Origin of the sequence: Streptomyces sp. R33, assembly GCF_041200175.1 — a bacterium.
GTDB lineage: Bacteria > Actinomycetota > Actinomycetes > Streptomycetales > Streptomycetaceae > Streptomyces > Streptomyces katrae_B.
Genome location: NZ_CP165727.1, coordinates 3341047 through 3455849, shown reverse-complemented (window position 1 = coordinate 3455849; position 114803 = coordinate 3341047). Strand labels below are relative to the sequence as shown.

106 protein-coding genes and 2 tRNA genes (2 of these 108 only partly in view) are annotated in these 114803 nt (G+C 72.0%); 73 read left to right on the top strand and 35 right to left on the bottom strand.

Annotated features, from left to right (window positions below; translation table 11 throughout):
• From AB5J51_RS15565 to AB5J51_RS15550, 4 genes are all read right to left on the bottom strand, one after another.
• On the bottom strand, positions 1-526 hold the 5' portion of the coding sequence (locus tag AB5J51_RS15565; RefSeq protein WP_133896982.1) for a succinate dehydrogenase/fumarate reductase iron-sulfur subunit. Its footprint begins 248 nt before the window's first position; only the first 526 of its 774 coding nucleotides appear in the window; it begins with the start codon at positions 524-526; its stop codon lies beyond the left edge, outside the window.
• Positions 523-2427 carry a fumarate reductase/succinate dehydrogenase flavoprotein subunit gene (locus tag AB5J51_RS15560; protein ID WP_133896981.1) on the bottom strand — a complete coding sequence of 635 codons (1905 nt, stop codon included), beginning with the start codon at positions 2425-2427 and terminating at the stop codon, positions 523-525. The genes AB5J51_RS15565 and AB5J51_RS15560 overlap by 4 nt, the downstream gene beginning before the upstream one ends.
• A 1-nt stretch (position 2428) precedes the next feature.
• Positions 2429-3250, bottom strand: a complete 822-nt coding sequence (locus AB5J51_RS15555; RefSeq protein WP_369777903.1) for a hypothetical protein — start codon at positions 3248-3250, stop codon at positions 2429-2431.
• Positions 3251-3366: 116 nt separating this feature from the next.
• The gene (locus tag AB5J51_RS15550) at positions 3367-3597 is read right to left on the bottom strand and encodes a hypothetical protein (RefSeq protein WP_053784530.1); all 231 of its coding nucleotides are present in this window, start codon (positions 3595-3597) and stop codon (positions 3367-3369) included.
• 349 nt (positions 3598-3946) lie between these two features.
• On the opposite strand from AB5J51_RS15550, the gene AB5J51_RS15545 reads away from it, so the two are divergent.
• From AB5J51_RS15545 to AB5J51_RS15435, 23 genes are all read left to right on the top strand, one after another.
• Complete coding sequence (locus AB5J51_RS15545; protein WP_136225296.1) at positions 3947-6361, top strand: ABC transporter family substrate-binding protein; 2415 nt, start codon at positions 3947-3949, stop codon at positions 6359-6361.
• Positions 6362-6688: 327 nt separating this feature from the next.
• On the top strand, positions 6689-8593 hold the full coding sequence (typA, locus tag AB5J51_RS15540) for a translational GTPase TypA (protein ID WP_136225298.1): 1905 nt from the start codon (positions 6689-6691) through the stop codon (positions 8591-8593).
• A 184-nt stretch (positions 8594-8777) separates the two neighbouring features.
• On the top strand, positions 8778-9314 hold the full coding sequence (locus tag AB5J51_RS15535) for a BTAD domain-containing putative transcriptional regulator (RefSeq protein WP_369780261.1): 537 nt from the start codon (positions 8778-8780) through the stop codon (positions 9312-9314).
• 259 nt (positions 9315-9573) lie between these two features.
• Positions 9574-10092, top strand: coding sequence for a tetratricopeptide repeat protein (locus AB5J51_RS15530; protein WP_369780260.1), 519 nt, complete (start codon positions 9574-9576; stop codon positions 10090-10092).
• Positions 10093-10451: 359 nt separating this feature from the next.
• On the top strand, positions 10452-12074 hold the full coding sequence (locus AB5J51_RS15525; RefSeq protein WP_053784534.1) for an ABC transporter substrate-binding protein: 1623 nt from the start codon (positions 10452-10454) through the stop codon (positions 12072-12074).
• 94 nt (positions 12075-12168) lie between these two features.
• Positions 12169-13116, top strand: a complete 948-nt coding sequence (locus AB5J51_RS15520; protein ID WP_030291085.1) for an ABC transporter permease — start codon at positions 12169-12171, stop codon at positions 13114-13116.
• Entirely contained in the window at positions 13109-14065 is a 957-nt protein-coding gene (locus tag AB5J51_RS15515; RefSeq protein WP_030291087.1) for an ABC transporter permease, read from the top strand. The genes AB5J51_RS15520 and AB5J51_RS15515 overlap by 8 nt, the downstream gene beginning before the upstream one ends.
• Positions 14066-14078: 13 nt before the next feature.
• A complete protein-coding gene (locus AB5J51_RS15510; protein WP_053784535.1) occupies positions 14079-15134 on the top strand; it encodes an ABC transporter ATP-binding protein in 1056 nt (351 codons plus the stop codon).
• Positions 15127-16179, top strand: a complete 1053-nt coding sequence (locus AB5J51_RS15505) for an ABC transporter ATP-binding protein (RefSeq protein WP_037633625.1) — start codon at positions 15127-15129, stop codon at positions 16177-16179. Before AB5J51_RS15510 ends, AB5J51_RS15505 begins: the two co-directional genes overlap by 8 nt.
• 149 nt (positions 16180-16328) lie before the next feature.
• Positions 16329-17300 carry a GNAT family N-acetyltransferase gene (locus AB5J51_RS15500; RefSeq protein ID WP_369777902.1) on the top strand — a complete coding sequence of 324 codons (972 nt, stop codon included), beginning with the start codon at positions 16329-16331 and terminating at the stop codon, positions 17298-17300.
• 106 nt (positions 17301-17406) lie between these two features.
• A complete protein-coding gene (locus AB5J51_RS15495) occupies positions 17407-19041 on the top strand; it encodes an ABC transporter substrate-binding protein (protein ID WP_136225302.1) in 1635 nt (544 codons plus the stop codon).
• A 30-nt stretch (positions 19042-19071) separates the two neighbouring features.
• Complete coding sequence (locus tag AB5J51_RS15490) at positions 19072-19995, top strand: ABC transporter permease (RefSeq protein WP_053784538.1); 924 nt, start codon at positions 19072-19074, stop codon at positions 19993-19995.
• Positions 19988-20989, top strand: a complete 1002-nt coding sequence (locus tag AB5J51_RS15485) for an ABC transporter permease (RefSeq protein WP_053784539.1) — start codon at positions 19988-19990, stop codon at positions 20987-20989. Before AB5J51_RS15490 ends, AB5J51_RS15485 begins: the two co-directional genes overlap by 8 nt.
• Before the next feature lie 11 nt (positions 20990-21000).
• Positions 21001-21975 (top strand): ABC transporter ATP-binding protein, encoded by a 975-nt coding sequence (locus AB5J51_RS15480; RefSeq protein WP_133896974.1) that lies wholly within the window; start codon positions 21001-21003, stop codon positions 21973-21975.
• Entirely contained in the window at positions 21968-23038 is a 1071-nt protein-coding gene (locus tag AB5J51_RS15475) for an ABC transporter ATP-binding protein (protein ID WP_136225303.1), read from the top strand. The genes AB5J51_RS15480 and AB5J51_RS15475 overlap by 8 nt, the downstream gene beginning before the upstream one ends.
• Before the next feature lie 366 nt (positions 23039-23404).
• Positions 23405-23599 (top strand): hypothetical protein, encoded by a 195-nt coding sequence (locus AB5J51_RS15470; protein ID WP_030291103.1) that lies wholly within the window; start codon positions 23405-23407, stop codon positions 23597-23599.
• Between the two features lie 24 nt (positions 23600-23623).
• Complete coding sequence (gene mshB / locus AB5J51_RS15465) at positions 23624-24520, top strand: N-acetyl-1-D-myo-inositol-2-amino-2-deoxy-alpha-D-glucopyranoside deacetylase (protein WP_133896973.1); 897 nt, start codon at positions 23624-23626, stop codon at positions 24518-24520.
• Positions 24517-24900, top strand: coding sequence for a DUF6113 family protein (locus AB5J51_RS15460; RefSeq protein WP_053784543.1), 384 nt, complete (start codon positions 24517-24519; stop codon positions 24898-24900). Before mshB ends, AB5J51_RS15460 begins: the two co-directional genes overlap by 4 nt.
• Before the next feature lie 358 nt (positions 24901-25258).
• Positions 25259-27064 (top strand): peptidoglycan binding domain-containing protein, encoded by a 1806-nt coding sequence (locus AB5J51_RS15455; RefSeq protein WP_369777901.1) that lies wholly within the window; start codon positions 25259-25261, stop codon positions 27062-27064.
• A gap of 166 nt (positions 27065-27230) precedes the next feature.
• Positions 27231-28187 carry an ABC transporter ATP-binding protein gene (locus AB5J51_RS15450; protein ID WP_078987077.1) on the top strand — a complete coding sequence of 319 codons (957 nt, stop codon included), beginning with the start codon at positions 27231-27233 and terminating at the stop codon, positions 28185-28187.
• On the top strand, positions 28187-28942 hold the full coding sequence (locus AB5J51_RS15445) for an ABC transporter permease (RefSeq protein WP_053784544.1): 756 nt from the start codon (positions 28187-28189) through the stop codon (positions 28940-28942). The genes AB5J51_RS15450 and AB5J51_RS15445 overlap by 1 nt, the downstream gene beginning before the upstream one ends.
• A gap of 17 nt (positions 28943-28959) precedes the next feature.
• A complete protein-coding gene (locus tag AB5J51_RS15440; RefSeq protein WP_369780259.1) occupies positions 28960-30144 on the top strand; it encodes a sensor histidine kinase in 1185 nt (394 codons plus the stop codon).
• Complete coding sequence (locus AB5J51_RS15435) at positions 30141-30758, top strand: response regulator transcription factor (RefSeq protein WP_133896970.1); 618 nt, start codon at positions 30141-30143, stop codon at positions 30756-30758. The genes AB5J51_RS15440 and AB5J51_RS15435 overlap by 4 nt, the downstream gene beginning before the upstream one ends.
• 46 nt (positions 30759-30804) lie before the next feature.
• Here AB5J51_RS15435 and AB5J51_RS15430 read toward each other — a convergent pair whose 3' ends face one another.
• Together AB5J51_RS15430 and AB5J51_RS15425 are read right to left on the bottom strand one after the other, a co-directional pair.
• Positions 30805-31596, bottom strand: a complete 792-nt coding sequence (locus tag AB5J51_RS15430; RefSeq protein ID WP_369777900.1) for a transglutaminase-like domain-containing protein — start codon at positions 31594-31596, stop codon at positions 30805-30807.
• Entirely contained in the window at positions 31593-32579 is a 987-nt protein-coding gene (locus AB5J51_RS15425; protein ID WP_133896969.1) for a GNAT family N-acetyltransferase, read from the bottom strand. The genes AB5J51_RS15430 and AB5J51_RS15425 overlap by 4 nt, the downstream gene beginning before the upstream one ends.
• A 117-nt stretch (positions 32580-32696) precedes the next feature.
• Between AB5J51_RS15425 and fdxA the strand changes: the two genes are divergently transcribed.
• A complete protein-coding gene (gene fdxA, locus AB5J51_RS15420; protein WP_030291119.1) occupies positions 32697-33023 on the top strand; it encodes a ferredoxin in 327 nt (108 codons plus the stop codon).
• A 149-nt stretch (positions 33024-33172) separates the two neighbouring features.
• Complete coding sequence (gene dapC / locus AB5J51_RS15415) at positions 33173-34267, top strand: succinyldiaminopimelate transaminase (RefSeq protein ID WP_369777899.1); 1095 nt, start codon at positions 33173-33175, stop codon at positions 34265-34267.
• Positions 34268-34355: 88 nt separating this feature from the next.
• On the opposite strand, the gene AB5J51_RS15410 is transcribed toward dapC, so the two are convergent.
• Entirely contained in the window at positions 34356-34751 is a 396-nt protein-coding gene (locus tag AB5J51_RS15410; protein ID WP_369777898.1) for an ATP-binding protein, read from the bottom strand.
• A gap of 239 nt (positions 34752-34990) precedes the next feature.
• Positions 34991-35947 carry a hypothetical protein gene (locus AB5J51_RS15405; RefSeq protein WP_133896966.1) on the bottom strand — a complete coding sequence of 319 codons (957 nt, stop codon included), beginning with the start codon at positions 35945-35947 and terminating at the stop codon, positions 34991-34993.
• A gap of 86 nt (positions 35948-36033) precedes the next feature.
• Between AB5J51_RS15405 and dapE the strand changes: the two genes are divergently transcribed.
• Together dapE and AB5J51_RS15395 are read left to right on the top strand one after the other, a co-directional pair.
• Entirely contained in the window at positions 36034-37113 is a 1080-nt protein-coding gene (gene dapE, locus AB5J51_RS15400) for a succinyl-diaminopimelate desuccinylase (RefSeq protein WP_053784550.1), read from the top strand.
• A 64-nt stretch (positions 37114-37177) separates the two neighbouring features.
• Positions 37178-37936, top strand: a complete 759-nt coding sequence (locus tag AB5J51_RS15395) for a TIGR00730 family Rossman fold protein (RefSeq protein WP_053784551.1) — start codon at positions 37178-37180, stop codon at positions 37934-37936.
• A gap of 61 nt (positions 37937-37997) precedes the next feature.
• On the opposite strand, the gene folP is transcribed toward AB5J51_RS15395, so the two are convergent.
• Complete coding sequence (gene folP / locus AB5J51_RS15390) at positions 37998-38858, bottom strand: dihydropteroate synthase (RefSeq protein WP_053784552.1); 861 nt, start codon at positions 38856-38858, stop codon at positions 37998-38000.
• A gap of 82 nt (positions 38859-38940) precedes the next feature.
• Here folP and AB5J51_RS15385 point away from each other — a divergent pair, with 82 nt between their 5' ends.
• Positions 38941-39294, top strand: coding sequence for a DivIVA domain-containing protein (locus tag AB5J51_RS15385; RefSeq protein ID WP_369780258.1), 354 nt, complete (start codon positions 38941-38943; stop codon positions 39292-39294).
• Complete coding sequence (locus AB5J51_RS15380) at positions 39291-39866, top strand: DNA-3-methyladenine glycosylase I (protein ID WP_053784554.1); 576 nt, start codon at positions 39291-39293, stop codon at positions 39864-39866. The genes AB5J51_RS15385 and AB5J51_RS15380 overlap by 4 nt, the downstream gene beginning before the upstream one ends.
• A 34-nt stretch (positions 39867-39900) precedes the next feature.
• Here AB5J51_RS15380 and AB5J51_RS15375 read toward each other — a convergent pair whose 3' ends face one another.
• Positions 39901-40704: an enoyl-CoA hydratase/isomerase family protein gene (locus AB5J51_RS15375; protein WP_030291136.1), complete on the bottom strand. Its 804-nt coding sequence runs from the start codon at positions 40702-40704 to the stop codon at positions 39901-39903.
• Positions 40705-41037: 333 nt separating this feature from the next.
• On the opposite strand from AB5J51_RS15375, the gene AB5J51_RS15370 reads away from it, so the two are divergent.
• A complete protein-coding gene (locus tag AB5J51_RS15370) occupies positions 41038-41205 on the top strand; it encodes a DUF3117 domain-containing protein (protein ID WP_003966491.1) in 168 nt (55 codons plus the stop codon).
• A gap of 180 nt (positions 41206-41385) precedes the next feature.
• Positions 41386-42003, top strand: a complete 618-nt coding sequence (locus tag AB5J51_RS15365) for a phosphatase PAP2 family protein (protein ID WP_369777897.1) — start codon at positions 41386-41388, stop codon at positions 42001-42003.
• Between the two features lie 26 nt (positions 42004-42029).
• Here the strand turns inward: AB5J51_RS15365 and AB5J51_RS15360 are convergent, their stop codons facing one another.
• A complete protein-coding gene (locus AB5J51_RS15360) occupies positions 42030-42692 on the bottom strand; it encodes an O-methyltransferase (RefSeq protein ID WP_053784556.1) in 663 nt (220 codons plus the stop codon).
• A 217-nt stretch (positions 42693-42909) separates the two neighbouring features.
• On the opposite strand from AB5J51_RS15360, the gene sigE reads away from it, so the two are divergent.
• The 5 genes from sigE (at position 42910) to AB5J51_RS15335 (ending at position 47276) form a co-directional block, all read left to right on the top strand.
• Complete coding sequence (gene sigE / locus AB5J51_RS15355) at positions 42910-43689, top strand: RNA polymerase sigma factor SigE (protein WP_078987081.1); 780 nt, start codon at positions 42910-42912, stop codon at positions 43687-43689.
• Positions 43686-44312, top strand: coding sequence for a zf-HC2 domain-containing protein (locus AB5J51_RS15350; protein ID WP_369777896.1), 627 nt, complete (start codon positions 43686-43688; stop codon positions 44310-44312). Before sigE ends, AB5J51_RS15350 begins: the two co-directional genes overlap by 4 nt.
• 170 nt (positions 44313-44482) lie before the next feature.
• Positions 44483-45799, top strand: a complete 1317-nt coding sequence (locus AB5J51_RS15345; protein ID WP_136225317.1) for a S1C family serine protease — start codon at positions 44483-44485, stop codon at positions 45797-45799.
• A gap of 106 nt (positions 45800-45905) precedes the next feature.
• Positions 45906-46352: a sec-independent translocase gene (locus tag AB5J51_RS15340; protein WP_053784560.1), complete on the top strand. Its 447-nt coding sequence runs from the start codon at positions 45906-45908 to the stop codon at positions 46350-46352.
• 171 nt (positions 46353-46523) lie between these two features.
• Positions 46524-47276: a hypothetical protein gene (locus tag AB5J51_RS15335; protein WP_053784561.1), complete on the top strand. Its 753-nt coding sequence runs from the start codon at positions 46524-46526 to the stop codon at positions 47274-47276.
• A gap of 58 nt (positions 47277-47334) precedes the next feature.
• Here AB5J51_RS15335 and AB5J51_RS15330 read toward each other — a convergent pair whose 3' ends face one another.
• From AB5J51_RS15330 to AB5J51_RS15320, 3 genes are all read right to left on the bottom strand, one after another.
• Positions 47335-48450, bottom strand: a complete 1116-nt coding sequence (locus AB5J51_RS15330; RefSeq protein WP_136225362.1) for an Mrp/NBP35 family ATP-binding protein — start codon at positions 48448-48450, stop codon at positions 47335-47337.
• 87 nt (positions 48451-48537) lie between these two features.
• On the bottom strand, positions 48538-49101 hold the full coding sequence (locus tag AB5J51_RS15325; RefSeq protein WP_053784781.1) for a DUF1003 domain-containing protein: 564 nt from the start codon (positions 49099-49101) through the stop codon (positions 48538-48540).
• A gap of 121 nt (positions 49102-49222) precedes the next feature.
• Positions 49223-50494 (bottom strand): magnesium transporter MgtE N-terminal domain-containing protein, encoded by a 1272-nt coding sequence (locus AB5J51_RS15320; RefSeq protein WP_053784562.1) that lies wholly within the window; start codon positions 50492-50494, stop codon positions 49223-49225.
• A gap of 236 nt (positions 50495-50730) precedes the next feature.
• Here AB5J51_RS15320 and AB5J51_RS15315 point away from each other — a divergent pair, with 236 nt between their 5' ends.
• Positions 50731-51519: a hypothetical protein gene (locus AB5J51_RS15315; RefSeq protein ID WP_136225319.1), complete on the top strand. Its 789-nt coding sequence runs from the start codon at positions 50731-50733 to the stop codon at positions 51517-51519.
• Positions 51520-51583: 64 nt separating this feature from the next.
• Here the strand turns inward: AB5J51_RS15315 and AB5J51_RS15310 are convergent, their stop codons facing one another.
• Together AB5J51_RS15310 and AB5J51_RS15305 are read right to left on the bottom strand one after the other, a co-directional pair.
• Entirely contained in the window at positions 51584-52096 is a 513-nt protein-coding gene (locus AB5J51_RS15310) for a hypothetical protein (RefSeq protein ID WP_053784564.1), read from the bottom strand.
• A 55-nt stretch (positions 52097-52151) separates the two neighbouring features.
• Complete coding sequence (locus AB5J51_RS15305; protein ID WP_136225321.1) at positions 52152-53267, bottom strand: magnesium and cobalt transport protein CorA; 1116 nt, start codon at positions 53265-53267, stop codon at positions 52152-52154.
• Between the two features lie 377 nt (positions 53268-53644).
• Between AB5J51_RS15305 and AB5J51_RS15300 the strand changes: the two genes are divergently transcribed.
• From AB5J51_RS15300 to AB5J51_RS15285, 4 genes are all read left to right on the top strand, one after another.
• Positions 53645-54229: a suppressor of fused domain protein gene (locus tag AB5J51_RS15300; RefSeq protein WP_053784566.1), complete on the top strand. Its 585-nt coding sequence runs from the start codon at positions 53645-53647 to the stop codon at positions 54227-54229.
• Between the two features lie 61 nt (positions 54230-54290).
• Positions 54291-54932, top strand: a complete 642-nt coding sequence (locus AB5J51_RS15295; RefSeq protein WP_053784567.1) for a DUF6758 family protein — start codon at positions 54291-54293, stop codon at positions 54930-54932.
• 140 nt (positions 54933-55072) lie between these two features.
• A complete protein-coding gene (locus AB5J51_RS15290) occupies positions 55073-55939 on the top strand; it encodes a PHP domain-containing protein (RefSeq protein WP_369777895.1) in 867 nt (288 codons plus the stop codon).
• A 61-nt stretch (positions 55940-56000) separates the two neighbouring features.
• A complete protein-coding gene (locus AB5J51_RS15285; protein ID WP_030291168.1) occupies positions 56001-56606 on the top strand; it encodes a MarC family protein in 606 nt (201 codons plus the stop codon).
• Between the two features lie 93 nt (positions 56607-56699).
• Here the strand turns inward: AB5J51_RS15285 and AB5J51_RS15280 are convergent, their stop codons facing one another.
• The 3 genes from AB5J51_RS15280 to AB5J51_RS15270 form a co-directional block, all read right to left on the bottom strand.
• Positions 56700-56852, bottom strand: a complete 153-nt coding sequence (locus AB5J51_RS15280; RefSeq protein ID WP_166663124.1) for a hypothetical protein — start codon at positions 56850-56852, stop codon at positions 56700-56702.
• 96 nt (positions 56853-56948) lie between these two features.
• A complete protein-coding gene (locus tag AB5J51_RS15275; protein WP_369777894.1) occupies positions 56949-57806 on the bottom strand; it encodes an alpha/beta fold hydrolase in 858 nt (285 codons plus the stop codon).
• A 102-nt stretch (positions 57807-57908) separates the two neighbouring features.
• The gene (locus AB5J51_RS15270) at positions 57909-59993 is read right to left on the bottom strand and encodes a DEAD/DEAH box helicase (RefSeq protein ID WP_369777893.1); all 2085 of its coding nucleotides are present in this window, start codon (positions 59991-59993) and stop codon (positions 57909-57911) included.
• A 476-nt stretch (positions 59994-60469) separates the two neighbouring features.
• Between AB5J51_RS15270 and AB5J51_RS15265 the strand changes: the two genes are divergently transcribed.
• On the top strand, positions 60470-61228 hold the full coding sequence (locus AB5J51_RS15265; RefSeq protein WP_369777892.1) for a ferritin-like fold-containing protein: 759 nt from the start codon (positions 60470-60472) through the stop codon (positions 61226-61228).
• Positions 61229-61357: 129 nt separating this feature from the next.
• On the opposite strand, the gene AB5J51_RS15260 is transcribed toward AB5J51_RS15265, so the two are convergent.
• The 4 genes from AB5J51_RS15260 to AB5J51_RS15245 form a co-directional block, all read right to left on the bottom strand.
• Positions 61358-61660, bottom strand: coding sequence for a hypothetical protein (locus AB5J51_RS15260; RefSeq protein WP_030291175.1), 303 nt, complete (start codon positions 61658-61660; stop codon positions 61358-61360).
• Between the two features lie 130 nt (positions 61661-61790).
• Positions 61791-62018, bottom strand: coding sequence for a DUF3107 domain-containing protein (locus AB5J51_RS15255; RefSeq protein WP_030153467.1), 228 nt, complete (start codon positions 62016-62018; stop codon positions 61791-61793).
• A gap of 168 nt (positions 62019-62186) precedes the next feature.
• The gene (locus AB5J51_RS15250) at positions 62187-62843 is read right to left on the bottom strand and encodes a TetR/AcrR family transcriptional regulator (RefSeq protein ID WP_030291179.1); all 657 of its coding nucleotides are present in this window, start codon (positions 62841-62843) and stop codon (positions 62187-62189) included.
• Positions 62844-63046: 203 nt separating this feature from the next.
• Complete coding sequence (locus AB5J51_RS15245) at positions 63047-63262, bottom strand: hypothetical protein (protein WP_053784570.1); 216 nt, start codon at positions 63260-63262, stop codon at positions 63047-63049.
• Between the two features lie 145 nt (positions 63263-63407).
• Here AB5J51_RS15245 and AB5J51_RS15240 point away from each other — a divergent pair, with 145 nt between their 5' ends.
• The 7 genes from AB5J51_RS15240 to moeZ all read left to right on the top strand — a co-directional run bounded on the left by AB5J51_RS15240 (position 63408) and on the right by moeZ (position 71934).
• Entirely contained in the window at positions 63408-64388 is a 981-nt protein-coding gene (locus AB5J51_RS15240) for an alpha/beta fold hydrolase (protein ID WP_053784571.1), read from the top strand.
• A gap of 5 nt (positions 64389-64393) precedes the next feature.
• Entirely contained in the window at positions 64394-65842 is a 1449-nt protein-coding gene (locus AB5J51_RS15235; RefSeq protein WP_369777891.1) for a DUF3152 domain-containing protein, read from the top strand.
• 268 nt (positions 65843-66110) lie between these two features.
• Positions 66111-67844, top strand: coding sequence for a GT4 family glycosyltransferase PelF (pelF, locus tag AB5J51_RS15230; RefSeq protein ID WP_369777890.1), 1734 nt, complete (start codon positions 66111-66113; stop codon positions 67842-67844).
• Complete coding sequence (locus AB5J51_RS15225; protein WP_053784574.1) at positions 67841-68746, top strand: hypothetical protein; 906 nt, start codon at positions 67841-67843, stop codon at positions 68744-68746. Before pelF ends, AB5J51_RS15225 begins: the two co-directional genes overlap by 4 nt.
• A gap of 123 nt (positions 68747-68869) precedes the next feature.
• Positions 68870-69940, top strand: a complete 1071-nt coding sequence (locus AB5J51_RS15220) for an NAD-dependent epimerase/dehydratase family protein (protein WP_053784575.1) — start codon at positions 68870-68872, stop codon at positions 69938-69940.
• A complete protein-coding gene (locus AB5J51_RS15215) occupies positions 69928-70677 on the top strand; it encodes a spherulation-specific family 4 protein (protein WP_053784576.1) in 750 nt (249 codons plus the stop codon). Before AB5J51_RS15220 ends, AB5J51_RS15215 begins: the two co-directional genes overlap by 13 nt.
• Positions 70678-70755: 78 nt before the next feature.
• Positions 70756-71934 (top strand): adenylyltransferase/sulfurtransferase MoeZ, encoded by a 1179-nt coding sequence (gene moeZ / locus AB5J51_RS15210; protein ID WP_030291201.1) that lies wholly within the window; start codon positions 70756-70758, stop codon positions 71932-71934.
• A 70-nt stretch (positions 71935-72004) separates the two neighbouring features.
• Here the strand turns inward: moeZ and AB5J51_RS15205 are convergent, their stop codons facing one another.
• From AB5J51_RS15205 to AB5J51_RS15195, 3 genes are all read right to left on the bottom strand, one after another.
• Positions 72005-73600 carry an alpha/beta hydrolase gene (locus AB5J51_RS15205; RefSeq protein ID WP_369777889.1) on the bottom strand — a complete coding sequence of 532 codons (1596 nt, stop codon included), beginning with the start codon at positions 73598-73600 and terminating at the stop codon, positions 72005-72007.
• A gap of 84 nt (positions 73601-73684) precedes the next feature.
• Positions 73685-74365 carry a hypothetical protein gene (locus tag AB5J51_RS15200; RefSeq protein WP_369777888.1) on the bottom strand — a complete coding sequence of 227 codons (681 nt, stop codon included), beginning with the start codon at positions 74363-74365 and terminating at the stop codon, positions 73685-73687.
• A gap of 259 nt (positions 74366-74624) precedes the next feature.
• Positions 74625-77504 carry a YbhN family protein gene (locus AB5J51_RS15195; protein WP_369777887.1) on the bottom strand — a complete coding sequence of 960 codons (2880 nt, stop codon included), beginning with the start codon at positions 77502-77504 and terminating at the stop codon, positions 74625-74627.
• A gap of 110 nt (positions 77505-77614) precedes the next feature.
• On the opposite strand from AB5J51_RS15195, the gene AB5J51_RS15190 reads away from it, so the two are divergent.
• The 5 genes from AB5J51_RS15190 to nudC all read left to right on the top strand — a co-directional run bounded on the left by AB5J51_RS15190 (position 77615) and on the right by nudC (position 87856).
• Complete coding sequence (locus AB5J51_RS15190) at positions 77615-77971, top strand: MGMT family protein (RefSeq protein ID WP_279592279.1); 357 nt, start codon at positions 77615-77617, stop codon at positions 77969-77971.
• A gap of 249 nt (positions 77972-78220) precedes the next feature.
• Positions 78221-81652, top strand: a complete 3432-nt coding sequence (locus AB5J51_RS15185) for an ATP-dependent helicase (protein ID WP_369780257.1) — start codon at positions 78221-78223, stop codon at positions 81650-81652.
• Between the two features lie 102 nt (positions 81653-81754).
• Positions 81755-85387, top strand: a complete 3633-nt coding sequence (locus AB5J51_RS15180; RefSeq protein WP_369777886.1) for a UvrD-helicase domain-containing protein — start codon at positions 81755-81757, stop codon at positions 85385-85387.
• A gap of 9 nt (positions 85388-85396) precedes the next feature.
• Complete coding sequence (locus AB5J51_RS15175; RefSeq protein ID WP_053784583.1) at positions 85397-86803, top strand: dipeptidase; 1407 nt, start codon at positions 85397-85399, stop codon at positions 86801-86803.
• A 111-nt stretch (positions 86804-86914) separates the two neighbouring features.
• Positions 86915-87856 (top strand): NAD(+) diphosphatase, encoded by a 942-nt coding sequence (gene nudC, locus AB5J51_RS15170; RefSeq protein WP_053784584.1) that lies wholly within the window; start codon positions 86915-86917, stop codon positions 87854-87856.
• Positions 87857-87972: 116 nt separating this feature from the next.
• Here nudC and AB5J51_RS15165 read toward each other — a convergent pair whose 3' ends face one another.
• Complete coding sequence (locus tag AB5J51_RS15165; protein ID WP_030291216.1) at positions 87973-88233, bottom strand: mycoredoxin; 261 nt, start codon at positions 88231-88233, stop codon at positions 87973-87975.
• A 131-nt stretch (positions 88234-88364) separates the two neighbouring features.
• Between AB5J51_RS15165 and AB5J51_RS15160 the strand changes: the two genes are divergently transcribed.
• From AB5J51_RS15160 to AB5J51_RS15140, 5 genes are all read left to right on the top strand, one after another.
• Positions 88365-90599, top strand: coding sequence for an ATP-dependent DNA helicase UvrD2 (locus AB5J51_RS15160; protein WP_369777885.1), 2235 nt, complete (start codon positions 88365-88367; stop codon positions 90597-90599).
• A 167-nt stretch (positions 90600-90766) separates the two neighbouring features.
• Positions 90767-91102, top strand: coding sequence for a hypothetical protein (locus AB5J51_RS15155; RefSeq protein WP_107093391.1), 336 nt, complete (start codon positions 90767-90769; stop codon positions 91100-91102).
• A 197-nt stretch (positions 91103-91299) separates the two neighbouring features.
• Complete coding sequence (locus AB5J51_RS15150; protein ID WP_030291222.1) at positions 91300-91671, top strand: WhiB family transcriptional regulator; 372 nt, start codon at positions 91300-91302, stop codon at positions 91669-91671.
• Complete coding sequence (locus tag AB5J51_RS15145; RefSeq protein WP_053784586.1) at positions 91668-91997, top strand: hypothetical protein; 330 nt, start codon at positions 91668-91670, stop codon at positions 91995-91997. The genes AB5J51_RS15150 and AB5J51_RS15145 overlap by 4 nt, the downstream gene beginning before the upstream one ends.
• A gap of 122 nt (positions 91998-92119) precedes the next feature.
• Positions 92120-92326 (top strand): hypothetical protein, encoded by a 207-nt coding sequence (locus tag AB5J51_RS15140; protein ID WP_099889587.1) that lies wholly within the window; start codon positions 92120-92122, stop codon positions 92324-92326.
• A gap of 10 nt (positions 92327-92336) precedes the next feature.
• On the opposite strand, the gene AB5J51_RS15135 is transcribed toward AB5J51_RS15140, so the two are convergent.
• Entirely contained in the window at positions 92337-93668 is a 1332-nt protein-coding gene (locus tag AB5J51_RS15135) for an AarF/ABC1/UbiB kinase family protein (RefSeq protein ID WP_053784588.1), read from the bottom strand.
• A gap of 191 nt (positions 93669-93859) precedes the next feature.
• Positions 93860-94966, bottom strand: a complete 1107-nt coding sequence (locus tag AB5J51_RS15130; protein ID WP_053784589.1) for a ThiF family adenylyltransferase — start codon at positions 94964-94966, stop codon at positions 93860-93862.
• Between the two features lie 111 nt (positions 94967-95077).
• On the opposite strand from AB5J51_RS15130, the gene AB5J51_RS15125 reads away from it, so the two are divergent.
• From AB5J51_RS15125 to AB5J51_RS15110, 4 genes are all read left to right on the top strand, one after another.
• Positions 95078-95716: a M48 family metallopeptidase gene (locus tag AB5J51_RS15125; protein WP_369777884.1), complete on the top strand. Its 639-nt coding sequence runs from the start codon at positions 95078-95080 to the stop codon at positions 95714-95716.
• Between the two features lie 133 nt (positions 95717-95849).
• Positions 95850-97565: a TerD family protein gene (locus AB5J51_RS15120; RefSeq protein ID WP_369777883.1), complete on the top strand. Its 1716-nt coding sequence runs from the start codon at positions 95850-95852 to the stop codon at positions 97563-97565.
• 20 nt (positions 97566-97585) lie between these two features.
• On the top strand, positions 97586-98266 hold the full coding sequence (locus AB5J51_RS15115) for an AIM24 family protein (RefSeq protein ID WP_030291234.1): 681 nt from the start codon (positions 97586-97588) through the stop codon (positions 98264-98266).
• A 17-nt stretch (positions 98267-98283) separates the two neighbouring features.
• Entirely contained in the window at positions 98284-99039 is a 756-nt protein-coding gene (locus AB5J51_RS15110; RefSeq protein ID WP_136224907.1) for an AIM24 family protein, read from the top strand.
• Between the two features lie 67 nt (positions 99040-99106).
• On the opposite strand, the gene AB5J51_RS15105 is transcribed toward AB5J51_RS15110, so the two are convergent.
• Entirely contained in the window at positions 99107-99631 is a 525-nt protein-coding gene (locus tag AB5J51_RS15105; protein WP_053784593.1) for an NUDIX hydrolase, read from the bottom strand.
• Positions 99628-101076, bottom strand: a complete 1449-nt coding sequence (locus AB5J51_RS15100; RefSeq protein WP_053784594.1) for a zinc-dependent metalloprotease — start codon at positions 101074-101076, stop codon at positions 99628-99630. Before AB5J51_RS15100 ends, AB5J51_RS15105 begins: the two co-directional genes overlap by 4 nt.
• Before the next feature lie 191 nt (positions 101077-101267).
• Here AB5J51_RS15100 and AB5J51_RS15095 point away from each other — a divergent pair, with 191 nt between their 5' ends.
• The 4 genes from AB5J51_RS15095 (at position 101268) to AB5J51_RS15080 (ending at position 104588) form a co-directional block, all read left to right on the top strand.
• Positions 101268-102422 carry an SDR family oxidoreductase gene (locus AB5J51_RS15095; RefSeq protein ID WP_053784595.1) on the top strand — a complete coding sequence of 385 codons (1155 nt, stop codon included), beginning with the start codon at positions 101268-101270 and terminating at the stop codon, positions 102420-102422.
• 141 nt (positions 102423-102563) lie between these two features.
• On the top strand, positions 102564-103025 hold the full coding sequence (locus tag AB5J51_RS15090) for a molybdenum cofactor biosynthesis protein MoaE (protein ID WP_133896934.1): 462 nt from the start codon (positions 102564-102566) through the stop codon (positions 103023-103025).
• 156 nt (positions 103026-103181) lie between these two features.
• A complete protein-coding gene (locus AB5J51_RS15085) occupies positions 103182-103379 on the top strand; it encodes a hypothetical protein (protein ID WP_030291247.1) in 198 nt (65 codons plus the stop codon).
• Between the two features lie 117 nt (positions 103380-103496).
• Entirely contained in the window at positions 103497-104588 is a 1092-nt protein-coding gene (locus AB5J51_RS15080) for a PDZ domain-containing protein (RefSeq protein ID WP_053784596.1), read from the top strand.
• Between the two features lie 33 nt (positions 104589-104621).
• Here the strand turns inward: AB5J51_RS15080 and AB5J51_RS15075 are convergent, their stop codons facing one another.
• The gene (locus tag AB5J51_RS15075; RefSeq protein WP_199827946.1) at positions 104622-105197 is read right to left on the bottom strand and encodes a PPA1309 family protein; all 576 of its coding nucleotides are present in this window, start codon (positions 105195-105197) and stop codon (positions 104622-104624) included.
• Between the two features lie 143 nt (positions 105198-105340).
• Here AB5J51_RS15075 and AB5J51_RS15070 point away from each other — a divergent pair, with 143 nt between their 5' ends.
• From AB5J51_RS15070 to AB5J51_RS15055, 4 genes are all read left to right on the top strand, one after another.
• Positions 105341-108217 carry a UPF0182 family protein gene (locus AB5J51_RS15070; RefSeq protein ID WP_053784598.1) on the top strand — a complete coding sequence of 959 codons (2877 nt, stop codon included), beginning with the start codon at positions 105341-105343 and terminating at the stop codon, positions 108215-108217.
• Positions 108218-108262: 45 nt separating this feature from the next.
• Positions 108263-108336: transfer RNA gene (locus AB5J51_RS15065), tRNA-Met, on the top strand.
• Between the two features lie 229 nt (positions 108337-108565).
• Positions 108566-110422: a tetratricopeptide repeat protein gene (locus AB5J51_RS15060; RefSeq protein ID WP_063607302.1), complete on the top strand. Its 1857-nt coding sequence runs from the start codon at positions 108566-108568 to the stop codon at positions 110420-110422.
• Between the two features lie 91 nt (positions 110423-110513).
• Positions 110514-110587: transfer RNA gene (locus AB5J51_RS15055), tRNA-Met, on the top strand.
• A 111-nt stretch (positions 110588-110698) separates the two neighbouring features.
• On the opposite strand, the gene AB5J51_RS15050 is transcribed toward AB5J51_RS15055, so the two are convergent.
• Entirely contained in the window at positions 110699-111115 is a 417-nt protein-coding gene (locus tag AB5J51_RS15050) for a Fur family transcriptional regulator (RefSeq protein WP_053784599.1), read from the bottom strand.
• Positions 111116-111246: 131 nt separating this feature from the next.
• On the opposite strand from AB5J51_RS15050, the gene AB5J51_RS15045 reads away from it, so the two are divergent.
• Positions 111247-112716, top strand: coding sequence for a catalase (locus tag AB5J51_RS15045; protein WP_053784600.1), 1470 nt, complete (start codon positions 111247-111249; stop codon positions 112714-112716).
• 103 nt (positions 112717-112819) lie between these two features.
• Here the strand turns inward: AB5J51_RS15045 and AB5J51_RS15040 are convergent, their stop codons facing one another.
• Positions 112820-113215: a cyclic nucleotide-binding/CBS domain-containing protein gene (locus tag AB5J51_RS15040; RefSeq protein WP_053784601.1), complete on the bottom strand. Its 396-nt coding sequence runs from the start codon at positions 113213-113215 to the stop codon at positions 112820-112822.
• 191 nt (positions 113216-113406) lie between these two features.
• Positions 113407-114213 (bottom strand): histidinol-phosphatase, encoded by an 807-nt coding sequence (gene hisN, locus AB5J51_RS15035; protein WP_369777882.1) that lies wholly within the window; start codon positions 114211-114213, stop codon positions 113407-113409.
• A 150-nt stretch (positions 114214-114363) separates the two neighbouring features.
• Between hisN and AB5J51_RS15030 the strand changes: the two genes are divergently transcribed.
• Positions 114364-114803, top strand: the 5' portion of a protein-coding gene (locus AB5J51_RS15030; RefSeq protein ID WP_053784603.1) for a TetR/AcrR family transcriptional regulator. The gene runs 133 nt beyond the window's last position; only the first 440 of its 573 coding nucleotides appear in the window; the start codon lies at positions 114364-114366; the stop codon falls past the right edge of the window.

Here is a 114803-nt window from a genome sequence, read left to right as displayed (position 1 = left end):
GCATCAGGAAACGGGGACCGGCGAAGGCGGGCTTGTTCTCCTCGTGGTCGCGCACCACGTGGCAGGTGTCCTGGCACAGGAAGCACTCGATGCACTTGCGGAACTCCTGCGAGCGGTCCACGTCCACCTGCTGCATCCGGTACGCCCCCGGAGCCACCCCCGGCGGCGGGACGAAGGCCGGGACCTCGCGCGCCTTCTCGTAGTTGAAGGACACGTCCGTGACCAGGTCCCGGACGACCGGGAACGCGCGCAACGGCGTGACCGTGATCGTCTCGGCCCGGTCGAAGGTCGACATGCGCGTCATGCACATCAGCCGCGGCCGGCCGTTGATCTCCGCACTGCACGAGCCGCATTTGCCCGCCTTGCAGTTCCAGCGCACCGCCAGGTCCGAGGCCTGGGTGGCCTGCAGCCGGTGGACGATGTCCAGGACGACCTCGCCGTCGTGCACCTCGACGGTGAAGTCCCGCAGTTCCCCGCCTTCCGCGTCGCCCCGCCAGATCCGGAAGCTCGCGTCGTACGTACTCATTCGTAGAGCTCCTCTTCGGCGAGGTACTTGACCAGCTCTTCCTTCTCGAAGAGCGCGAGCAGGTCGGGGCGGATGGGTTCGGTCCGGGTCCGGACGAGGGAGATCCGGTCGGCGGCCGGGTCCTCGGGCGCCGGGTCGACCGGACGGCACAGCAGGTTCACCGGGCGCCAGTCGCGCTCCATCGACGGGCAGTCCTCCCGGGTGTGCCCGCCGCGGCTCTCGGTGCGTTCCAGGGCCGCGCGGGCCACGCACTCGCTGACCAGCAGCATGTTCCGCAGGTCCAGGGCGAGGTGCCAGCCCGGGTTGAACTGCCGGTGCCCCTCGACCCCGGCCCGGGCCGCCCGTACCCGCAGGCCCGCCAGCTTCTGCAGGGCCTCGGCCATCTCGCCCTCGCGGCGGATGATCCCGACCAGGTCGTTCATGGTCGTCTGGAGTTCCTGGTGGAGCGTGTACGGGTTCTCCGCGCCCTCGGCGGCGTGGAACGGGGCCAGCGCCTCCGCGGCGGCCGCGTCGATCTCCGCCTGGGAGACCGCGGGCAGCGCTCCGGCGAGGCCCGTGGCGTACTCGGCCGCGTGCAGCCCGGCCCGCCGGCCGAACACCAGCAGGTCGGACAGGGAGTTCCCGCCGAGCCGGTTCGAGCCGTGCATGCCGCCCGCGACCTCGCCCGCCGCGAACAGGCCCGGGACCCCGACGGTGGCCGCGGTGTCGGAGTCGACCGCGATCCCGCCCATCACGTAGTGGCAGGTCGGGCCGACCTCCATCGGCTCGGCGGTGATGTCCACGTCCGCCAGCTCCTTGAACTGGTGGTACATGGAGGGCAGCCGCCGTTTGATCTTCTCGGCCGGCATTCGCGTGGACACGTCGAGGAAGACCCCGCCGTGCGGGGAGCCGCGGCCCGCCTTGACCTCGGAGTTGATGGCCCGGGCCACCTCGTCGCGGGGGAGCAGCTCGGGGGGACGCCGGTTGTGGTCCGGGTCCTCGTACCAGCGGTCGCCCTCTTCCTCGGACTCCGCGTACTTCTCCTTGAAGACGTCCGGGACGTAGTCGAACATGAACCGCTTGCCCTCGCTGTTGCGCAGCACCCCGCCGTCGCCGCGCACCGACTCGGTGACGAGGATGCCCTTGACCGAGGGCGGCCAGACCATGCCGGTCGGGTGGAACTGCACGAACTCCATGTTCAGCAGGGGCGCGCCCGCGAGCAGCGCCAGCGCGTGGCCGTCGCCGGTGTACTCCCAGGAGTTGGACGTCGTCTTGAAGGACTTGCCGATCCCACCCGTGGCCAGGACCACCGCCGGGGCCTCCAGGACGAAGAACCGGCCGGACTCGCGCTCGTAGCAGAAGGCCCCCGAGACCCTCTGCCCGTCCTTCAGCACCCGGGTGACCGTGCACTCCTGGAAGACCTTGAGCCGGGCCTCGTAGTCCCCGGACTCCTTGAAGTCCTCCTGCTGGAGCTGGACGATCTTCTGCTGGAGGGTGCGGATCAGCTCCAGGCCTGTCCGGTCGCCCACGTGCGCGAGGCGCGGGTACTCGTGCCCGCCGAAGTTGCGCTGGGAGATCTTCCCGTCCGGGGTGCGGTCGAAGAGCGCGCCCCAGGTCTCCAGCTCCCAGACCCGGTCGGGGGCCTCCTTCGCGTGGAGTTCCGCCATCCGCCACTGGTTCAGGAACTTGCCCCCGCGCATGGTGTCGCGGAAGTGCACCTGCCAGTTGTCGCCCTCGTTGACGTTGCCCATGGAGGCGGCGATCCCGCCCTCCGCCATCACCGTATGGGCCTTGCCGAACAGGGACTTGCAGATCACGGCCGTACGCTTGCCCCGCTCGCGCGCCTCGATCGCGGCCCGCAGCCCGGCACCGCCCGCACCGACCACGACCACGTCCCACTGCTGCCGGTCGACTTGAGCCATGTCAGAAGAACCTCGGATCGTTGAAGGCGCCGCTGGCCAGCAGGTACACGTAGAAGTCGCACAGGGCGACGCTGATCAGCGAGGCCCAGGCGAGCTGCATGTGGCGGGTGTTGAGCCGGCTGACCCAGCCCCACAGCCGGTAGCGCACCGGGTGTTTGGAGAAGTGCTTCAGGCGGCCGCCCATGATGTGCCGGCAGGAGTGGCAGGACAGGGTGTAGGCCCAGATCAGCGCGATGTTGACGAGGAAGAGCAGGGTCCCGAGACCCATGTGGCCCCAGTCGTAGTGCTCGTCGCGGAAGGCCAGCACCGTGTCGTACGTGAGGATGCCCGCGACCGGCAGCGCCGCGTAGAAGAAGTACCGGTGGATGTTCTGGAGGATCAGCGGGAAGCGGGTCTCGCCGGTGTACTTCGCGTGCGGCTCGGCGACGGCGCAGGCGGGCGGCGAGGCCCAGAAGCCCCGGTAGTAGGCCTTCCGGTAGTAGTAGCAGGTCAGCCGGAAGCCGAGCGGGAAGATCAGGATCAGCAGGGCCGGGGACAGGCCCCACCAGCTGCCGAACAGGTCCAGGTTGGGGCCGTCGCGCATCTCCTGGCAGTTCTCCGCGAGACACGGGGAGTAGAAAGGGGAGACGTACGGGGCCGCGTAGTAGTCGGCGTTGGCGAAGGCCCGCCACGTCGAGTAGACGATGAAGGCGAGCAGTCCGGCCGCGGTGACGGCGGGGGCCAGCCACCACCGGTCGGTGCGCAGGTGCCGGGCGGCGATCGCGGCCCGGGAGGCGTCGTGGACGCCGGTCAGCTGCCGGGGTGGTTCCGTGCCTGTGGCCAAAGGGGACTCCGGGTGGAGTGATGACGGATGACCCACGAGGCCCAGCCGCGGACGGCTGGGCCTGGTGGGGTGCGGGGGTAACGGCGCGTGCGGGGTGCGGGGCCGCGTACGCAGGGTCAGGGTGCCCGGCGGTCGCGGGCGCCGAGACCCTCGTCGTCGACGTCCTTCCACAGCGAGCTGTCGTACGGGGCGTCCGGAACGGGGACCATCCCCTCCCGGCGTGGGGCCCCCGGCGTGTCCGGGGCCTGCCGGGCTGCGTCCTTGACGTCTCGCTCCAGCCGCTCGACCGAGCGGACCAGCTCGTTCAGGTTGCGTCGTACGGCGGTCAAATCGTCTTGCAGGGACATGACTTGCCCTCACTTCCGCTGGTTGCGGTGGCAACGCTCATGTGCGCCTGCGAGTGTCGCGCCTCCCGTCCCCCGTTGTGAAGGGACGTGCAGCGATTGCGGGCGCGCAGGCGCAATCTGTGCGCCCCTCCCTGCTCCCATTTTGATCCCTCTTCCGAGGGAACGCCCGTCCGTGACGCAAGTGGGATTGGTCCGCACGGGTGGGGTTCGCGGCGTGGCGAGGGTCGGCTGCGAGAGGTGCGGCGGGCTGTGGATTTCAGTGTGTTGCGGCACCCAGTGTGATCAGCTCCATATACCGCCAAACGTGATCAAGCTGCCCCTTTCACGCCCCGCCCCGGAGGTACCACCCATGTCCCAGAGAAGGCGCAGGTCCTTGGCGCTCCTGACCTCGGGAGTCCTCGCACTGCCGCTGCTCGCGGGCTGCGGCGCTGGTGACGACGAGGGCGGTCCCGTGGCCGCCGGCCAGGACATCGCGGCCACGGCCCGCGACAAGGTCGCCGACGGCGGCGTGCTGCGCTGGGCGGTGGACAGCCTCCCGGACACCCTGAACACCTTCCAGGCCGATGCGGACGCCACCACCAACCGGATCGCCGGGGCGGTGCTGCCCCAGCTGTTCACGCTGGACGACAAGGGGCGGCCGGTGGCCAACCCGGACTTCCTCGAGAAGGCCGAGGTCGTCGAGCGCGAGCCCAAGCAGGTCGTGCTGTACAAGCTGAACCAGCAGGCGGTGTGGAGCGACGGCCGCGAGATCGGCGCCGCCGACTTCGTGGCGCAGTGGCGGGCCCTGAACGGCAAGGACTCCGCGTACTGGACGGCCCGCAACGCCGGCTACGACCGGATCGAGAAGATCGAGCGCGGCAAGACCGACCTCGAGGTCAAGGTCACCTTCGCCAAGCCGTACACCGACTGGCGCTCCCTGTTCTCCCCGCTCTACCCCAAGCAGGTCACCGGCACCCCCGATGCCTTCAACGAGGGCGCCCGCGGCACCCTCAAGGTCACCGCCGGCCCCTTCAACCTCGGGGCGATCGACAAGAAGACCGGCACCGCCGCGCTGACCCGCAACGCCCGCTGGTGGGGCCGGCCGGCCAAGCTGGACACGCTGGTCCTGACCGCCGTCCCGCGGGCCCAGCGCCCGGCCGCGCTGGCCGCCGGCAAGGTCGACCTGGCGGAGATCGACCGTGCGGGCGCCGACCGGATCGCGCTGGCCCGCCGGGACGCGGAGCGCACCCCGGGCTCGGGCGGGGCCCCGGCGCACGGACCGGGCGCCTCGGTGACCCCGGCCGAGGCCACGCTGTCGTGGGCGCTCGCGTACGGCGCCGACGACGAGGGCAAGGCGACGACGGAGCGGGAGAACCGCGCGCAGAACGCCGAGGCGGCGAAGAAGTACGCCGACGAGCAGTCGGCCCTGCGCACCTTCACGGTCCGCAAGTCCCTGGAGCCGGCCTACACCCAGCTCGCCCTGAACGGGGCCGCCGGCCCGCTGGCCGACGAGCGGGTCCGGCGGGCCGTGGCCAGGGCACTGGACCGCAAGGAGTTGGCCGAGATCGTACTGAAGCCCCTGGGCCTGCCGGCGAAGCCGGTCGGCAGCCACGTGGCGCTGGCCGGGCAGCGGGCGTACGCGGACAACAGCGAAGCGCTCGGCGGCAAGGACATCCACGCGGCCGAGGCCCTCCTCGCGGACGCGGGCTGGCGCCGCGGCGGCAAGATCACCGAACCGGCGGGCGCGAAGGCCGGCTCCGAGAACGCGGAGGACGACGCGAAGACCCCGTCGGGTCCGGGCACCGGCAACGACGGCCTCTACATCGTGGGCGAGACCGACGAGCGCAACGGCGAGAGCCTGGAGCGGGGGCTCCCGGCGGTCAGGTCCGCGATCAGGACGGACACGGACACGTCCGCGCAGGGCGACCAGGGCTCCGGCCCCCTCGCCCAGGGCTCCCGGGGCGAGCGCCTCTCCCCGGTACTGGACCCGGCCGGGCTGGCGGACGGGCAGCGGGCCGCCCTCCTCGCCCAGGCCGAGGCCCTCGGTGCCGACGCCCCCGACACGGCGGACGCGGCGGACCCGGCGGCCTCCGCCGACTCCGCCGACGCCAAGAGCGGCCCCGCCCGCGACGGCGCCGCCCCCGAGCCCGGCAAGGCCGGGACCAGCGCCAGCCCGGCGCCGGCCCCGGTCAAGCAGACCCGTACCTCCGGAAACATGCTGGCCAAGGACGGCAAGGCGCTCTCGCTGCGCTTCGTCCTCCCGTCCGGCCCCGGCTCGGAGGCCCTGCGCACGGTCGGCGAGCGGATCGCCCAGATGCTGCAGAAGGTCGGCGTGCACACCGAGCTGACCAAGGTGGCCGACGAGAGCTTCTTCAAGGACCACGTCGCCTCGGGCCAGTACGACCTGGCGCTCTACTCCTGGCCCGCGACGGCCTACCCGGCCACCGACGCCCGCCCCATCTTCGCCAAGCCGGAGCCGGCCGCCGACGGCTCGCTCCTCGTCGAACAGAACTACACCCGGGTCGGCACCGACCACATCGACCAGTTGTTCGACCAGGCGCTCGGCGAGCTCGACGAGGAGGCCTCGCGCGAGCTGATGCGCAAGGCCGACGCCCGGATCTGGGCCGCCGCCGGCTCCATCCCGCTGTACCAGCGCCCCGAGCTGGTGGCCGTCAAGCCGAACCTGGTCAATGCCGGCGCCTTCGGCCTCGGAACCCCCCGTTTCCAGGACATCGGCTGGAAGAAGGCTCAAGGCGCCAAGGAAAAGCAGGAGAAGAAGAAGTGACAAAAGGGGGCCAGACAGATTGAGCTTCGGGTCACAAGCTCAGATGTGACTCAAGTCGCTTGCCCGCCGGATCTCCGGCGGGCAAGGTCGTGTCATACCCATTGACCAAGCCTGTTGACCCGCAGCAAACGCGCAGGACCCATGGCCGGGACACCCCACCCACACCCGGTCCTTCTCAGTCGTCCGGCCTCTTGACAGACCCCCCGGCGAGCGGTTCCCGCCACGCGACGTACGATGGGGTAAGGCCGTGGCAGGTTTTCCGCCCGGTCGAGGCGCGCGTGCCGGACCGTACGCGACGCCATCCACGATCCCGGGAGAAGCGCCGAAGTGCCCACGCGCCACGACATCCGTAACGTCGCCATCGTCGCCCACGTCGACCATGGCAAGACGACCATCGTCGATGCCATGCTCAAGCAGGCCGGTGCCTTCGCCGCCCACCAGCACCTCGACGACCGCATGATGGACTCGAACGACCTGGAGCGTGAGAAGGGCATCACGATCCTCGCCAAGAACACGGCGGTGAAGTATCACCCCAAGGACGGCGGGGCCCCGATCACGATCAACATCATCGACACCCCCGGCCACGCCGACTTCGGTGGTGAGGTCGAGCGCGGTCTGTCGATGGTGGACGCCGTCGTTCTGCTGGTGGACGCCTCCGAGGGTCCGCTGCCCCAGACCCGCTTCGTCCTGCGCAAGGCCCTGCAGGCGAAGATGCCGGTCATCCTCTGCATCAACAAGACGGACCGCCCGGACTCCCGGATCGACGACGTCGTCAACGAGACGTACGACCTCTTCCTGGACCTGGACGCGACCGAGGAGCAGATCGAGTTCCCGATCGTCTACGCCTGCGGCCGTGACGGCATCGCCTCGCTGACCAAGCCCGAGGACGGCACCGTCCCCGCGGACAGCGACAGCCTGGAGCCGTTCTTCTCCACCATCCTGGAGCACGTCCCCGCCCCGGTGTACGACGAGGAGGCCCCCCTCCAGGCCCACGTCACCAACCTGGACGCCGACAACTTCCTCGGCCGCATCGCGCTGCTCCGCGTCGAGCAGGGCGAGCTGCGCAAGGGCCAGACCGTCGCGTGGATCAAGCGTGACGGCAGCATGTCGAACGTCCGCATCACCGAGCTGATGATGACCGAGGCGCTCACCCGCAAGCCGGCCGAGGTGGCGGGCCCGGGTGACATCTGCGCGGTCGCCGGTATCCCCGACATCATGATCGGCGAGACCCTGGCCGACCCGGAGAACCCGATCGCGCTGCCGCTGATCTCGGTCGACGAGCCGGCGATCTCCATGACCATCGGCACGAACACCTCGCCGCTGGTCGGCCGCGGCGGCACGGGCAAGGGCGCGGACGCGAAGTCCGCGGTCAAGGACCGCAAGGTCACCGCCCGCCAGGTCAAGGACCGCCTCGACCGCGAGCTGGTCGGCAACGTCTCGCTCCGCGTCCTCGACACCGAGCGCCCGGACGCCTGGGAGGTCCAGGGCCGTGGTGAGCTCGCGCTCGCCATCCTGGTCGAGCAGATGCGCCGCGAGGGCTTCGAGCTGACCATCGGCAAGCCGCAGGTCGTCACCCAGGAGATCGACGGCAAGGTCCACGAGCCGGTCGAGCGCATGACGATCGACGTGCCCGAGGAGCACATGGGCGCCGTCACGCAGCTCATGGGCATCCGCAAGGGCCGCATGGACAACATGTCGAACCACGGCTCCGGCTGGGTCCGCATGGAGTTCGTCGTCCCGTCGCGCGGCCTCATCGGCTTCCGCACGGAGTTCCTGACCAACACCCGCGGTACGGGCATCGCCCACTCGATCCACGAGGGCCACGAGCCGTGGTTCGGCCCGCTGGTCACCCGCAACAACGGTTCGCTGGTCGCGGACCGCGCCGGTGCGGTCACGCCGTTCGCGATGATCAACCTGCAGGAGCGCGGCGTCCTGTTCACCGACCCCGGCACCGAGGTGTACGAGGGCATGATCGTCGGCGAGAACTCGCGCTCCGACGACATGGACGTGAACATCACCAAGGAGAAGAAGCTCACCAACATGCGTGCGGCTTCCGCGGACAACACGGAGAACGTGGTTCCGCCGCGCAAGCTCTCCCTGGAGCAGTCCCTGGAGTTCTGCCGCGACGACGAGTGCGTCGAGGTGACCCCGGAGGCCGTCCGCATCCGCAAGGTCGTCCTGGACCAGAAGGAGCGCTCGCGCACCGCGTCGCGCGCCAAGTCCGGCAAGTAACACCTGCGCAGCACGGCTCACAGCCCGGCCCCGCACGGATCTCCGTGCGGGGCCGGGCTTTTTCGTGCCCGAGGGTTCGGCCTGGGTGCGCTGGCGGCGAGGATCCCGCCCGAACCCGCGCACGTGAGGCCATGCGAGCTGATGGCCACCCCGCACGTCCGCCCGTGGCCGGCGTACGGCGCGCCTGGCTCTGGACCGAGATGAGCCCCGCCGACCGCGTCCCGGGCAGCCGGCGGCGCGGCTGCGCACGCTGTACGACGGCAGCATCGAAGGCGGCCCGGCCGCGGACCCCACGTACCAGCGCACGCGGGCGCGGCTGGTCCGCGAACTCGGTCTGGAGCCCGGCCCGGAGCTGCGCGCGCTCCACCGCCGGGTGCTGGCCGACGACCCCTCGCTCCTCGACCCCCGGCCCCGCCGGACGGTGTCGGCGGGGGCGGCCGACGGGACGGCGGCCCCCTCGCGGCAGCATGCCCTGCCCGCCCAGCTGCCCGCTTCCACCGCGGTGTTCACCGGCCGGACCGATGCGCTCCGGCGCCTCGACACGCTGCTGCCGGCCGGTGACGACGACGGAGGCGCCGGCTCACGGCCTGCGCGGCGCGGACCTGTGCCGCACGACCGGCTTCCGGCTGGGCGAGGCGATCACGCTGGGCAACCTGGGGGCGATCCTGCACGAGCTCGGCCGCCTCGCCGAGGCCGAGGGCCGGCTTGTGGAGGCCCGTGAGCTATACCAGGGGCTCTCCCTCCCCCCCCCGGCCGTCTTCATCCCCGCGCGCAACCCTGGGGGTCGTACTGCTCGAGAGGGGGCAGCCGCAGCGGGCGGTCGAGCACCTCGACGCGGCGGCGAGCACACAGCGGGAGATGGCTCTGCACACCGATCTGGCGTTCACCCTCTTCTGGCCGGCGATGGTATCGGTCCAGGCCGGCGACCGGGCGGCCGCTCCGGACTACATTGAGCAGGGGCTCGAACTGGCGACGGGGGGCTGCGCGCCGAGGCCCACCTGCTCACGGGCCGGGGCCTGCTCTCGCAAAGCCTGGGCCATCACGACGTCGCCCTGCGGCACTTCCGGCAGGCGGCCGAGCCGGCCCGCCGGTGCGATGCCCGCACACCGGAGCTGCGGGCCCTGACCGGGCTGGCCGAGAGCAGCCTGCGGCTGGGCCGGCACGGCGAGGCCGGGGAGCACGCGCAGACCGCCCGGGCCCTGGCCACCGCGAGCGGGTACCGCCTCTTCGAGGCGCGGTCCTTCGCACTGCTGGCGGAACTGGGCCTGGCGCGAGGCGGGTTCGAGAGGGCCGCCCGCCGTGCGAACCGGGCCCTCGACATCCAGACGGAGGCCGGGCACCGGATCGGACGGGCCGAGACCCTCCTGGTCCTCGGCCACGCCCTGCGGCAGGCGGGCGACGAGGGGGGAACCCCCCGGGCCTGGGCGCAGGCCCTCGAGGTGTACGAGTCCCTCGGCGCGGGCCGCCGGCACGAGGGCCGGGCCCTGAGGGGCCGTTGACCACGCCGGGCCCGTTCGCGTTTGTCAACCGGATTGACTCGTTCTTGCGTCCGGATACCGTGCACCGTTCTCCGGAAGGTGCGCCAACCGTCCGTTTCGCACGTGTCTGTCTCCTATCCGTTTGTCCGGATTTCGGGTTTTCGCCAGGTGGCGATGTTGTGAAAACGAGACCACTTAAGTGTGGTTTACGGTCTGGCAGTCCCTGAGGATGGCTCCATTGAGCTCGGGTCAATGGGTCACACGCTGTGGGGAGCGTCGACTCACGAGCACACACGATGGGGCCGGATTTCGCTGTCAGGGGTGTCAGCGGGGCCGGGTCCTTCACGTATCCACAGTGACTCCTGAGGAGGCAATTACCCATGCGCGGAGCAACGAGCGCCAAGTGGGTCGCGGGTGCCGTCATCGTGGCGATGGCCGCCACCGCATGCAGCACCAGCAAGGACTCGAACGCCGGTAAGTCCGGCGGAAACATCACCGTGGTGCTCGGCGAGCCGCAGCACGGCCTGGTGGGTCAGAACACCGCAGAGTCCGAGGGCGCCGAGGTTCTCAACGCCCTCTTCGTCGGCCTCGTGGACTACGACAACAAGACCAACGAGCCGAAGCTCGCGGTCGCGGAGTCCATCGACACCACGGACTCGAAGACCTGGACGATCAAGATCAAGGACGGCTTCACCTTCCACAACGGCGAGAAGGTCGACGCTGCGTCCTTCGTCCGTGCCTGGAACTGGGGCGCCAACCAGGACAACGCGGCCGAGGGCCTGCCGTTCTTCTCGAAGATCGAGGGCTCCGACGAGCTCGCGCCGGGCAAGGACAAGAAGCCCACGGCCAAGGAGCTCAAGGGCCTGAAGGTCGTCGACGAGAAGACCTTCACCGTCACCCTGAAGGACCCGTTCTCCCAGTTCAAGACCATGCTGGGCTACAACGCCTTCTACCCGCTGCCCAAGGCGTTCGAGGCCGACCCGAAGAAGTTCGGCGAGGCTCCGATCGGCAACGGTCCGTTCCAGATGGACGGCGCCTGGGAGCACAACAAGCAGATCAAGATCAAGAAGTACGACAAGTACCCGGCCGAGGGTCGCGCCAAGCTCGACGGCGTCACCTTCAAGATCTACGACAACCTGGACACGGCGTACAACGACCTGCGCGCCGACACCATCCAGATCGTCGACAAGCTCCCGATCTCGGCGATGGCCACCGTCTCCCAGGAGTTCGGCGACCGCTACATCTACAAGCCCGAGTCCGGCGTCGGCTACATCGGTCTCCCGCTGGAGCAGAACCCCGAGGCGTTCGGCAAGGTGGAGATCCGCAAGGCCATCTCCATGGCCATCGACCGGGACGCCATCACGAAGACCATCTTCAACGGCACCCGCAAGCCGGCCGACGACTTCATCAGCCCGATCATCCCGGGCTACCGCAAGGGCGCGCTGGGCGAGGTCGGGACCTACAACCCGACCAAGGCCAAGGAGCTCTACACCCAGGCGGGCGGTGTTCCGGGCAACAAGATCGAGCTCGGCTACAACGCCGACGGCGGCCACAAGGAGTGGATCGAGGCCGTCGCCAACCAGCTGAAGGCGAACCTCGGCATCGAGGTCACCGCCAAGCCGTACGCCAAGTTCGGCGACATGCTGGACGACCTGGGCGCCTCGAAGTACAAGGGTGCCTTCCGCATGGCCTGGTCGATGGACTACCCGGCCGCGGAGAACTACCTCCGTCCGATCTTCTCGAAGGTCGCGATCGAGAACGGCTCCAACTACGGCCACTACGTGAACGAGGCGTTCGAGACCAAGCTCGCCGAGGCGGACAAGGCCACCGACGCCGCTCAGGGCCTGAAGCTGTACCAGGAAGCCGATGACATCATCATCAAGGACCTGCCGTACATCCCGGTCTTCACGTACATGTCTTCTTCGGCCTACTCCAAGACCGTGAAGAACGTCGAGGTCGACGCCCAGGGCCGCATGGACCTGGCGAACGTCGAGCTCAACTAACACCCCTCTTCACTAAGGGGATCCCGGGGGCGGGCAGGCGGAATCAGGTTTCCGTCTGCCCGCCCTTTCCCCCTGTTCTTCTGTTGGAGGTCTGATGGGCCGCTACCTCATCCGCCGACTCATACAGGCGATCCCTGTACTGATCGGTGCCACGTTCCTGATCTACGCGCTGACGTTCGCTATGCCGGGCGCTGACCCGATCCAGCTGCTCGCCGGCGAGAAGAAGGCAGACCCGCTCGTCACGGCGATGCTGCGTGCCAAGTACCACCTCGACGACCCGTTCCTGCTGCAGTACTGGAACTACATCACCGGTGTGTTCCAGGGCGACCTCGGTGAGACCCTCACCGGCCGCAAGGTCCTCGACCTGTTCTCCGAGGCGTTCCCCTACACGGTGAACCTGGCCCTCGTCGCGTTCGTCATCGAGGCCGTCGTCGGCGTGCTGGCCGGTGTCATGGCCGCCCTGCGCCGCGGCAAGTTCCTCGACCAGCTGGTGCTCATCTCCACGCTGATGGTCATCTCCATCCCCGTCTTCGTCACCGGCTTCGTGCTGCAGCTGACGCTCGGCGTGCAGCTGAAGAACAACTGGGGCATCGACTTCTTCCCCGTCTCCTTCAACGAGAACGACGGGATCCGCGCCTACCTCCTGCCGGCGTTCGTCCTGGCCTCCACGTCCCTCGCGTACGTGGCCCGCCTGACGCGCACCAGCCTGATGGAGACGATGCGCGCCGACTACGTCCGCACCGCGACCGCGAAGGGCCTGCCCCGCCGCCGCGTCGTCGTGAACCACGCGCTGCGCAACGCCCTCATCCCGATCGTCACCTTCCTGGGCGCCGACCTCGGCTCCCTCATGGGTGGTGCGGTCATCACCGAGCGGATCTTCAACATCCACGGAGTCGGCGGCCTGCTCGCCCAGTCCGTGTACCTCAAGCAGGGTGCGGTCGTGGTCGGCGGTGTGACGATCCTCGTCCTCGTCTACCTGATCGGCAACCTGCTCGTGGACCTGCTCTACGCCGTGCTCGACCCGAGGATCCGCTATGCGTGACACAACTACGGTGGAGGACTCGATGACCGACACCCAGCTCGCCGGAGCCACCTCCGCCGGCGCCGCGGTCAAGGACGGCGGAAAGAAGAAGAAGGACCGCGAGGCCAGCCTCTGGTCCGACGCCCTGAGCGACCTGCGCCGCAACCCGGTCTTCCTGATCGGTGCGTTCCTCGTCGTCTGCATGCTGGTCATCTCCGCGTTCCCGCAGTGGTTCACCGACGGCAGCCCCTTCGACGCCACGGCCTGCAAGCTCCAGGACTCGCTCAAGAAGCCGAGCGGGGACCACTGGTTCGGCTACGACATCCAGGGCTGCGACGTCTACACCCGTACGGTGTGGGCCGCCCGCAACTCGGTGATCGTCGGCATCGTCACCACCACGCTGGTGGTCGTCGTCGGCGGTGCCCTCGGCCTGCTGGCCGGCTGGGCCGGCGGCATGCTGGACAGCTTCCTGTCCCGCTTCACCGAGATCTTCTTCGCGATCCCGCTCCTCCTCGGCGGCATGCTGATCATGTCCGCCCTGCCGGGCAACGCCTGGACGGTCTCCCTGGTGCTCGCGATCCTCGGCTGGCCGCAGATCTTCCGCATCATGCGTTCCTCGGTGCTGCAGAACAAGAACAACGACTACGTGGTCGCCGCCCGCGCCCTCGGCGCCGGCACCCTGCGCATCACGCTCCGGCACATCCTGCCGAACGCCATCGCCCCGGTCATCGTGGTCGGTGCGATCAGCCTGGGTGTGTACATCTCCGCCGAGGCCGCCCTGTCGTACCTCGGCATCGGCGTCCAGCCCCCGGAGATCTCCTGGGGCCTCATGGTCAGCGACGCCTCCGTCCGCTGGCTGCAGGCCCCGCACGTGCTCCTCTTCCCGGCCGCCGCGCTGAGCGTCACCGTGCTCGCGTTCATCATGGTCGGCGACGCGGTGCGCGACGCCCTCGACCCGAAGCTGCGCTGAGGAAGGGCGTACGTTGACTACCATCAGCAAGAACTCGACCGTCCCCGCGCCGCGCTCGGCGCCGGAGGGGACCCCCTTGCTCGAAGTGCGCGACCTGCACGTCGAGTTCCACACGCGCGACGGAATCGCCAAGGCCGTCAACGGTGTCTCGTACTCCGTGAACGCCGGCGAGACCCTCGCTGTCCTCGGCGAGTCCGGCTCGGGCAAGTCCGTGACGGCGCAGGCCATCATGGGCATCCTCGACATGCCCCCCGGCAAGATCGCGGGCGGTGAGATCCTCTTCCAGGGGACGGACCTGCTCAAGCTCCCGGCCGAGGAGTACCGCAAGATCCGCGGTTCGAAGATCGCCATGATCTTCCAGGACGCCCTGTCCTCGCTGAACCCGGTGCACACCGTCGGCGCCCAGCTCGGCGAGATGTTCCGCGTCCACCGCGGCATGTCCAAGAAGGACGCCACGGCCAAGGCCGTCGAGCTCATGGACCGCGTGAAGATCCCCGCCGCCAAGGAGCGCGTGGGCGACTACCCGCACCAGTTCTCCGGCGGTATGCGCCAGCGCATCATGATCGCCATGGCGATGGCCCTCGAGCCGGACCTGATCATCGCCGACGAGCCGACCACGGCTCTCGACGTGACGGTCCAGGCCCAGGTCATGGACCTGCTCGCGGAGCTCCAGCGCGAGATGAACATGGGCCTGATCCTGATCACCCACGACCTCGGCGTCGTCGCCGACGTCGCGGACAAGATCGCCGTCATGTACGGCGGCCGGATCGTCGAGACCGCCCCGGTCCACGAGATCTACAGCCGCCCCGCGCACCCGTACACCCGCGGTCTGCTCGACTCGATCCCGCGCCTGGACCAGAAGGGCCAGGAGCTCTACGCGATCAAGGGCCTGCCGCCCAACCTGCTGAACATCCCGTCGGGCTGCGCCTTCAACCCGCGCTGCCCCAAGGCGCAGGACATCTGCCGCACCGACGTGCCGGTCCTGCACCCGGTGACCGAGCAGGACGGCACCGAGCTGCCCGGCCGCGGCAGCGCGTGCCACTTCTGGAAGGAGCAGATCCATGGCTGAGCTCACCAAGAACGCCACCGAGCGAGAGCCGATCCTCCAGGTCCGCAACCTGGTCAAGCACTTCCCGCTGACCCAGGGCATCCTGTTCAAGAAGCAGGTCGGCGCGGTCAAGGCGGTCGACGGGGTCTCCTTCGACCTCTACCGGGGCGAGACCCTCGGCATCGTCGGCGAGTCCGGCTGTGGCAAGTCCACCGTCGCCAAGCTGCTGATGAGCCTCGAGAAGGCCACCGCGGGCGAGGTCTTCTACAAGGGCCAGGACATCACCAAGCTGTCCGGCAAGGCCCTCAAGGCCGTCCGCCGCAACATCCAGATGGTGTTCCAGGACCCGTACACCTCGCTGAACCCCCGCATGACGGTCGGCGACATCATCGGGGAGCCCTTCGACATCCACCCCGAGGTGGCTCCGAAGGGCGATCGGCGCCGCAAGGTCCAGGAGCTCCTGGACGTCGTGGGCCTCAACCCCGAGTACATCAACCGCTACCCGCACCAGTTCTCCGGCGGCCAGCGCCAGCGCATCGGCATCGCCCGCGGCCTCGCGCTCAACCCGGAGATCATCATCTGCGACGAGCCGGTCTCCGCGCTCGACGTGTCGGTGCAGGCGCAGGTCATCAACCTGATGGAGAAGCTCCAGGACGAGTTCGACCTGTCCTATGTCTTCATCGCGCACGACCTGTCGATCGTGCGGCACATCTCGGACCGCGTCGGCGTCATGTACCTGGGCAAGATGGCCGAGATCGGCAGCGACGCCCAGATCTACGAGCACCCGACGCACCCCTACACCCAGGCGCTGCTGTCGGCCGTCCCGGTCCCCGACCCGCAGGCCCGCGAGGGCCGCGAGCGGATCATCCTCACCGGTGACGTCCCCTCCCCGGCCAACCCGCCCTCGGGCTGCCGCTTCCGCACCCGCTGCTGGAAGGCCGAGGAGCGGTGCGCCACGGAGGAGCCGCTGCTGGCGATCCCGACGCGCTTCCAGGGTGTGAACACCCCGGCCGCGCACGAGTCGGCGTGCCACTTCGCGGAGGAGAAGGCCATCCTGGCCGTCTGATCCCGCACCGCCGCACGCAGTCAAGGGCGCCCGGACCGGATTCCTCCGGCCCGGGCGCCCTTGCGTACGCGCCCCCGACGCGCCCTTGCGTACGAGGGCACGCCGAAAGGGAGTTGCGGCGCCGCCGCGGCCGGGCGGACAGTGTCCGGATGGCCGAGACCACGTACGACCACCGGGGCCGGCGCCTGCCGGCCGTACGGCCCGCAGGGCCCGGGGACGCGTCCGACATCTGCGCCCTGCTCAACGCCGTCGACGTCTTCGAGATCGGCAGACCGGAGACCGACCTGGGGACCGTCGAGGCCGACCTCCACCACCCCGACGTCGACCTGGCCAAGGACTCCTGGCTGGCCTTCGAGGGCGGCCGGCTCGTCGCGTACGCCCTGGTGTGGAACGACTCCGGACCCGGCAGGGTCGACTGCGACCACTACGTGCTGCCCGGCCGACGCGAGGCCGCCGTCCGGCTGCTGGAGCTGATGGAGGTCCGGGCCCGCGAGCTCGCCGCCGGCGAGCAGGAGGCCGTCCTGCGGCTCCAGCTCAACGTGAAGCCCACCCTCGACGCCGACCTGCTGCCCGGCCGCGGCTACCGCACCGTACGCCGCTACCAGGTGATGACCCGCGCCCTGAGCGGTCCCGGGGAAGCGGGGCACGCCCCCGCCCCGCCCGAGGGGCTCGCCCTGCGCGACTGCGCCGCCGACGAGGCCGACCGCCGCCGGGCCCACGCCCTGGTGGAGGAGACCTTCGCGGCCCACTTCGGCCACGCCGAGCGGCCGTACGAGGCCTGGCTGGACCACCTCGACGCCCGCCGCCTCGACTGGTCGCTGGTCTGGATCGCGAGCCTGCCCGGCGAGGGCGACGTGGGCGTCCTGCTGAGCCGCGACGACCGCACCAGCATGGGCTGGATCAGCCACATCGGCGTCCGGGCGGACCTGCGCGGCCGCGGCATCGGCGGCTTCCTGCTGCGCCACGGCTTCGCCGCCTACGCGGCCCGCGGCCGCGACACCGTCGGCCTCGGGGTGGACGTCCACAACGAGACCGGCGCCCTCGCGCTCTACGAGGCGCACGGCATGGGCCTGCACTACGCCGTCGACACGTGGGAGCTGTCCTTGCACCCGCAGGGGTGACAGGCGGAAGACGCGAGGGTGCAATCGGCCGAACCGGGAGTGCTCGGGCGCCCACATAGGGTGACATGGGGCCCAAGTGAGTCTTGGGAGCCATAGGAGGCACTCCATGCGCGGAGCCACCCACGCCAAGTGGGCCGCATGTGCAGTGGCCGTCGCCCTCGTGGCGACGGCCTGCGGCGGCGGCAGCGACAGCGGCGGAGGCGGTGGCGGCGACACCGGAATCGTCAGCTCCTCGTGGGGTGACCCGCAGAACCCGCTGGAGCCGGCCAACACCAACGAGGTGCAGGGCGGCAAGGTCCTCGACATGCTCTTCCGGGGCCTGAAGCGGTACGACCCGAAGACCGGCGAGGCCGTCAACATGCTCGCCGAGAAGATCGAGACCACCGACAGCCAGAACTTCACCATCACGCTGAAGGACGGCTGGAAGTTCAGCAACGACGAGCCGGTCACCGCGCAGTCCTTCGTGGACGCCTGGAACTACGGCGCGGACGTGCGCAACAAGCAGAACAACTCGCCGTTCTTCTCCGACATCGTCGGCTACGCGGACGTCCACCCCACGTCCGGCGAGCCCAAGGCCAAGACGATGTCCGGGCTGGTCGTCAAGGACGCCAAGACCTTCACGGTCGCCCTGAAGAACAAGTTCTCCACGTGGCCCGAGACCCTCGGCTACCAGGCCTTCTCCCCGCTGCCCAAGGCCTTCTTCACCGACCACGCCGGCTGGCTGAACAAGCCGATCGGCAACGGCCCGTACACGGTGGACTCGTACACCAAGGGCACCGGCATGAAGCTGCGCACCTGGGCCGGCTACCCGGGCGAGGACAAGGCGCAGAACGGTGGCGTCGACCTCAAGGTCTACACCGACAACAACACCGCCTACACGGACCTGATCTCCGGCAACCTCGACCTCGTCGACGACGTCCCCGCGCAGCAGCTGAAGAACGTCAAGAACGACCTCGGCGACCGGTACATCAACCAGCCGGCCCTCATCATCCAGACCCTCACCTTCCCTCTCTACGACCCGCAGTGGAGCAAGGAGGGCATGGAGAACGTCCGCCGCGGCATCTCCATGGCGATCAACCGCGACGAGATCACCAAGCAGATCTTCCGGGAGACCCGCACCCCGGCCAAGGACTGGACCTCCCCGGCCCTCGGTGAGAAGGGCGGCTTCAACGCCACGCTCTGCGGCGACGCCTGCAAGTACGACCCGGCCGCGGCCAAGAAGCTCATCCAGGACGCCGGCGGACTCCCCGGCGGCAAGGTCACACTGACGTCCAACGTGGACACCGGCTCGCACCGCGACTGGATGGACGCCGTCTGCAACAGCATCAACAACGCGATCGGCGAGGGCCCCGTCTGCACGGTCAACCCGATCGGCACCTTCGCCGACTTCCGCAACCAGCAGAGCTCCTTCAAGCTGACCGGCCCCTTCCGCTCCGGCTGGCAGGCCGACTACCCGCTGATCCAGAACTTCCTCCAGCCGCTCTACTACACCGGCGCCTCCTCCAACTACGGGAAGTTCAGCAACCCGGACTTCGACAAGCTCGTCGACGAGGCCAACCAGGAGAGCGACGCCGCCAAGGCCATCACGAAGTTCCAGGACGCCGAGAAGATCCTCGCCGCGCAGATGCCGTCCATCCCGCTCTGGTACCAGAACGGCAGCGCCGGCTACGCCGAGCGGCTCACGGACGTGGCGCTCAACCAGTTCAGCGTCCCCGTCTACAACGAGATCAAGGTCAGCTGACCCCCCGTCGGATCGATCCTGGAGCAGTCCATGGGACGTTATGTGATCCGGCGGCTGCTCCAGATGATCCCGGTGTTCATCGGCAGCACGTTCCTGATCTTCTTCATGGTGTACGCCCTCGGCGACCCGGTCGCGGCCCTCTTCGGCGACAAGGCGCCCGACCCCGCCACCGCCGCGCGCATCCGCAAGGACCTCTACCTCGACCGCCCCCTGTGGGAGCAGTACCTCCACTACATGGGCCAGATCTTCCAGGGCGACTTCGGAACAGCCTTCAACGGCCAGCCGGTCACCGAGTTGATGGCCTCGGCGTTCCCCGTCACCCTGCGCCTGACCATCGTCGCGATCGTCATCGAGATCGTCGTCGGCATCACCCTCGGCGTGATCAGCGGCCTGCGCCGCGGCAAGTCCGTGGACACCACCGTGCTGGTCCTCACTCTCGTCGTCATCTCCGTGCCGACGTTCGTGACGGGCTATCTGCTCCAGTACCTCTTCGGCGTCCAATGGGGCTGGGTCCGGCCCACCGTCTCCCCGGACGCGCCCTTCAACCAGCTGATCCTGCCCGGCATCGTGCTCGCGCTGGTCTCCCTCGCCTACGTCACCCGGCTCTCGCGCACCTCCATCGCCGAGAACGTCAAGGCCGACTACGTGCGCACCGCCGTCGCCAAGGGCCTGCCGCGCCGCCGCGTCGTCACCCGCCACCTGCTGCGCAACTCGCTCATCCCCGTCGTCACCTTCATCGGCACCGACATCGGCGCCCTGATGGGCGGCGCCATCGTCACCGAGCGGATCTTCAACATCCACGGCGTCGGATACCAGCTCTACCAGGGCATCCTGCGCAACAACTCCCCGACGGTCGTCGGCTTCGTGACCATCCTCGTCATCGTCTTCCTGGTGGCGAACCTGCTCGTCGACCTGCTCTACGCGGTCCTGGACCCGAGGATTCGTTATGCCTGAGCGCAACGAGCCCGTCTTCGACCCGCTGCAGCCCGGAGAGGGGGAGGCCGTCGCACCCACCGGCCTGGGCGGGCCCATAGACCTCGCGCTCGAGGAGGCCGAGAGCCTCGAGAAGAAACTCGGTGACGCGCCCACGGGCCCGGGCGAGAAGGCCCGCTCCCTGTGGTCCGACGCCTGGCACCAGCTGCGCCGCAACCCCGTCTTCGTCATCTCCTCGCTGATGATCCTGTTCCTCGTGATCATCGCGATCTGGCCGCAGCTCATCGCCGGCGGTGACCCGCTGCAGTGCGACCTGTCCAAGTCCCAGCAGGGCTCCGCCCCCGGCCACCCCTTCGGCTACGACACCCAGGGCTGCGACGTCTACACCCGTACCGTCTACGGGGCCCGCGCCTCCATCACCGTCGGCGTCTGCGCCACCCTCGGCGCCGCCCTGCTCGGCTCGGTGCTCGGCGGGCTCGCCGGGTTCTTCGGAGGCTGGGGCGACGCGCTCCTCTCCCGGGTCGCGGACATCTTCTTCGGCATCCCCGTCGTCCTCGGCGGCCTGGTCTTCCTGTCCGTGGTCACCAGCACCACCGTCTGGCCGGTCGTCGGCTTCATCGTCCTGCTCGGCTGGCCGCAGATCGCCCGCATCGGCCGCGGCTCCGTCATCACCGCCAAGCAGAACGACTACGTCCAGGCCGCCCGGGCCCTCGGCGCCGGCAACGGCCGGATGCTGCTGCGCCACGTCGCGCCCAACGCCGTCGCGCCCGTCATCGTCGTCGCCACCATCGCGCTCGGCACGTACATCGCCCTGGAGGCCACGCTGTCCTTCCTCGGCGTCGGCCTGCGCCCGCCCACCGTCTCCTGGGGCATCGACATCTCCAACGCGGCCTCGCAGATCCGCAACGCCCCGCACATGCTGCTCTGGCCGGCGGGCGCGCTGAGCCTGACCGTGCTCGCGTTCATCATGCTCGGCGACGCGGTGCGCGACGCCCTCGACCCCAAGCTGCGCTGAGGAGTGGGCACATGCTGCTCGAAGTCCGCGACCTCCATGTGGAGTTCCGTACGCGGGACGGAGTCGCCAAGGCCGTCAACGGCGTCAACTACTCGGTGGAGGAGGGCGAGACGCTCGCCGTGCTCGGCGAGTCCGGCTCGGGCAAGTCGGTGACCGCGCAGGCCGTGATGGGCATCCTGGACGTTCCGCCGGGCCGGATCGCGGGCGGCGAGATCCTCTTCAAGGGCAGGGACCTGCTGAAGATGAAGGAGGAGGAGCGGCGCAGGATCCGCGGCGCCGACATGGCGATGATCTTCCAGGACGCCCTGTCCTCCCTGAACCCGGTGCTCAGCGTGGGAGCCCAGCTGGGCGAGATGTACGAGGTCCACCGCGGGATGTCCCGCAAGGCCGCCAAGGCCAAGGCCGTCGAGCTGATGGACCGGGTGAAGATCCCGGCGGCGAAGGACCGGGTGGGGGACTACCCGCACCAGTTCTCGGGCGGCATGCGCCAGCGCATCATGATCGCGATGGCGCTGGCCCTGGAACCCTCCCTGATCATCGCGGACGAGCCGACGACGGCACTGGACGTCACCGTCCAGGCCCAGGTGATGGACCTGCTGGCCGAGCTCCAGCGCGAGCTCAACATGGGGCTCATCCTCATCACCCACGACCTCGGCGTGGTCGCGGACGTCGCCGACAAGATCGCCGTCATGTACGCGGGCCGGATCGTCGAGGCGGCCCCCGTCCACGAGATCTACAAGGCACCCGCTCATCCGTACACCCGCGGTCTGCTCGACTCGATCCCGCGCCTGGACCAGAAGGGCCAGGAGCTCTACGCGATCAAAGGCCTGCCGCCGAACCTGCTGGCCATCCCGCCCGGCTGCGCCTTCAACCCGCGCTGCCCGATGGCGCAGGCGGTCTGCCGCACCGACGTCCCGCCGCTCGCGCAGGTGGGCCCGGACCGCGAGAGCGCGTGCTTCTTCTGGAAGGAGTGCCTCGGTGGCTGAGACCATCCTGGAGGTCAGGGACCTGGTCAAGCACTACCCGCTGACCCGGGGCATCCTGTTCAAGAAGCAGGTCGGCGCCGTCAAGGCGGTCGACGGGGTCTCCTTCGGCCTCGCCCGGGGCGAGACCCTCGGCATCGTCGGGGAGTCCGGCTGTGGCAAGTCCACCGTCGCCAAGATGCTGGTCCACCTGGAACGTCCCACGGCCGGCGCGATCTCGTACAAGGGCGAGGACATCACCAAGCTGTCCGGCAAGGCCCTCAGGGCCGTCCGCCGCAACATCCAGATGGTGTTCCAGGACCCGTACACCTCGCTGAACCCCCGCATGACGGTCGGCGACATCATCGGGGAGCCGTACGACATCCACCCCGAGGTGGCTCCGAAGGGCGACCGGCGCCGCAAGGTCCAGGAGCTCCTGGACGTGGTCGGCCTCAACCCCGAGTACATCAACCGCTACCCGCACCAGTTCTCCGGCGGCCAGCGCCAGCGCATCGGCATCGCCCGCGGGCTCGCGCTGCAGCCGGAGGTCATCGTGGCGGACGAACCGGTCTCCGCGCTCGACGTCTCGGTCCAGGCCCAGGTGATCAACCTGCTGGAACGCCTCCAGGCCGAGTTCGGCCTGTCGTACGTCTTCATCGCGCACGACCTCTCGATCGTGCGGCACATCTCCGACCGGGTCGGCGTGATGTACCTGGGCCGGGTGGTGGAGATCGGCACCGACACCCAGATCTACGACCATCCCACCCACCCCTACACCCAGGCCCTGCTCTCGGCCGTACCCGTCCCGGACCCGCAGGCCCGCGCTCACCGCGAGCGGATCATCCTGACCGGCGACGTGCCCTCCCCGGCCAACCCGCCCTCGGGCTGCCCGTTCCGCACCCGCTGCTGGAAGGCGCAGCAGCGATGCACGGACGAGGTCCCGCTGCTGGCCGTCCCGGAGGCCTTCCCCTCCGGCCCGGCGGCCCACCCCTCGGCCTGCCACTTCGCGGCGGAGAAGCAGGTCGTCCCGCCCCCCGGCGAGCTCCCCCCGCCTCCCGCCCCGGCGGCCCCGCCGGCGGAGGAGTGACCGGCGCAATCCCGAGGGGCGAAATCCGGCCACCCCGCGCGGATTCGCTCCGTCAGAGCCGATTTCCCGCCAACGCGGTTTACATGCAGGCAACTTGACCGTTTCTGTCCCGAGATCTGGGGCGTGCAGCCTGGGTCCCGTGCGGCCGTGCGGGTGCCGACAGCCGGCCGGGGAGGCGTACAGGCTCCCCGGCCGGCCTCCCCCGTGACCCTGTGCATGCGCGGCGTGCGCCCCTCGTGCTGCCGGAATTCGATCGATGCGCTGGTACGGATAGTTATGATCCGTAGCGCACGGTGGGTATGACTCCGCCGAGCACTGAGTACGAGTACGCGTACCGATGTCCGCTCGACGTGGAGGTGAAACGCCGTGGCACTCTCGATCTCGGCCGTGGTGCTGCTGGCGATCGTCGTCTTCCTGCTGGTCCGCCGGTCGGGCCTGAAGGCGGGACACGCCGTTGTCTGTGTGCTCCTCGGGTTCTATCTGGCGAGTTCGACCATCGCGCCGACCCTCAGTCAGCTGACCACGAACGTGGCCAGCATGATCAGTGGACTCAAGTTGTAGGCCGGTCCTCGTAGTCTTGGCCCCATGAACGGTCTTCCCGCCCGTCGGCTTCTCCTGGTGCACGCGCACCCGGACGACGAGTCGATCAACAACGGCGTCACCATGGCCAAGTACGCGGCCGAGGGTGCCCACGTCGCGCTCGTGACCTGCACCCTCGGCGAGGAGGGCGAGGTCATCCCGCCCGGGCTCGCCCACCTGGCGCCCGACCGCGACGACACCCTGGGCGCCCACCGCATCGGCGAGCTGGCCGCCGCCATGGCGGAACTCGGGGTCACCGACCACCGGTTCCTCGGCGGCCCCGGCCGCTTCCGGGACTCCGGGATGATGGGCGCCGAGCAGAACCGCCGGCCCGGCTCCTTCTGGTCCACCGACGTGGACGAGGCCGCCGGCCACCTGGTCGAGGTCATCCGCGAGGTCCGTCCGCAGGTGCTCATCACCTACGACCCCGACGGCGGTTACGGGCACCCCGACCACATCCAGGCCCACCGGGTCGCCATGCGCGGCGCGGAGCTGGCCGCGGAGGCCACGTACCGCCGGGACCTCGGCGACCCGTGGGAGATCGGGAAGATCTACTGGAACCGGGTCCCGCGCTCCGTGGTCGAGGAGGGCTTCGCCCGGCTGGAGGCGGCCGGGGCCAAGCTGCCCTTCCCGGGGCTGGCTTCGCCGGACGACGTGCCCGGTGTCGTCGCCGACGAGAAGATCACCGCCGAGATCGGGGCCGACGAGGCGCTCGTGGCGGCCAAGGCCGCCGCGATGCGCGCCCACGCCACCCAGATCGCCGTGGAGGGGCCCTTCTTCGCCCTCTCCAACGACCTCGCGCAGCCGCTGTTCGGCCGCGAGTACTACGAACTGGTCGCGGGCCGGCCGGGCGCCCCGGCGGGCGAGCGCGAGCACGACCTGTTCGCGGGGGTGCAGGCATGACCGGGACCCTGACGCCCGCGCGGATCGCCGTGCTGCTCGGCCTGTTGGTGGCGGGTGTGCTGACCGGCATCGCCGGCTGGCTCGTCGTGGACCTGTGGTTCCCCGGCGGGCTGCTGCTGGCACTGCTGGCGCTCTTCGGGCTGTTCCTCGGCGGCCGGATCGCCGTCGGGACCGGACTCGGGGTGGGCGCCGGCGTGGTCGGCTGGTTCCTCGCGTACGTGCTGCTCGGCGTCCCGCGCCCCGAGGGGGACTTCCTGCTCGGTTCGTCCGGAATCGGTATGTACGCCTACCTTTTGGGCGGGACGGTGCTGGCTGTGATGTGTGCCACGCTGCGCGGCCCTTTCGAGGGGCCGGTTTCGGCCGCGCAGTCCGGCAAGTGACGTGCCGTTGAACTCCGTCGAGGTGCGCGTTCACGGGGGTTGGGCCGGGCCTCCCGGGCCGCTCGGAAGGGCCCTGGAGGGGGCGAAGGGGAACCCCTGATTCCCCTAGGACAGTTGCGCGAGGGCGACGGCCAGTATGGTGGTCGGGCCGCCGAGCTGCCCGCGCACGGCACGCGGGCGGCGGAGCCAACCGGGAGAACCTGCCTTGAGTCGTGAAACCGACAGTTCGTCCTCCGGGCCCCAGGGGCGCGGTGGAGCCGCCTACCCCTCGGGTACACCGCCGTACGGAACCGGCCAGCACCCGTCCTTGCCCGTGCCGTCCGGGCCCGGCGCGGCGACTGCCTCGGAGGAGAACCCTGTGACCTCGAACCCGTCCACGCCCGACACCGACGGGCCGAAGACCGAGACCACCCTGACGACCCGGATCCGGATCAACATCCCGGGTTCGCGGCCGATCCCGCCGGTGGTCGTACGCAAGCCCGTGGCGGCTGCCGCCGCCGAGCCGGAGGCCGAGGCCGCCGCCGAGCCGGCCGCGGCGGAGCCCGCACCGGCCCCCGAGCCGGAGGAGGCGACCAGCAACTGGTTCGCCCCCCGCAAGCCGGCCGCCGCGGCGCCCGCGCCCGCTCCGGCCCCCGCGCTGCCGACCCGTACCCCGGCCGCGGCGGGCCCTGCGCCCGCGCTGCCCACCCGTACCCCGGCGCCGCCCGCCGGGGGAGCCCCGGGCGCTCCGGTGTCCGGCTTCGCCCCGGGAGCCCCCGGTGGCCCCGGCCCCGGGGGCCCGCGTACGGCCGCCCCGGCCGGCCCCGGCTTCGACACGCCCGCCCAGGGCTTCGCCCGGCCGCCCGCCCCGGCCGGCCCCGGCTACGGAACCGGCGGCCCCGGCGGTCCCGGCCCCGACGCGCCCCTCGCGGCCCGGCGGCCCGGCGGCCCCGGCGTCGGCACGCCCACGGGCCTCCCTGGCTACGGCGGCGGTGACGGCGGCCCCGTCACCGAGCCGTTCCCCGCGTACGGCGGCCCGGCGGGCCCCGGCGCCCCGGCGGGCCCCACCGGCGGCCCCGCGCTCGGCACCGGCCCGGTCGGCGCCACCCACGGCGGCGGGGCTCCCCGCTGGCCCGGACCGGAGCTGGACGATCCGTTCCCGCCGGTCCCGACCCCGGTCCCCGCTCCGGCGCCGGCCGCCCCCGCGCGCCCGAAGCCGGCCAGCGCGACGCCGACCAAGATCAAGAAGGGCCGCTCCAAGCTGGTCCTCCTCGGCAGCGGCCTCATCGCCCTGCTCGGCGTGGCCTACGGCGCCGGGCTGCTCCTCAACCACTCCGACGTCCCCAAGGGCACCACCGTCCTCGGCGTCGACATCAGCGGCAGCCGCGACGAGGCCGTCGGCAAGCTCCAGACGGCCTTCGGCAACCGCGCCGCGACCCCGCTCACGCTCACCGTCGGCGGCAAGCAGGTCGAGCTCAAGCCCGAGAAGGCCGGCCTGAGCCTGGACGCCCAGACCACCGTCCGCAACGCGGCGGGCAGCGACTACAACCCCCTCACGGTCATCGGCTCGCTCCTTGGCAACGAGCGCATCGCGGACCCCGTGATGCCGATCGACGAGGAGAAGCTACAGGTCGCGCTCCAGGAGCTGGCCGGGACCGCCGGCACCGCCACCGAGGGCACCATCAAGTTCGACACGGGCAAGGCCGTCGCCGTCCCCGGCAAGCCCGGTTCCACCCTGGACGCGGACGCCTCCGCGGACCTGGTCAAGAAGGCCTTCCGCGACATGGTCGCGACCGGCAAATCGGCCCCGGTCGAACTCCCCGTCGCCACCAAGAACCCCGTCATCGACCAGGCCGAACTCGACCGGGTCATGAAGGAGTTCGCGGAGCCCGCGATGTCCGCCCCCGCCACGGTCAAGGCCGGGACCAAGTCCATCCCCTTCGGGGCCAAGTCCCTGCCCAAGATCCTGAGCATGCAGGTCGTGGACGGGCACCTGGTCGAGAAGTACGACCTGGAAGCGCTCAAGGCGACGTACGGGAACACCTTCGACGGCGTCCTGATCACGCGCGGTACCGGCGAGAAGACCGCTGTCACCCCGCAGGACGTCGCCGGCGCCCTCGGCACGGCCCTGCGCGGCAAGACCACCGCCGAGCGGACCGCCACCATCAACACCAACCCCAACTAGGGACCAGGCCGCACAGAGCCCCCGTCCGACCCCGGGCGGGGGCTCCGCCGTGTCCGCCGCGGGCCCGGACGCAGGGGCCGTCATGCCGACCGCATGACATCCGTCATCCGCCGGTCACGACGCCAGACACTGCCGCGCGCACCCCCGTACGGGGGAATCTTCGGTCATGACGACGACGACCCCGGCGCACACCACCGCCGCACAGGACACCGGACCCGGCGCCGGCCCCGTGGTGGCCTTCCACGACGTGACCAAGAACTACGGCGCGGTCCGCGCGGTCGACGGCCTCTCCCTCGAACTCCACCCCGGCGAGACCGTCGCACTGCTCGGCCCCAACGGCGCCGGCAAGTCCTCCACCCTCGACCTGCTGCTGGGCCTGCGCCCCGCCGACTCCGGCAGCGTCCGGCTCTTCGGCACCACCCCGCGCGAGGCCGTCGCGGCGGGCCGGGTCGGCGCGATGCTGCAGAGCGGCGGCCTGATGGAGGACGTGACCGTACGGGAGATCGTCGCCCTCGGCTGCGCCCTGCACCCCCGCCGGCACCCGGTCGAGGAGGTGCTCGGCCGCGCCGGGATCACCGAGATCGCCGACCGCATGGTCAACAAGCTCTCCGGCGGCCAGGAGCAGCGCGTCCGCTTCGCCCTCGCCACCGCGGGACACAGCGACCTGATCGTCCTCGACGAGCCGACCACCGGCATGGACGTCACCTCCCGCCAGGCCTTCTGGGCCACGATGCGCGAGCAGGCCGCCCAGGGCCGCACCGTCCTCTTCGCCACCCACTACCTGGAAGAGGCCGACGCGATCGCCGACCGGGTCCTGGTCCTCAACAAGGGCCGGCTGCTCGCCGACGGCACGGCCGCCGAGATCAAGGCCAGGGCCGGCGCCCGCCGGATCGCCTTCGACCTGGCCGCGGACGCCCCGGTGGACGAGGCGGCGCTGCGCGCCCTCCCGTACCTGACCTCGTACGAACGCCATGGTGAAACGATTCGGCTCCAGTCGCGCGACGCCGACGCCACCGTCCACGCCGTGTACGCCCTGGGGCTCTACCCCCGGAACCTGGAAGTCGCCGGGCTGGGCCTGGAGCAGGCCTTCATCGCCCTCACCGAGGCCGAGGAGGCCAAGTAATGCCGACCACCGGAACGCTCCGGCTCATCAAGCTGGAGATCAGCCGAGCCCTGCGCAACAAGAAGTACCTGTTCTTCACCGTCCTCTACCCGGCCGCGCTGTTCCTGATGCTCGGCGGCACCCTGGACGGCACGACGAAGGTCATGGGCACCGAACTGACCATGCCCGCCTTCTACATGGTCGCCATGGCCTCCTTCGGAGCCCTGACGGCCGTCCTGATGGGCAACAGCGAGCGCATCGCCAAGGAGCGCGAGAAGGGCTGGGTCCGCCAGCTCCGGCTGACCGCCCTGCCCGGCCGCGGCTACGTCCTGGGCAAGACCGCCAGCGCCGGCGTGCTCTCGCTGCCCGCCATCCTCGTCGTGTTCGCGGTCGCCGCGGGCGTGAAGGGCGTCCGGTTCGACGCCTGGCAGTGGCTCGCCCTCACCGTATCCATCTGGGCCGGCAGCCTGGTCTTCGCCGCCCTCGGCGTGGCGATCGGCTACCTCGCGAGCGGCGACACCGTCCGCCCGATCACGATGCTGTTCTACTTCGGCCTCTCGATCCTCGGCGGCCTGTGGATGCCGACGGCCAATTTCCCGCACTGGCTGCAGGACGTCTGCGAGTGGCTGCCGACCCGCGCGTACGCGGGCCTCGGCCAGGCCATCGAGCTCGGGGGCGCACCGCACCTGAAGGACGTGGCGATCCTGGCGGCGTACTTCGTACTCTTCACCGGTGCCGCCGCCTGGCTGTACCGCAAGGACTCGCTGAAGGCATGACGGGTGTGACGAGCGTGATGGGTGCGACGGAGCCGGTGACCGGGACCGGCGTGACGGGGACGAAGAGCGGGCCCTCGATCGGGCTCCGCCCCGGGAACCGCCGGGAGAAGATCGTGAAGTCGCTGTGGATCAGCGTCTGGCTGTTCTACCTCAGCGCCCCCGTCACCGACCTGGTCAGCGGCGGACACAGCCCCGGGGCCCGGCTGCTCGGCGGCCTGGGCCTCGCGGCCTTCGTCGCCTGGTACCTGGTCCTGGTCTTCCGTACGGCCCGGCAGACCGAGGTACGGCGCGTACTGCTCTCGGTGGCGGTCCTCTCCGCGCAGGCCACGATCCTGTCGCTGGCCCTGGGCCGCGAATGGCTCGTCCTCTTCGTGTACGTGGCGATCGCCTCCGGCGCCGCCCTGCCGGGGGAGATCTCCCGCTTCACGGTGCCCGGCGCCACCGCCCTGCTCGCGCTGACGGCCTTCGCGGTGCCGGGCGGCGACGCATACCTGGCCGGACTGCTGATCCCGGCCCTCATGGGCGGGTTCGCGATGGTCGGCATCCGGGCGATGATCCGCACGACGATGGAACTGCGCGAGGCGCGGGCCACGGTGGCGCAGCTCGCGGCGAACGAGGAACGCCTGAGGATGGCCCGGGACCTGCACGACCTCCTCGGCCACTCGCTGTCCCTGATCACGCTCAAGAGCGAGCTGGCGGGGCGGATGCTGCCCGCGCACCCCGAGCGGGCGGCCCAGCAGGTCGCCGACATCGAGCAGGTCAGCCGGCAGGCGCTGGTCGACGTACGGGAGGCCGTGAGCGGGTACCGCAGGCCGACCCTGCCGGGCGAACTGGCCGGCGCGCGGACCGCACTGGCCGCGGCGGGCGTACGGGCGGACCTCCCGGCGGAGCCGGGGGAGGACCTCCCCGAGGAGGTGGAGTCGGCCCTGGCCTGGTCGCTCCGGGAAGCCGTCACCAACGTGGTCCGGCACAGCGGGGCGCAGCGGTGCACGGTCCGGCTGGAAACCCTCCAGACCCTGGCCGGACCGGTGGTGGAGCTGTCGGTCGCGGACGACGGCGCGGGCGGCCCCTCGGTCGCGGGCAACGGCCTGACGGGCCTGACGGAACGCCTCGAGGCGGTGGGCGGCACGCTGTCGGCCGGCCAGACCGGAAAGAAGGGCTTCCGCCTGCTGGCACGCATCCCCCTAGGATCGGGATCATGAGCGAACGCCCCATCCGGATCCTCTTGGCGGAGGACCAGTCCATGGTCCGGGAGGCCCTCGCGGCCCTTCTCGGACTGGAGCCGGACATCGAGGTGCTGGCCCAAGTCGCCCGCGGCGACGAGGTGGTGACGGCGGCCCGGGCGCACGACGTGAACGTCGCGCTGCTCGACATCGAGATGCCGGGCATGACGGGCATCGAGGCGGCGGCGGCCCTGCGGACCGAGGTCCCGGACCTCAAGATCGTCGTCCTGACCACCTTCGGCCGCCCCGGCTACCTGCGCGGCGCGATGGAGGCGGGGGCCTCGGCGTTCCTGGTCAAGGACGCCCCGGCCGCGCAGCTGGCGGAGGCGGTGCGCAAGGTCCTGGCGGGCGAGCGCGTCATCGACCCCACCCTGGCGGCGGCGGCCCTGGCGGAGGGCGCGAACCCGCTGACCGACCGGGAACGGGAGGTCCTGCGCGCCGCCGAGGGCGGGGCGACGAACGCCGAGATGGCGGCCAGGCTGCACCTGTCCCAGGGAACCGTCCGCAACTACCTCTCCACGGCGATCCAGAAGCTGGCCTCCCGCAACCGCACGGAAGCGGTCCGCACGGCCCGCGAGAAGGGCTGGCTGTAGGGGTGTCCGGCGGACCGGACCCGGCCCCGCCGGGAGCCGGGCCGGGTCAGTTCAGCAGCGCCCTCGCGGAGAGGGCCTCGCTCCGGATCCGCGCCGCGGCCGGCGGGTCGATCGCGTCGACCACATGCGCGTAGGACTCCATCTCGGCGGCGCCGGAGGCGAAGTCCCCCCGCTCCACCAGAAGCTTGGCCCGCTCGTACCGCAACGACGCCGGATGCGACGGCAGCAGCAGCGACAGGTCCAGCGCCCACAGCGCCACCCCCGACTGCTCGGGCCGGGCCGAGGCCCACGCCCTGATGTTGTTCAGGATCCGCAGGACGATGTCCAGCGTCCGGGCCGGCGTCCGCGGCTCCGCGGCCAGCTCCGCCGGACCGGCGCCCAGCGAGGCGCCCCCGGCGAACGGGTCCACCACCAGCCCCTCCTCCGGGTCCCCGAACCCCACCACGAAGTGCCCCGGCAGCCCCAGCCCGTACACCGGCGCACCCGCCCGCCGCGCGACCTCCAGCCAGACGACGGACAGGAGGATCGGCAGGCCCCGGCGCCGCCGCAGCACCTCGTGCAGCAGCGAGGACGACAGCCGGTCGTAGTCCGCGGGGGTGCCGTGGAAGCCCATCCGGCCGCCCAGCAGCTCGGTGACCGCAGAGGCCCACGCCTTCCCGCCGCGCAGTCCGTACGGCAGCATCCCCGCCAGCCGGTCCAGCTCGATCTGCGCCCAGTCCATGGCCCGTTCGTCCAGCTCCGGGTCCGCCTCCGCGGCGAGCAGCAGGCACAAGAGCGCCAGGTCGGGCCGCTCCGAGCGGGCCTCCTCCGCGAACCGCTCCCGGGATTCCGCGCTCATCGCGCCGCCCGGAAGTGGTGGTACGCGTGGTGCGTCGCGAAGCCCAGGCCGTCGTACAGCGCCCGCGCCCCCGCGTTGTCCGCCTCCACCTGCAGCCACGCCGCCGACGCGCCCTCCTCCAGCGCCTGCCGGGCCAGTACCGCCATCACCGCCGTGCCCAGGCCCGTGCGCCGGTGCTCCGGGTCGACCTCGACCGCCGCGAAGCCGGCCCACCGGCCGTCCACCACCAGCCGTCCGATCGCCCGTCCGGGCAGCGTCGCGAACCACACCGACGGCCCCGCGACGAGCACCCGCCGGGCCACCTCAGGGTCCTTGACCCGCCCGTACCGCCCGAGCCACTCTTCGTCCGGGGCACGGCTCAGCCGTACCTCCGAGGCGGTGGCGGCGGTGTCCACGTCCGCGATCGGCGCCAGCGCCGCGATCCTGACCTCCGCCGACACCTCGTTCACCCAGCCCCGGCGCTCCAGCTCCGCGCCCAGCAGCTCCTGGGTGCCCACCGCCCCCGTCGCCGTCTGCACGTACGCCGGAAGCTCACGTTCCGCGTACCAGGACGTCACTCGCGCGAGTGCTTCGTCCAGCGGGACCCCCGGGTCGCCGAGCGGCAGCACCGAGTTGGCCCGCCGGGTGAACCCGCCGGCCGCCCGTAGCGTCCACTCGCCCAGCGGCTCGCTCTCCAGCGGCTGCCAGGCCCGCGCCCCGACGCGCGCCAGCTCCTCGAAAGAGGCCGCGGGACCCCGCCGCCGGGCCGGGGCCGGCGGCACGATCTTGCCCGCCACCAGCGCCGATTCCGCGATGTGGACGGACTCGCCGCTCTTTCGTGTGATCGTCAGCACACCCTGGTTCCAGGATGTGAGAACCCCTACCGTGTCGGTGAACGACGGTGACCCTCTCGAGCCACTCTCCACCCGTCGTACAGAGACACGTTTACCCACGTCAGCCGGGGTAATACGGATCTCCAGCAGTCCACCGGCAGTGATTTCCACAGCTCTGTCCGCCCCTCCTGTTCGGATCGTGCCCGGGAACGGAGATACTAGGCGTGGGCATCGACGACGCCGCGCTCCCGCGCGATATGGAAAGCCCTACCGAGGAGGAACGAGAGCGTGACCTACGTCATCGCGGAGCCTTGTGTCGACGTCAAGGACAAGGCATGCATCGAAGAGTGCCCCGTCGACTGCATCTACGAGGGCCAGCGGTCCTTGTACATCCACCCGGACGAATGCGTCGACTGTGGTGCGTGTGAGCCGGTCTGCCCGGTCGAGGCCATCTTCTACGAGGACGACACTCCGGAAGAGTGGAAGGACTACTACAAGGCGAACGTCGAGTTCTTCGACGAGCTCGGTTCGCCCGGTGGTGCCTCCAAGCTGGGCCTGATCGAGCGCGATCACCCCTTCATCGCCGCACTGCCGCCCATGGGCGAAGGCCACTGACGGCCACTGCCCCACACGGCAGAACGCGTGCTCCGGTCCCGTACGGCCCCCGTGCCGCGCGGGACCGAGTCGTTTGCCCGTACGTCCGGTACGTCCAGCACGTCCAGCACGTCCAGCACGTCCAGCACCAGTAGAGAGCAGAGAACACCGTGGCCGCAGTATCCGCACGTCTTCCCGCCTTCCCCTGGGACAAGCTGGAGCCGTACAAGAAGACGGCGGCGGCCCACCCGGACGGCATCGTCGACCTGTCCGTCGGCACGCCCGTGGACCCGGTCCCGCAGCTGATCCAGGACGCCCTCGTCGCGGCCGCGGACTCCCCGGGCTACCCCACGGTGTGGGGCACCGTAGCGCTGCGCGACGCGGTCACCGGCTGGCTGCAGGGCCGCCTCGGCGCGAGTGCCGCCGGGCACCGCAACGTCCTGCCGGTCGTCGGCTCGAAGGAGCTGGTGGCCTGGCTGCCGACCCAGCTGGGCCTGGGCGCCGGCGACAAGGTCGCCTACCCGCGGCTCGCGTACCCCACGTACGAGGTCGGGGCGCGGCTGTGCGGCGCCGAAGCCGTGGTCTACGACGACCCTGCGGACCTCGATCCGGCGGGCGTGAAGCTGCTGTGGCTGAACTCCCCGTCCAACCCGACCGGAAAGGTCATCCCGAAGGAAGACATGATCCGGATCGTGGCCTGGGCGCGCGAGCACGGGATCCTGCTCTTCAGCGACGAGTGCTACCTGGAGCTCGGCTGGGAGGCCGAGCCCGTCTCCGTCCTGCACGACGACGTCTGCGGCGGCTCGTACGAGGGCATCGTCGCCGTCCACTCCCTCTCCAAGCGCTCCAACCTGGCGGGCTACCGGGCCGCGTTCATCGCCGGTGACGCCGACGTGCTCGGCGAACTGCTGGAGATCCGCAAGCACGGCGGCATGATGACCCCGGCCCCGGTGCAGGCGGCCACGGTCGCCGCGCTCGGCGACGACGCGCACGTCGAGGAGCAGCGCGTGCGCTACGCCGCGCGGCGCGAGGCGCTGCGGGCGGCCCTGGTGGCGCACGGCTTCCGGGTCGAGCACAGCGAGGCCAGCCTGTACCTGTGGGTGACCCGGGACGAGCCCTGCTGGGAGACGGTCGCCCACCTCGCCGAGCTGGGCATCCTGGTCGCGCCGGGCGACTTCTACGGCGAGGCGGGAGCGCAGTTCGTCCGCGTCGCCTTCACGGCCACGGACGAGCGCGTCGAGGCGGCGGTCAAGCGCCTCGCCTGATCCGGCGCCGGGTCCGTCCGCACCCTGCACAGGCCGAGGGGCCGGGAGTTCGTGCTCCCGGCCCCTCGGCATTCGTGCCTGCGGCGGATCAGCCGCCCAGGGGGAGGCCGCCCAGCGGCAGCCCCTGGGCGGGAACCGCGCTGGTGAGGTCGCCGGCGGGCACGGCGTCGGTCGGCAGGTTCCCGGTCGGCAGCCCCTTGGCCGGCAGCCCGCCGAGCAGGGCGCCCGCGGTGTCGGTGACCTGGGCCGGGGCGCCGGGTACGGCCTTGGCGGCGGTGTCCGTCGCGGTGGTGGCAGCGGCCTCACCGGTGCCGACCACGTCGCCCGCGGTGCCTGCGGCGTCCGGGCTGGTGAGGGCGCCCAGCTGCGGCACGGACTCCAGGCCCGCGGCGCTGGCCGCGCCGGCCGCACCGACCACGGGAGCTGCCCCGGCTGCGAGCAGCAGCGCGGTACGGGCGATCCGGCGGGTCAGGGGGAGGGACATGATGCTCCTAAGCGGTAGCGGCTGAGTACGCCCTGTACAACCGCTCAGGGGGCGGGTGGAGTTGCGGAGCCACCGGGTAAAGGATCAGTAACGCATCGTTTAATCGGGTTCCGGGAAAAGCCCATTGAATGGGCGCCGACCAGGGCTTCCGTCCTCCCGGGGGCTGACCGGGCCGCCCGCCGGGTCACCCCCGTGCGGGGGACGTCTCGTACGCGCGACCGCACTGCGCGACCGGCGTGTCAGCGGGCCACGAAGATCCGTACCTCGTCGTGCTCGGCACCGTAGGGATCGCCGGAGCGCGACTTCCCGCCCTTCCCGCCCTTCTGCTGCCACTTGCCCTTGGCCTCGCCCGCCACCCAGCCGTCCGGGCCGTACGAGACGCGCACGATGCCCATGCCCCGCGAGTTGGCCACCGCCCAGCCCGCCATCGCCTTGCTGCCGCGCGCCGCGGACGCGCCGCCGTCCTGCTTCTCGACGAAGGTCACCTCGGCCTCCTTGACCTCCTGGCCCGCGACCGGCGTCCGGCGGGGCTGCGCGGGGGCGGAGTGCAGCTTGTCCTTGGCGAAGATCCGGGTGAGCTCCGTGCGCACCTTCTCCGGGTCGCCCGGCGCGGTGGGCGCGGGCCCGCCGCACGTCAGCTCGCCGTCGCCGGCGAAGGCGGCCGTCAGGACGGTCGCGTCCGGCTCGTGCTTCGCGTACGCCTGGGGGAAGCCGCTGAGCTGCACCTGCTGCGCGGCCTCCGTCAGCGGAAGCCGCGAGTACCCCTTCACCGCGACGAGGCGCTCGTAGAAGATCCCGGCCGAGTACACCGGGTCCATGATCTGCTGCTCGGTGCCCCAGCCCATCGAGGGCCGCTGCTGGAACAGGCCCAGCGAATCCCGGTCGCCGTGGGGCAGGTTCCGCAGCCCGGACTCCTGCATCGCGGTCGCCAGCGCGATGGTCACGGCCCGGTCCGGCAGGCCCTTGGCCACGCCGACCGCGGCTATCGTCGCCGCGTTGCCCGCCTGCTCGGGGGTCATGTCCACGAGGGTCGGACTCGTCCGCATGGCGGCCGTGCAGTGCGGGGCGCCGCCACCGCCGTTCGTGGACTCGTACTGCACGGCGAAATAGCCGATCAGCGCGAGCAGCACGAACGCACCGGCGAGTTTGAGCAGCGGCCGGCGGCGGCGAGGGCGGGGGTGATCGCTCTTGGACACGCCGCCCACCGTACTTGAGCCACGTGACGCGTCCACCGGCCGGACGTGGGACGTTCGTCGCAGCCCGGGGCGTTAGGGTCAGAGACATGTCCGAATCCGAGCTCGACCTCACCCTGGACGCCGCCGAGCTGACCGCCCGGCTCGTCGACATCCCGTCCGTGAGCGGCGACGAAAAGGTCCTCGCCGACCTGGTGGAACACGCCCTGCGGGCGCTTCCGCACCTCACGGTCGACCGGTACGGCAACAACGTCGTGGCCCGTACGAACCTCGGCAGGGCCGAGCGCGTCGTGCTCGCCGGCCACCTCGACACGGTGCCGATCGCCGACAACGTCCCGTCCCGCCTGGACGAGAACGACGTCCTGTGGGGTTGCGGAACCACCGACATGAAGTCCGGCGTCGCCGTACAGCTGCGCATCGCCGCGACCGTGCCCGAGCCCAACCGGGACCTCACCTTCGTCTTCTACGACCAGGAGGAGGTCGCCGCCGACCTCAACGGCCTGGGCAAGGTCGCCGAGGCCCACCCCGACTGGCTGACCGGCGACTTCGCGGTCCTGCTGGAGCCGTCGAACGCCGAGGTCGAGGGCGGCTGCCAGGGCACCCTGCGCGTCCTGCTCCGCACCCGCGGCGAGCGCGCCCACTCCGCGCGCAGCTGGATGGGCTCCAACGCCATCCACGCGGCGAGCCCGATTCTCGCCAAACTCGCGGCGTACGAGCCCCGCAAGCCCGTCATCGACGGCCTCGAGTACCACGAGGGCCTCAACGCGGTCCGCATCGAGGGCGGCGTCGCCAACAACGTCATCCCGGACGCGTGCACGGTGACCGTGAACTTCCGCTTCGCCCCCGACCGCAGCATGGACGACGCGATCGCCCACGTCCGGGAGGTCTTCGAGGACTGCGGCGTCGAAGAGTTCGTGATCGACGACTTCTCGGGCGGCGCCCTCCCCGGCCTCTCCCACCCCGCGGCGGCGGCCTTCATGGAGGCGGTCGGCGGCCGCGCCATGCCGAAGTTCGGCTGGACGGACGTGTCCCGCTTCAGCGCCCTCGGCGTCCCGGCGGTGAACTACGGCCCGGGTGACGCCCTGCTGGCCCACAAGGTGGACGAGCGCGTGGAGACGAAGGCGATCCTCCACTGCGAAGAACGACTCCGCGCCTGGCTGACCTCCTGAATTCCGCTTCCCGTCACCTTTGTGCGCCTACCCTGATCCAACGATCAGCAGGAGGGAGCACATCATGGGCAACCCCGAAGGCAACGCTCGTCGTCGGCCCGAGGAGCAGCAGCTCGGGCCGGTGCTGCGCAGGCGGAGCCAGGTGCAGGCGGGCAGTACGACGGACCAGCGGCTGCTGGATTCGGCCGGGCCTTCCGAGTGGGTGCACACCGATCCCTGGCGGGTCCTGCGCATCCAGTCGGAGTTCATCGAGGGCTTCGGCACGCTGGCGGAGCTGCCGCCGGCGATCAGCGTGTTCGGCTCGGCCCGTACGCCCGCCGGCTCGCCCGAGTACGAGGCCGGCGTACAGATCGGCAGCGCGCTCGTCGAGGCGGGCTTCGCGGTGATCACGGGCGGCGGCCCGGGCGCGATGGAGGCGGCCAACAAGGGCGCCCGGGAGGCCAACGGCATCTCCGTGGGCCTGGGCATCGAGCTGCCCTTCGAGCAGGGGCTCAACCAGCACGTGGACCTCGGGCTGAACTTCCGGTACTTCTTCGTCCGCAAGACGATGTTCGTGAAGTACAGCCAGGGCTTCGTGGTCCTGCCGGGCGGACTCGGCACGCTGGACGAGCTGTTCGAGGCGCTGACCCTCGTCCAGACCCAGAAGATCACCCGGTTCCCGATCGTGCTGTTCGGGTCGGAATACTGGTCCGGCCTGGTCGACTGGCTCAAGAACACGGTGATCGCGCAGGGCAAGGCCTCCGAGCGCGACCTCTACCTGTTCCACGTCACGGACGACGTGGACGAGGCGATCGCGCTCGTCACCAAGGAAGTCGGCAAGTAGCCGCGCCGCTGCGCGAGCCCCCGGCGGGCGACCGCCGGGGGCGCCGCAGTACGGCTCCGGCTCAGGCCAGTCCGCGGCGCGCCACCGCGGGCGGCCGGTGGCCCTGGATCGAGCGGACCATGTCCAGGACCTGCCTGGTCTCCGCGACCTCGTGGACGCGGTAGACCTGGGCGCCGAGCCAGGCCGAGACGGCCGTCGTGGCCAGGGTGCCCAACAGGCGCTCCTTGACCGGCTTGTCGAGGGTCTCGCCGACGAAGTCCTTGTTGGACAGCGAGACCAGCACCGGCCAGCCCGTGTCCGTCATCTCGCCCAGGCGGCGGGTGGCCTCCAGCGAGTGGCGGGTGTTCTTCCCGAAGTCGTGGCCCGGGTCGATCATGATCGCGTCCCGGCGGACGCCGAGTGCGGCGGCCCGTTCGGCGAGGCCGACCGTGACGCGCAGGATGTCCGCCACCACGTCGTCGTACGTGGTCCGGTGCGGCCGGGTGCGCGGCTCGACCCCGCCCGCGTGGGTGCAGACCAGGCCCACGTCGTGCCGGGCGGCGACCTCCGCCAGCTTCGGGTCCACGCCGCCCCAGGCGTCGTTCAGGAGGTCGGCCCCGGCTTCGCAGACCGCCTCGCCGACCTCGTGCCGCCAGGTGTCGACGCTGATCACCACGTCCGGGTGGCGGCGCCGTACCTCCGCCACGAAGCCGACCGTGCGCCGGGCCTCCTCGGCCGCGTCCACGTGCTCGCCCGGGCCCGCCTTGACCCCGCCGATGTCGATGATCGCGGCACCCTCGGCGACCGCCTGCTCGACCCGGTCCAGCGCGGGCTCGTCGCGGAACGTCGCGCCCTGGTCGTAGAAGGAGTCCGGAGTCCGGTTCACGATGGCCATGATCACCGGCTCGTGGGTGTCGAACTCGCGCCTGCCCAGTCGCAGCATCCCGTTCTTTCCTCCTCCAGCGGCCCTCGCGCCTCGCTGCGACCTTAACCTGGTGGCCGGTGGCCCGATGTCTCTCAGGGAGTTGCTCGTGTTCTGGTTCTTGCTGATCGCGCTGGTCGTGGTCGTCGCGGCGGTCACCCTGGCCGTAGTGGGCGGTGGTTCCGAGGCCGTACTGCCGGACGCGGAGCCGGACCGGGTGGCCGACGCGCTGCCGGAGAGCCGCCCGGTCGTGCGGGCCGACATCGACGCGCTGCGGCTGCCGGTCGCCCCGCGCGGGTACCGCATGGCCGAGGTGGACGACGTACTGGAGCGGCTCGCGGCGGAGCTCGCCGAGCGGGACGCGCGGATCGCCGAGCTGACGGCCGCGGCCGCGGCCGCGCACGGCCACGCGCAGCCGCAGGGCGGCGCGGTCGACCTGCACAAGGAGGAGCAGTGACGGCCGTCGCGGGTCCGGACGGGGACCTGCGCTGCCCCTGGGCGCTGGCCACCGAGGACTACATCGCGTACCACGACACGGAGTGGGGCCGAGCGGTGCACGGGGACGACGCCCTGTACGAGCGGCTGTGCCTGGAGGCCTTCCAGTCCGGGCTGTCCTGGCTGACGATCCTGCGGCGGCGGGAGGGCTTCCGCGAGGCCTTCGCGGGGTTCGTGATCGCCGAGGTCGCGGAATTCGGGCCGGCCGACGCGCAGCGGCTGCTCGCCGACGAGGGGATCATCCGCAACCGGGCCAAGATCGACGCCACGCTCGCCAACGCGAAGGTCCTGGCGGGGTGGGAGCCGGGCGAGCTGGACGCGCTGATCTGGTCGTACGCGCCGGAGCCGGGCCGCCCGGCCCCCGCGACGGTCTCGGAGGTCCCGGCGGTGACGCCCGAGTCCACGGCCCTGTCCAAGGCCCTGAAGAAGGCCGGGATCCGCTTCGTCGGCCCCACGACGGCCTACGCCCTGATGCAGGCCTGCGGGCTGGTCAACGACCACCTGGCCGCCTGCGCCGCCCGTACCCCCGCCTGAGGCGGGGGACGGCGGGGGCAGGGGGCACCGGGACTCAGCGGCCCAGGTACTTCGGCGGCTGCTTGGCGAGGAAGGCCTCGACGGCGATGGAGTGGTCCTCGGAGGCGCCCGCGCGGGCCTGCAGGGTGTCCTCGTGGGACAGGGCCTCCGCCAGCGAGTGGCCGGCGCCGTAGGCCAGGGACTCCTTCAGGGCCGCGTAGGCCACCGTCGGGCCGGCCGCCAGCGTGCGGGCCACCGCCTCGGCCTCGGCGTGCAGGGAGTCCGAGGGGACCAGGCGGTTCACGATGCCGAGCTCGTACGCCTCCTGCGCCTTCACGGAGCGGGGGAAGAGCAGCAGGTCGGAGGCCCGGGAGGCGCCGATCAGGCGGGGGAGGGTCCAGGAGACGCCCGAGTCCGCGGTGAGCGCCACCCCCGCGAAGGAGGTGTTGAAGGAGGCCGTGTCGGCGACGACCCGGAAGTCCGCCGCGAGCGCGAAGCCGAAGCCCGCTCCGGCCGCGACGCCGTTGACGCCCGCCACCACCGGCTTGGGCATCTCGGTCAGGGCGCGCACGATCGGGTTGTAGTGGTCCGCGACCGTGCTCATCGTCAGCGAGGACCCGTTCTTGCGGTCCGCCGCCAGGTTCCCGATGTGTTCCTTGAGGTCCTGGCCGACGCAGAACGCCCGGTTGCCGGCCGCGGTCAGCAGCACCGCCCGGACGGCCGTGTCCGCGGCCGCCGCCTGGACCGCGTCGCGCAGCGCCACCTTGGCCTCGGTGTTCATCGCGTTCATGGCGTCGGGACGGTTGATCGTGATTTTTGCGAGTCCGTCGGTCACTTCGTAGAGCACGCTGTCGGCCATGGCAGGGGGTCCCCCTTCGTCGCGGGCTTGGCTACCGGCCGGTACCGGCCGGTGCAAGGGCCAGCATGGCGGACCGGACCGTCCCGGGGCATGTGATGTGCGTCAAAGAAAGCGGAGGGCGGACGCCGGGTGCGGCGGCGAAGTATCGCAGGCACGTCCCCGAAATGAGTGGTTTTGGCCGAGCGCGTTGCGCAAGCGTTCCCTGCCGATGTTGGTCATCGGGTCCTGACATGCGGGATAATGGCCAGGAAGCAATGTGTTCGATGCCGGGTTCCAGGCGCCTGAATGGGGCCGTCGGCTGACGATGAGCTGGTTTCAGGAAGGGGAACGAGCATGGCGGCCATGAAGCCGCGGACGGGCGACGGCCCGCTCGAGGTCACCAAGGAGGGGCGGGGCATCGTCATGCGCGTACCGCTCGAGGGCGGCGGTCGGCTTGTCGTCGAGCTGACTCCGGACGAGGCGGACGCCCTGGGTGACGCCCTGAAGAAGGTCGTCGGCTGACCCGCTGACAGCACTGCCACCTTCTGCTTTTCTGCATACTCTGCGCTGCCCCGACCGCGATGAGCGGCCGGGGCAGCGTTGTGTCGTGTCCGGGGACGCCGTCTCCGGGGGCCCCGACTCCGGGGGCTCGACTTCCGGGTCCTCGTCCCGCACCGATTCCTGCGCCCCGCGGAGCCCGTCGTGACCTTCTCCCCGCCCGCGCCGCCGGCCTTCGCCGACTGCACTCCCCGCCAGAAGGCCGCCCGCGTCGTCTCCGACGGACTGGCGCCGGCGAACATGGTCGTCGCCCTGCTGCTGCTCATCGGATGGCACAGCACGGCGTCGTGGACCGGTCTCGGCTGGGGCCTGCTCGCCGCCCTGTTCTGCGGTGTGGTCCCGATCGGGATCATCGCCTCCGGCGTCCGGCGGGGGGCGCTGACCGACCAGCACATCCGGGTGCGCAGGCAGCGGGTCGTCCCGATGGCCCTGAGCCTCGTCTCCGTGGTCGCCGGGGTCACCCTGCTGCGCTTCCTCGGCGCGCCGGGCGAGGTGTTCGCGCTCGTCGTCGCGATGCTCGTGGGCCTCGTGTCGTCCCTGCTGGTGACGATCGGCTGGCAGATATCGATCCACATGTCGGTGGCCGGCGGCGCCGCGATGATCCTGCTGCTCATCTTCGGCCCGCGGGTGCTCCCGGCGGCCCTGATCGCCGCGGCCGTCGCCTGGTCCCGGCTGGTGCTGCGGGCGCACACCCCGGCGCAACTCCTCGCCGGCACGGCGCTGGGCGGTGCGTCGGCGCTCACCTTCCTGCTCCTGAGCTGAGCCGGTCCCGCCGAGTCGCGAGGGTCTCAGCGCCGGACCGCGCAGAGCAGGCCGTCGCCCACCGGGAGCAGGGCCGCCTCCAGTGCCGGGCTCTCCCGGACGCTGCGCAGCAGCTCCCGCACGCGCATCACCTCGACCTGCTGGGCCGCCGAGTCGACGGTGCGGCCGTCGGCGAAGACCCCCTCGAAGCACACCAGCCCGCCCGGGCGCAGCAGGCGCAACGATTCGGCGAGGTAGTCGAGGGACTCGGACGGGTCCCCGTCGCAGAAGACGAGGTCGTACCCGCCGTCGGCGAGCCGGGGGAGTACGTCGAGTGCGCGGCCGGGGATGAACCGGGCGCGGTTGCCCGCGAATCCGGCGGCGCGGAAGGCCTGGCGGGCGAAGGCCTGCCGGTCGGCCTCGGGATCCACGGTGGTCAGCACCCCGTCGGGGCGCATGCCGTGGAGGAGGTGGATGCCGGAGACGCCGGTGCCGGTGCCGATCTCGGCGACCGCCTTGGCGTCCGCGGTGGCGGCGAGCAGGCGCAGCGCGGCCCCGGTGCCCGGGGAGACGGAGCGCAGGCCCGCTTCCCTGGCCCGGTCGCGGGCCCACCGCAGAGCGTCGTCCTCGGCGACAAACGCGTCGGCGAACGCCCAGCTCGTCTGCCGGTTGCCGGTAATGACCCTCTCCTGTCCCCATAGTTGGCGCAACGGTGACTGTATCCGCTGACGTCGGGAACCCGCAGATGGGACCGGGCGTTGAAGAAAACGGCGGCGGAAAGACCCAGCGAGGCAAAAGGGGGCGTAAGGGCGGGGCGCAGCCGGGATAGATGGGGACGGCACCGGGCAGATCGACGGCCCGGCGTGGCGAAGACACGTGCAAAGTTAATGCAAAAATGCTTATCCGGAGCTGACGGGAGGGGTGGCTATGGTAGGGACTCCACTGGACACCACCAGAGCCGATAGGGGAGGTGCGGCTGCGCCTGTGGATCGTGGAGGCGTATTCAGACGCCTCTTCTGGTCGGCGGGTGAGCCGAAATCCGTGACCAACATTGCTGACCGCTTCCACGTTGCCGCGACCGCAACCACCGCGACCTTTGCCGCCGATGCGGGCACCCAGGCGTGGACCCCTCCCTCATGGGAGGAGATCGTCAGCACGCACAGTGCGCGGGTCTACCGCCTTGCCTACCGTCTGACGGGTAACCAGCACGACGCCGAGGACCTGACGCAGGAGGTCTTCGTCCGCGTCTTCCGCTCGCTGTCCACGTACACGCCGGGCACGTTCGAGGGCTGGCTGCACCGGATCACCACCAACCTGTTCCTGGACATGGTCCGCCGCAAGCAGCGGATCCGCTTCGACGCGCTCGGCGACGACGCGGCCGAGCGGCTGCCGAGCCGTGAGCCGTCCCCGCAGCAGGTCCTCCACGACACCCACTTCGACGCGGACGTGCAGCAGGCGCTGGACACCCTCGCGCCCGAGTTCCGCGCGGCCGTGGTGCTGTGCGACATCGAGGGCCTCTCGTACGAGGAGATCGCCGCCACGCTGGGCGTGAAGCTCGGCACCGTGCGCAGCCGTATCCACCGGGGCCGTTCGCATCTGCGCAAGGCGCTCAAGCACCGGTCTCCCAAGGCCCGTGCCGAGCAGCGGGCGCTGGCGGGAGTGGCGGTGGGCGCGCCGGGCGCCGGGGGAGAGGGCGGAGCCGAGTGAGCGGAGTCAGTCCGTCTCCTGCCGAACAGCACCTGGGCGACCGTCTCGCCGCGCTGGTCGACGGGGAGCTGAGCCACGACGCGCGCGAGCGGGTCCTGGCGCATCTGGCCACGTGTGCCAAGTGCAAGGCCGAGGCCGATGCGCAGCGCCGTGTGAAGAGTCTTTTCGTGGAGAGCGCGCCGCCGCCGCTGTCGGCCGGACTGCTGGCCCGGTTGCAGGGGCTGCCGGGCGACGGTCCCGACGGGCCGTCCGGTCCGCCGGGTCCGCAGAGTCCGCCGGGGGCGGAGCTCTTCGGGTACGTGCCCCCGACCGCACCGCAGCAGGGCTTCCGCATCCACGAGGTGGGGCGGCCGCGCCGCCGCTTCGCGTTCGTGGCGGCCGGGGCGGTCTCGCTGGCCGCGATCGCACTGGGCGGTTCGCTGCCGGTCGACACCCTCGAGCCGAACGTGCGGGGCGAGGCCCCGGCGACGCGGCCCGGTCCCGCGGTGTCGGTGGCCGATGCGGTGGTCCGGGACCGGGAGCCGAGCCCCGGGTTCGTCGCCGGCCCGCGTCCCACGGGCCCGCTGCCAACGGTCCACCCCTCCATCTCCGCCTCACCCCGACCGGTCTCCCTGACCCGCTGACGCCTCAGGGGGTGTCGGCAAAGTCCCTCCCGCGGCTGCCGCCGGGAGGTGCCCCCGGGCAGGCCGGGGACCGGGAACCGGGGGTGTGGCCCCCGAGGGGTCGGGTACCTGGTTGAATCGGCGGCAGATGCGCCGCCCGGCGGTGCTACAGGTACCCCCGGGGAGCGCCCATGGCCGACCAGCAGCAGTCCGACACGGCTCCGTCGTGGTGGAGCCGCCCCGCCGGCCCCGAGGCAGCGGCCGGGGCGGAGCCCGGGCCGCCGGCCGAACCGGGCGCAGGCTCCGATCCGGCGGACGGGCCCGCGCCACAGGCGACGGTGCCGGGGCCGCGGTACGACCCGTGGGGCGAGCGGCCGCTCCAGGTCGCCGACCAGGGGAAGGCCCCCGGCGGGCGCGGCATCCGGCTGCGGCACGCCGTGGCCCTCAGCCTCGGCACGGCCCTCCTCGCCGGCGGCATCGGCGGCTGGCTCGGCGTCCTCGCCGAACGGCAGACCGGCACCCGCCTCGAACTCCCGCAGGCCGCCGTGGAGAGCAAGGGCCGGGCCCCCGACAGCGTGGCCGGGATCGCCGCCACCGCGCTGCCCGGCGTCGTGACCCTGCACGTCCGCGGCACCGGCGGCAGCGGCACCGGAACGGGGTTCGTGCTCGACCAGCAGGGCCACATCCTCACCAACAACCACGTCGTCTCCGACGCCAAGGACATAACGGTCACCTTCAGCACCGGCGAGAGCGTCCCCGCCGAACTGGTCGGCCGGGACGGCGGCTACGACCTGGCCGTCGTCAAGGTCGAAGGCGTACGGGGCCTGCAGCCGCTCTCCCTCGGGAACTCCGAGAACGTGCAGGTCGGCGACCCGGTGGTGGCCATCGGCGCGCCCTTCGACCTTTCCAACACCGTCACCGCCGGCATCATCAGCGCCACCGGCCGGCCCATCACCGCGGGCGGCGACAAGGGCGACGGCAGCGACATCAGCTACGTCGACGCCCTCCAGACGGACGCCCCCATCAACCCCGGCAACTCCGGCGGCCCCCTCCTCGACGCCAAGGCCCGCGTGATCGGCATCAACAGCGCGATCCGCGGAGCCGACAAGGGGGATACCGAGAAGCAGAGCGGCAGCATCGGCCTGGGCTTCGCCATCCCGGTCAACCAGGGCAAGCGCGTCGCCGAGGAGCTCATCCGCACCGGCCGCGCCACCCACCCCGTCATCGGCGTCACCCTCGACATGGAGTACACCGGCGACGGGGCCCGCGTCGCCACCAAGGGCGAGGGCGGCAAGCCGGCCGTCACCGCCGACGGCCCGGGCGCCCGCGCCGGTATCCAGGGCGGCGACGTGATCACCAAGGTGGACGGCGTCCGCGTGCACGGCGGCGACGAGCTCGTCATCAAGATCCGGGCCCACCGCCCGGGTGATCCGCTCACCCTGACGGTGCTGCGCGACGGCCGGGAGCGCACCCTGGAACTCGTCCTCGGTTCGGCGAACGGATCATGACCATACGGAGAATCCGAGGCCGAAGGCGCACCGATGTATGGGCCCGTCGGCAACGCCGGGTACCGTGTGTCGTGGCCCGAAGTGAAGAGAGCCGAGGAGCGGCAAGGTGTTCAACGACATAGGCGCACTCGAGCTGGTCACGATCGTGGTGCTCGCCATCCTCGTCTTCGGCCCGGACAAGCTGCCGAAGGTGATCCAGGACGTCACCGGCGTCATCCGGAAGATCCGCGCGTTCTCCGACAGCGCCAAGCAGGACATCCGCTCCGAACTCGGTCCCGAGTTCAAGGACTTCGAGTTCGAGGACCTGAACCCGAAGACGTTCATCCGCAAGCAGCTGACCGAGAACGAGGACCTCAAGGAGATCCGCAGCACCTTCGATCTCCGCAAGGAGCTGAACGACGTCACCGACGCCGTCAACAGCAGGGAGACGGCCCCCGCCCCGGCCGCCGCCGGCACCTCCGCCGCGCCCGCCGCCACCGGCCCGGACCTGATGAAGAAGCCCGCCGCCCCGGCCGCCGAACAGCGCACCCCCTACGACGCCGACGCCACCTAGTGGCCGCGGACGTCCGACAAGACACCCCCTGATTCGAGCCTTCCCCGGTGATCCGGGGTCCGGTGGCTATCCTCCATGAGTCCGGACCCAGGACGCCCCAGGGTGGGGGTCCCCCCGACGAGATGTGGGGGAGGGCGCGTTCCGGACCCCACGGAACGAGAGGCCGCATCGATGGAGACGACGAGCAGTAGCCGGGTAGGGGTGCAGCCCGCCGAGGCGCCCGCTCCCGCCGCCGCACCAGCAGAACCGGCGGAACCAGCCGCACCGGCGGCTGCATCCCCGCAGCCCGCCGCCGCGCAGCCCCAGGAGGCCGCCGCGCCCGTCCCGACGGCCCGGCGGACGGCCGAGGGGTACCTGCGGGCCGATTTTCCCTGGTACGGGCTGGACGGGGCCTTCACCGGCCCCCGCTGGCTCATGCAGGTGGGCACCGGAGCCGACGGCACCGTCGAGCACGGTTCCACCGGCCACGGCGACGAGCCCTCCGCGCGCGGGGAGCTCGCCACCGGTGAGAAGGAGCGCTTCGCGGTGGTCGTCACCGTCGCGAGCAATCCGCTGCGCCGCAGCAGCGACGGCACCGGCGTCCTGGAGGCCACCTCGGTCTCCTCCGCGGCCTGGCTGGCCGGCTCCGGACTGCTGGCGTACAGCTGGCCCGGCCAGATGGACCACACCCTGCGCGACGACTGGCTCGACCAGCAGACCGAGGCCGCGTGGGAGCTCGCCGACGACCTCGACGGCGCGGACTGGTCGACGCTCTCGCTCCCGGTCGACGGGGAGCCGACGCCGTTCCACTACCGCGAGTCGGAGTTCGGCTGGGTGCTCGCCGGTTCCACGCCGGGTGGCGTGCACCTGGGCGCGTACGGGCGGGGGATGAGCGCGTACGGGCTCGGCTTCTCGGTGATCGGCGACATCGCGTCGTACGAGTAGGCGGGTACGGGAAAGGGCACCGCCGGCCGGCGGTGCCCTTCACGTCGTACGGCGCGGGTCAGAACTTGTTGCGCGGCGTGATGCCCAGCGACATGCCGGCCAGGCCGCGGGCGCGGCCGCCCAGCTTGCCCGCGATCGAGCGCAGCGCCGCACCGGCAGGGGAGTCCGGGTCGGACAGGACGACCGGCTTGCCCTCGTCGCCGCCCTCGCGCAGCCGTACGTCGATCGGGATGGATCCGAGCACCGGGACCGTCGCGCCGACCGTCTTGGTGAGGCCGTCGGCGACCTTCTGGCCACCGCCCGAGCCGAACACGTCGACCATCTCGTCGCAGTGCGGGCACGGCAGCCCGGACATGTTCTCGACCACGCCGACGATCTTCTGGTGCGTCTGCACGGCGATCGAGCCGGCCCGCTCCGCGACCTCGGCCGCAGCCTGCTGCGGGGTCGTCACGACCAGGATCTCCGCGTTCGGCACCAGCTGCGCCACGGAGATCGCGATGTCGCCCGTACCCGGCGGCAGGTCCAGCAGCAGTACGTCCAGGTCGCCCCAGAACACGTCCGCCAGGAACTGCTGGAGGGCCCGGTGCAGCATCGGACCGCGCCACACGACCGGCGCGTTGCCCGGGGTGAACATGCCGATGGAGATGACCTTCACGCCGTTCGCGGACGGCGGCATGATCATGTTTTCGACCTGGGTCGGGCGGCCGTCCACGCCCAGCATGCGCGGCACGCTGTGGCCGTAGATGTCCGCGTCCACGACGCCGACCTTCAGGCCGTCCGCGGCCATCGCCGCGGCCAGGTTCACCGTCACCGACGACTTGCCGACGCCGCCCTTGCCGGACGCGACCGCGTAGACGCGGGTCAGCGAGCCCGGCTTGGCGAACGGGACCTCGCGCTCGGCGGTGCCGCCGCGCAGTGAGGCCGCCAGCTCCTTGCGCTGCTCGTCGCTCATCACGTCCAGGGTGACGGCGACCGAGGTGACGCCCGCGACCCGCTCGACGGCCTCGGTGACGTTCTTGGTGATCGTCTCGCGCATGGGACAGCCCGACACCGTCAGGTAGACCGTGACGGCGACCTCGCCGCCGTCGCCGATCTCCACCGATTTGACCATGCCGAGCTCGGTGATCGGCCGGTGGATCTCGGGGTCGTTCACCGTCGCCAGCGCGTCGAGGATCGCATCCTGCTCGGGCACGGCGGCGGAGCTTGTGTCGGTAGCCATGCCCCGATGGTACGGCTCGGTAGCCTGCCTCAGGAAAGGCCGCTAGCGGTCGCCTTCGTCACTCTCGAGCGGGAATAGCCGCCGCTCGTCCATCTCCTTGATCAGGTCCTGGAACTCCGACCGGATCCAGTCGCGGGTCGCGACCTCGCCCAGGCCCATCCGCAGCGCGGCGATCTCCCGGGTCAGGTACTCGGTGTCGGCGATGGAGCGCTCGTTCTGCTTGCGGTCCTGCTCCAGGTTCACCCGGTCCCGGTCGTCCTGCCGGTTCTGCGCGAGCAGGATCAGCGGGGCGGCGTACGAGGCCTGCAGCGACAGCATCAGCGTCAGGAAGATGAACGGGTACTGGTCGAAGCGCAGGTGGTCCGGCGCGAAGATGTTCCACAGCACCCACACGATGATGACCAGCGTCATCCAGACGATGAACCGGCCCGTGCCGAGGAACCGCGCCACCCGCTCCGACAGCCGCCCGAACGCCTCCGGGTCGTAGACCGGCAGCAGCCTGCGCCGGTCCGTACGGGGCTGGTCCAACCGCCCCCGGGGCGACCGGGTCAGCGCGGTCGACCCGGTCGCGGAAGCGGCCGTCCTGGCCCGCAACCGCTCGGCGATCTCCTCCTCGCGGCCCGTCAGCCCGTGCTCGCGCGCGGACTCGCGGGCATGCTCGCGCGCCAGCTCGCGCCGCACGCGGATCTGCTCACGGCGGCGTTCGCGCGCCGGCTCACCCCGTCGCTCACCGGGCACCGGGGACCTCCTCGGCGTGGTAGTCCGTCTCCCGCCAGTCGTCCGGCAGCAGGTGGTCCAGTACGTCGTCCACGGTCACCGCGCCCAGCAGCGAACCGCTCTCGTCGACCACCGGTACCGCCACCATGTTGTAGGCGGCGAGATAGCTGGTCACCTGGGGCAGCGACGCGTCCGGGCGCAGCGGCGGCAGGCCCGCGTCCACGATCGAGCTCACCAGCGTGAACGGGGGGTCCCGCAGCAGCCGCTGGAAGTGCACCGTGCCCAGGTACTTGCCCGTCGGCGTCTCGTCCGGCGGCCGGCACACGTACACCTGCGCGGCCAGCGCCGGCGACAGGTCCGCCTGCCGTACGCGGGCCAGCGCGTCCGCGACCGTGGCGTCCGGGCGCAGCACGATCGGCTCGGTGGTCATCAGACCGCCCGCCGTGTTCTCCTCGTACGACAGCAGACGGCGCACGTCGGCCGCGTCGTCCGGCTGCATCAGCGTCAGCAGCCGCTCCTTGTCGTCCTCCGGGAGCTCCGAGAGCAGGTCGGCCGCGTCGTCCGGGTCCATCGCCTCCAGGACGTCGGCGGCGCGCTCCTCCTTCAGCTTGCCGAGGATCTCCACCTGCTCGTCCTCGGGCAGCTCCTCCATGACGTCCGCGAGGCGGTCGTCGTCGAGGGCGTTGGCCACCTCGGCGCGCCGCTTCGGCGTCAGGTGGTGCAGGACGTTCGCGACGTCGGCCGGGCGCATCTGCTCGAAGGTGGCCACCAGGCTCTCGGCGCCCTGGCCCTCCTCCTCCAGCGAGAAGCCGGTCACCGCCGACCACTCCACGGTCAGGGTCTCGCCGCGGCGGCGCAGCGCGCCGCCCTTGCCCTTGCGTACGAAGATCTTGTCGATCTCCCAGTCGCGGCGGGCCGGCAGCTGCTGGATGGCCACGTCGAGGACGGTGACCTCCTCGCCGGTGGTGCCCAGCGTCACGCGGCGGTCCAGCAGTTCGCCGAGGACCAGCCGCTCGGTGGGCCGCTGCTCGAAGCGCCGCATGTTGACGACGCCGGTGGTGATGACCTGACCGGACTCCACGCCCGTCACCCGGGTCATCGGGAGGAAGATCCGGCGCCGGCTGACCACCTCGACCACCAGGCCCAGCAGCCGCGGCGGACGGCCGCCGACGCGCAGCATCGCGACGAGGTCGCGGACGCGGCCGACCTGGTCGCCGTTGGGGTCGAAAACGGGCACACCCGACAGATGCGAGACGAAGATCCGCGGGGCGCCACCAGCCATGCGAGCGCCTCCTAGAGCGTCGATCCTCAGTCCTGCCGCCCCTCAGGCTAGCCCGTGCCGCGGGAGAGCGTCCTGGTGGGGCGGTCCGCCCGTGCGCAGCCGGGGGAGGCGGGTCGGCCGGGCGGGCCCGGGCGGGCCCGGGTGGGCCCGGGTGGGCCGACCACCCGCCCGGCCCGGTGGCTACGGGCGGGTACGCTGCCTGCTGCTCGAAGACGCACGACGAGAGGCACCTGCCCGTGACCGCCTACCTCCCCGCCGCACGGCTGCGCCGGGCGGCCTTCGCCGGTGTCCTGTTCGCGGGCCTGGCCGTCACCGGCGCGGGCTGCGGCGCCGACCCCGACGAGGGCACCAACGGGGTCGGCAAGCTCTCCGCCGACCAGATCGAGGACAAGGCGAAGGCCGCGGCCGGCGCCGCAGCCTCGGTCCACCTGTCCGGCACGCTCGTCAGCGGCGGCAAGTCCTTCACGCTCGACATGCGGCTGGGGAAGGACGGCGGCTCCGGCGAGGTGAAGTCGCAGGAGGACACCTTCCAGGTGCTGCGGGTCGGGGAGCAGCTCTACCTCAAGGCGAGCGCCGCCTTCTGGGGCAAGTCCGACTCGGCCGGCAAGCTCGGCGACAAGTACGTGAAGGTGCCCGAGAGCGACCCCACGTACAAGCAGTTCCGCGGGTTCACCGACATGCACGTCCTGCTCGACGGACTGCTCGGACTCGACGGCAAGCTCGCCAAGGGCGACTACACCAAGGTCGGGCCCACCCGCGCGGTCCTGGTCACGGCGGACAAGGGCAAGGGCGGCAAGCTGTCGGTCTCCCTGGAGGGGACCCCGTACCCGCTGCGCCTGGAACGGGCCGGCGGGGCCGGCCGGGTCGACCTCGCCGAGTGGGGCAAGACGTTCCCGCTGGAGGCACCCGCGCAGGACCAGACCGTCGACTACGGGTCCCAGATGCCGACGACCAAGGAGCAGAGCGGGGCGCCCGCCCCGGCCCCGAGCAAGGGCTCCGGCCAGGGCTCGAACCCGACGAAGTAGCCGAGTGCCCGGAAGGAAGTGTCCGGAAGGAAATGCCCGGAAGAACCGGAAGAAGGGGACACCCCTAGCGGGCCGCCTTCTTCCGCTTGAGCAGCAGCTTCGGCAGGCCGGCCGGGATGGGGCGGCGGGTGACCGCCGGCGAGCCCAGCGGGGCCGCGGCCAGCGATCCGCCCGGCAGGTCGGTGCTCGCCGTCACCGGCTCGAGCCGCAGCAGCCGGCACTCGCGCGCCCACCGCTCGGTCATCTCCTCCGAGTCGGGCGCGTTCAGCCGCTTCCCCTTGAGCTCGGCGACGGCGGCCTGCCACTCCTCGCCGCGCGGCGCGAGCTCCCGTACGGTCGCGGTCCAGGCCACCAGCCGGCCGCCCTTGTCCTTGCTGCGCACGGTCACCTCGGCGCTCGCGCCGTCCGCGAGACCCGGGAACGGCTGCTCACCGGGCCCGTCGCCCAGCACGTGCGCCGCGCCGTCCACCCAGGCGTGCCACAGGGCCCGGTCCGCCCCGGAGCCGCGGACCCAGATCAGGCCGGACTTCTTGGTGGCCTCCTCGACGAGGGCCAGGTCGAGCGTGCTGAGAGTCATGCGCACCAGAGTAGGGGGTGCCCCCGCAGCCGACGGCGGGGCCTCAAGACTCCCTCTAGAGCCAGCCGTGGCGGCGCAGGGCGCGGTGGATGGTGAAGCAGATGCCCACGATCGTCGCCATCACCATCGGATATCCGTAGCGCCACCGGAGCTCCGGCATGTGCTCGAAGTTCATCCCGTAGACCCCGCAGATCATCGTCGGGACGGCGATGATCGCCGCCCAGGAGGTGATCTTGCGCATGTCCTCGTTCTGGGCGACCGTCGCCTGGGCCAGGTTGGCCTGGAGGATCGAGTTCAGCAGCTCGTCGAAGCCGACGACCTGCTCGTGCACCCGCGCCAGGTGGTCGGCGACGTCGCGGAAGTACTTCTGGATGGCCGGGTCCACCAGCCGCATCGGGCGCTCGCTCAGCAGCTCCATCGGCCGCAGCAGCGGGGCGACGGCCCGCTTGAACTCCAGTACCTCGCGCTTGAGCTGGTAGATGCGGCCCGCGTCGCCGCCGCGCGCACTGCCCTTTGCGGGTGCGGCGAAGACCTCGCTCTCCACCTCGTCGATGTCGTCCTGGACGGCCGCCGCGACCGCGATGTACCCGTCGACGACGTGGTCGGCGATGGAGTGCAGGACCGAGGAAGGGCCCTTGGCCAGCAGCTCGGGGTCGTCCTGGAGCCGGTGGCGCAGCCCCTTGAGGGAGCCCTGGCCGCCGTGCCGGACCGTGATGACGAAGTCCGGGCCGGTGAAGCACATCACCTCGCCGGTCTCCACCACCTCGCTGGTGGCGGTCAGTTCGGCGTGATCCACGTAGTGGATCGTCTTGAAGACGGTGAAGAGCGTGTCGTCGTAGCGCTCCAGCTTCGGCCGCTGGTGCGCGTGCACCGCGTCCTCCACGGCGAGCGGGTGCAGCCCGAACGTGGCGGCGATCCCCGCGAACTCCGCCTCGGTCGGCTCGTGCAGGCCGATCCACGCGAAGCCGCCGCCCTCACGGACCCGGGCCATGGCCTCACGCGGCGTCAGGCGGGCCGATCCCAGGGCGCGTCGGCCGTCGCGGTACACGGCGCAGTCGACGACCGCGCTGCTCGCGGACGGGTCGCGGGTGGTGTCGTAGCCGGGCTGGGCCGGGGTGGACCTGCGCAGGGCCGGACGTACGGCGGCACGCAGGTAGGGCAGCATCGACATGGCAGGCTCCTTCGCACGCACGGCTGCGGACCGTACGGGTGGGAGGCCTTCCGTCGCCGCCGGCGGGCGGGGCCGGGCAGACGGAAGGAACAGGACGGGAGGACAAAGTTCTGCCGTCGCTCTTCGACTGATCAGATGATCAAACGGGCTGGAACGTGCCCGTACCGGGAGTGGAAGAGCGGTTGGTACTGCACGATCGACTTCGATCCATTGCAGCCCCACCTCCTCCGGCCGGTCCCCCGTGGAGGACGTCCTGTCGTCGGACGCCCCGAAACAACTCCTCAGGAGTGTGGCCCCGACCAGCGGTCAACATTATCAGCCGACGGATGGTCAAGACCCGCCCTTTACCCGCCTCATACGAGTTCTATGCTCGCTTCATGGCAGAAATTCTGGCTCTCGTCGAAGCCCGGCTCCGCAGCGCACTCGGCGAACCCGACGCCCGCGCCGCCGTCACCTTCCTCGGCACCGACCGCATCGAAGTACTCCGCTTCGCCGAGGGCGACCTCGTGCGGTACGCGACCCTCGGCATGTCCGCGCACCCGATGGCCGACCCGACCGTTGTGGTCGCCGACCCGCTGCGCGGACCGCGCGCCGAGCTCGTGCTGACCGTACGGGCGGGCCTGGCGCCCACCGACAAGCTGCTGCGGCCCCTTGCGGTGCTGGGCGCCTCGCCGCAGGTGGAGGGGCTGGTCGTGGCCCCCGGCGCCTCGCTCGACGTCGGCGGCCCGCTGTGGGACGGGGCGCCCTTCACCTCCGTACTCGTCGCGGAGCCGGGCGGACTGGTCGAAGACCTGGAACTCGACGAGCCCATGGACCCGGTGCACTTCCTCCCCCTCCTGCCGATGACGGCGAACGAGGCCGCGTGGAAGCGGGTGCACGGCGCGGCGGCGCTCCAGGAACGCTGGCTGTCGCACGGCACGGATCTGCGGGATCCTCTTCGTACCGCCGTGGCGCTGGACTGAGACATCCGGACGGGTGATCGTGTCTTGACGGGGCGCCGGGCGGGGAGGAGCGTGGCTTCTTATGAGGGGCGAACCAAGTTGCCCGAAGTGCGGTGGCCGGGTCAGGGCGCCCGGGCTTTTCTCCGACTCGTGGCAGTGTGCGGTGCATGGCACGGTGCACCCCCTGCAGCCCGTCATCCCACCCAGCGTCGAGGGCCTGGGCGTCGTGGTGAACCGGGCGAAGGTGCCGGTGTGGATGCCGTGGCCGCTGCCGGTGGGGTGGCTGTTCACCGGGGTGGCGGCGGCCGGTGACGACCGCAGCGGGGGCCGCGCGACGGCGGTGGCCTGCTCGGGTCCCGGACCGCTCGGCGGGATCGGGGAGCTGCTGCTGGTCGCCGAGGAGTTGGGGGTCGGCCTCGGCGCGCGGTACGCGGGGATCGACGGGCCCGACCCCGGTACGTACATCGACGTCTCGGCCCCTCCGCACGCCAAGGTCGTCGCGGCGGGCCGCCCGACGCCGCTGTGGCACGTGAAGGGAGCCCCGGAGGACCGGGCCGTGTTCGCCGGCGAGGCGCGCGGGCTGTGGCTGTGGGCCGTGGTCTGGCCGGAGCAGTCGGGTCTGCTGATGTACGACGAACTGGTGCTGACGGACCTGCGGGACGCGGGCGCCGAGGTCGAACTCCTCCCGTGCGGCGCCCTGAGCCCGCGCGTCCTGGGTCCGTAGCCGGACATCGGCCGGACATCGGCCGGACATCCCCAAAGCCCCTGCCGGGGCCGGGCGTCGGGTGGCGTGGCGCCCGCGCGGCAGGCGGGCGGTATCCTGGGGTGTCCCCCCGTACCCGCGAGACCCCTGGAGCCCCGGCCGTGCGCATCGATCTGCACGCCCACTCCACGGCCTCCGACGGGACCGACACCCCCGCCGAACTGGTCCGCAATGCGGCCGCCGCCGGGCTGGACGTGGTCGCCATCACCGATCACGACACCGTCGGGGGATACGCCGAAGCCCTCGCCGCGGTGCCGCACGGGCTCACCCTCGTCACCGGCATGGAGCTGTCCTGCCGGCTCGACGGCATCGGGATGCACATGCTCGCGTACCTCTTCGACCCCGAGGAGCCCGCGCTCGCGCGGGAGCGGGAGCTCGTCCGCGACGACCGCACCCCCCGCGCCCACGCCATGATCGGCAAGCTCCGGGAGCTCGGCGTCGGCGTCACCTGGGAGCAGGTGTCCCGGATCGCCGGCGAAGGCTCCGTCGGGCGGCCGCACATCGCCACCGCGCTCGTCGAGCTGGGCGTCGTACCCACCGTGTCCGACGCGTTCACGCCGGACTGGCTCGCCGACGGCGGCCGTGCGTACGCCGAGAAGCACGAGCTGGACCCGTTCGAGGCCATCCGCCTCGTCAAGGCGGCCGGCGGGGTCACCGTCTTCGCGCACCCCGCAGCCGTCAAGCGCGGCCGGTGCGTACCCGAGTCCGCGATAGCCGCGCTCGCGTCCGCAGGCCTGGACGGGATCGAGGTGGACCACATGGACCACGACCCCGACACGCGCGCGCGGCTGCGCGCCCTGGCCGGCGACCTCGGACTCCTCGCGACCGGGTCCAGCGACTACCACGGCAGCCGCAAGACCTGCCGCCTCGGGGAGTACACGACCGACCCCGAGATCTACGGCGAGATCACGCGCCGCGCGACGGGGGCCTTCCCCGTTCCGGGCGCCGGCGGAGCGAACGGCGCGTAACCGCGCCTCGCCGCCCCTTCTTCTTTCTTCGTAACACCCCTCTCTCCTGCAAGGCATCACTGTGTTCGACTTCGCCGTCTTCGGATCCCTATTTCTCACGCTTTTTGTGATTATGGACCCCCCGGGGATCACGCCGATCTTCCTCGCCCTGACCTCCGGCCGCCCCGCCAAGGTGCAGCGCCGCATGGCCTGGCAGGCCGTCTGCGTGGCCTTCGGCGTCATCGCCGTGTTCGGTGTCTGCGGCCAGCAGATCCTGGACTACCTGCACGTCTCCGTCCCCGCGCTGATGATCGCGGGCGGTCTGCTGCTCCTGCTCATCGCGCTCGACCTGCTCACCGGCAAGACCGACGAGCCCAAGCAGACCAAAGACGTGAACGTCGCCCTCGTCCCGCTCGGCATGCCGCTGCTGGCCGGTCCCGGTGCGATCGTGTCCGTCATCCTCGCCGTGCAGAAGGCGGACGGCGTCACCGGCCAGGTCTCGGTCTGGCTGGCGATCATCGCCATGCACGTCGTGCTGTGGCTCACCATGCGCTACTCGCTCGTGATCATCCGTGTCATCAAGGACGGCGGCGTCGTCCTCGTGACACGGCTCGCCGGCATGATGCTCTCCGCGATCGCCGTCCAGCAGATCATCAACGGCGTGCTCCAGGTCGTGCACGGCGCCTGACCGGCGCCCGACCGGCTCCCTGGCCGCTCCGCGTAACGCGAACGCCCCCGCACCGGATCGGTGCGGGGGCGTCGACGTCTTGGTGCGGAGGTGTCAGGAGGACGCACTCTCGGCCGGTCGGATCAGAATGCGCTGGCCTACGGCGGCCGCCTGCTGCACGATCCGGTTGACGGAGGCCGCGTCCACGACGGTGCTGTCCACGGCGGATCCGTCGACATCGTCCAGGCGCAGAATCTCGAAGCGCATGGGGCTTCTCCCTTCGTCAGTGTTCTCCTTGCACTGTTCCAACGAAGTGTAAGAGGCAAACATTCCCTACGCTAAGGAAATTTTTTCATTCGCTAACTAAACCTGGGGGTGGGCATCCCAGAAAGCGGCCAGCGCACCTGCTGTGACCTGCGGGTCCTCCGCATTGGGGGAGTGCTCGGTACCGCGTACGACAACCCGCTCGGCGCCCAGTCGATGTGTCATGTCGTCCATCAGCGGGACCGGCCACGCGTAGTCGACCTCGCCGGACAGCACCAGCTTGGGCAGGTCCACGCCGCGCAGTCCGTCCACCCGGTCCGGCTCGGAAACCAGGATCCGGCCCGTGGCGATCAGCTGCTCGGGCACCGTGGCCAGCCACCGCCCGCGCAGGAACTCCGCGAGCTCGGGGGCGTCGGGCACCGCGTCCTCGGGGTCGAACGACCGCATCGCCGTCCAGACGCCCGCCATGTCTTCGCGCATCGCCTCCAGGGCGGCGACCAGCAGCCTCGTGCGCTCCTGCTGCGCCTGCGAGATCGCGGCGGGCCCGCTGCTCATCAGGGTGAGGGAGGCGAAGGGCGCCGCGTCGCGCAGTACGGCGGCCCGCGCGATCAGCCCGCCCAGCGAGTGGCCGACCAGGTGGACCGGACCCCCGCCCAGCGCGGCGGCCTGGGCGAGGACGTCCAGCGCCAGCTCCTCCAGCGCGTACGCCGATTCGTCGCGCGGTCCGGGGCTCTCGTGCTGGCCGCGCCCGTCGACCGCGACCACCCGGTACCCGGCGTCGGCCAGCGGCTCGAGGAGGCCGATGAAGTCCTCCTTGCTGCCCGTGAAACCGGGGACCAGCAGGGCGGTGCCGCGGACCGGCTCGCCGGCCTCGTGCACGGCGAACCCGCCGCGGGCGGTGGACAGGACGTGCGCGCGGGCACCGGACGGCAGCGTGAGGCGGGGCGGCTTGCTCATGGCCAGAGGTTACCGGCCCGTAGGGGCCTGTCCAGCCCGGGTATGCCGATGGCCCCGGCCCCCTGGGAAGGGGACCGGGGCCACCGGACGGCGGAGCGGGGATCAGGCCTCCGCGGTCTCCACGACGGCCTTGCGGGTCCGCGTGCGCTTCGGCTTCACCGGGGCCTCGTCGGCAGCCGGCGCGGCCGGGGCCTCGACGACGGCAGCGGCGGCCTTGCGGGTCCGGGTGCGCTTCGGCTTGGCCGGAGCCTCCTCGGTCACCACGGCGGCCTCGGCGACCGGAGCGGCCTCCGCGACCTTGCGGGTCCGGGTGGTGGCGGTCCGGCGGGCCTTGACCGGGGGCTCCACCGGCGGGGCCACCTGGAAGTCCGGCTCCGGGGCCGCGTCGACGACCTTGCGGGTCCGGGTCCGGCGGGCCTTGACCACCGTCTCCGCGGCGGGAGCCTCGGCGATCGGGGTCACCTGGGCGAGGACCGGCTTCTGGGTCGGGACCCGGCGGGCCCTGACCGGCTCGGTCTTGACGGACTCGGCCTGGACCGGCTCGGTCTTGACGGGCTCGGCCTTGACCGCCTCGGCCGGCGGGGCCTGCCGGAGCTCCGGCTCGGCTGCGACCGGCGCCTCGGCGGCCTTGCGGGTCCGGGTCCGGCGCGCCTTGACCGGGGCCTCCTCGGCGGGAGCCTCGGCGACCGGGGCCACCGGGGCGGCCTCGACGAGCGTCGCGACCGGGGCCGCTTCGGCCACGGCAGCCGCAGCGGCGGCAGCCGTCGTCACGGAACGCGTCCGGCGGCGCCGCGGCTTGCGCGTCTCGTCGCCGGCCGGAGCCTCGGGGGCCTCGGCCTCGACCACGGGGGTGACGGCAGCGCCCTCGGCACCGAGCTCGGCCCCGCCGCGCGTACGGCGGCGCTGGCGCGGGGTGCGCGTACGGGCGGGACGGTCCTCGACCACCGCAGCGGCGGCGGCGGCCGGGCCACGGCCACCGCGGCCACCGCGGCCGCCGGTCTCGCCCAGGTCCTCGAGCTCCTCGGCCTTCAGGCCGGCCCGCACGCGCTCGGCGCGCGGCAGGATGCCCTTGGTGCCGGCCGGGATGTTCAGCTCCTCGAACAGGTGCGGCGACGTGGAGTACGTCTCGACCGGGTCGTGGAAGTCCAGCTCGAGCGCCTTGTTGATCAGCTGCCAGCGCGGGATGTCGTCCCAGTCGACCAGGGTGACGGCCGTGCCCTTGTTGCCCGCGCGGCCGGTACGGCCCACGCGGTGCAGGAAGGTCTTCTCGTCCTCCGGCGTCTGGTAGTTGATGACGTGGGTCACACCCTCGACATCGATACCGCGCGCGGCGACGTCCGTGCACACCAGCACGTCGACCTTGCCGTTGCGGAACGCGCGCAGCGCCTGCTCGCGCGCACCCTGGCCCAGGTCGCCGTGGACGGCTCCGGAAGCGAAGCCGCGCTTCTCCAGCTGCTCGGCGATGTCGGCCGCCGTGCGCTTGGTACGGCAGAAGATCATGGCCAGCCCGCGGCCCTCGGCCTGCAGGATGCGGGAGACGAGCTCCGGCTTGTCCATGTTGTGCGCACGGAAGACGTGCTGCTTGATGTTGGCGACGGTCACGCCCTCGCCCTCGGGCGAGGTGGCGCGGATGTGCGTCGGCTGCGTCATGTACCGGCGGGCCAGGCCGATGACCGCGCCCGGCATGGTCGCCGAGAACAGCATCGTCTGACGCTTGGGCGGCAGGTAGTTGATGATCTTCTCGACGTCGGGCAGGAAGCCCAGGTCGAGCATCTCGTCGGCCTCGTCCAGGACGAGGGCCTTGACGTGCGACAGGTCGAGCTTGCGCTGACCGGCCAGGTCGAGCAGACGGCCCGGGGTGCCGACGATCACGTCGACGCCCTTCTTGAGCGCCTCGACCTGGGGCTCGTACGCGCGGCCGCCGTATATGGCGAGGACGCGGACGTTGCGGACCTTGCCCGCGGTCAGCAGGTCGTTGGTGACCTGGGTGCACAGCTCGCGCGTCGGGACGACGACGAGGGCCTGCGGGGAGTCGGTGAGCTGCGCGGGCGTGGCCCGGCCGGCCTCGACGTCCGCGGGGACGACGACCCGCTCCAGCAGCGGAAGGCCGAAACCGAGCGTCTTGCCGGTTCCGGTCTTCGCCTGGCCGATGACGTCCGTGCCGGAAAGGGCGACGGGGAGGGTCATCTCCTGGATCGGGAAGGGGGACACAATGCCGACGGCCTCAAGGGCTTCGGCCGTCTCGGGAAAGATCCCGAGGTCTCGGAACGTAGTCAGGGTGCTGCCTCTTCTGTGAGACGCGGCGCGAGGCGGCGAGGGGGGTCGTACCGTGCCTGGCTTGCAGTACTGCGACGTACATACGAAGCTGCGCGGGACCACTAGCCTTCGCTCAAGCGCTTGTGCCGCTGAGGGGGCCCCTCGTGGAGAAGCGGTACGCATGGACGTACGCATCACGCCGAGGGCGGTCGGGTGGAGCCGATCGGGCCACCGACCGGGCATCCTCATTCGGATGGCCCGCCGAGTATCCGGCAGGCGCATTACCACTGTACCCCGGAATCGCGCAGCTGTGTCGGGTGAATTCACCTGGTAGCCGCGTTTAGGCGGACCGACAGTGACCGCATGCGGTGCCTTGCAGTGCGTTCCGGCGGGCTATTGTGCGGAGCATGTCGACCGTTGAAAACGCATCGCTCTCCGACGACGGCGCCGCCGCCCAGGCGACCGGGATCGCTGCCCAGGACTGGGCGACCGCCTCCGCCTCGCCGCAGTACCGGGCCGCCGTCGTGGACCTGCTGGGCGCACTCGCGTACGGAGAGCTCGCGGCCTTCGAGCGCCTCGCGGAGGACGCGAAGCTCGCACCCACCCTCGACGACAAGGCCGAGCTCGCGAAGATGGCCTCCGCGGAGTTCCACCACTTCGAGCGGCTGCGCGACCGGCTGGCGGCGATCGACGCCGAGCCCACCGCCGCCATGGAGCCCTTCGCCAAGGGCGTCGACGACTTCCACCGCCAGACCGCGCCGTCGGACTGGCTGGAGGGCCTGGTCAAGGCCTACGTCGGCGACTCGATCGCCAGCGACTTCTACCGCGAGGTCGCCAGCCACCTGGACACCGACACCCGCGCCCTGGTCGTGAGCGTGCTGGACGACACCGGCCACGGCGGCTTCGCCGTCGAGAAGGTGCGCGCCGCCATCGAGGCCGACCCGCGTTGCGGCGGCCGGCTCGCGCTGTGGGCCCGCCGGCTGATGGGCGAGGCGCTCTCGCAGGCGCAGCGCGTGGTCGCCGAGCGCGACGCGCTCTCCACCATGCTGGTCGGCGGCGTGGACGGGATGGCGGCCGGCTTCGACCTGGCGGCCGTCGGCGAGATGTTCACCCGGATCACCAAGGCGCACACGAAGCGGATGGCCGCACTGGGCCTCGCCGCCTGATCGTTTTACCTGCTCGTCCCCACGTGCACGTACGTCGGCCCCGGCGCGGAATCCCGCGCCGGGGCCGACGTACGTGGTCACTCGGAGGAGTCCGAGGAGTCCGAAGACCCAGAGGAGTCCGGGGGCCGGTCAGCCCTGCGACGGGAGCGAAAACGGAGCCCGGTGGGATGAGCGCCGGGGCCCTCCGCCGGGACGCAGCAGCAGCGACAGCACCACCGCGGACACCAGCACCGAGCCGATGAGGGTCGCGGTCAGCGTGTTGTGCCCCGGGCCGAGCGCGAACTGCGTGAGGTAGGCCCCGAACAGCGCTCCCAGCATCCCGCTGACCAGCACCACTCTCGGGGACGGCAGCCGCTGTGCGAGCACCCGCACGGCCACTCCGGCCAGGGCGAGGCCCAGGAGGGCAGAGCCGAGCGCTTCCATCAGCAGCATGTGGGCCTCCCGCAGGTCAGGGGCAAACCGGTTCACTGCGGTCCTACCCGAAGCGGAAGAAAGGGAAACGGCCCGGTGGGATCAACCACCGGGCCGTTCCACCCAGTTCTCGGACGCCGGTCGCGCTGCGTCAGAGCGCGCCGAAGCCGACCTTGCGCACGCTCGGCTCGCCCAGGTCGACGTACGACAGGCGGTCGGCCGGCACCAGGACCTTGCGGCCCTTGTTGTCGGTGAGGCTCAGCAGCGGCTCCGAACCGGTCAGCGCGGCGGTGACGATGCGCTCCAGCTCCTCGGCGCTCAAGTCGCTCTCCAGCACGATCTCCCGGGGTGCGTGCTGCACGCCGATCTTGACCTCCACGGCTTTGTCCCTCCGATGGTCGGTTGTGCGCGATCAGCCGCGCCGTACCGGTCCACATTAGCCCGGAGAGGGGACGCGGATGCGGCGGTCCCGACACGCTCGCAGCGAACAGCGACCGCGGTCAGACCGCATCGGGCCGACGGGGCGGGCCTGCCCGGCGGGACGAGGTCAGGCCTGCGCCGCCTGCCCGCCCTCCGTGCCGTGCAGCGGGAAGCCGGCGATACCGCGCCAGGCCAGCGAGGTCAGCAGTCCCACAGCCGTGTCGCGGGCGACCGGGCTCTCGCTGGAGAGCCAGTAGCGGGCCACGACCTGCGAGACCCCGCCCAGGCCCACGGCGAGCAGCATCGACTCGTCCTTGGACAGGCCGGTGTCCTCGGCGATCACGTCGGAGATGGCCTCGGCGCACTGCAGCGAGACGCGGTCGACGCGCTCGCGCACCGCCGGCTCGTTGGTCAGGTCGGACTCGAAGACCAGCCGGAACGCGCCGCCCTCGTCCTCCACGTACGCGAAATAGGCGTCCATGGTCGCGGCCACGCGCAGCTTGTTGTCCGTCGTCGACGCGAGCGCCGTGCGCACGGCGAGCAGCAGGGCCTCGCAGTGCTGGTCCAGCAGCGCCAGGTAGAGGTCGAGCTTGCCCGGGAAGTGCTGGTACAGCACCGGCTTGCTGACTCCGGCACGCTCGGCGATGTCGTCCATCGCCGCCGCGTGGTAGCCCTGCGCGACGAAGACCTCCTGGGCCGCGCCCAGGAGCTGGTTGCGTCGGGCTCGGCGCGGCAGTCGCGTGCCCCGGGGACGCGCTGCCTCCGTCTGCTCGATGGCTGTCACGCCGCCTCCCACTTTCTCTAAGAACACAGTGCGCTCTGCGCCGCGCCGCCATCGTACTTTTCGGTAACCGAATCTGTAGGGTCGAAGCCGAGTTTTCTCGCTGTACGGACCGCCCGGAGGCGCTGGTCAGCGGTGCTCGGCACGGGTACCGCGCGGTAGCTTCGAGCTGGGGTCGCCTCCGGGGCCGCCGGGCCCAGGGGGAGTCAGCGGTAGTCGTCCTCGTCCAGGGTCACCACCCGCGCCTGCTCGACGGCGTCCCCGTCCGCAGCCTCGTCGCGGTCCACCCCGGTGACCCGGTCGTCGTCATCGGGCTGCAACTCGGCCAGCTGCTCCGCCGCATCGGCCTCGGGCGCCTCGGCGTCGAGGGTTTCCCGGGATCGGTCCTGGAAGGTATCCGGCTCTGCCGGGTCGACGGTCATGTGGCTCCCCTTCTTCCCTCACCCCTCGTGGGCCTGCCCTATCTATGAGCCTAGGAGGATCGCGGATACCCCGCTACGCGGATCCCCATGCATCTGTGACGCCGAACACAAGAGTCCGGACGTGATCGTCTCGTAACATTGCCGCATGTCTTCGACCGAGCTGCCGGGTGTGCGATCCACATCCGAGCCGTCCCCCCAGGTGGGAGCCGTCCACGTCGCCGAGGGCGAGCAGCTGCGCACCGCCGTGCTGCCCGGACTGGAGCTCGCCGTCCGGTCCCGGCCCCCGCGGCGCACGGATCTGCCCCCCGCGCTGTTCGTACACGGACTCGGCGGTTCGTCGACGAACTGGTCGGACCTCATGCTGCAGCTGGAGGACACCGTCGACGGCGAGGCGCTCGACCTGCCCGGCTTCGGCTGGTCCCCGCCGCCCGCCGACCGGGACTACTCGGTCACGGCGCTGGCCCGCGCGGTCATCCGGCACCTCGACGCCGACGGCCGCGGCCCCGTGCACCTCTTCGGCAACTCCCTCGGCGGCGCCGTCTCCACCCGTGTCGCGGCCGTCCGCCCCGACCTGGTGCGCACGCTCACGCTGGTCTCACCCGCGCTGCCCGAGCTGCGGGTGCAGAGGTCGGCCGTGCCGACCGCGCTGCTCGCCGTTCCCGGGATGGCCTCCCTGTTCGTCCGGCTGACCCGCGGGCTGACCGCCGAAGAACGCACCCGCGGGGTGACCGCCCTCTGTTACGGGGACCCCTCCCGGGTGACGCCGGAGGGCTTCGGGCACGCCGTCGCGGAGATGGAGCGGCGGATGGCCCTGCCGTACTTCTGGGAAGCGATGACCCGCTCCTCGCGCGGCATCGTCGACGCGTACACCCTCGGCGGCCAGCACGGGCTGTGGCGCCAGGCGCAGCGGGTACTCGCCCCGACCCTGCTGGTCTACGGTGGCCGGGACCAACTGGTCTCGTACCGTATGGCGCAGAAGGCGGCGGCCTCCTTCCGGGGTTCGCGGCTGCTGAGCCTGCCCGAGGCCGGGCACGTGGCGATGATGGAGTACCCCGAGGTGGTGGCGAACGCCTTCCGGGAGCTGCTGCACGACACCGACCGAGATACCGAAGACGGCAGAGGCTGAGGCGCGTGGGACGACATAGTCGCAAGGGGCCCGCTCCGGCCCCCGCCCCTGTCCGCCCGGCGCCGGTGGCGGAACCCGCAGCGGATTTCCCGTACGGGGAGCACGTGGCGTACGGGGAGCAGCCGCCGTACACCGAGTACCCGCCGTATACGGAGCAGCACCCTCCGTACGAGGAGCGCCTTCCGTACCAGGAGCACGCTCCGTACCAGGGGCACCAGGAGAACGAGGAGTACCGGGCACACCAGGAGGCCTTCCCGTACGAGGAGCAGTTCCCGTACGAGGAGCCGCGCGCCGGCCACCCCGAGCAGCGCGAGCCCGGCGGCGCCTGGGGCGCGGGGCCCGACACGGTCTACGGGGACTGGCACGGCGTACCGCGGGCGCGCCGTTCGGCCGCCGCCGTCATGGACAGCGACACGCCCGCCTTCGGCACCCCCGCGGTCGGCTTCCCGCAGGTGACCCTCCCGCAGCCCCCGGCCGACCCCTTCACCTCCACCGGCGCGCACGGCCTGGTGCCGGGACCCCGTGCGCCGATGACCGCGGCAGCCGCGGCGCCGCCCGTGGCGCCTGCAGAGCCTGTGGCTCCGGCCGCCCCCGCCGATCCCGCCGATCCCGGCGAGGAGCAGCCCGGGTCCGGTCGCGGGCGGAAGGTCCGTGCGTACACCGGGATGGCCGCCGCGGCCGTCACCACCGCGCTCGCCGTCGTCGTCGCCGTGCAGATGGCCACCGACGGCGACAGCGGCTCCGCGCCCACCGCCCGGGCCGCCGGCGACAACGCGAAGCGCGCCGAGCCCGGCCAGTCCCCGGCCTCCCGCTCCGACGGCCGGGCGACCCCGGCCGCACCCGCCGTGGAGCTCTCGTACGAGCAGAAGATGGCCCAGCAGCTGCCCATCGACGAGAAGCTGAAGGGACCCGGGACCTTCGACACCGTCCCCGGTGTGGCCCCGGCGCCCGGCAAGGGCAAGAAGATCCGCTACCGGGTCGACGTCGAGCAGGGGCTCGGCCTGGACGCGCAGCTGTTCGCCGAGGCCGTCCACCGCACCCTCAACGACGACCGCAGCTGGGGCCACGGCGGGACGAAGACCTTCGAGCGGGTGCCCGGCGGCGAGGCCGACTTCGTCATCACGCTGGCCAGCCCCGGCACCACCGGCGTGTGGTGCGAGAAGTCCGGTCTGGACACCACCGTCGACAACGTCAGCTGTGATTCCGCTTCCACCGAGCGGGTCATGATCAACGCGTTCCGCTGGGCCCAGGGCTCGCCGACGTACGGCGCGGACCAGATGTTCGCGTACCGGCAGATGCTCATCAACCACGAGGTCGGACACCGGCTCGGGCACGGGCACGTGAACTGCCAGACCCCGGGCTCGCTCGCGCCGATCATGCAGCAGCAGACGAAGTCGCTCGACATCGGCGGCGTCCAGTGCAAGCCCAACCCCTGGGTGTTCCCCGGGAATTGACGGCCGGTGGCGGCGAGCTGCCGCCGTGGCGGGCCCGTCCGCTCCGCACGGAGCGGGAGGGCCGTGAGGGGCCCGAGAGGTGCGAGGGCCGCAGGCCCTTTGTAGCGCGCTCGAACGCGGGCCGCAGGCGAAAGTTACGACTCTTCACCCCTTCCGGTGGCGCGACGGACAACCGTCCGTCGCGTCATCGGCATATCCGCTTGAGTTTCCCGCGGCGGGTCACCGGACCGACGGCGACCGCCTGGACGGGAGATCGGGGGTGCCACTCGTGCGGATCGGAATGCTCACGGAAGGTGGTTATCCGTATGCGACGGGAGAGGCGAGGCTGTGGTGCGACCGGCTGGTCCGCGGGCTGCCGCAGCACGAGTTCGAGCTCTACGCGCTGAGCCGCAGCGCCGAGCAGGAGGAGCGCGGCCGGGTCGTCCTCCCCGAGCACGTCACCCGCGTCTGGACCGCCCCGCTCTGGGCCCCGGCGGACGACGGCCGCACGTACTCCCGGCGTGAGCGCCGGCGTTTCGCCGAGTGCTTCAAGGACCTGGTCCGCGGGATCTGCGCGGGCGAGCCCGAGCCCTTCGCCGCCGGCCTGTACGGGCTCGCCGAACTCGCCCGGGAACAGGGCGGGTTGTACGCGGCCCTGCGCTCCGAGACCGCGGTCCGGGCGGTGGAGTCGGCCTGCCGGGCCCCCGGGGCGCTGCGCTCCGTACAGCGCGCCCAGGTGGCCGACCTGCTGGACTTCGTCGACGAACTGGAGCGGCTGCTGCGGCCGTTGTCCCTCGACTGGTACGAGGACCTGCGGGAGGTCGACGTCTGCCACGCGGCCGCGGGCGGGGTGGCCGCGCTCCCCGGCCTGCTGGCCAAACGCTTCTTCGGGGTCCCGCTGCTGGTCACCGAGTACGGGGTCCAGCTGCGGGCCCACTACCTGGAGCACTCGGCGGACGCTTCCCCCGGGCAGGGAGGCCCCGGGGCCACGGGAGCGGGCCGAGGCGCCCCCCGGCCCGCCGTCCGGGCCCTGCTCGCGGCCTTCCACATGCGGCTGGCGGCCGAGATCTACGCCCGGGCCGACCTCCTGACCCCCGGCAACGCGCACGCCCGGCGCTGGCAGGAGCGCTGCGGCGCCACACGGGACCGGCTGCAGACGGTGTACCCGGGGATGGAGGCGGACCGATTCGCCACCGTCGGCGAGGACCCGGACTGCGGGGACCCGGACACCCTGGTCTGGGTCGGCCGGATAGAGCCGGCCAAGGACCTGATCGCGCTGCTGCACGCCTTCGCCGAAGTGCGCAGGGCCGCCCCGGACACCCGGCTGCGGATCTTCGCGACCGCCGCGGTCCCCGGCTACCTCGCCGACTGCCGCTCGCTCGCCGCGCAGCTCTTCCCCGACGAGGCCGCCGACGCCGTCACGGCCGGGGAGAACCCCGTCACCTTCGAGGAGATCGGCGGGCCCGAGGCCCCCTCGCCGGCCGACGCCTACGGGTCCGGGCGGGTGGTCGTGCTGTCCTCGGTGATCGAGGGCTTCCCGATCACCCTCGCCGAAGCGATGCTCTGCGGCCGGGCCACCGTGTCCACCGACGTCGGCGCCGTGTGCGAGGTCATCGGCGGCACCGGCCTCGTCGTCCCGCCGCGCAATCCGCGGGCGCTGGCCGACGCCTGCCTGTCGCTGCTGCGGGACCCCGAGCGGGCCCAACGGCTCGGTGCGGCCGCCAGGGCCCGGGCCCTGGAGCTGTTCACCGTCGAGCAGAACGTGGCCGCCTTCAAGGAGATCTACCTGCGGTTGCTGGCCGGGGGACCGGCTCGGCCCGACGGCGGGATCCCCTTCGAGCAGCCCCCCGAGGCCCGGGTCCCGGGCCACTGGACGAGCCCCACCTGGGCGGCTCCGGCCGCGGCTGCCGACCGGACCCCGGCGGCCCCGGCCGGCGCGCCGGGTGCGGGTCCGGGCGCGGGCGAGGCCCGGGGCGCCGGCCCGGCTCCGGCCACCACCACGACCACGGAGGCGACGGTATGACCCTGGACGAAGCCGCCCCCGTCGCCCCGGCCCCCCGCCGCAGGGCCGGCGGGGATCCCGTCAAGACGCTGCTGCACCGGCACCGGGCCCTCTGCGAGCGGGCCGTGGACCCGCTGGAGATCGCCGCCGGGCTCGAGGTGCAGGGCATCACCGACCGCACCGCCGCGCGCTTCCGGCACCGGGACGTGTTCTCGCTGGCCGAGGAGCTCTACGCCCGCACCCCGCGCGGGGACGAGCCGGTCGCGCCCCGTACCGTCCGCCCGTCCGACGCCCGGGCGTTACGCGGCTTCGGGTACGCCCTGCTCCCCGGAGCCCTCGCGCTCGGGGCCGCCGCCGCCGGGGTTCCGTACGCCGGGCCCGTCGCCGTACTCGCCACCGTCGCCGCCCTGGTGTGGCCCCGGCGGACCGGGTGGGCCGGGCGGGCCGCCGCGGGGCGGTTCCCGTACGCCGCGCTGCTGCTCGCCGCGGCCGTCGTCGGCTGGGCGGTGCACCGCCACGGGACGCCCCTCGGAGCCGGCCTCGCACTGGCCGCGGCCCCCGGCCACCTGGTCGGCGCCGTGTACGCCGCCCGCGCCCGCAGCCGGCTCGCCGGCAGCCGAGCCCTGGAGGACTTCGCCGACCGGGCCCGGCCGCTGCTGGTCGCGGCCGCCCTGGCCTTCGCCGCGACCGCCGCGGGGGCGGCCGCGCTCGCCGGGACCCCGCCGGGCGTGGCCGTACCGCTCGCCGTACTGCTCTTCCTGACCCGGCTGCTGCTCGTACACGGCGCCCCGCGCGGGCCCCTCGCCGCAGCCCTGGCCCTCGCCCTGGTCCCGACCCCGCCGGCGGTGATCGCCGCCGCGGCGGGGCTCCTCGTACACGCCGTCCTCGTGCTGTCCCGCGCATCCGCGCACGCCCGGCCCTGAGCCGGAGCGTCCCCTTACCGCCGCCGCTCCCCGGAGCCGTACCCACCCCTACCCCCGACCCCCTGCCCATCGACCAAGGAGACACAGGATGACCGGCCAGCCAACCAACCGAGGGGCCGCGCGATGAGGGTGCTGCTGATCGGAGCCAACGGATACCTCGGCCGCTACGTCGCCGACCGGCTGCTCGCCGACCCCGCCGTCCAGCTCACCGCCCTCGGCCGCGGCGACGACGCGGACGTCCGCTTCGACCTCGCCACCGGCAGCCCCGGCGCCCTCACCCGGTTCCTCGACGCCGTCCATCCGGGCGTGGTCATCAACTGCGCCGGCGCCACCCGCGGCGGGGCCCGGGAGCTGACCCGGCACAACACCGTCGCCGTGGCCACCATCTGCGAATCCCTGCGCCGCAGCGGCTGCGGGGCCCGCCTCGTCCAACTCGGCTGCGCTGCCGAGTACGGTCCCAGCCAGCCCGGCTCGTCCACGGCCGAGGACGCCGTGCCGAGACCGGGCGGACCGTACGGCGTGAGCAAGCTCGCCGCCACCGAGCTGGTGCTCGGCTCGGGGCTGGACGCGGTCGTCCTGCGGATCTTCTCGCCCGTCGGACCCGGCACCCCCGCCGGATCCCCGCTCGGCCGGCTCGCCGAGGCCATGCGGCGCGCGATGCAGAACGGGGACGGCGAGCTCAAGCTCAGCGGGCTCGGGGTCCAGCGCGACTTCGTGGACGTACGGGACGTGGCGCGGGCCGTGCACGCCGCCTCGCTCTCCGCCGCCCAGGGCGTCGTCAACATCGGCACCGGGCGCGCGGTCCGGCTGCGCGACGCGGCGGCGGTACTGGCCCGGGTCGCCGGGTACGGAGGCGCCCTGCACGAGCTCGACGTACCGCAGCAGGGGCAGCACGGGCAGGGACACGGCCACGGACCCGGTCACGCGGCCGGGCACGGCGCCGGCCACGGCCACGGGCTCGGGCCCCAGGGCCGCTCGCCCGGGCTCGCCGCCATCGGCGCCCCGCGCTCCGAGGCGACGGCCGAACAGCTCGCCGCCGGCGGCGCGGCGCCCGCGTACCCGTACCCCGACGGCTGCGGCGCCTGGCAGCAGGCCGACGTGCGCACGGCCCGGGACCGGCTCGGCTGGCGGCCCCGGATCAACCTGGAGGAGTCCCTCGCGGACATCTGGATGGAGGCGGCGTGCCGCATCTGACGACGGCAGCCACGGCGGCCGCCGCGACCGAGGCGGGCCGCCTCGGCCTCGGCGTCCCCGGCTACGCCCACCCGCTGCTCGCCCCGGTCGAATGGGCCGAGCTGACCCGGCCCGGGACCCCGCTGCACTGGACGGTGCTCAACGTCACGGACGGGCCGGGCGGCCGGCCCGACCCGCACTGCACGGAGGCTGCGGCCAAGCTCCGGGAGGCCGGCGGCACCATGCTCGGTCATCTCGCGATGCGGGACGGGGCGCGGTCGTTCGGCGAGCTGGTCTCCGACGCCCACCGCTTCCTCGACTGGTACCGGGTGGGCGGCTTCTACCTGGCCGACGCCCCGGCGGACGAGGCCGAACTGGCCGAGGTGCGCCGGGTCGCCGACACCCTGCGCGGGCTCGGCGACGGCCTCCGCATCGTGCTGGGACACGGCACGCACCCGTACGAGGGCTACGCGGAGGCGGCCGACCAACTGGTCACCTTCTCCGGGGCCTGGTCGGACTACCGCTGGTCGCAGGTGGCGGAGTGGACCGCCGAGTACCCGCCCGAGCGCTTCTGCCACCTGGTCCACGGGGTGCCGCGGACGCACCTGGAGGAGGCCGTCCGGATCGCCCGCTGGCAGGGCGCCGGCACGATCTGGTTCACGGACCGGGGAGGCGCCGCCGGGCGCGATCCGTGGGCCTCGATGCCCGCGTACTGGGACGAAATCGTCTCGCGGATCGGGACGGGTGTCTCGGAATGAAAGGGGCCGTGGCAGTGTTACGGGATAGAACAACCTACAAATGCTCCCCGCGTCCGCGGGGATGACCCTGGAGTCCCCGTGTCGCTGCCACCCCTGGTCGAGCCAGCTGCTGAGCTCACCGTTGACGAGGTCCGCCGGTACTCGCGTCACCTGATCATCCCCGACGTCGGGATGGACGGCCAGAAGCGCCTGAAGAACGCCAAGGTGCTGGCCGTGGGTGCGGGCGGCCTCGGTTCCCCCGCCCTCATGTACCTGGCCGCGGCCGGTGTGGGCACGCTGGGCATCGTGGAGTTCGACGAGGTCGACGAGTCGAACCTGCAGCGCCAGATCATCCACAGCCAGTCGGACATCGGCCGGTCCAAGGCCGAGTCCGCCCGTGACAGCGTGCTGGGCATCAACCCGTACGTGAACGTGGTCCTTCACGAAGAGCGGCTCGAGGCCGAGAACGTGATGGAGATCTTCAGCCAGTACGACCTCATCGTCGACGGCACGGACAACTTCGCCACGCGCTACCTCGTCAACGACGCGTGCGTACTGCTGAACAAGCCGTACGTGTGGGGCTCGATCTACCGCTTCGACGGCCAGGCCTCGGTCTTCTGGTCCGAGCACGGGCCGTGCTACCGCTGCCTGTACCCGGAGCCGCCGCCGCCGGGCATGGTCCCGAGCTGCGCCGAGGGCGGGGTGCTGGGCGTGCTCTGCGCGTCCATCGGGTCCATCCAGGTGACGGAGGCCATCAAGGTCCTCACCGGCGTCGGCGAGCCGCTGGTCGGCCGCCTGATGATCTACGACGCCCTGGAGATGCAGTACCGCCAGGTCAAGGTCCGCAAGGACCCCGACTGCGCGGTGTGCGGCCCGAACGCGACGGTCACCGAGCTCATCGACTACGAGGCCTTCTGCGGCGTCGTGTCGGAGGAGGCGCAGGAGGCGGCGCTCGGCTCCACGATCACTCCGAAGCAGCTCAAGGAGTGGATCGACAACGACGAGCCGATCGAGATCATCGACGTCCGCGAGATCAACGAGTACGAGATCGTCTCGATCCCCGGCGCGAAGCTGATCCCCAAGGGCGAGTTCCTGATGGGCACCGCCCTCCAGGACCTCCCGCAGGACAAGCGCATCGTCTTGCACTGCAAGACGGGTGTCCGCAGTGCGGAAGTCCTCGCGGTCCTGAAGTCCGCGGGCTTCGCGGACGCGGTACACGTCGGCGGCGGTGTGATCGGCTGGGTCCACCAGATCGAGCCCGAGAAGCCGGTCTACTAGGTCTACTAGGTCTACTCGTCACGTCCCGGAGGGGGCCTTCCGCGCAGCCGCGGAAGGCCCCCTCGGTGTGTCAGGCGCCCTGCGGCGGGGGCTCCGGTGCGACGGGCGTCCCGGAGGGGTTCTGCGAAGCGGTGCAGACCGTGTCGGCGGCGGGGACCTTCCCGTCCAGCAGGTAGGAGTTCACCGCCTGCTGCACGCACTTGTCGCCGCTGTTGTACGCCCCGTGCCCCTCGCCCTTGTACGTGAGCTCCACACCGACGCCGGGGCCGAGCCGCTCCACCATCTTGCGGGCGCCCTCGTACGGGGTGGCCGGGTCGCCGGTGTTGCCGATCACCAGGATGGGCGCGGCGCCGGGGGCCGAGACGTCCGGGGTCTCCCAGGCGCCCGGGACCGGCCAGTCGGTGCAGCTCATCAGGGCCCAGCCGAGGAAGTCCCCGAAGACGGGAGAGGCGGCGCGGAAGGCCGGCAGCTTCGCCTTCGTCTGCTCGAGCGTGAACCGGTCCTTGAAGTCGGCGCAGTTGATCGCCGTGTTGGCGGCGCCGATGTTGCTGTAGTGCCCCTGCTGGTCACGGCCGTTGAGCGCGTCGGACAGCGTCATCAGCAGCTGCCCCTGCCCGCCTTCGGCCTCGTCCAGCCCCTGCTCCAGCAGCGGCCACAGCTCCTGGGAGTACAGGGCCTGCGCGATGCCGTTGGTCGCGGCGGAGTCGGTGAGCATCCGCGTGCCGATGCCGGGGATGGGCTTGTCGGCCAGGCTCTTCTGCAGCTTGATGATGTTGTCCTCGATCTCCTTGGCGGTGCTGCCCTGGAGCCGGCACTCGTCGCCGCGGTTCACGCAGTCCTGCGCGAAGTTGCCGAGGGCCAGCTGGAACCCCTTGGCCTGGCCCAGTGCCCCCTCCTCGGAGGTCTTGGTCGGATCGACGACGGCGTCGAAGACGGCCCGGCCGACGTTCTTCGGGAAGAGGTGGGCGTAGACCCCGCCGAGCTCGGTGCCGTAGGAGATCCCGAAGTAGTTCAGCTTGTCGTCGCCGAGGGCCTGGCGGATCCGGTCGAGGTCGCGGGCGGCGTTCTCGGTGCCGACGTACGGCAGCAGGCGGCCGGAGTTGTCCTTGCAGGCCTGCTGGTACTTGTCGATGTTGCCGACGAAGGCCTTCTCCTCGGCCGGTGTCTCGGGGCTGGAGTCCTGGGCGTAGTAGGCGTCGAGCTGCTTGTCGTCCTCGCACCGGACGGGGGCGCTGCGGCCGACGCCGCGCGGGTCGAAGCTCACGAGGTCGTACCGCGAGCGGAGGGCCTCGTACTCCTTGGCGGCGCCGGGCAGCGTACTGATCCCGGACCCCCCGGGACCGCCGAAGTTGAACACGAGCGACCCGAGCCGCTTGCCCTTGTCCCGCGCCTTGGCCCGGATCAGCGCGAGCGGAATGGTCTCGCCCTCGGGCTTGGCGTAGTCGAGGGGCACGTGGAGCGTGGCGCACTCCCAGTCCTTGGGCGGCGCCTGCCCCCCGCCTTCGGCGACGGTGGGCGCCTCGCACTCCCCCCACTTCAGCGGCGCGGCACCCGGGGTCCCGCCGGCCTCGGGCTTCTTCTCGCTCTCGTCGGAACACCCACTGACCCCGGCCAGCCCAAGGGCAACGACAACGGCAACGGCACCCCGCAGGAGGTTTCTCGACATGCCCCCATCCTGCGACCGCCCCACCCGCCCCGCCCCTGCGCTGACCCATTCGGGGCGCCGTGGTCAGAGGTGACCTGGGCGACTTCAACGGTCGGAAACGCTGACGAGCAGTTCCTTGAGGCCGATCCGCCCTGCTCCGCTGCCAGCGAGGGTGATTTTGGCCAGCGGGCCGCGCCGCCTGGTTTCCGGCCGGGGCGGGTACCAGCGGAGCGCGGTCAGCAGAACCTCGACGCCGGGCACACCGACGGCTCGGAACACCATGCCGACCTCTGCCTCACCGGTGAGGCTTTCCGCCACGCACAGCAGCTCCTCGGCGGAGCTCCTGGCGAGCTGGGTCACGTACAGCCGCGCCGCGGTCGGCGGTGCGGGCTGCGCGGCGATCGCCTGAATGATGAGTTCGATGTCCTCGGACGCGGCGACACAGAACTCCTGGTCGTGCTGGCTGATGGCCGCTGCGAGATCATTGAGGCCGGCTCCATCCGGACCGGACTCGTTGATCAGCCTCGCCGGCACAATCAATGAGTTCTTCTTTTCGTCGAAGAGCCAGGCGATGTTTCGCGGTGCATCTCGCACCACAGAGGCGAACATTCCCTTCAGCTCCGGGTGTGGCTCGCTAAAACGCCAACCGAGCGTGGGTGCCTGGACGAGCCCGGTGGTGCGATTGATTTCGCTGGTGGACTTGAGCCAGACCACAGGCGCGAATCGCTCAAGGGCCGCCTTGGCGCGCTGGAAGCGCGACAGTGGTTCCTCCGTGGTCACCTCCACTGCGTGTTCCTGCGTAGCTGCCGCAGCGCGTTCAGGTCGGCCGGGCCTTCCAATCGTATGACTCGCTCGGGGTTCTGCGATCGCAGAGCCCGCTCGTAGTCTCCTCGTGGTACTGGATCCGGACTCAGGGTCGGGTCGAGCGCACATATTGAGACGGCGTCAGGAGTGGAGGGCCGCCAAGCCCGGCGCAGCCGGGGTGTGCGACGGCGCCGCAGCCGCAGCCCTGCTGCCGCGGCCCGGCACCCCCGACCCCGCGGAGCTAGATGGCTTCCTTGCGGGTCAGGTAGTTGAACGAGATCCAGCCCGGCAGCACCGGCAGCCAGAACGTCATCAGGCGGAACAGCAGCACCGCCGAGATGGCGACCTCCTTGTCCAGCCCGGCGGCGATCAGGCCCAGCGTCAGGGTCGTCTCCACCGCGCCGATACCGCCCGGCGTCGGCGCCGCGGACCCCAGGGCGTTGCCCGCAAGGAAGACCACCGCGATGCTCGCGTAGCTGATGGCCTGGCCGCCCCCGAACGCCCGGATCGACGCGTCCAGGCACATCACGAAGCAGCCGGTCAGCAGCAGCATGCCGCCGATGCCCGTCATGAGCTTCTGCGGCCGCTGGAGCACGTCCAGCATGCGCGGCACGACACCCGCGAACAGCGCCCGCACCCGCGTCGCCACGAACTTCCGCAGGATCGGCACCGCCGTCACCACCAGCACCAGCACCGCCACCGTCAGCAGACCCGCGATGACCGTCCGGGACGGGGTCATCTCCGGGGTCTTCTCGGTGCCCGTCAGGTAGCCGAAGGCCAGCAGCAGCAGGATGTGGCTCGCCAGCCCGAACAGCTGCGAGGCACCCACGCTCGCCACCGCCAGCCCCGGCCGGATCCCGGCCCGCTGCAGGAACCGCGTGTTCAGTGCGACACCGCCGACCGCCGCCGGTGCCACCAGCTTCACGAAGGACCCCGCCACCTGCGCGACCACCGTCCGCAGGAACGGCACCCGCTCCGGCACGAAGCCCAGCAGGCTCATGGCCGCCGCGAAGTACGTCAGGGCCGAGAAGGCCAGCGCGGCCCCCACCCAGCCCCACTCCGCCTCGCCGACGATCGTCGCGAAGTCCACGTGCGCCAGCTGCGTGAGCAGGAAATACGCACCGAACGCGCCCGCGATGAACGACACCAGCGTGCGCGGCCGGATCCGCTCCAGCCGGGCCGGCTCCACCGGCGCCTGTGGGCGGATCAGCAGCACCTGCTGGCGGATCTGGCTCAGCAGGTCCTCCTCGCGGGCCCCGTCGAGCGCGTCGTCCAGCGCCTTCTTCTCGGCCTTCTTCTCCGCGGCCGTGACCGCCGCCGCCTTGGCCCCGGGCTTGCCCGCCTTGCCCGTCTGCCGGTCCGGCTTCGCCTCCTCCGCAGCCGCCTCGCGTGCCGCCTTCGCCGCCCGCGAAGACTCCAGTACGGCCTCCCGCTGCCGGTCGGCCCGCTCCCGGGCCAGCCTGCGCAGCGTCGCCCGGGTGGAGCGGCTCAGTGCGATCGGCTGGAGCAGCGGCAGGCAGTCCGCCACCGCGTCCGGGCCGAGCACCGACACCGCCGAGGCCACCGCGCGCTCCGCGCCGACCCGCAGGCCGAGCGTGGTCAGCAGCTGCGCGATGTCCATCCGGAGCACCAGGTCGCCGGCCGCGATCTCGCCGCCGCGCAGGTCGGTGAGGACGACATTGCCGGAACGATCCACCACGAGCGCGTCGCCGGTGAGCCGCCGGTGCGCGATCCGCCGCGACTGGAGGGCCCGTACCTGCTTCCACGTGCTGCGGGTCAGGTCGTCGGTGATCTCCTCGTCGGCGAGCGCGTCGAGGGGCCGGCCGTCCAGGTGCTCGTACACGAGCATCACGGCGTCCGGGCCGAGTTCGGAGGTGGCGATCAGCTTCGGCGCGTTGGCCCCGGCCGCGATGGCCGCGTACGCGAGGAGCGCCTCCTGCTCCAGTGCCTGGCGCAGCGACTGGAGGCTGCGCCGGGTCGTGATGCCGCGCAGGGTGAGCCGGCGCCAGACCCGGTAGAAGAACCCGTGCGCCTGCTGCTCGCGGTCGACGACGGTGACGTCGAGCGGCGGGCCGTCCTCCAGCGTGACGTGGTACCGGCGGCCCCGGTCGCTCACCTCCGAGGCGTCGGCGCCGTCCGGGAGCTCCGCGCGCATGGCGCTGACCGGCTTGAAGCCGACCCGGCGCAGGCCGGCGAGGAGGGTCTGCCCGGTGGGGCGGACGTTCGGCGAGCCGACGGCGTACAGGGTCCCGTACGCGACGCTCCAGCCGATCAGCACGGTCAGGATGATCGAGAACGGGGTGGTGTACCCGCTGACCAGCATCGCGAAGGCGTCGAGCAGCAGCACCACCCACAGCGCGACCCGCCAGCGCGGCCTGCGGGTCATGCCGACGGCGGTCATGTACGCGATGACGGGCGCGAGGTAGCCGTGCACCGGGTCGGTGATGGGGCCGCCGACGCTGGTGGGACGGGTGAGGGCTTCCTGGATGGTGTCGGAGGCGGCCTGGGAGACCCACAGGTCCGTGGCCAGGGTGACGCCGTGCGCGAGGACCGCGGCGAGCACGCCGTCGGCGATGCGCAGTCCGTCCCGCTTGATCAGCCGCTCGATGGCGAAGGCCACGGGTACGAGCAGCACGGCGATGCTGGACACCAGCCCGGCGACCTTGATCAGCAGATCGGGCGCGGCACCGGTGCCCTGGGAGATGTCGGCTTCGAGGCCGGCGGTGGTGCGGTGGGCGAAGGCGGCGATGGCGAGGACGACGGCGATGCCGAGGACACCGACGAGCAGGCGTACGAGGTCGGAGGGGCGGTGGACGCGGGCGGCGAGCAGCGGCTCGTCGACCTCGACCTGGTCGGCGGGCGCGGAGGCGCGCCCGTGCGGCCCGTCGGCGCCGGGCTCGTTCCCGGCTCCGGCTGCATCCTCGGCTCCGGCTCCGGCTCCGGCGTTGGCCCGGGCCCGGGGGCCGGGTGCGGCCCGGCCGGGGGGCTCGTCGGGGAGCTTCCCGGGCCCGGGCCCGGGGTGCGGGTCCGGGCGCGTGCCGTCGTCCTCAGCCGCGCCGTCCGGAGGACTCACACCCTGCTCCTTCGTCGTCACTTCCGTCTCTTCTTGATCACGTATCACCAGTCACCGCCCGGAAGATGGTGGCACGGACCGACCGGCGGGCGGGTCATCAGGGTGCGCGCCGGTACGGAAGGAAACCTTCCGGGAACCGGTCCGTGATGTACGGCACCATGGGCGGAATGAGCGAAGAGCTGCCCGCGTACGCGGAGCGGGTGCTGGAGGCGGCCGAGCGGATTCCGCCCGGCCGGGTGATGACGTACGGGGACGTCGCCGAATGGCTCGGCGAGGGCGGGCCGCGCCAAGTCGGGCGCGTGATGGCCCTGTACGGGGGAGCCGTGCCCTGGTGGCGGGTGGTCCGGGCGGACGGACGACCGCTGCCCGGCAGCGAGCACCGGGCCCTGGAGCACTACCGCGCGGAGGCCACCCCGCTGCGGCTGACCGCCGACGGCGAGGCCCGGCTGAACATGCCGCGGGCGCGCTGGGACGGGCCGGAGGAGCACGCCGCACGGGACGAGGGTCACATCTGACAGCTTGGTCCATGCGGAGCCCGGGCGGGCGGTCGAGCGCCCGTACGGGCGACGGTACGGGGGACGGTCCGGGGGACCGGCGAGCAGTGCTGCGGCCCCCCTGCCCCTGCCCCGGGGAACTGCGCGGGACCCGCCGGTTGCCGTAGCGTTGCCTCTTCGGCAAGCGCGGCAGCGGCCGCGGAGCCCGCAGCGAGTGCAGCAGCCGCAGTAACCGCAGACCCACCAGGACCTGGACCGGCACCCCACGTGATCACCTCTCCATCCGACCGCTCCGAGCGGCGGCGTACGCGGACCCCTGACGCGTACCGCCTCGTGCGCACCGGGCCGCAGCGGGTGGATCCCCCTGTTCTGGACGCAGCGCAGCAGGCGGTGGTTGATCACGCCCACGGGCCGCTTCTCGTCCTGGCCGGACCGGGCACCGGGAAGACGACCACGCTGGTCGAGGCGGCCGCGGCCCGTGTCGAAGCCGGGACGGACCCCGCCCGGATCCTGATCCTCACCTTCAGCCGCAAGGCGGCGGTGGAGCTGCGCGACCGGGCCGCCCTGCGGCTCGGCGGGGCGCGGGCTCCGCAGGCCACCACTTTCCACTCCTTCTGCTACGGGCTGGTCCGCGCCCACCAGGACACCGACCTGTTCGCGGATCCGCTGCGCCTGCTGTCCGGTCCGGAGCAGGACGTGACCGTCCGCACCCTGCTGGAGGGCCAGCGGCACATCCGGTCCATCCGCTGGCCGGACGACCTGCGGGCCGCGCTGACCACGCGCGGCTTCGCCGACGAGGTCCGCGCGGTGCTCGCCCGCGCCCGCGAGCTGGGCCTCGGCCCGACGGCGCTGGACGCGTTCGCTACCCGGCTGGGCCGCCCGGACTGGAAGGCGGCGGCCGCGTTCCTCTCCGAGTACCTGGACGTCCTCGACATGCAGGGCACGCTGGACTACGCGGAGCTGGTCCACCGGGCGGTCCTGCTGGCGGAACGCACCCCGTCCCTCACCGGCGCCTACGACGTGATCTACGTGGACGAGTACCAGGACACGGACGCCTCCCAGATGCGCCTGCTGCGGGCCCTGGCCGGGCCGGCGGGCACGCTGGTCGCGTTCGGCGACCCGGACCAGTCGATCTACGCCTTCCGCGGCGCCGACATCAACAACATCCTGGACTTCGAGGGTTCCTTCCCGGGCGCGTCGGTGCACGCCCTGACGGTGGCCCGGCGCTCGGGCGCCGACCTCCTGGCGGCGACCCGCCTCCTGACCACCCGCATGCCGGTCCCGCGCCTCCCCTCGGAGGCGGTCCGCGCCCACCGCGCCCTGACCCCGGTCCGGGAGGGCGGCGCGGTGGAGGTGTTCACGTACCCCACGGCCGGGGCCGAGCTGGACAACATCGCCGACATCCTGCGCCGCGCGCACCTGGAGGACGGCGTTCCGTGGCAGGACATGGCCGTCCTGGTCCGCGCCGGCGGCCGCACCCTCCCGGCGATGCGCCGCGCCCTTATCTCGGCGGGAGTCCCGGCGGAAACGGACGGCTCGGACACCCCCCTGCGCCACGAACCGGCGATCACCCCCCTCCTCACAGCCCTCCGCACGGCCGCCACCCCGGCCACGGCCGACGGCCGCCCCTCCCCGGCCCCGGCCTCCGCCGCCGCGGACACGGCCGGCCCCGGCCTGCCCGGCCCCGGCACCGCACCGGACTGCGAGCCCGCCGCCGCCGACGACGGTGCCCCCGGGCCTTCCGCGGGCGACGGCGGCGAAGCCGAGCGTTCCGACGGCGAGGGCGGCGACGGCGCCGGGTCCGGGCACGCCTCGGGCGAGGGCGAAGGGTGGGTCGGGGTCGAGGCGGCGCTGGCGCTGCTGAGTTCGCCGCTCGGCGGGATGGACGCCGCCGATCTGCGGCGGCTCGGGCGGGCCCTGCGCGACGAGGAGCGGGCCGCCGGCATCAAGGTGCCGGCCCCCTCCGACGTCCTGCTCGCCCGCGCCCTCGCCGAGCCCGAACGGCTCACCGCCCACGACCCCGCCTACGCCCGCGGAGCACAGCGCCTCGGCCTGCTCCTGCGCAAGGCCCGCGAGCTCCTCCAGGGCGGCGGCACCGCCGAGGAGGCCCTGTGGACCCTCTGGGAGGGCACCCCCTGGCCCCAGCGCCTGGAGCGGGGCGCCCGCCGCGGCGGCGCGGCCGGCCGCAACGCCGACCGCGATCTCGACGCCGTCTGCGCGCTCTTCGACACCGCCGCCCGCGCCGAGGAGCGCACCGGCGGCCGCGGCGCCCTCAACTTCCTCGAACAGCTCGAGGCCGAGGACATCGCCGCCGACACCCTCACCACCCGCGCCACCCGCTCCGAGGCCGTCCGCCTCATGACCGCCCACCGTTCCAAGGGCCTGGAGTGGCGGCTCGTCGTCGTGGCCGGCGTACAGGAAGGGCTCTGGCCCGACCTGCGCCGACGCGGCTCCCTCCTCGAAGCCGACCGCATCGGCCGGGACGGCCTCGCCGAGCCCCTCACCCCCGGCGCGCTGCTCGCCGAGGAGCGCCGCCTCTTCTACGTCGCCGCCACCCGCGCCCGCGACCGCCTCGTCGTCACCGCCGTCAAGGCCCCCGCAGAGGACGGCGACCAGCCCTCCCGCTTCCTCACCGAACTCGGCGTCACCCCCAAGGACGTCAGCGGCCGACCCCGCCGGCCCCTCGCCGTCCCCGCGCTCGTCGCCGAGCTGCGCGCCACCACCGTCGACCCCGACGCCTCGCCCGCGCTGCGCGACGCCGCCGCCCGCCGCCTCGCCCGCCTCGCCGCGCTCACCGACGAGGACGACCGCCCGCTGGTCCCCGCCGCGCACCCGCAGCGCTGGTGGGGGCTGTACGAGCCCACCCGCAGCAGCGTCCCGCTGCGCGACCGGGACCGGCCCGTCACGCTCTCCGGCAGCGCCCTGGACCAGCTCGCCAACACCTGCTCCCTCCAGTGGTTCCTCGGCCGCGAGGTCAAGGCAGATGCCCCCTCCACCGCCGCGCAGGGCTTCGGCAACGTCGTCCACGTCCTCGCCGACGAGGTCGCCTCCGGCCGCACCCCCGCCGATCTCGCCGTCCTGATGGAACGCCTCGACTCCGTCTGGGACGCCCTCGCCTTCGACGCCCCCTGGAAATCCCGCCAGGAGAAGGACAACGCCCGCGCCGCCCTGGAGCGCTTCCTGCGCTGGCACACAACCGACCGCGCGGGCAGGGCGGCCGTGGCCACGGAGCACGCGTTCGACGTCACGCTCGAAGCGGGCGACCACACCGTCCGGATCCGGGGCTCCATGGACAGGGTCGAATCGGACCCCCAGGGGCGTGCGTACGTCGTGGACTTCAAGACCGGCAAGGCCGCGCCCACGAAGGACGAGGTCGCGCGGCACCCCCAGCTCGCCGTGTACCAGCTCGCCGTACGCGAAGGCGCCGTCGACGAGGTCTTCGACGGGCTGCGCCCCGAAGCGGGCGGTGCCGAGCTGGTACAGCTGCGCCAGGGCGCCGCCCAGCGCGACGGCGGCGACGCGGTGCCCAAGATCCAGGCGCAGCAGCCGCTGAACGGCGAATGGGTCGGCGACCTGCTCGCCACCGCCGCCGGCCGGGTCCTGGACGAGCGCTTCGCGCCCGCCACCGGCAAGCACTGCGACCACTGCTCCTTCCGCAGCTCGTGCAGCGCCCGCCCGGAGGGCCGGCAGACGGTGGAGTGAGTCACACGGCCGCAGCCTCGGGGCAACCGGCGGCTGGCCGGTGGCCGACCGGCCGGTGAGACGGCGGACGGGAGTGTCCGTGGGTCCGGCTAGCCTCTTCACGTGTCCGCGCGTCCGTCCGTCCTCACCGACCCCGAACAGCTCAAGGAGCTCCTCGGCATCCCCTTCACGCCCGAGCAGCTGGCCTGCATCACCGCCCCGGCCGCCCCGCAGGTCATCGTGGCCGGCGCCGGCTCCGGCAAGACCACGGTCATGGCCGCCCGCGTGGTCTGGCTGGTCGGCACCGGAGCGGTCGCGCCCGAGCAGGTCCTCGGCCTGACCTTCACCAACAAGGCCGCCGGCGAGCTCGCCGAGCGCGTGCGCAAGGCCCTCGCGCGGGCCGGCATCACCGACCCGGACCCTCCCCCCGGCTTCGCCGGGCCCGACGCGGCCGGCGGCGAGCCGCGCATCTCCACGTACCACGCCTTCGCCGGCCAGCTCCTGAAGGACCACGGCCTGCGCATCGGCCTGGAGCCCAGCGCCCGCCTCCTTGCCGACGCCAACCGCTTCCAGCTCGCCGCGCGCGTGCTCCGCGAGGCGCCCGGCCCGTACCCGGCGCTCACCAAATCCGTCCCCGACCTGGTCAGCGACCTGATCGCGCTCGACGGCGAACTCTCCGAGCACCTGGTCACCCCGGCCGAGCTGCGCGCGTACGACACGGAGCTCCTCGACGCCCTCGCCGGCGCCAAGCTCACCAACGACGACCTGCGCAAGGTCCCCGAGGCCGTGCGCGGCCGCCTCGAGCTGCTGGAGCTGACCGAGCGCTACCGCACCGCCAAACGCTCCCGCGACCTGCTCGACTTCAGCGACCAGATAGCCCTCTCCGCGCAGCTCGCCACCACCCGGCCCGAGGTCGGGGCGCTGCTGCGCGAGGAGTTCCGGGTGGTCCTGCTCGACGAGTACCAGGACACGTCCGTGGCCCAGCGCCTCCTGCTGTCCGGCCTGTTCGGCGCAGGCAGCGGACACGCCGTGACCGCCGTCGGCGACCCCTGTCAGGCGATCTACGGCTGGCGCGGAGCGTCCGTGGCCAACCTGGACGACTTCCCCGAGCACTTCCCGCACGCCGACGGCAGCCCCGCGACCCGGTTCTCGCTGAGCGAGAACCGGCGCAGCGGCGGCCGCCTCCTCGACCTGGCCAACGAGCTGGCCGCCCCGCTGCGGTCCATGCACGAGGGCGTCGAAGCGCTGCGCGCGGCGCCGGGGGAGGAGCAGGCCGGCACCGTCCGCTGCGCCCTGCTCAACACGCACGCCGAGGAGCTGGAGTGGCTCGCGGACTCGGTCGCGCACCTGGTCCGTACGGGGACGGAGCCGCGCGAGATCGCGGTGCTGTGCCGGTCCGCGCGGGACTTCGCGCAGATCCAGGCCGTACTGGTGGCCCGGGACGTGCCCGTGGAGGTCGTCGGGCTCTCCGGGCTGCTGCACCTGCCGGAGGTCGCGGACCTGGTCGCGGTGTGCGAGGTGCTCCAGGACCCGGGGGCCAACGCCTCCCTGGTCCGGCTCCTCATCGGCCCGCGCTGGCGGATCGGTGCCCGCGACCTGGCGCTGCTGGGCCGCCGGGCGCGGCAGCTGATCGGCCGCACGGCGGGCGAGGTGGACCCGGACGAGCGCCTCGCGGCGGCGGTGGAGGGCGTGGACCCGGCGGAGATCGTCTCGCTGGCGGACGCGCTGGAGACGTTCCTCGACGGCTCCGGCTCTGCCGCGGACGACCTGCCGTTCTCTGCCGCGGCCCGGATCCGTTTCGCGCACCTGGCCCAGGAGCTGCGCGACCTGCGGCGTTCGCTCTCCGACCCGCTGATGGACGTACTGCACCGGGTGCTGGCCGCGACCGGCCTCGACGTGGAGCTGTCGGCGTCGCCGCACGCGCTGGCGGCCCGGCGCCGCGAGTCGCTGTCCGGCTTCCTGGACGTGGCGGCCGGCTTCGCGTCGCTGGACGGCGAGGCGTCCCTGCTGGCCTTCCTCGGCTTCCTGCGCACGGCGGTCCAGTACGAGAAGGGCCTGGACCACGCCCTGCCCGGCGGGGAGAACACGGTGAAGGTGCTCACCGCCCACAAGTCCAAGGGGCTGGAGTGGGACGTGGTGGTGGTCCCGGACCTCTGCGCGGGCTCGTTCCCGAAGGAGAAGGCCCCGGAGCCGTGGACCTCGTACGCCAAGGTCCTGCCGTACGGTCTGCGCGGCGACGCGGCCACCCTCCCGGCCGATCCGGCGTGGACCTCGGCAGGCCTGAAGTCCTTCAAGGCCGCCCTGAAGGAGCACAAGGCGGTGGAGGAACTCCGCCTGGGCTACGTGACGTTCACCCGCCCGCGCTCGCTCCTCCTGGCCTCGGCGCACTGGTGGGGCCCGACGCAGAAGAAGCGCCGCGGCCCGTCCCCGTTCCTCTCCTCCCTCCACGACCACTGCGTGGCGGGCCACGGCGAGATCGAAGCCTGGGCGCAGGAACCGGATCCGGACGCGGAGAACCCGTCCCTGGCCACGGAGTCCACCCCGGACCGGTCCTGGCCGCTGCCCCTGGACCCGGATTCCCTCAGGCTCCGCCGCGAGGCAGCGGCCCTGGTCGAGTCCCACCTGGCGGCCCCGGCACCGGATCCGGCCCCGGCACCGGACCCCTACGTCTGGCCGCCGCACTGCGAGGACCCGTCGTACGCGGACGAACCCGCCTCTGCCGATACCGACCTGTGGGCGGCGGACGCCCCCTGGGCCGCCCCGGCCACCGCCCCGCACGTCCCGCACGCGCGTGCCGAGGCGGGCGCCGACCTCTGGGCCGGAGACGACGCCCTGCCCGAGCCGGACGACGCCGACCTCTGGGCGGCGGACGCGGCCTTCGCCGCCGCCCCGAGCGACGGCGCGGCGGCGGCGCCCGCCCGCGCCGGGGCCGGCTCCGGTGCGCCGGACTCCGAGGACCCGTGCGCCGCGGACCCGTGCGCCGCGGACCCGCCCGGCGTCACAGCCGCGCCCGGGGTCCGGGGCGCCGCACGGCTCACGCCCGAGGAGGCCCGGGCCATCGCATCCTGGGACCGGGACCTCGACGCCCTCGAGGGCGAGCTCCGGCGTGCCCGCGCCGCCGTGCGCGACGTCGAGCTGCCCGCCGCCCTCTCCGCCAGCCAGCTCCTGCGCCTCGCCGCGGACGAGCAGGGCTTCGCCCGCGACCTCGCCCGCCCCATGCCCAAGCCCCCGCAGCCCGCGGCCCGCCAGGGCACGCGCTTCCACGCCTGGGTCGAGTCCCGGTTCGACGAGCTCCCGCTGCCGCTCCTCGACGTCCTCGACCCCGCCACCGAGCTGCCCGGCTCCGATCAGGAGATCGCCGACGAGGCCGACCTCGACTCCCTCAAGGCCGCCTTCGAGCGCAGCGAGTACGCCGAGCGCACCCCCCACCGCATGGAGGTCCCGGTCCAGCTCACCCTCGCCGGCCGCGTCGTCCGCGGCCGGATCGATGCCGTGTACCGCAACGACGACGGCTCGTACGAGATCGTCGACTGGAAGACCGGCCGCACCACCGAGGCCGACCCCCTCCAGCTCGCCGTCTACCGCCTGGCCTGGGCGGAAGCCACCGGCACGCCCCTCGACCGGGTCGCCGCCGCCTTCCTGCACGTCCGCAGCGGCCGCGTGATCAGGCCCCGCAACCTCCCCGACCGGGCCCGTCTTGAGCGGATCCTCCAAGGCGAACCGGCCACGGACAGTGACCGGCAACCCGACAGTTAGGCTCAGGGCATGAGCGAAACCCCGGCGGACAACGTCGTCCGCACGTACATCGAGACCCACCGCGGCGCCTTCCTCGACGACCTCGCCGAGTGGCTGCGCATTCCCTCCGTCTCGGCCCAGCCCGAGCACGCGGACGACGTACGTCGCAGCGCCGAATGGCTCGCCGCCAAGCTCAAGGAGACCGGCTTCCCGGTCACGGAGATCTGGCCGACCCCCGGCGCGCCCGCCGTCTTCGCCGAGTGGCCGAGCGCCGACCCGGACGCCCCGACCGTCCTCGTCTACGGGCACCACGACGTGCAGCCCGCCGCCGTCGCCGACGGCTGGCACACCGACCCGTTCGAGCCGGTGATCCGCGACGGCCGGATGTACGCGCGCGGCGCCGCCGACGACAAGGGCCAGGTCTTCTTCCACACCCTCGGCGTACGGGCCCACCTGGCCGCGACCGGCGCCGAGGCCCCGGCCGTGCACCTCAAGCTGATCGTCGAGGGCGAGGAGGAGTCGGGCTCCCCGCACTTCCGCGCCCTGGTCGAGCGCGAGGCGGAGCGCCTCGCGGCCGACGTCGTGATCGTCTCCGACACCGGCATGTGGTCCGAGACCACTCCCACCGTCTGCACCGGCATGCGCGGCGTCGCCGACTGCGAGATCGACCTCCACGGGCCCGACCAGGACATCCACTCCGGCGCCTTCGGCGGGGCCGTGCCCAACCCGGCCACCGTCGCCGCCCGCCTGGTGGCAGCGCTGCACGACGCCGACGAGCGGGTCACGATCCCCGGCTTCTACGACAACATCGCCGAGCTCACGGACGAGGAGCGGGCGCTGATCGCCGAGCTGCCGTTCGACGAGTCCGAGTGGCTGCGTACGGCCAAGTCGCACGCCGCCGCCGGCGAGAAGGGCTACTCCACCCTGGAGCGGGTCTGGGCCCGCCCGACCGCCGAGGTCAACGGCATCGGCGGCGGCTACCAGGGCCCCGGCGGCAAGACCATCGTGCCCGCCTCCGCCCACCTGAAGCTGTCGTTCCGCCTGGTGTCCGGGCAGGACCCGTACGAGATCGAGGCGGCCGTCCGGGACTGGGTCGCGGCGCGCATCCCGGAGGGGATCCGCCACTCCATCGTCTTCGGCGCCCCGACCCGGCCGTGCCTGACGCCGCTGGACCATCCGGCGCTGCAGTCCGTCGTGCGGGCCATGGGCCGCGCCTTCGGCGAGAAGGTCCGCTTCACCCGCGAGGGCGGCTCCGGACCGGCGGCGGACCTCCAGGACGTCCTGGACGCGCCCGTCCTGTTCCTCGGCATCTCCGTGCCGTCGGACGGCTGGCACTCGCCGAACGAGAAGGTCGAGCTGGACCTGCTCCTCAAGGGCGTCGAAACGGCCGCCCACCTGTGGGGCGACCTGGCCGCCCACCACGGGAAGCCCGCCTGACGCACGCACCCGCCACCGCACCGCACGCACCGAGACGTACCGAGACGTACCGAGACGTACCGAGTCAAGAGTCACGAGTCACTGAGCCTGCCTGTCCCACCACCGGGGGAGTTGGAAGTACCTGTGAGCACCCATACCGAGCAGCCGATCTCGCTCACCGCGCCCAGCGGAATCGACCGCGCCGCGCACCACCGCCTCGACGAGGCCTGGCTCGCCGCCGCCTGGAGCCACCCGACGACCCGCGTGTTCGTGGTCTCGGGCGGCCAGGTCCTGATCGACGACACCCCCGACGGGGAGACCGGGATCGTGATGACCCCGGCCTTCGAGGCCCCGGTCACCGAGACGCACCGCTACTTCCTCGGCACCGACGAGGACGGCGTACGGTACTTCGCACTCCAGAAGGACTCGCTGCCCGGCCGGATGGACCAGTCGGCCCGCGCGGCCGGCCTGCGCGAGGCCGGACTGCTGCTGTCCCCGCGCGACGCCGGGCTGATGGTGCACGCGGTGGCCCTGGAGAACTGGCAGCGGATGCACCGGTTCTGCTCCCGCTGCGGCGAGCGCACGGTGGTCGCGGCCGCCGGGCACATCCGGCGCTGCCCGGGCTGCGGCGCCGAGCACTACCCGCGCACCGACCCGGCGGTGATCATGCTGGTCACCGACGAGCACGACCGTGCGCTGCTGGGCCGGCAGGTGCACTGGCCGGAGGGGCGCTTCTCGACGCTGGCCGGGTTCGTGGAGCCGGGCGAGTCGATCGAGCAGTCGGTCGTGCGCGAGGTGTGGGAGGAGGCGGGCGTCAGGGTCGGCGAGGTCGAGTACGTCGCCAGCCAGCCCTGGCCGTTCCCGTACAGCCTGATGCTGGGCTTCACGGCGCGCGCCACCACCACCGAGATCACGGTCGACGGCGAGGAGATCCAGGAGGCCCGCTGGTTCTCCCGCGAGGAGCTGCGCGCGGCGTTCGAATCGGGCGCGATGGTCCCCCCGTCGGGGATCTCCATCGCGGCCCGCCTGGTCGAGCGCTGGTACGGAGAGCCGCTGCCGCGCCCGCTCGCGTAGGGCGCGGGACGGACGACGTAAGGCTTCTCACACAGCAGAAGGCCCCCGCCGCGGCGGGGGCCTTTCTGTTCACGCAGCTCGTGCAGCTCTGTTCACAGAGCGCGCTGAGCTGCGGTTCAGACGGCGAGGGCCTGCTTGACCTGGGCCAGGCTCGGGTTCGTCATGACGGCCTCGGTGCCGGCCGGGGACACCACGAGGACGGTCGGAACCGTCTGGTTGCCGCCGTTCGCCTTCTCGACGAACGCCGCGGACTCGGGGTCCAGCTCGATGTTGATCTCGTTGTACGCGATGCCTTCCCGGTCCAGCTGGGTCTTCAGCCGGCGGCAGTAGCCGCACCAGGTCGTGCTGTACATCGTGACGGAACCCGTGTCCTGCATGCTGCGCTCTCCTCTGTGGGGTCTGGGTGGTCCGAGTACTCGAACGTACGGGACCGCGGGGCCATTCCCGCACCCGCGGTACGGCTGGTACGTCAACTACGTCACGTCCGTCAAGGACGCCGGTACGAAGAATGCCCGCACCCTGTGGACAGGTTTCCCGTGCGCCTCTGCAGACCTGGCAGCATGGCGGGGTGACATCAGCAACGCACCTCTCATCCTTCCCTGCCGGAGCCGACTCGGCCGACGCGGTGCTCCTGGGCCTGGACCCGGAGCAGCGCGAGGTCGCGACGACCCTGCGCGGGCCGGTGTGCGTGCTGGCGGGCGCGGGGACGGGCAAGACCCGGGCGATCACCCACCGCATCGCCTACGGGGTCCGCTCCGGTCAGCTGATGCCGGCGAGCGTGCTGGCCGTCACGTTCACCAACCGCGCCGCAGGCGAGATGCGCGGCCGCCTGCGCTCCCTCGGCGCCGGCGGGGTGCAGGCGCGGACGTTCCACTCCGCCGCCCTGCGCCAGCTCCACTACTTCTGGCCCAGGGCGATCGGCGGCGAGATGCCCCGGCTCGTCGAGCGCAAGGTCCAGCTGGTCGCCGAGGCGGGCGCGCGCTGCCGCATCCGGCTCGACCGGGGCGAGCTGCGCGATGTCACCGGCGAGATCGAGTGGGCGAAGGTCACCCAGACCGTGCCCTCCGACTATCCGGCGGCCGCCCTGAAGACGGGCCGCGAAGCCCCCCGGGACATGGCGGAGATCGCCCAGATCTACGGGACGTACGAGCAGCTCAAGCGCGACCGCGGCATGATCGACTTCGAGGACGTGCTGCTGCTCACGGTCGGCATCCTCCAGGACCGGCACGACATCGCGGAGCAGATCCGCACCCAGTACCAGCACTTCGTGGTGGACGAGTACCAGGACGTCAGCCCGCTCCAGCAGCGGCTGCTCGACCTGTGGCTCGGCGAGCGCGACAGCCTCTGCGTCGTCGGCGACGCCAGCCAGACGATCTACTCCTTCACCGGGGCCACCCCGGACCACCTGCTGAACTTCCGCATCCGCTACCCGCAGGCCACCCTGGTCAAGCTGGTCCGGGACTACCGTTCCACCCCCCAGGTGGTCCACCTCGCCAACGGGCTCCTCGCCCAGGCCAAGGGCCGCGCCGCCGAACACCGGCTCGAGCTGGTCTCCCAGCGCGAGCCCGGCCCCGACCCGGTCTACGCCGAGTACCCCGACGAGCCCGCCGAGGCCGAGGGCGTCGCCATCCGGATCCGGGACCTGATCGCCGCGGGCGTCCCGGCCGGCGAGATCGCCGTGCTCTTCCGCATCAACGCCCAGTCCGAGGTCTACGAGCAGGCGCTCGCCGACGCCGGGGTCCCGTACCAGCTGCGCGGCGCCGAGCGCTTCTTCGAGCGGGGTGAGGTGCAGAAGGCGATCCTCGCCCTGCGCGGCGCCGCCCGCTCCGGCGGGAACGACCCGCTGCTCGACGACGTCGTCGAACTCGGCTCCCAGGTGCGGGCCGTGCTCAGCTCCACCGGCTGGACCAGCGAGCCGCCCGCCGGTTCCGGCGCGGTCCGCGACCAGTGGGAGTCCGTGGCCGCCCTGGTCCGGCTCGCGGAGGACTTCGCCCGGAGCCGTCCCGGGGCCACGCTGGCGGACCTGACCGTCGAGCTGGACGAGCGCCGGGCCGCCCAGCACGCCCCGACCGTCCAGGGCGTCACCCTCGCTTCGCTGCATGCGGCGAAGGGCCTGGAGTGGGACGCGGTGTTCCTGGCCGGCCTGACCGACGGCATGCTGCCGATCACGTACGCCAAGACCGAGGAGCAGGTGGAGGAGGAGCGCCGGCTGCTCTACGTCGGCGTCACGCGGGCGCGGCTGCACCTGACGCTGTCCTGGGCGCTCTCCCGGGCTCCGGGCGGCCGGGCCTCCCGACGCCCCAGCCGCTTCCTGAACGGGCTGCGGCCGGGCTCTGCGGCCCCGGGCGGCCGGGCGGGCGCCGCAGGCGCCACGGCCGAGCGGGGGCTCCGCAAGCGGGGCCGCCGCGGCCCGGCGCTGTGCCGGGTGTGCGGCAAGACCCTGACCGAGGCCGGCGAGCTGAAACTGATGCGCTGCGACGACTGCCCGTCCGACATGGACGAAGGCCTCTACGAGCGGCTGCGGGAGTGGCGCGCGGGGCAGGCGAAGGAGCAGGGGCTGCCCGCGTACTGCGTGTTCACGGACCGGACGCTCGTCGCGATCGCCGAGGCCGCGCCGTCCGAGGAGGGCGAGCTCTCGATGATCTCTGGAGTCGGCGGCCGCAAGCTCGACCGGTACGGGGCCGACGTCCTGGCCATCTGTGCAGGTCAGGAGCCTGGGGGCGCGGAAGCTGACGGCGCGTAGAAACTCGTCGGAAAAATAGTTTGCACATGCCCAGCGAATCCCCATAGGTTCTTAGCAACGGAAACGGTGGCTTCTCCGAAGCTCCGGATCCGTGCTGTACTTATCCGAATACGTATGGGACAGGCCCCCGGGCCCCGTCCCCGAGACGCCGAGAGGAGGCGAGACCAGTGACCAGCTTCATCACCAGCACCAAAATGACCGATCGCTCGGTCGCCGCTTCCTGCACGCTCGGCTCCTCCTCGCTCCTCCCGCTCCTGGGTACCGGTCTGTCTGCGATTTGCGCTGACAGCCGCGCCCTGCTGGCCGCGCCCGCCGCGCGCCTTGCGAGCGAGCGGAATGAGCGACCGACCCAGGCACCGGTGGCAGTACTGGAAGCCCAGGCGCATGGCGCCTATGGGTTTGCGGCCGCAGCCGGTGCCGGATCCCAGACGAAGCAGACGAAGCAGCAGCACCACCTGATGTGGGCCTTCCGCGGGCTCGAACCCTGGAGCGATCCAGCCTGATTCCAAGATCAGGCCGGCGCCTTCAGGGCCGCGGAACCCCACCCGGGATCCGCGGCCCTTCTGTTTGTCCCCGAACGGGGACGACGGCACGAAGGAGCCTCGGGACTGGCAAGACCAGTCGGTGTGAGACGTAGCCCAGCCGCCCCCGGCCGAACCCGGCCGGAACGACTAGCCAACAAGACGAGGAAGAAAACACCGTGCAACTCGAAGCGCACGCCCCGTCCGTACCGCAGACCCAGACGATCTCCCCGCCCGCAGTCCCGGAGGACTCCACCTTGACTCCCCTCACCGCGCTCACCGCGCTCGACGACGCCATCGAGAACCTCGGCGTACCCGTCGCCTGCCGTACCTACGACCCCGAGGTCTTCTTCGCCGAGTCCCCGGCGGACGTCGAGTACGCCAAGTCCCTGTGCGCCACCTGCCCGCTGGTCGAGGCCTGCCTCGCCGGTGCGGTCGAGCGCCGCGAGCCCTGGGGTGTCTGGGGTGGCGAGCTGTTCGTCCAGGGTGTCGTCGTAGCCCGGAAGCGCCCCCGTGGCCGTCCGCGCAAGAACCCGGTTGTTGCGGCATGACCGCCATCGGAACCATCGACCGCCCCGTGACGCACGACCCCTTGAAGCAGGCCTCCATGACCGCCCACACGACGAGCGAGCAGCCGTACGGCTCCGCCACCGCAGACTTCATCACCGCCGGCGCGATCACCTCGCGTCAGAACAGGACCCGTGAAATGCAACTCATCCCAGAAGCCCTGGCTCGTGCCCATATGGACGACCGCATGCGTGAGGTCGACGCCGAGCGCCAGGCCCTGCGCCTGGTCGCCGCCCGCCGCATGCAGCGGCGAGCCGAGCGCGTCTCGCTGCGCGCCCGGCGTGCACTCGCCATGGCGGTCATGCACTGATCAGCCGCTGAACTGCCGCTGACCAGCGGCGCAGCAGCGTACGGGGGGACCGGTCCGAACGGACCGGTCCCCCCGGTGCGTTGCGGACGGTTCTCCACCCCTTGCGGAGATATCGTCTGGAGGTGGACCAGCCGAATCCCCACCCCGCCCCGTCGGGACCCGAGGCCCAGCCCGTCGTCTGCGCGCGCTGCGGCAAGAAGGCACCCGACGGCGCCCCGCCCACCTGGACCTGCTCGGTGGAGAACGGGACCAGACAGTACTTCTGCGTCGACTGCGCGCGCGCCAACCTCAGGGCGATCGAGGGCCGCCTCGATTCGTCCTGGTGGTGACCTCGGGCGCTCAGGCCTCCTCGGGCAGGAACCCCGGGAGCCAGGACTCCAGTTCGCTGCGCAGCCGTACCGTCGCGCCCAGCTGGCAGAGCACGCCGATGGTGCTCAGCGTCACACGGTGGATCAGCAGGTACGAGGGCGGCAGATTGATCTGCCGGCCCAACTGGTGTGCGGGGGAACGGGGATCGGCGATCCGGGCCGCCTGACCGCGCAGCCACGGCCGCGTGAAGGTGAACTCCTCGGCCTGGGCGGGCTCGATGATGGGCAACAGGTAGTCCAGCACCGCCTCCGGGTCCAGTTCGATGGACTCCTTCACGAACCCCTCGGCGCACAGGTGCCCGTATATCCCCTCGGCATCGCCCTCGAGCGTCATCCGCAGCGACGTGCCGATGGGCTTGGGCCAGCCGCCGGGCAGGCGGTCGACGGTGCCGAAGTCCAGCACCCCGAGGCGCATCCGGCCGTCCGCCCCCGTCAGCAGACGGAAGTTGCCCGGGTGCGGGTCGGCGTGCAGCAGCCCGGTGCGGGCAGGCCCCGAGAAGAGGAACCTGGCCAGCAGCTGACCGGCGCCGTCGCGCTCCTCCTCGGTGCCGTCCGCTATCACCTCAGACAGCGGGGTCCCCTCCATCCACTCGGTCACCAGCACCTGGTCGCCCTGGTGCACGACGTCCGGTACGACGACGTCCTCGTCGCCCTCGAACGCGTCCGCGTGGATCCGCTGGGCCTCGGCCTCGAGCTCGTAGTCCAGCTCCTCCGCGACCCGGTCCCGCAACTCCTTGATCAGCGGCTTGACGTCCATGCCGGGAATCAGCGGCCCCAGCAGCCCGGCGAACCGCCCCAGTTGCCTCAGGTCCGACAGCAGAGCCTCGCCGGCCCCCGGGTACTGGACCTTCACCGCCACCTGCCGGCCGTCGTGCCACACCGCCCGGTGCACCTGCCCGATCGAGGCGGCCGCGGCCGGCTTGTCCTCGAACTCCTCGAACAGGTCCCGCCAGTCGGCGCCCAGCCGCTCCGCCAGCACCTGGTGCACCGTCTCGGCCGGCAGCGGCGGGGCCGCCTCCTGGAGCTTGGTCAGCGCAGCCCGGTACGGCCCGGCGACCTCCTCGGGCAGGGCCGACTCGAAGACCGAGAGCGCCTGCCCGAACTTCATGGCGCCGCCCTTCAACTCCCCGAGCGTGCGGAACAGCTGCTCGGCGGTCCGCTGCTGGAGCTCGCGCGCCACGATCTCCGCGGACTTGCCCCCGATCCGCTTCCCCAGCCCCCAGGTGACCCGGCCCGCGAAGCCGAGCGGCAGCGCGGCCAGCTTGACGGTACGGGTGACCGCCTTCCGGGGAAGATCAGACATATGCCCCTCCAGTTCCCAGACTGCTGTGCCGCAAGCGGCGGTTCAGATGACCCCTCGGCCACCCGCATCCTGTCATGGCGCCCCCACCCCACCCCGCCCGAGGCACCTGCTCCGGACCCGACACCGATCCAGCCACCGCCGGACGGCATACACCCCGATGGGACGGCATGACCGGACGGCGGACCGAGCCTTCACGACCCCGCCGCCTGCTCCGCCGGGACCCGGGCGGCCGCGCACGGGCAGGCGGCGTGGGGGTGTACTGGGGTCCGGTCCCAGTGGAGGGCCGGGAGGGCGGCCTCCCAGCGGGCGGCCGTGGAGGCGGGGAGTTCGCCGTCGAGGAAGGACAGGGCGTGCGCGGCGGCGAGGCCGGCCACCATCGTGGCCAGGCCCAGGTCGCAGGCCGCGGTGGAGCGGCGGCGGTGGGCCGAGCGCCATTGGACCAGCATCCGGGGCCATGCCGGGTCCGCCTCGACCCGGTCGCGTTCCATGCAGCCCGCGCACGCCGTGGCGCCCGGCAGCACCAGCGGCCCCACCAGCCCGGTGCCCTCCAGTACCCCGGCATACAGGTGCGGCGTGCCGGTGGCGATCCAGTCGGCCGCGAGGCCCGGATCCGGGGCCCACGCCTGCAGGCCGTCCCGGGGTGCGACCACCACCAGGGACACCCCCGGCTCGGGCCCCTCGTGCTCCGCGGTCCGCGGCGCGCGCCCCGGGGCCGATGCGCGGACCACCCCGGCCGCGGCCTCGGCCCGCAATCGGCCGATGCTGCCGGGCCCCAGTCCGCCCGGAGCCACATCCGCCGGCTCCACGCGGCCGCCGTCGAGGACCTCGACGCGGCCCACGCCGGCTCCTGCCAGGACCCCGGCGATCACCCCGCCCACGCGGCCGCTCCCGCGCACCTGGACCCGTATGGCCCGGCGCGCGGCGACTGCGCGCAAGTCCCCTCCCGGGTCGCGGTGGACCAGCGAGAGCGAGCCCAGATCGGGCCCGAGCCGCTCCAGGGTCTCCGGCCGCTTGCGCACCGCCTGGGCCCGCGGCCCGCCCGCGGTGGCATCGTCCAGCAGCCCGGCCGCCGCCAGCCTCCGCACCAGCGCGTCCACCTGACCCTCGGCCAGCCCCACGGCCGCCGCTTCCGCGCGCAGCAGTTCCATGCCCCGCGTCCCGTCGATCCGGTCGAGGAGCGATCCCGTCGCCGTGTCCACCGGGCCGAGCACCACCGCATGCGCGGGCGTCACCCCGAACTGCACCGTCTGCAGATCCCGCCAGGCCCTCGCCAGCGCCGGCTTCACCTTCGGATACATGACTTTCCCCCCTCGTACGAACTCCGCCTCTTTCCCTTCCCCCGCAGAGTGCCCGCCCGCCGCATTCCGTGCGCGCATTTGTCCACAGGCAAGGGTTATTAGGCATATGAGATGAAGAAAAAGGGTGTTTCTGTACCGGCTCCGAATCGATCATGTTCGAACCGTGGAGCAGGGCGACTTCCGCCACGGCGAGCGGGTACGGTCTTGGGCGTGTCCGCCGACCCACAGCAGCGCGCCGTCGAAGTCCGCCGGAGCGCGCGCCGCCGCAGGACCGTATCCGCCTATCGCGAGGGTGACCGTACGGTCGTCCTCATCCCTGCCCGGATGTCCGAGGCCGAGGAACAGCGATGGGTGGGGGTCATGCTCGACAAGCTGGCCGCGCAGGAGAGCAAGCGCACCCTCGGGGACGCGGAACTCACCGAGCGCGCCGAGCGTTTGTCCGAGCAGTACTTCAGCGCCCGTGCCCGCCCCCGCTCCGTGCGCTGGGTCACCAACCAGAACACCCGCTGGGGCTCCTGCACCCCGGCCGAAGGCAGCATCCGGCTGTCGCACCGCCTCCAGGGGATGCCGGAGTACGTCGTCGACTACGTGCTGCTCCACGAACTCGCCCACCTCCTCGTGCCCGGCCACGGCCCCCGCTTCTGGGAACTGCTCGAGGCCTACCCCCGCACCGAGCGGGCCCGCGGCTACCTCGAGGGAGTGGTCGCCGCCGAGCGCCTCCCCAAGGTCCCGGCGGCCCGCGAGGAATGACCCCGCCCGCGCACCGCCGGGCGCGGACGTATCGATATGTACCGGCTCGGTACCGGCTTGGCCGGATGTCGGCAGATGCGGCTAGCCTGAGCGGCACGCATTTCACTGTCGGGATGGGGGACGGTCGTTACGTATGGCCAGGGAATTCCAACGCGGTCACAAGGCCAAGATCAGCGATCTGACGGCAGGCACCGATCTGTACGTGGGTGTCCAGATCGCCGGCCCCGGACTCGCCTTCGACATCAGCTGCTTCGGACTCGACGCCAACGAGCAGTTGTCGGACGACCGCTACTTCGTCTTCTACAATCAGCCGAAGTCGCCTGAGGAGTCCATTCAGCAGCTCGGCACGCAGGCCGGCGACACCGAGTCCTTCCGGGTGACGCTGGACCGCGTTCCGGCGAGCATCCACAAGCTGTCCTTCACCGCCACGATCGACGGCGCCGGACAGATGTCGCAGATCGGCCCGGGTTACATCCGGATCGTGGCCGGCGGCGAGGAAGTCGTCCGGTATTCCTTCACGGGCGCGGAGTTCAGCACCGAGCGCGCGGTGATGCTCGGCGACTTCTACCTCAAGGACGTGTGGCGCTTCGCCGCCGTCGGCCAGGGCTTCGACGGCGGACTCGCCGCCCTGCTCAAGAACTTCGGCGGCGAGGTCGCCGAGGAGGACGAGGCGCAGGTCCAGCAGCAGCCGCAGGCCCAGGCCGGCGCCGCGCCGGGCTTCGCCCCGCCGCCGCAGGCAGCCGCCCCGGCGCCGTCCTTCGGAGCCCCGGTCCAAGCCCCGCAGGCACCCCAGGCACCCCAGGCACCTCAGCCCCCGCACGTCCCGCAGCCGGCCCCGGCCCCCGCCCCGCAGTACCAGCAGCCGGCCGCGCCCGCCCCGGTGCACACGGCCCCGACCATGGTCGGCCCGATCACCACCCCGCCGGCCCCCGCGCCGTACGGCCAGCCGCCCCACGCCCCGCAGCCGCCCGCCCCGCCGTCGTACGGGCAGCAGCCGCAGCCCTCGTACGGCCAGATGCCCGGCCAGGGCCAGGCCCCGCCGCCGGCCCCGGCCCCCGCGCCGTACGGGCAGCAGCCCCCCGGCTACGGCCAGGTCCCCGGCCAGCAGCCGCCCCCGTACGGCCAGGCGCCCGGGCAGATGCCCGGCCAGCAGCCCGGCTACGGCCAGGGCGCCCCGCAGGCCGCCGGCGCCGGTCTCGCCGCCGCCCTCCAGCCGTACAAGGAAGTCCCCACCGGCACCCGCTGGACCGCGCAGAACCAGCAGCTCATGCGGGTCGACCTGGCGATGGGCGGCCAGCCCGTCCTCGCCCGCCAGGGCAGCATGGTCCTCTACCAGGGCAAGGTCGACTTCAGTTACAAGGGCGCGGGCTTCGCCGGCCGCATCGTCGGCAACGCCACCGGCCAGGAGATGCAGCTGATGCGCTGCAGCGGCCGCGGCCAGGTCTTCCTCGCCGAGAACGGTGCACACCTCCACGCCATCGAGCTCCAGGGCGACGGGATCTGCGTCTCCGCCGAGAGCGTCCTCGCCTTCGACGAGTCGCTCCAGCACGAGGTCCGCCGCATCGAGGGCCACGGCATCCCCGGCGGAGCCCTGTTCACCATGCTGTTCCAGGGCTCCGGCACGGTGATCGTCAAGACGCACGGCACCCCGGTCGTGCTGCCCGTCACCCCGACCACCTTCGCCGACAGCAACGCCATCGTCGCGTGGTCCGCGGCCTCCCAGGTGATCGTCTCCAGCCAGGTCCGGCTGCGGCGCAACGCCTACCCCGGCCACAGCGGGGAGACCGTGAACCTCCAGTTCCGCGGCGCTCCCGGCAACTTCATCGTCGTCCAGCCGTACGAGGTCTGAGGGAGCCCGTCATGAACGCAATGAACCAGCAGCTCGCGGGCTACGCCCCCACCCCCGTCACGGCCCGCATGGAGAACCACGGCCGGGCCATGCTCAAGGTCGCCATGCAGAGCGGCCAGGACCTCTTCGCGCGCACCGGATCGATGGTCGCGTACGAGGGCTTCGTCCAGTACGAGCCGAATCCGCCGGCCCTGCGCCAGATGGCCTCGCAGTGGCTCACGGGCGAGGGCGCCCCGCTGATGAAGTGCACCGGCGACGGCCTGCTCTACCTCGCCGACTACGGCGCCGACGTCGTCGTGATCAACCTCAACAACGACGCGCTGTCGGTCAACGGCACCAACCTGCTCGCCTTCGACGCCCACCTCCAGTGGGGCGTCGAACGGGTCAAGGGCATGGCCAAGTTCGCCGGCCAGGGCCTGTTCAACGTGCAGGTCGCCGGCACCGGCTGGGTCGCGATCACCTCCCGCGGCACCCCGATCGTCGTCGACTGCGGCCGCGGCGAGGACGAGACGTACGTCGACCCCGATGCGCTCGTCGCCTGGTCCCCGAACCTCAAGGTGAAGGGCAAGCGCAGCTTCAAGGCCTCGTCGATGATCGGCCGGGGCAGCGGGGAGGCCTACCAGATGGCCTTTTCCGGCCAGGGCATCGTCGTCGTACAGCCCAGCGAGGACAGCACCGACCGGCTCCGGACCCGGGGCTGAGGGGGAGCGGACACATCATGCAGAGCGCACTTTTCGCCCACGCCGAGGCGCAGTCCCAGGAGCGGTACGCCGTCCAGAACCCGCAGCTGCTGCGGGTCACCCTGACCGGCTCCGACGACGTACTCGCCCGCAAGGGCGCGATGGTCGCCTACCAGGGGATCATCGACTTCGACGGCGAGTACCAGAGCACCACCCAGCGCACCGCCCGCGCCCGCACCGGGGAGGGCCTCGACCTGATGCGCTGCTCCGGGCAGGGCACGGTCTACCTGGCCAACCTCGCCCAGTACGTCCACGTCGTGGACGTGGACCAGGACGGCCTCACCGTCGACAGCAGCTACGTGCTGGCCCTGGACTCCACCCTGCACACCGAGGCGATCGCGGTGGACAGCCAGTACGGGATCTCCGGCTCCGGCAAGTACCAGCTCAACATCTCCGGCCGCGGCAAGGTCGCGCTGATGACCTCCGGGCAGCCGCTGATGATGCAGGTCACGCCCGACAAGTACGTCAACGCCGACGCGGACGCGATCGTCGCCTGGTCCACCTCGCTGCGCGTGCAGATGCAGGCCCAGACGCACTCCACCGGCGTCTGGCGGCGGCGCGGCAACACCGGCGAGGGCTGGGAGCTCAGCTTCCTCGGCACCGGCTTCGCGCTGGTGCAGCCGAGCGAGGTGCTGCCGCCGCAGAACGCCCAGCTCGGACAGGGCATCGCCGCGCAGTACGGCATGGGCCAGCACGGCGCCCACGCCCAGAACCAGAACAACGCCTGGAACTGAGCGGCCACACACGGAAGGGGCGGCTCCGCGGATGCGGGGCCGCCCCTTCCGGGCTGTTCCGAGGGCGTCAGAGCCGCGCTCGGGTCGCTTCCACCAGCCGGACGACCGAGGTGTCGGCCACCGCCGCCACCTCCTCGTACGGGAACCAGCGCACGTCCAGCGACTCCTCGCTGATCTCCGCCACCGCGCCGGCCGGCGCCAGCGCCGCGTACTGCACGTCCAGGTGCCAGTTGCACGGCGCCGGGATGGGGTGCCGGTCCAGCCGCACGGGGCCGCCCGGCAGCAGGGTCAGCCCGGACGCGATGCCCGACTCCTCGACGGCCTCGCGCAGCGCGGCCCCGGCGAGGGTGGTGTCCCCGGGCTCGCAGTGGCCGCCCATCTGGAGCCAGATGCCGAGCTTCTTGTGCAGGGTCAGCAGGACGCGCCCGCCCGCCGGGTCGATGACCAGCGCGCTGCCGGTGATGTGCCCGGCCTGGCAGGGCTTGTAGACCCCGTCGGGGTGAGCGGCCAGGTGCTCCAGGTAGAGGTCCCGCAGTTCGGGCTGGCGCTCGTAGTCCTTGAGGACCAGTACCGCGTCGTCGTACAGGCTCACTTCTTCGCTTCACCCTCGCCGTCGGAGTCGCCGTCGCCCTGCTTGCCCTGGTCGTCGGCCTGATCGCGCTTCTGCGCCGCTTCGCCGAGCATCTTGTCGATCTCGGAGAAGTCCAGCTGCTCGCGGTGCACGAACCCGTCCGGGTCGTCCAGGTCGGAGGCCGTCGGCAGCATGTCCGGGTGCTCCCACAGCCCGTCGCGGCCGTCCACGCCGCGCGCGTCGGTCAGCGAGGCCCACAGCCGCGAGGCGTCCCGCAGCCGGCGCGGGCGCAGCTCCAGCCCGATCAGCGTCGCGAAGGTCTGCTCCGCGGGGCCGCCCGAGGCGCGCCGCCGGCGCATGGTCTCGCGCATGGCGTCCGCCGAGGTCAGCCGGGGCTTGGCCGCCTCGTGCACGACCGCGTCCACCCAGCCCTCGACCAGCGCGAGCGCCGTCTCCAGGCGGGCCAGCGCGGCCTTCTGCTCCGGGGTGTCCTGCGGCTGGAACATGCCGCCCTGCAGGGCTTCCTGCAGCTGCTCCGGGTTCGACGGGTCGAGCTGGCCGACCACGTCCTCCAGCTTCGAGGTGTCGACCTTGATGCCCCGCGCGTACCCCTCGACCGCGCCGAGCAGGTGCGAGCGCAGCCACGGCACGTGCGCGAAGAGCCGGGCGTGGGCCGCCTCCCGCAGCGCCAGGTACAGCCGCACCTCCTCGGCGGGGACGCCCAGGTCCTTGCCGAAGCTCTCGATGTTCAGCGGCAGCAGGGCGGCCTTGCCGGCCGGCCCCAGCGGCAGGCCGATGTCGGTCGAGCCGACGACCTCGCCCGCGAGCACGCCCACGGCCTGGCCGATCTGCTGGCCGAACATGGCCCCGCCCATCGAACGCATCATGCCGAGCAGCGGGCCCGCCATGGCCTGCATCTCCTCGGGCAGGACGCTGCCCATGGCCGCGCCGACGCGCTCGGCGACCGGGTCGACGAGCTCCTTCCACACCGGGAGGGTCGCCTCGACCCACTCGGCGCGGCTCCACGCGACGGCCGTGGTGGCGCCCGAGGGCAGCGAGGTCACCCCGTCCAGCCAGTGGTCGGCGAGGCGCACGGCCTCCTCGACGGCGGACTTCTCGGCAACGCCGACGCTGGTGTCCTTCACCCCGTCCGCCGTGCCCTGGGCGACGGTCTGGCGGGCGATGTCCTTGGCCATGTCCCAGTTCACGGGACCGCCCTCGTAGCTGAGCATCTGGCCGAGCTGCTGGAAGGCCGCGCCCAGGTCGTTCGGGTTCATCGAACCGAACATCGCCGCGAACGGATTGTCCGCGCCGCCGGGGCCGCCGGCGCCGCCCGGCAGGCCCATGCCCGGGAACCCGAACGGATTCGGGCCGCCCTGACCGCCCTGATTGCCCTTCTTCTTGCCCTCGTCGCCGCTCTCCGGCTCCTCCGGCGGAAGGCCGAATCCGAATGGGGTGTCGCTCACGGGTTTCCTCGGCTCGTAGGGCCGCCGGCAGGGCCGACGGGAAATGGTCCGACAACACCACCCAGCGTAGACACCCCGCCCGCTTCCGGGCTCGGTGCTCCGCCGACTCCTGGGCTGCGGCAGGATGGACATCACCTGGTAGGTACGCGTCACGGCGCGTCCCTACTGAAGACAACCGCTGGAGACGCCTGGTGAGTTCCCCAGATCCGCAGGTTCGCGCGCCGCACGACGCCGAAAACCGCCCTGAGCACGGTGAAAGCGCCGACGGCGTTCGCCGGCCGCGAAACCGGGCAGCGCGAGGTCCGGTGATCGCCGTGACCGGCGCCGCCGCCGGGGTCGGGGCGGCCCTGGTGGCGCGCCTGGCCGCCTCCGACGAGGTCAAGCAGGTCGTGGCGATCGACGAGCGGCGCGGCGAGTGCGCGGCCGCGCAGTGGCACGTCCTGGACGTACGGGACCCCGCGATCGCCGAGAAGCTGCGCGGCGCCGACGTGGTCGTCCACCTGGCGCTGGACCTCGACCTCGAGACGGACCCGGCGGCCCGTACGGCGTACAACGTGCGCGGGACCCAGACCGTCCTGACGGCCGCCGCGGCGGCGGGGGTGCACCGGGTCGTGCTGTGCACCTCGGCGATGGTCTACGGGGCCCTGCCGGACAACGACATCCCGCTGTCGGAGGACTCCGAGCTGCGGGCCACGGCCGAGGCGACCGGCGTGGGCGACCTGCTGGAGATCGAGCGGCTGGGCCGCCGGGCGCCCCGGGCGCACCCCGGCCTGAACGTCACGGTGGTCCGCCCCGCGGTCCTGGTCGGCGGTACGGACACCGCCCTGACCCGCTATTTCGAGTCCCCGCGCCTCCTGGTGGTGGCCGGATCGAGGCCGACCTGGCAGTTCTGCCACGTCGAGGACCTGGTCAGCGCGCTGGAGTACGCCGCCCTGGAGAAGGTCGAGGGCGAGCTCGCGGTGGGCTGCGAGGGCTGGCTGGAGCAGGAGGAGGTCGAGGAGCTGAGCGGCATCCGCCGCATGGAGCTCCCGTCGGCGGTCGCGCTGGGCGCGGCGGCCCGGCTGCACCGGATCGGCCTGACGCCGTCCCCGGCCGGCGACCTCGCGTACACGATGCACCCGTGGGTGGTCAGCGTCAGCGGGCTGCACGCGGCGGGCTGGCGGCCGCGCTGGACCAACGAGGAGGTGCTGGCCGAGCTCCTCCAGGAGGTCGCGGGCCGGCACACCGTCGCGGGCCGCCGCCTGGGCCGCAAGGACGCCACCGCAGCGGGTGCCGCGGGTGCGACGGTGGCCCTGCTGGGCGCCGCCGCCGTGGTCCGGGCCGCCCGCCGCCGCCGAGGCCTGTGACCCCCCCCCGCCCCGCCCGATCCCGGCCGGGCCCCGGCCCCGGATCGGGCGGGGGTTCTGTAGGAGGCTCCATATCTGCAGGTCGTACAGCCGGTCGAATCGGCTATTCCGAGAGTGAGAGCCGTGGTGCACGATGGCTTCATGGCACCGCACTTCGACCACCCCGGCGAGCAGGCCGCTCCGGACCCGATCCGGCTGCTCGAGATCCGCGAGACCCCGCTCTCGCTCGACGAGGTATTCACGGCCGTCGGCGACGACGCGACGGGCGGCACGACGCTCTTCGTCGGCACGGTGCGCAACCACGACGGCGGGGCGGACGTCGACGCGCTCGGCTACTCCTGCCACCCGACGGCCGAGGCCGAGATGCGGCGCATCGCCGAGCGCGTGGTGGCCAAGTACCCGGTCCGCGCCCTGGCCGCCGTCCACCGCATCGGCGACCTGTCCGTCGGCGATCTCGCGGTGATCGTGGCCGTGTCCTGCCCGCACCGCGGCGAGGCCTTCGAGGCCTGCCGGATGCTGATCGACGACCTGAAGCACGAGGTCCCGATCTGGAAGCACCAGACCTTCTCGGACGGTACGGAGGAATGGGTCGGCGCCTGCTGATCAGGTAGGGGCCCCCGGGCGCGGGGTGGCTTCCGCGTACCGGTACTGTCCCACCCGTTCGGCCGCGCAACACGCCCTCGATTTGCGTAACCCCCTCCCGGGCACGAGCGTTGAAGCCACCAACGACACGCACTTTCGGGGCAGGGAGGCACGTCCATGGCGTCATTGGCGTGGTTGCTGATTCCGCTGTTCGCCGCCATCGGAGCGGCGATATGGGGCAGCTGGGCGGCACGCGACCGCACTCAAGGTGACATATCCGAACTCGCGGGTTACGCGAGGTTCCGTGAAGCGATGGACAAGGCCGATCCGGCCAGGGCGAAGGCAGCGGCCCATTCCGGTTCCGACGCGGTGTGACGCGTCCCGGGCGAGGCCCCCGGGTTCCCTGAGAATCCGCTGAGAGTTTCCGCGTACGGGCGCCGTACGGACCGGCCCCGGCGGCCGCCCGTCAGGGCCGTCCCGTACTGTCGATCCATGCCACGCCGCACTGCGACGATGCTCGCCTCCACCCTCATGCTGTTCGCGCTGCTCTGCGCAGGGGTGTTCATCAAGGTCCCGTACTCGGAAATGAGCCCGGGCCCGACGGTGAACACGCTCGGGGACTCGCGCGGCGAGCCCGTCATCAGCATCGCGGACCACAAGACGTACCCGACCAGCGGGCACCTCAACATGACGACGGTCCGCGTCACGGGCGCCGACTACGACATGAACCTGCTCGAAGCGGTCTACGGCTGGCTGTCCGACGACAACATCGTCGTCCCGCACGAGAACCTCTACCCGGACGGGAAGACGGAGGAGCAGTCCACCCAGGAGAACGCGGAGGAGTTCAGCCAGTCGCAGGAGAGCGCCAAGGTGGCGGCCCTCAAGCAGCTGGGCACTCCGGGGGTCACCTCCCGCGTCGTGGTCTCCACCGTCGTCAAGGGCAGCCCCGCCGAGGGCAAGCTGCACGCCGGTGACGTGATCCGGGCGGTCGACGGCAGCCCGGTGGGCGCCCCCGAGGACGTGGCCAAGCTCGTCACCAAGCACAAGGCCGGCGAGCCGGTCGAGTTCACCATCGTGCCCACGGCCGAGGCGGCCGAGGCCGAGAAGGCGCACCGCGAGCCCACCGGGTCGACCAAGGTCGCGATCACCACCGCCAAGGCGGAGGGCGACGGGCACGCCATCGTCGGCATCCGGGCGGGCACCGACCACACCTTCCCGTTCGCGATCGACATCAAGCTCGCCGACGTCGGCGGACCGAGCGCGGGCCTGATGTTCGCCCTCGGCATCGTCGACAAGCTCACCCCGGGCGATCTGACCGGGGGCAAGTTCGTCGCGGGCACCGGCACCATCGACGACGCGGGCAAGGTCGGTCCCATCGGCGGCATCCAGATGAAGACGATCGGTGCCCGCCAGGCCGGCGCCGAGTACTTCCTGACGCCCGCCGAGAACTGCTCCTCCGCCGCCCAGCACGTCCCCGACGGCCTGACCCTCGTGAAGGTCTCCACCATCGACGACGCCACGAAGGCGCTGGAGAAGATCAGCAAGGGGGACACGGCCGGGCTGCCGCAGTGCGGCAAGCCCTGACCGGTCCGCCGGAAACGGGGCGGCCGGTCCCGCTCAGTCGAGGAAGGTCGCGGCCAGCGCGTCGGCCAGGCCCGGGACCAGGCTCGCGCCGGTCAGCACCTCGGTCGACGAGTCCTTCTCGCGCAGGCGCACGGCCGACTCCCGCGACCCGTCGCGCAGCACGCCCACGGTGAGCCGCACCTCCTGCCGGTCCGGGTGCGCGGCGACCCACTTCGCCAGCTGCTTGTCGCTCAGCCCCTCCGGAACGGAGGCCTCCGCGGACGGCGGCAGCATCAGCCGCTCCACCGTCAGCGCGCAGCCCACGATCGACGGGGGCCAGGCGATGGTTCCCAGGAACTTGTCCAGCGGCGTGCCCTTCGGCACCTCGTCCTGCTCGATCGGGGTCAGCTGGCTCTTGCCCGCGTCGTCCTGGTCGAGGCCGAGCTGGCTCGCGAGCCGGGGCTCCGACTTGCGGAGCTTGGCGGTGTCGACGAGCGCGAACAGCCGGGCGGGCTTGTCCCAGCCGAGGGTGGAGGCGTACTCGTCGATCTCGAGGACGGCACGCGTCAGGGGGGTGGCCGCCATCGGCGTGCCGCCCGGGGAAGGCGAAAGGTTGGACATGGACAACATCCTGCCTCCTTTCCACCCGATACCGGGAACTGACTAAAGCCTCAGTAAGTTGCATGAGTGGGCCCTACCATCGGGGGCCCAGCTTGAGAAATGTCCAGCAACGAGACTCAGCGACTTTCGAGGTGCGCACCTTGGCTTTCCAGATGCCGGACCGCGGCGGAGGCCCCTCCGGGCCACGGATGAGAGTCGGCCGCCCCTCCCGGCGTGCCCGAACTCTTCTGATGACCTTGGGCGTACTGGCCGTCCTCGGCATGGCGTTCATCATGTTCGCGGGCTTCTGGACGGACTGGCTCTGGTTCCGCTCCGTGAAGTATTCCACCGTCTTCACCACCACCCTGTGGACCAAGATCGGCCTCTTCGCCGTCTTCGGCCTGCTGATGGCCGGTGCCGTCGGGCTGAACATCTGGCTGGCGTACCGGCTGCGGCCGCCGCTGTCCGCGATGTCGATGGAGCAGCAGAGCCTCGACCGCTACCGGATGAGCGTCGCCCCGTACAAGAAGTGGCTGCTCCTCGGGATCGCGGCGCTCGTGGGCATGATCGCGGGCGCCTCGGCGGCGGGCCAGTGGAAGACCTGGCTGATGTACGTGAACGGGGTGCCCTTCGGGCAGAAGGACCCCCAGTTCCACCTGGACGTGTCGTTCTACACCTTCGACCTGCCCTGGTACCGCTTCCTGCTCGGCTTCGGCTTCGCCGCGGTCGTGCTGTCGGTGATCGCCGCGGTCGTCGTCCACTACCTGTACGGCGGGCTGCGCGTGACCAGCCCGGGCGCCCGGGCCACCGCCGCGGCGACCGGGCACCTGTCGGTGCTGCTCGGCCTGTTCGTGACGCTGAAGGCGGTCGCGTACTGGCTCGACCGCTACGGCCTCGCCGTGAAGTCCAGCGACTTCAAGGCCGCGGACAACTGGACCGGCCTGCGCTACGTCGACGCGAACGCGTACCTGCCGGCGAAGACGATCCTCGTCGCCATCGCCGCCATCTGCGCCGTGCTCTTCTTCGCGACGCTGTGGCGCCGCACCTGGCAGCTGCCCGTCATCGGCTTCGGCCTGATGGTGCTCTCGGCGATCCTGATCGGCGGGCTCTACCCGGCGATCGTGCAGAAGTTCCAGGTCCAGCCGAACGAGCAGGCCAAGGAATCGCCGTACGTCGAGAAGAACATCAAGGCGACGCGCGACGCGTACGGGATCGACCAGTCCGACGTGAAGGACTACCCGGGCGTCCCGCAGACCGAGGACAAGACCAAGCTGCGGCAGGCGGCCAACACCACCGCCAGCGTCCGGCTCCTCGACCCGAACATCGTCTCGCCGGCGTTCCAGCAGCTCCAGCAGGTCAAGGGCTACTACGCCTTCCCGTCCACGCTCGCCGTGGACCGGTACAGCGGCCAGGACACGGTCATCGGGCTGCGTGAGCTGAACATCGGCGGCATCCCGAAGAACAACTGGATCAACGACCACTTCAAGTACACGCACGGCTACGGCGTGGTCGCGGCCAAGGGCACCACCGTCAAGGACGGCGCCCCCGACTTCACGCAGTCCGACCTGCCCTCCAAGGGGATGTTCGGCACGGACTTCGAGCAGCGCATCTACTACGGCGAGCAGACGAAGCAGTACTCGATCGTCGGCGGACCGCAGAAGGAGCTCGACTACTCGGACGACAAGGGTGAGAAGGAGACGAGCTACAAGGGCGACTCCGGCGTCAACCTCGACAACCCGGTCAACAGGGCGGCGTACGCGCTCGCGTTCAGCGAGCCGCAGATCCTCTACTCGGGCGCCATCGGCGACGGCTCGCGGATCCTCTACCACCGCACGCCCAAGGAGCGCGTCGAGGCCGTCGCCCCGTGGCTGACCATCGACGGCGCCCCGTATCCGGCGGTCATCGACGGCCGGATCAAGTGGATCGTCGACGCCTACACGACGACGAACGGTTACCCGTACGCCTCGCGCACCACGCTGGGCCAGAGCACCGCGGACTCGCTCACCAACAGCCAGCGCGCGGTGGTGGCGCAGGAGAACCAGGTCAACTACATCCGCAACTCGGTCAAGGCCACCGTCGACGCGTACGACGGCACGGTGAGCCTGTACCAGTGGGACACCGAGGACCCGGTCCTGAAGACCTGGATGAAGGCGTTCCCGGGGACGGTCAAGCCCAAGAGCGACATCTCCAAGCCCCTCATGGACCACCTGCGCTACCCGCAGGACCTGTTCAAGGTCCAGCGCGAGCTGCTCACCCGGTACCACGTCACGGACCCGCAGACCTTCCTCAGCGGCAGTGAGGCCTGGGCCGTCCCGGACGACCCGACGACCAAGGCCGGCACGGCGGTCCCGCCGTACTACCTGTCGATGAAGATGCCGGACCAGAAGGAGAAGGACCAGGTCTTCTCGCTCACGACGACGTTCACGCCGAACGAGCGGGACAACCTGAGCGCCTTCATGGCGGTCAACGCCGATCCGGGCACCCCGGACTACGGCAAGATCAGGATCCTGAAGCTGCCGACCAGCAAGCCGGTCGACGGCCCCAAGCAGGTGCAGAGCAAGTTCCAGTCCGAACCGAAGATCGCCGAGTCGATCCGGCTGCTGCGCGGCGGCGACTCCGAGGTCGAGTACGGCAACCTGCTCGCCGTGCCACTGGACGGCGGGATGCTGTACGTGGAGCCGGTGTACGTGCGCAGTTCGGGGCTGAAGTACCCGCTGCTGCGCAAGGTGCTGGTGACGTACGGCGGCCAGACCGCGTTCGAGGACTCCCTGGAGAAGGCGCTGAACGTGGTCTTCGGAGCCGAGGCGCCGACGGTTCCCACCACTCCCGAGACCCCGCCGGGCGAAGGCACCACCACGCCCCCGGCCGCCACGGACCCGACGGTCAAGGCAGCCCTCGACGACGCGAAGAAGGCGATCGAGGCGGCCGAGAAGGCCCGTCAGGCAGGCGACTGGGCGGCCTTCGGCAAGGCCCAGGACGACATCAAGGCGGCGCTGCAGCGGGCCATCGACGCGGAGGCGAAGCTGACGGCCCCGAAGCCCGGGGGTTGACGGGTAATGGCTCAGTCCCGCGTCGTGATACTGTGGTTTCACCGACGCGGGGTGGAGCAGCTCGGTAGCTCGCTGGGCTCATAACCCAGAGGTCGCAGGTTCAAATCCTGTCCCCGCTACTGAAGATGAAGGCCCGGATCCATGGGATCCGGGCCTTCGTCATGTCCAGGTTCGACACGTCCTTCGTCATGTCCAGGGGGACACGCGGGAGTCACGAGGTAGCTGGGACGGGTGAGTTGGGGCGGGAGCGTGTTTGACTTATCTCTCTGTGGGCATGTCGACAAAACGCTGTAGTGACCTCACAGGCTGCGACATACCAGGTGTACGCGGGTAGCAGGTGATGCGACGATGGGATTTATGGGGGACAGGTCAACTCTGCTGGAGACAGGGCGGTTTGTGAGGGCGGAAGTCGAATCGGGCGCAGAGGCCAACGAGGAGGCTCCGGTCGTTAACGCGCAGACCGCACTGACCGATGCGGATTTCGCGGAAGAAATGTTCGCCGAGACCGATCCGGCGAGCGACGCCGAGCTGGAAGCACGGCACCGGGTCGCGGCCGACCGGGGTGACCCGGGCGCGATGAGCGTGCTCGGGGCGCTCCTGCTGCGCCGCGGCGACCTGACCGGCGCCGAGCCGTACCTGCGCGGCGCCACCGCGGAAGGGGACCGCGCCGCCGCCAACAACCTGGGAGTGCTGCTGCTCCAGCGGGGCTACCCCGAGGAGGCCGCCGGCTGGTGGCGGGTCGCCGCCGTCGCCGGATCCGCGCCGGCCGCACACGCCCTGGGCCGCCACTTCCGCGAGCGCGGGGACGAGCCCGCCGCCGAATACTGGCTGCGCCAGGCGGCCGAATCCGGCCATGCCCTGGGTGCGTACGGGCTCGCCGACCTGCTCGAGCACCGCGGTGACAAGGGCGTCGAGCGCTGGCTGCGCCAGGCGGCCGAGCAGGGGCACCGCGAGGCCGCGTACCGGCTGGCCCGGCACCTGCGCAAGGGCGACCCCGCCGAGGCCGAGCAGTGGTACCGGCAGGCCGCCGCGCGCGGGCACCGGCGGGCCGCGCTGCACCTGGGCGCCCTGCTGGAGGCGCGCGGGGAGCTCAAGGAGGCCGGGCGCTGGTACCTGACCTCGGCCAAGCAGGGCGAGGCACGGGCCGCGTGCGCGCTCGGCTTCCTGCTGCGCGACGCCGGCGACGAGGAGAGCGCCGTCGCGTGGTGGAACCGCGCCGCACAGGACGGCGACGGGAACGCCGCCAATGCGCTGGGCGCGTTGCACGCCGCGCGGGGCGAGACCCAGACCGCGGAGAAGTGGTACCGGACCGCCATGGACGCGGGCGACCAGAACGGGGCGTACAACCTTGCTTTGCTGTGCGCCGCACAGGAGCGGACCGCACAGGCCGAGCAGTGGTACCGGCGGGCGGCCTACGCCGGCCACCGGGAGGCCGCCAACGCCCTCGCGATCATGCTGTTGCAGGTCGGCGACGCGGCGGGGGCCGAGCCGTGGTTCTCGAAGGCGGCAGAGGCGGGCAGCGTCGACGCCGCGTTCAACCTCGGGATCCTGTTCGCGAGCCGGGACGACGACCGGACGGCGCTGAAGTGGTACGAGCGGGCCGCGTCGGCGGGCCACACGGACGCGGCGCTCCAGGTCGGCATCGCGCTGGTCCGCGACGGCGAGGACCGGGCGGCGGAGCGGCACCTGCGGTGCGCCGCGGGCGGCGGCAGCGCGGAGGCGGCGTTCCGGCTGGCCGCGCTGCTGGAATCGCTGGCTCCGCCGCCGGAGCCGGTGGCGCTGGGCGAGCCGGTCGGCGGCGCCGAGCGCACCGAGAGCGAGGAGTGGTACGAGCGGGCCGCCGAGCTGGGGCACCGGCGTGCGCAGGTCCGGGTCGGGATGCTGGCCGCTGCGCGGGGCGATCTGGCGGTCGCGGCGCGGTGGTACCGGGAGGCGGCGGAGGCGGGCTCCCGCAACGGGGCGTTCAACCTCGGGCTGCTGCTCGCCCGCGAGGGGAACGAGCCGGAGGCAGCGCTGTGGTGGACCCGGGCCGCGGTGGCCGGGCACGGCCGGGCGGCGTTGCGGCTGGGGCTCCTCGCTGCGCGGCACGGGGACCTGGCGGAGGGGCAGAAGTGGTGCGTCCGGGCCATGGAGCTGGGGCCGGCGGAGGTGTCCGAGCGGGCGGCCAGGCTCCGCGAGGCGCTGGCCGAGGAGCTCTCCGCCTGACCCTGGCCCCCGTGCCCGGGGCGCCGGCGGGGCTGGATGGTTAAGCGATTTGCATCTGTCGGGGGGCCTCGCGTAAAGTCGTGTTTACCGACGCGGGGTGGAGCAGCTCGGTAGCTCGCTGGGCTCATAACCCAGAGGTCGCAGGTTCAAATCCTGTCCCCGCTACTGAAGGCCGAAGGCCCGGATCCTTGGATCCGGGCCTTCAGTCGTTTCGCGACACGTTTCATGACAAAAAGACGGGCCCGGGAGCGTCGCTCCCGGGCCCGTCCGCGTTCGTCACGCCCCCGCGCAGGACGGGCACAGGCCCCGGTACGTCACCTCGACCGCCGACACCACGAAGCCGAAGCGCTCCGCGTCCGGGAGGTCGGCCAGCGGGTTGCCCGACGGGTGCACGTCGCGGATCGCGCCGCACTGGGCGCAGACCAGGTGCTGGTGGGGCTGGTGGGCGTTCGGGTCGTACCGCTTGGCCCGGCGGTCCGTGGAGACCTCCAGGACCTCGCCGAGGGACACGAGCTCGCCCAGCGTGTTGTAGACGGTGGCGCGCGAGATCTCCGGCAGCTTGTCCACCGCCCGGGCGTGCACCTCGTCGGCCGTCAGGTGAACGTGGTCACCGTCGAGCACCTCGGCCACGACGCGCCGCTGTGCGGTCATGCGCCATCCGCGTCCGCGAAGTCGTTCCAGCAGGTCACTCATGGACACCAGCCTAACAGCGAGGGGATTGGGTGTAACTCCCGAACCTGTGTGGAGTTGGATCCTTACTTGACTTAGACAAAGTCCATCGTAGGATCGAGTACGGCAAAGGCCGAGGACAGGACACGCAGGGAATGACGCAGGAGGCGCACGTGACGCAGGGACCGCTCACCACGGAGGCCGGGGCTCCGGTCGCCGACAACCAGAACAGCGAGACGGCCGGCGTCGGAGGTCCCGTTCTGGTCCAGGACCAGCTGCTCCTCGAGAAGCTGGCCCACTTCAACCGCGAGCGCATCCCGGAGCGCGTCGTGCACGCCCGCGGCGCCGGCGCGTACGGCACCTTCACGCTCACCCGTGACGTGTCGCAGTGGACCCGGGCGAAGTTCCTGTCCGAGGTCGGCAAGCAGACCGAGACCTTCCTGCGCTTCTCCACCGTCGCGGGCAACCTCGGTGCGGCCGACGCCGTGCGCGACCCCCGCGGCTGGGCGCTGAAGTTCTACACCGAAGAGGGCAACTACGACCTCGTCGGCAACAACACGCCGGTGTTCTTCATCAAGGACGCCATCAAGTTCCCCGACTTCATCCACACCCAGAAGCGCGACCCGTACACGGGCTCGCAGGAGGCGGACAACGTCTGGGACTTCTGGGGTCTGTCGCCCGAGTCCACCCACCAGGTGACCTGGCTGTTCGGCGACCGCGGCATACCGGCGTCCTACCGGCACATGAACGGCTACGGCTCGCACACGTTCCAGTGGAACAACGAGGCCGGCGAGGTCTTCTGGGTCAAGTACCACTTCAAGACCGACCAGGGGATCAAGAACCTCACGCAGGCCGAGGCCAACGCCCTCGCCGGCGAGGACCCCGACTCGCACCAGCGCGACCTGCGCGAGTCCATCGAGCGCGGCGAGTTCCCGACCTGGACCGTGCAGGTCCAGATCATGCCGGCGGCGGACGCGGCGGGGTACCGCTTCAACCCGTTCGACCTCACCAAGGTGTGGCCGCACGAGGACTACCCGCCGATCGAGATCGGCAAGCTGGAGCTCAACCGCAACCCGGAGAACGTCTTCGCCGAGGTCGAGCAGAGCATCTTCAGCCCGGCGCACTTCGTCCCCGGCATCGGCCCGTCCCCGGACAAGATGCTCCAGGGCCGCCTCTTCGCGTACGGCGACGCCCACCGCTACCGCGTCGGCATCAACGCCGACCACCTGCCGGTGAACCGCCCGCACGCCACCGAGGCGCGCACCAACTCCCGTGACGGCTTCCTGTACGACGGCCGCCACAAGGGTGCGAAGAACTACGAGCCGAACAGCTTCGGCGGCCCCTTCCAGACGGACCGCCCGCTGTGGCAGTCCACCGCGGTCACCGGCGGCACGGGCAACCACGCCGCCCCGGTGCACTCCGAGGACAGCGACTTCGTCCAGGCGGGCAACCTCTACCGCCTGATGTCCGAGGACGAGAAGTCCCGTCTGATCGAGAACCTGTCCGGCTTCATCGCCAAGGTCTCCCGTGACGACATCGCCGAGCGCGCGATCGACAACTTCCGCCAGGCGGACGGTGACTTCGGCAAGCGGCTGGAGGCCGCGGTCCAGGCCCTCCGCGGCTGATTCCCCGCTCGCCGAGAGCTGAAGGGCCGGACCCCGACGGGGCCCGGCCCTCCGGCTTGCGCCGGTCCGTGCGGTGCCGGGCCGGTGCTGCCCCGGTGCGGTGCTACGCCGGTACGGTGCTGCGCCGCGCCGGCACCCAGCAGCGGATGACATCGCGTACGGACACGATGCCGACGGGCCCGCCGTGCTCCAGCACGATCAGATGGCGGAAGCCGCCGTGGACCATCGCCTCGGCGGCCTCCTGGACGGTGGCCTGCGGGGTGCAGAACACCACGTTGTTGGTGGTGTGCGCGCCCACGGACTCCCGGTCGGGATCGTGTCCCGCGCCGATGGAGTTGAGGATGTCGCGCTCGGTCAGGATGCCGATCCCACTGTGGTCGGGATCGAGGACGACGGCTGCGCCGACCCGTCGGCCGGACATCAGGCAGGCCGCCTGCCGGAGGGTGTGGGCGGGTCCGAGGGTGAGGATCACGGTGCTCATGGCGTCACGGACGAGCATGAAGAGAGCCACCTCCTGGGGAGATTCCCTCCGCTTGGGTGGGTGCAGCCGGTGAAGGTCCGCACCGAACGGGCACGGAACTTAGAGAAGTCCTTCACAAGCGCACAAGCGGATGGAGTCTCAGATTCCCATGGACACGGAGGGTCATCAAGAGGGCGCACCCGGTTGTCCGGGTGCAGGGCCCGGACGGCTCAGGCGCGCGGGCGCAGATATCCCAGCATCTCCTCGTGCAACAGCCCGTTCGAGGCCGCCGCGTTCCCGCCGTGCACGCCCTCCGCGCCGTCCAGGTCGGTGAACCGGCCGCCCGCCTCCTGGACCACGACCGCGATGGCGGCCATGTCCCACAGGTTCAGCTCCGGCTCGGCGCACAGGTCGAGCGAGCCCTCCGCGACCATCATGTACGGCCAGAAGTCGCCGTAGCCGCGGGTGCGCCAGCACTGCCGGGTCAGGTCCAGGAACCCCGGGAGGCGGCCCTGCTCCTCCCAGCCGCTGAGTGAGGAGTAGGCGAAGGAGGCGTCGCCCAGGGTGCCCACCTTCGAGACCCCGAGCGGTACGGGCGTGCCGCCCAGCGCACCGCCGGCGTACGCGCCCCCGCCCTGCGCGGCCCACCAGCGGCGGCCCAGCGCAGGCGCCGAGACGACCCCGACCACCGGCCGGAAGACCCCGTCGGCGCCCTCCGCCATCAGCGAGATCAGCGTGGCCCAGACGGGGACGCCGCGCACGTAGTTCTTCGTTCCGTCGATCGGGTCCACGACCCAGCGACGCGGGCCGCTGCCCTTGAGGCCGTACTCCTCGCCCAGGATGGCGTCGGCGGGCCGCGCGGCCTCGATCCCGGCCCGGACGATCTCCTCGGCGGCCTTGTCCGCCTCGCTCACCGGGGTCATGTCCGGCTTCGTCTCGACCTTCAGGTCGAGGGCGCGGAAACGCTGCATCGTGGCGGCGTCCGCCGCGTCGGCGAGCTCAAGGGCAAGGCGGAGGTCATCGTCATACTCGGGCATGGCCGAACAGTATCGGGACTCCCCGGACCGGGCGAACGGCGTCCACGGTGCGACCCACAGGCGCCCTTGACAGGATCTGTCGGTCCGTCAACTCTGGCGGGGAGGCCGAGCGGGGAATCGGAGCGGGGGAAGTCGAGCGGGGAGGCGCGGATGCCGGCAGCCCGGGAGTCCTTGCTGGAAGCGGCGGGAGCGGCGCTCTTGGCGCGCCCCTGGCCGTCCGTGCGGATGGTCGACGTCGCGGCCACCGCCGGGGTGTCCCGGCAGACCCTCTACAACGAGTTCGGCGGCAAGGCGGGCCTGGGTCGGGCCCTGGTGCGCCGCGAGGCCGACTGGTACCTCGAAGGGGTGGACCGGGTCCTGCGCTCCCCGGCCGGGGCCGCCGAGCGCCTCGCCTCGGTCGCGGAGTGGACCGTACGGGCGGCCCGCGCGCGCCCCCTCGTACGGGCCCTGCTGACGGGGTGCTGGGACGGGAACTTACCCGTGCCGCCCGGGCAGGGAGTGCGGCCGGGCGTACCGGCCCCGGGGCCCGGGGAGCTGGCCCGGGCCGTCCGCGACCGGGCCTCGGCGGCGCTCACCCCGGGAGAGGGGGC

What these genes read in the sequence shown, in the direction of transcription:
- AB5J51_RS15560 (WP_133896981.1), bottom strand. Translation starts at nt 2,427, where the DNA reads ATGGCTCAAGTCGACCGGCAGCAGTGGGACGTGGTCGTGGTCGGTGCG.
- AB5J51_RS15550 (WP_053784530.1), bottom strand. Translation starts at nt 3,597, where the DNA reads ATGTCCCTGCAAGACGATTTGACCGCCGTACGACGCAACCTGAACGAG.
- AB5J51_RS15545 (WP_136225296.1), top strand. Translation starts at nt 3,947, where the DNA reads ATGTCCCAGAGAAGGCGCAGGTCCTTGGCGCTCCTGACCTCGGGAGTC.
- AB5J51_RS15525 (WP_053784534.1), top strand. Translation starts at nt 10,452, where the DNA reads ATGCGCGGAGCAACGAGCGCCAAGTGGGTCGCGGGTGCCGTCATCGTG.
- AB5J51_RS15520 (WP_030291085.1), top strand. Translation starts at nt 12,169, where the DNA reads ATGGGCCGCTACCTCATCCGCCGACTCATACAGGCGATCCCTGTACTG.
- AB5J51_RS15515 (WP_030291087.1), top strand. Translation starts at nt 13,109, where the DNA reads ATGCGTGACACAACTACGGTGGAGGACTCGATGACCGACACCCAGCTC.
- AB5J51_RS15505 (WP_037633625.1), top strand. Translation starts at nt 15,127, where the DNA reads ATGGCTGAGCTCACCAAGAACGCCACCGAGCGAGAGCCGATCCTCCAG.
- AB5J51_RS15500 (WP_369777902.1), top strand. Translation starts at nt 16,329, where the DNA reads ATGGCCGAGACCACGTACGACCACCGGGGCCGGCGCCTGCCGGCCGTA.
- AB5J51_RS15495 (WP_136225302.1), top strand. Translation starts at nt 17,407, where the DNA reads ATGCGCGGAGCCACCCACGCCAAGTGGGCCGCATGTGCAGTGGCCGTC.
- AB5J51_RS15490 (WP_053784538.1), top strand. Translation starts at nt 19,072, where the DNA reads ATGGGACGTTATGTGATCCGGCGGCTGCTCCAGATGATCCCGGTGTTC.
- AB5J51_RS15485 (WP_053784539.1), top strand. Translation starts at nt 19,988, where the DNA reads ATGCCTGAGCGCAACGAGCCCGTCTTCGACCCGCTGCAGCCCGGAGAG.
- AB5J51_RS15480 (WP_133896974.1), top strand. Translation starts at nt 21,001, where the DNA reads ATGCTGCTCGAAGTCCGCGACCTCCATGTGGAGTTCCGTACGCGGGAC.
- mshB (WP_133896973.1), top strand. Translation starts at nt 23,624, where the DNA reads ATGAACGGTCTTCCCGCCCGTCGGCTTCTCCTGGTGCACGCGCACCCG.
- AB5J51_RS15460 (WP_053784543.1), top strand. Translation starts at nt 24,517, where the DNA reads ATGACCGGGACCCTGACGCCCGCGCGGATCGCCGTGCTGCTCGGCCTG.
- AB5J51_RS15450 (WP_078987077.1), top strand. Translation starts at nt 27,231, where the DNA reads ATGACGACGACGACCCCGGCGCACACCACCGCCGCACAGGACACCGGA.
- AB5J51_RS15445 (WP_053784544.1), top strand. Translation starts at nt 28,187, where the DNA reads ATGCCGACCACCGGAACGCTCCGGCTCATCAAGCTGGAGATCAGCCGA.
- AB5J51_RS15440 (WP_369780259.1), top strand. Translation starts at nt 28,960, where the DNA reads ATGGGTGCGACGGAGCCGGTGACCGGGACCGGCGTGACGGGGACGAAG.
- AB5J51_RS15435 (WP_133896970.1), top strand. Translation starts at nt 30,141, where the DNA reads ATGAGCGAACGCCCCATCCGGATCCTCTTGGCGGAGGACCAGTCCATG.
- AB5J51_RS15430 (WP_369777900.1), bottom strand. Translation starts at nt 31,596, where the DNA reads ATGAGCGCGGAATCCCGGGAGCGGTTCGCGGAGGAGGCCCGCTCGGAG.
- AB5J51_RS15410 (WP_369777898.1), bottom strand. Translation starts at nt 34,751, where the DNA reads ATGTCCCTCCCCCTGACCCGCCGGATCGCCCGTACCGCGCTGCTGCTC.
- dapE (WP_053784550.1), top strand. Translation starts at nt 36,034, where the DNA reads ATGTCCGAATCCGAGCTCGACCTCACCCTGGACGCCGCCGAGCTGACC.
- AB5J51_RS15395 (WP_053784551.1), top strand. Translation starts at nt 37,178, where the DNA reads ATGGGCAACCCCGAAGGCAACGCTCGTCGTCGGCCCGAGGAGCAGCAG.
- folP (WP_053784552.1), bottom strand. Translation starts at nt 38,858, where the DNA reads ATGCTGCGACTGGGCAGGCGCGAGTTCGACACCCACGAGCCGGTGATC.
- AB5J51_RS15375 (WP_030291136.1), bottom strand. Translation starts at nt 40,704, where the DNA reads ATGGCCGACAGCGTGCTCTACGAAGTGACCGACGGACTCGCAAAAATC.
- AB5J51_RS15370 (WP_003966491.1), top strand. Translation starts at nt 41,038, where the DNA reads ATGGCGGCCATGAAGCCGCGGACGGGCGACGGCCCGCTCGAGGTCACC.
- sigE (WP_078987081.1), top strand. Translation starts at nt 42,910, where the DNA reads ATGGTAGGGACTCCACTGGACACCACCAGAGCCGATAGGGGAGGTGCG.
- AB5J51_RS15345 (WP_136225317.1), top strand. Translation starts at nt 44,483, where the DNA reads ATGGCCGACCAGCAGCAGTCCGACACGGCTCCGTCGTGGTGGAGCCGC.
- AB5J51_RS15335 (WP_053784561.1), top strand. Translation starts at nt 46,524, where the DNA reads ATGGAGACGACGAGCAGTAGCCGGGTAGGGGTGCAGCCCGCCGAGGCG.
- AB5J51_RS15320 (WP_053784562.1), bottom strand. Translation starts at nt 50,494, where the DNA reads ATGGCTGGTGGCGCCCCGCGGATCTTCGTCTCGCATCTGTCGGGTGTG.
- AB5J51_RS15310 (WP_053784564.1), bottom strand. Translation starts at nt 52,096, where the DNA reads ATGACTCTCAGCACGCTCGACCTGGCCCTCGTCGAGGAGGCCACCAAG.
- AB5J51_RS15305 (WP_136225321.1), bottom strand. Translation starts at nt 53,267, where the DNA reads ATGTCGATGCTGCCCTACCTGCGTGCCGCCGTACGTCCGGCCCTGCGC.
- AB5J51_RS15300 (WP_053784566.1), top strand. Translation starts at nt 53,645, where the DNA reads ATGGCAGAAATTCTGGCTCTCGTCGAAGCCCGGCTCCGCAGCGCACTC.
- AB5J51_RS15295 (WP_053784567.1), top strand. Translation starts at nt 54,291, where the DNA reads ATGAGGGGCGAACCAAGTTGCCCGAAGTGCGGTGGCCGGGTCAGGGCG.
- AB5J51_RS15280 (WP_166663124.1), bottom strand. Translation starts at nt 56,852, where the DNA reads ATGCGCTTCGAGATTCTGCGCCTGGACGATGTCGACGGATCCGCCGTG.
- AB5J51_RS15275 (WP_369777894.1), bottom strand. Translation starts at nt 57,806, where the DNA reads ATGAGCAAGCCGCCCCGCCTCACGCTGCCGTCCGGTGCCCGCGCGCAC.
- AB5J51_RS15270 (WP_369777893.1), bottom strand. Translation starts at nt 59,993, where the DNA reads ATGACCCTCCCCGTCGCCCTTTCCGGCACGGACGTCATCGGCCAGGCG.
- AB5J51_RS15265 (WP_369777892.1), top strand. Translation starts at nt 60,470, where the DNA reads ATGTCGACCGTTGAAAACGCATCGCTCTCCGACGACGGCGCCGCCGCC.
- AB5J51_RS15260 (WP_030291175.1), bottom strand. Translation starts at nt 61,660, where the DNA reads ATGCTGCTGATGGAAGCGCTCGGCTCTGCCCTCCTGGGCCTCGCCCTG.
- AB5J51_RS15245 (WP_053784570.1), bottom strand. Translation starts at nt 63,262, where the DNA reads ATGACCGTCGACCCGGCAGAGCCGGATACCTTCCAGGACCGATCCCGG.
- AB5J51_RS15240 (WP_053784571.1), top strand. Translation starts at nt 63,408, where the DNA reads ATGTCTTCGACCGAGCTGCCGGGTGTGCGATCCACATCCGAGCCGTCC.
- AB5J51_RS15225 (WP_053784574.1), top strand. Translation starts at nt 67,841, where the DNA reads ATGACCCTGGACGAAGCCGCCCCCGTCGCCCCGGCCCCCCGCCGCAGG.
- AB5J51_RS15220 (WP_053784575.1), top strand. Translation starts at nt 68,870, where the DNA reads ATGAGGGTGCTGCTGATCGGAGCCAACGGATACCTCGGCCGCTACGTC.
- AB5J51_RS15205 (WP_369777889.1), bottom strand. Translation starts at nt 73,600, where the DNA reads ATGTCGAGAAACCTCCTGCGGGGTGCCGTTGCCGTTGTCGTTGCCCTT.
- AB5J51_RS15190 (WP_279592279.1), top strand. Translation starts at nt 77,615, where the DNA reads ATGGGCGGAATGAGCGAAGAGCTGCCCGCGTACGCGGAGCGGGTGCTG.
- AB5J51_RS15175 (WP_053784583.1), top strand. Translation starts at nt 85,397, where the DNA reads ATGAGCGAAACCCCGGCGGACAACGTCGTCCGCACGTACATCGAGACC.
- AB5J51_RS15165 (WP_030291216.1), bottom strand. Translation starts at nt 88,233, where the DNA reads ATGCAGGACACGGGTTCCGTCACGATGTACAGCACGACCTGGTGCGGC.
- AB5J51_RS15160 (WP_369777885.1), top strand. Translation starts at nt 88,365, where the DNA reads ATGCCCGCACCCTGTGGACAGGTTTCCCGTGCGCCTCTGCAGACCTGG.
- AB5J51_RS15145 (WP_053784586.1), top strand. Translation starts at nt 91,668, where the DNA reads ATGACCGCCATCGGAACCATCGACCGCCCCGTGACGCACGACCCCTTG.
- AB5J51_RS15135 (WP_053784588.1), bottom strand. Translation starts at nt 93,668, where the DNA reads ATGTCTGATCTTCCCCGGAAGGCGGTCACCCGTACCGTCAAGCTGGCC.
- AB5J51_RS15130 (WP_053784589.1), bottom strand. Translation starts at nt 94,966, where the DNA reads ATGTATCCGAAGGTGAAGCCGGCGCTGGCGAGGGCCTGGCGGGATCTG.
- AB5J51_RS15125 (WP_369777884.1), top strand. Translation starts at nt 95,078, where the DNA reads ATGAAGAAAAAGGGTGTTTCTGTACCGGCTCCGAATCGATCATGTTCG.
- AB5J51_RS15120 (WP_369777883.1), top strand. Translation starts at nt 95,850, where the DNA reads ATGGCCAGGGAATTCCAACGCGGTCACAAGGCCAAGATCAGCGATCTG.
- AB5J51_RS15115 (WP_030291234.1), top strand. Translation starts at nt 97,586, where the DNA reads ATGAACCAGCAGCTCGCGGGCTACGCCCCCACCCCCGTCACGGCCCGC.
- AB5J51_RS15110 (WP_136224907.1), top strand. Translation starts at nt 98,284, where the DNA reads ATGCAGAGCGCACTTTTCGCCCACGCCGAGGCGCAGTCCCAGGAGCGG.
- AB5J51_RS15090 (WP_133896934.1), top strand. Translation starts at nt 102,564, where the DNA reads ATGGCACCGCACTTCGACCACCCCGGCGAGCAGGCCGCTCCGGACCCG.
- AB5J51_RS15085 (WP_030291247.1), top strand. Translation starts at nt 103,182, where the DNA reads ATGGCGTCATTGGCGTGGTTGCTGATTCCGCTGTTCGCCGCCATCGGA.
- AB5J51_RS15080 (WP_053784596.1), top strand. Translation starts at nt 103,497, where the DNA reads ATGCCACGCCGCACTGCGACGATGCTCGCCTCCACCCTCATGCTGTTC.
- AB5J51_RS15075 (WP_199827946.1), bottom strand. Translation starts at nt 105,197, where the DNA reads ATGTTGTCCATGTCCAACCTTTCGCCTTCCCCGGGCGGCACGCCGATG.
- AB5J51_RS15070 (WP_053784598.1), top strand. Translation starts at nt 105,341, where the DNA reads ATGCCGGACCGCGGCGGAGGCCCCTCCGGGCCACGGATGAGAGTCGGC.
- AB5J51_RS15060 (WP_063607302.1), top strand. Translation starts at nt 108,566, where the DNA reads ATGGGATTTATGGGGGACAGGTCAACTCTGCTGGAGACAGGGCGGTTT.
- AB5J51_RS15050 (WP_053784599.1), bottom strand. Translation starts at nt 111,115, where the DNA reads ATGAGTGACCTGCTGGAACGACTTCGCGGACGCGGATGGCGCATGACC.
- AB5J51_RS15045 (WP_053784600.1), top strand. Translation starts at nt 111,247, where the DNA reads ATGACGCAGGAGGCGCACGTGACGCAGGGACCGCTCACCACGGAGGCC.
- AB5J51_RS15040 (WP_053784601.1), bottom strand. Translation starts at nt 113,215, where the DNA reads ATGCTCGTCCGTGACGCCATGAGCACCGTGATCCTCACCCTCGGACCC.
- hisN (WP_369777882.1), bottom strand. Translation starts at nt 114,213, where the DNA reads ATGCCCGAGTATGACGATGACCTCCGCCTTGCCCTTGAGCTCGCCGAC.